This is a genomic window from Cellulosimicrobium sp. NPDC057127, from assembly GCF_042670945.1.
Taxonomy (GTDB): Bacteria; Actinomycetota; Actinomycetes; order Actinomycetales; family Cellulomonadaceae; genus Cellulosimicrobium.
Genome location: NZ_JBHUUP010000001.1, coordinates 60,159 through 175,049 on the forward strand (window position 1 = coordinate 60,159; position 114,891 = coordinate 175,049).

The following is a 114,891-nucleotide window of genomic DNA, read 5'->3' on the forward strand; positions in this document are numbered from 1 at the left end:
TCTCGCCCTGGTCGACGACGGTGACGTCGCACGCGTTCAGCCCGCCTTCCGGCAGCGCCGCGAGGCTCGGCACGTAGCGCGGGACCTGGCCGCTCGCGTCGGCGAGCACGATCGCCGCGCCGGGGCCGACGGCCGTCGTGCACACCCCCGTGGGCGCGAGCCGCGACGCGAGGGTGCCGGGCGGGTGGTGCGTGGCCGTCCCCGCCGTGGGCTCCTCGACCGGGGCGACCAGCGTGGCCCACCCGGGCACGACGGTGGGCGCCGGCTCGGTGGTGCCGGCCGGCGCGGGGACCGGCGGGCACCCGGGCCCGGGCTCCTCGGCGGTCGTGTTCCCCGGCGCCGCGGGCGTGCCGGGGGCCTCGGTCCCTGCCGGGTCCGCGGTCGAGATCATCTGCCCCGCGGACAGGGTGAGCCACGCGTCGGTCGTGCACGTCGTGCGGCCCACGCTCATCGAGGCCACGGAGCCGGTGCGGATCATCGACCACAGCGTCGGCGTGGCCGACGGCGACACGTCGCTCCAGTACAGGCCGGCGACCGCGACCACGACGACCGGCTCGGGGTCGGACGCGGTCGTCGTCGGCCCGGGCTCGTCCGTGCCGGTCGCGGTGCGCGGGGCGGCGGGGAGGGCGGCCGCCGCGGGCGCGACGACGCCCGTCCCGGCGAGCAGCACCGTCGCGAGGAGCGCGAGGACGGTGCGCACCGTCAGCGCGCGCCCGCGGCCCCGGCCTGCGGGGGAGCGGCGCGGGCGGGCGGGGGCGGCGTCCGGGAGCGTCACCGTTCCAGCCTACGGGGGCGCCGTGGCGCGCCCCGGACGGCCCGCGCCCGCGCGCGCTGGACGCACACCGGGCCTCCACGCGAGGCCCACCGGAGCCCCAGGAACGGTCAGCCGGTGCGCACGACCAGCGCGCCGGGGTCGACGCGCGCCTCGAGCTCGACCGCCTGGCCGAGCACGTCCCCGTCGACCTGCGCCTGCTCGCCGCCCTCGACGCGCACGCGTACCCGCCGCGCCTTCGCGTGGTCGATCCGCCCGATCTTGGCGGGCAGCTCGCTGCGCACGCCGAACCCCTGCATGACGACCTCGCCGAACAGCTGGGCCCAGCCCGCGAGCCCGCCGCGCGTGTCGACCGCCGCGACGTCGAGCACGCCGTCGTCGATGACGGCGTCGGGCAGCAGCGTGATCCCGCCGGGCAGCCGCCCGCAGTTGCCGATCATGACGGAGCGCAGCCGCGCGTCCACCGCCGGGTGGTCGTCGAGCTGGATGCGCGCGCGCATGCGCCGGCCGTGCAGGTGGCGGATGCCCGCGACGAAGTAGGCCACCCACCCGACCTTCGCCTTGAGGACGTCGTCGGCGTCGGCGACCATCGCGGCGTCGAACCCGAGGCCCGCGATGACAAGGAAGATGTGCTCCGCCGCCGGCCCGTCCGCGCCCGTGGACGCCGCGTCGCCCGCCGGGAGCACGCGCGGGGGGATGCGGTCCTCGTCGCTGCGGGCGTCGTCGTCGGCCCAGCGCAGCACGCGGACCCAGCCGACGTCCACGGGCCGGTCCGCGCCGGCGATGACGACGCGCAGCGCGGCGCGCGGATCGCCCAGGGGAAGGTCGAGGTTGCGCGCGAGCAGGTTGCCCGTGCCGAGCGGCACGAGCGCCATCGTCCGGCCGCTGCCCACCATGCTCTCCGCGACGGCGCGCACGGTGCCGTCGCCGCCGACGGCCACGACGACGTCCGCGCCCCGGGCGAGCGCCTCCCGGGTCTGGCCGATCCCGGGGTCCTCGACCGTGGTCTCGAGCCACAGCGGCTCGGGCAGCGCGGCCTCGGCGAACGCGGCGCGCACGACGGCCTCGAGGCCCTCGACGTCCGGCTTCGACGGGTTGGCCACGAACGCGACGAGCTCCCGCGGGTCGTCGTGGTCCCCGTCCGCCGGGGCAGCGACCGCCGTGCCGGACGCGCGGCGCGAGCGCACCTGCTGGGCGCGCAGGCCGAGCGCGACCGTCAGCGCGACGACGGCCACCGCGAGGGCGGCGACCGCGACCCAGAGCTCCCACGACATGGTCGACACCGTAGCCGCCCCGGCCGCCCGGGCCGCCCCGGCAGCACCGGCCGCCGCCGGCCGTCGCCGGCGGCGCGGGCCGGTTCGTTAGGCTGCACGCGTGATCGACCTCCGCCTCCTGCGCGACAACCCCGACACCGTCCGAGCCAGCCAGGTCGCGCGCGGCGACGACCCCGCGCTCGTCGACTCCGCGCTCGACGCGGACGCGCGCCACCGCGCCGCGCTCTCCGAGTTCGAGGGGCTGCGCGCCGAGCAGAAGTCCCTCGGCAAGCAGGTCGCCAAGGCCCAGGGCGAGGAGAAGGCGGCCCTGCTGGCCCGCACGAAGCAGCTCGCCGCCGACGTCAAGGCGCGCGAGAAGGACGCCGCGGACGCCGACGCGGAGCTCAAGGGCCTGCTCTACCGCATCTCCAACGTCGTCGCCGGGGCGCCCGCCGGGGGCGAGGACGACTACGTCGTCCTGCGCGAGGAGGGCACCATCCGCGACTTCGCGGCCGAGGGGTTCACGCCGCGCGACCACCTGGAGCTGGGGGAGGGGCTGCGCGCGATCGACACCGAGCGCGGCGCGAAGGTCTCCGGGGCGCGGTTCTACTACCTGACCGGCGTCGGCGCGCGGCTCGAGCTCGCGATCCTCAACGCGGCGGTCGACCGCGCCGTCGCGGCCGGTTTCACGCCTGTCATCACGCCGACGCTCGTGCGCCCGGAGGTCATGCAGGGCACCGGCTTCCTCGGCGCCCACGCGGACGAGGTCTACCGCCTCGAGAAGGACGACCTCTACCTCGTCGGGACGAGCGAGGTCGCGCTCGCCGGGTACCACGCGAACGAGATCATCGACCTGTCGGCCGGCCCGCGCCGCTACGCCGGCTGGAGCGCGTGCTACCGGCGCGAGGCCGGGTCGCACGGCAAGGACGTGCGCGGCATCATCCGCGTCCACCAGTTCCACAAGGTCGAGATGTTCTCCTACGTCGCGCCCGAGGACGCCGAGGCCGAGCACCAGCGCCTGCTCGGCTGGGAGGAGGACATGCTGCGCCTCGTCGACCTCCCGTACCGCGTCATCGACACCGCCGCGGGCGACCTCGGGTCGAGCGCCGCGCGCAAGTTCGACTGCGAGGCGTGGCTGCCCACGCAGCAGCGCTACCTCGAGCTCACCTCGACGTCGAACTGCACCACGTTCCAGGCCCGCCGGCTCAACGTCCGCGAGCGCGTCGAGACGGACGGCAAGGCCGAGACCCGGACGGTCGCCACGCTCAACGGGACGCTCGGCACCACGCGCTGGATCGTCGCGATCCTCGAGAACCACCAGCAGGCCGACGGGTCGGTCCGTGTCCCCGAGGGCCTGCGCCCGTACCTCGGCGGGCTCGAGGTGCTCGAGCCGGTGACGGCGTGACGGACGGCGTCCCCACCTCCCCCGCCGCCGCCCCGTCCGAGCCGCTGCTCGTCGCGCTCGACGTCGACGGGACGCTCATGTCGTACGACCAGGAGATGTCGGACGACGTGCGCGACGCCGTCGCGGCCCTGCGCGAGGCCGGGCACCACGTCGTGCTCGCGTCGGGGCGCTCGCTCGTCGCGATGACCCCGGTCGCGGAGATCCTCGGGATCGACCGCGGGTGGGTCGTCGCGTCGAACGGCGCCGTGACCGCGCGGCTCGACCCCGAGGCGCCCGAGGGGTACGAGCTCGAGGACGTCGTCACCTTCGACCCGGGCCCGGCGCTGCGTCTGCTGCGCGACCGCCTGCCCGGCGCGCGGTACGCGGTCGAGGACATCGGCGTCGGTTTCCGCATGAACGAGCTGTTCCCCGACGGCGAGCTCGACGGCGTGCACCGCGTCGTGGACTTCGACGAGCTGTGGTCGGGCGAGGTGACGCGCGTGGTCGTGCGGTCGCCCGGGTCCACGAGCGAGGACTTCCACGAGCTCGTGGAGCAGCTCGGGCTCGAGGACGTCACGTACGCCATCGGCTGGACGGCGTGGATGGACCTGGCGCCGCTCGGCGTCACCAAGGCGACGGCGCTCGAGCAGGTGCGGCGCTCGCTGCACGTCCAGCCGCACCGCACCGTCGCGGTCGGGGACGGGCACAACGACGTCGAGATGCTCGGCTGGGCGGCCCGCGGCGTCGCGATGGGTCACGCCGACGAGCGTGTGCGTGCCGCCGCCGACGAGGTCACCGGACCCATCGCCGACGACGGCGCGGTCACCGTCCTGCGCTCGCTCCTGCCCTGACCGGGTCGCCGACGGCCCTCTACCTCGGCGTCACTCGCGGGGCTCGCGCGCCGTGAGGACGACCGGGCCGGCCTCCGTGATCGCGATGGTGTGCTCGCTGTGCGCGCCCCGGGAGCCGTCCGCCGAGCGCAGCGTCCAGCCGTCGGGGTCGGTGAAGATCTCGTCGGTCGTCTCGAGGAACCACGGCTCGATGGCGACGACCAGACCCGGCTTGAGCGGGAACCCGCGCTTGCGCCGGCCGTCGTTCGGGATGTGCGGCTCGCCGTGCATCGTGCGCCCGACGCCGTGCCCGCCGAAGTCCGTGTTGACCGTGTAGCCCGCCGCGTGCGCGACGTCGGCGATCGCCGCCGAGATGTCGCCCACCTTCTTGCCGGGCTGGGCCGCGGCGATCCCGGCCTCGAGCGCGCGCTCGGTGGTCTCGATGAGCTTGCGGTCGGCCTCGCCGAGGGCGCCCTCGCGCGGCGTCCCGACGACGAACGACAGGGCCGAGTCCGCGACCCAGCCGTCGACGGACGCGGCGAAGTCGAGCGTGAGCAGGTCGCCGTCGCGCAGCGCGTAGTCGTGGGGGAGGCCGTGCAGCACGGCGTCGTTGACCGACGTGCAGATGACCTTGCCGAACGGGCTCGCGCCGAACGACGGGTGGTAGTCGATGTAGCAGGACTCGGCGCCGCGCTCACGGATCATCCGGTGCGCGACCTCGTCGAGCTCCAGCAGGTTGGTGCCGACCTTCGCGGCCGCGCGGACCGTCGTGAGGACGTCGGCGACGAACCGTCCGGCGGGCCGCATCTGCTCGATCTCCCGCGGCGTCCTCAGCTCGATCATCGTCGTCCTTCCGTGCGGCGTGCGGCCGCGGAGCCGCGACCGCGGTCCACGATATCCGCCGGTTCCCCCGCGCAGCGCGGCGGCAGCGGCGGAGGGCACGTGCGCCGGGTGCGGACGGAGGTCGCGGGCGGCGGGCGGGACGGGCAGAATCAGCGGTCGTGGCAGGCATCGACGACGTGGCCAGGGCCGCCGGGGTGTCGACGGCGACGGTCTCGCGCGCGCTGCGCGGCCTGCCCAACGTCTCCGAGGCCACGCGCCGTCGCGTGCGGACCGAGGCGTCGCGCCTGGGGTACGTGCCGACGCCGTCCGCGTCCTCGCTCGCGACGGGGCGCACCCGCACGATCGGCGTGCTCACCCCGTGGGTGAACCGCTGGTTCTTCGCCAACGTCATCGAGGGGGCCGAGCGCGCGCTGCGCGACGTCGGGTTCGACGTGCTGCTGCACACGTTCGTGGTGCGCCGCGACGAGCCGCGGCGGCGGGTCGACCCGAACGTGCTGCGCCACCGTGTCGACGGCACCCTCGTGGTCGGTCTGCCGCTCGACGAGGACGAGGTCCGCTCGCTCGTCGGCCTCGACCGGCCGTTGGCCTTCGTCGGGTCGGGGCCGGTGGACCAGGTCACGGTGCGGCTCGACGACGTCGCGACGGGTCACGCGGCGACGCGCCACCTGCTCGAGCTGGGGCACCGCGTCGTCGGGCACGTCACGGACGTGGAGCAGCCGGCCTCGCCGTGGTCCCCGCCGGCCGAGCGCGCGCTCGGGTACGCGCGCGCGCTGCGGGAGGCGGGGATCGCGGTCGACCCGGGCCTCGAGGTCCGTGGCGACGTCGACGTGGACGGCGGTCGGGCGGCGACCGCCGAGCTCCTGCGCCGGCGCCCGGACGTGACCGCCCTGTTCGCCACGTCCGACGAGATGGCGATGGGCGCGCTGCTGGCGGCGCGCGACCTCGGGCTCCGCGTGCCCGAGGACCTGTCGGTGGTCGGCGTCGACGGGCACGACCTCGGGGAGGTCGTCGGCCTGACCACCGTGGCGCAGGACGCCTACCAGCAGGGGTCCGACGCCGCCCTGCTGCTGCTGGAGATGATCGACGGCGCCCCCGTGCCCCGGCGCCTGACGTACCCGACCGAGCTGGTCCGGCGCGCGTCGACGGGTCCGCCGCCGGGCGGCCGGGGCGCGTGACGGACGGTCCGCCGTCCTCCGCGAGCAGAGGCGACGGGACTGTGGGAGCGTGTCCACAGAGGGCGACGGAGCGCTGCGTCCGGCGACGGCTCGTGACGGAATCGTTACCGGAAGGCAGCCGCTCTGTGCTTGCAGATCACCGATGTAAACGCTTGCATTGTGCGTAGGGCGAGAGCGCTGCCGCGCTCGTCGACGTCCGCGGCACACGTCGGCCCACGAGGCCGGGACGCCGTGACGTCCGCACTCACACGACGAGGTGGAGGGTTGACATGACCAGGAGCACATTGTCCGGCGCACGGCGTCGTCGTACGTTCGCCGTCGCCGCGAGCGGGGCGAGCCTCGCACTCGTCCTCGCGGCGTGCGGCGGCGGAGGGGACGGCGACGGCGGTGGTGGTGGTGGTGGCGACGACATGGCCACACCCGAGATCGACTGCTCGGCCTACGAGGAGTTCGGCGACCTGGAGGGGACCGAGGTCTCGGTCTACACCTCGATCGTCGAGCCCGAGCAGGAGACGCAGGAGGCGTCCTACGACCCGTTCGAGGAGTGCACCGGCGTCACCGTGAACTACGAGGGGTCGCGCGAGTTCGAGGCGCAGCTCCTCGTCCGCATCCAGGCCGGCAACGCGCCCGACATCGCGTACCTGCCGCAGCCCGGCCTGCTCAACACGATCGTCACCGACTTCCCCGACGCGATCGTCCCGGCGCCCGAGGCGACCGAGGCGAACGTCGACGAGTTCTTCAGCGAGTCCTGGAAGGAGTACGGGACGGTCGACGGCACGTTCTACGCCGCCCCGCTCGGCTCGAACGTCAAGTCGTACGTCTGGTACTCGCCGTCGATGTTCGAGGACGCGGGCTACGAGATCCCCACGACGTGGGACGAGATGATGGACCTCACCGCCGAGATCGCCGACTCCGGCGCGGTCCCGTGGTGCGCCGGCATCGAGTCCGGCGACGCGACCGGCTGGCCGGCCACCGACTGGATCGAGGACGTCGTGCTGCGCACGGCCGGACCCGAGGTCTACGACCAGTGGTACACGCACGAGATCCCGTTCAACGACCCGCAGATCGTCGAGGCGTTCGAGACGACGGGTGAGATCCTCAAGAACCCGGACTACGTCAACGGCGGGCTCGGCGGCATCGACTCCATCGCGACGACCGCGTGGACCGACGCCGGCTACCCGATCCTCGACGGCAGCTGCTGGCTGCACCGTGCGGCGAACTTCTACCAGACGCAGTGGCCCGAGGGCACCGAGGTGGCCGAGGACGGCGACGTCTACGCGTTCTACCTGCCGACCAACCAGACCGACATCAAGCCGGTGCTGGGCGGCGGCGAGTTCGTCGCGGCGTTCAACGACCGCCCCGAGGTCCAGGCCTTCCAGACGTACCTGTCCTCCGGCGACTGGGCGAACGCCAAGGCGCAGACGACGCCGCAGGGCGGCTGGGTCAGCGCGAACAACGAGCTCGACCCCGAGAACCTCGCCACGGAGTTCGACCAGCTGTCGGCCGAGATCCTCTCCGACCCCGACTCGGTGATCCGGTTCGACGCCTCCGACCTCATGCCGGGCGAGGTGGGCGCCGGGACGTTCTGGACGGGGATGGTCAACTGGTTCACCGGTTCCGACACCCAGGAGGTCGTGGACACGATCGAGGCGTCCTGGCCGGCGGAGTGAGGCCCGGACGCGTGACGTCCACCTGACCCGAGCGTGACGGGACGGGGGGTCCGCCGAGCCGGCGGGCCCCCCGTGCCCGACCCCACCCTGGACACGAGTCCCGACCCGCACCGAGGCGGGCGGGCAGACCGGAGGCCACGATGGACTGGTTGACCGACCCGAGCTCTCCCGCGGAGAAGTTCGGTCTGATGTTCCTCGCGATCGCGCTGTTCGTCGTCGTGATGGGCGCGATCCTCCTCGCGGTGGACCGGCCCAAGCGCATCCCGCGCTGGGTCGTCGTCCTGGGCTTCGTCGGCCCCGCCGTGATCGGGCTCGCGTGGGGTCTCGTGCGGCCCGCGCTCATCACCGTGTGGAACTCGCTGTTCGACCGGCGGGGCAACGAGTTCGTCGGCCTCGACAACTACGTCACGGCCTTCACGACGGACCAGTTCCAGCTCGTGCTGCGCAACACCGCGCTCTGGGTCGTGATCGTGCCCCTGCTGTCGACGTTCATCGGCATCGTCTACGCCGTGCTCGTCGACCGCACCCGCTTCGAGAAGTTCGCCAAGGCGCTCGTGTTCCTCCCCATGGCGATCTCGATGGTCGGCGCGTCGATCATCTGGGGCTTCGTCTACGAGTTCCGGCCGAACCAGCCCGGGGTGCAGCAGATCGGCCTGCTCAACCAGGTCATCGTCTGGCTCGGCGGTGAACCGCAGCAGTTCCTCATCGGCCAGCCGTGGAACACGTTCTTCCTGATCGTCGTCATGATCTGGATCCAGACCGGGTTCGCGATGACCGTGCTCTCCGCGGCCATCAAGGCGATCCCCGACGACATCGTCGAGGCCGCCCGGCTCGACGGGCTCAAGGGCTTCGGCATGTTCCGGTACATCACGATCCCCAGCGTCCGGCCGGCGCTCGTCGTCGTCCTCACGACGATCGCGATGGCGACGCTCAAGATCTTCGACATCGTCCGGACGATGACCGGCGGCCAGTTCGGCACGGACGTCGTCGCCAACGAGTTCTACACGCAGGCGTTCCGGCAGAACAACCAGGGGCTGAGCTCCGCGCTCGCGGTCATCCTCTTCATCCTGGTCGTGCCGATCATCGTCTACAACGTGCGCCAGATGCGGCTTGCCGAGGAGATCCGATGACCAGCACCCCGATCCCCCCGGTCGTCCCGGAGACCGACCTCACCAGGGAGGGCGAGACCGAGGGCCCGCGCGGCCCCCGCAAGATCAGCCGCCTCGAGAGGCGCGCGATCGCCGCGAAGGGGCGGCTCAGCTCCCCGTGGGCGTCCTTCATCGCGATCCTCATCGCGATCCTGTGGACGATCCCCTCCATCGGCCTCCTCGTCACGTCGTTCCGGCCCGAGCTCGACATCCGCCGCAGCGGGTGGTGGACGGTCATCCCCGGCCTCTTCACCGGCGAGGCGGAGTTCACGCTCGACAACTACGACCAGGCGCTGTACGGCAGCGGGGCCGACCTGGCGACCTACTTCGTCAACTCGTTCGTCATCACGCTGCCCGCCGTGGTCATCCCGATCACGCTCGCGCTGCTCGCCGCGTACGCGTTCGCGTGGATCGAGTTCCGCGGACGCAACATCCTCTTCGTCGCGATCTTCGCGCTCCAGGTGGTGCCGCTCCAGGTCGCGCTCGTCCCGCTGCTCAGCGACTACGTGACCGTCGGCCTCAACGGCACCTTCTGGACGGTGTGGCTGTCGCACTCGATCTTCGCGCTGCCGCTCGCGATCTTCCTGCTGCACAACTTCATGAAGGACATCCCGCGCTCGCTCGTCGAGGCCGCGCGCGTCGACGGCGCCGGGCACGTGAAGATCTTCTTCCAGGTGCTCCTGCCGCTCCTCGTCCCGGCCATCGCGTCGTTCGCGATCTTCCAGTTCCTGTGGGTCTGGAACGACCTGCTGGTCGGCCTGACGTTCGCCAGCACGGAGTCCTACCCGCTGACGGTGCGCGTCGCCGAGATGGCCGGCTCGCGCGGCGGCGACTGGCACATCCTCACCGCCGGGGCCTTCATCTCGATCATCGTCCCGCTCGTCGTCTTCGTCCTGCTCCAGCGCTACTTCGTCCGCGGTCTGCTCGCCGGGTCGGTCAAGGGCTGACGCGCGCGGCGCCGTCCGGCCCTCGTGCCGGGCGGCGCCGGCGTGCCCCGGTCGTAGAGTCGTGCGGTGCCCGTCCGCCCCGCCGCCGCCCTCGAGCGGGTCCCCGTCCCCGCGCTGTTCGTCGTCTCCGGGCTCACGCAGTACCTCGGCGCGGCGATCGCCGTCGGGCTGTTCGCGGCGGCGGGCGCGGTCGAGGTCGGGTGGCTGCGCATCGCGGCGTCCGCCGTGCTGCTGCTCGTGTGGCGACGCCCGTGGCGCCGCGCGTGGTCGCGCAGGGACCTCGCATGGGTCGCGGTCTTCGGCCTGGCCCTGGCGTCGATGAACCTCGCCTTCTACGTCGCGATCGACCACCTGCCGCTCGGCACCGCCGTGGCGATCGAGTTCTGCGGGCCGGTCGCCGTCGCCGCCGTCACCGGGCGTGGCTGGCGGGAGCGCGGGGCGATCGCCGTCGCGGCCGCCGGGGTGGTGCTGCTCGCGGGGGTCACGCTCGAGTCCGAGCTGCCGCGCGCGGACGCGGTCGTCGGTCTCGGCGCGATCGCGGTCGCCGCGGCCTGCTGGGCGGCGTACATCCTCCTCGGGCGCCGCGTCGCGGTGGCGGGGTCGGGCGTGACCTCCCTGTCCGTCGCCATGACGCTGGGCGCCCTCGCCTTCGCCCCGTTCCTCGCCCCGCACGCCCTGCCGGTCCTCGCGGACTGGCGGCACGCCGTCGCCGTCGCGGGCATCGCGCTGTTCTCGTCCGTGGTCCCGTACGCGCTCGAGCAGGTGATCCTGCCGCGCGTGAGCGCGGCGACGTTCTCGGTGCTGCTCGCCCTCCTGCCCGCGACGGCGGCCGTGGTCGGCGCCGTCGTGCTCCGCCAGGTGCCGACGCTGCCGGAGCTCGCCGGCCTCGTCCTCGTCTCCGGCGCCATCGCCATGACCGCGCGCCGGTCCTCCGCGCCCTCGACGGACAGAGGCCCCGAGGAGCCCGGGGCCTAGAGGTACTGACCGGGGGACGGGCGTCCGTCGTGCGGGTCGTGGCCGTCCTGCCGGGCCGGCATGCCGGGACCGCCCGGACCCATCGGCACCGCCCCCGGGGGAAGCGCCCGGCGCATCTGGGTCAGCTGCGCCTGGGCGGCCATCTGCTGCGCGACGAGCGCCGTCTGGATGCCGTGGAAGAGCCCTTCGAGCCAGCCCACGAGCTGCGCCTGCGCGACGCGCAGCTCCGCGTCCGACGGCACGGTGTCGTCCGTGAACGGCAGCGTGATCCGGTGCAGCTCGTCGACGAGGTCCGGGGAGAGCCCTTCCTCGAGCTCGCTGAGCGAGCGCTCGTGGATCTCGGCGAGGCGCGAGCGTGCGGCGTCGTCGAGGGGCGCGTCGCGCACCTCCTCCAGGAGCTTCTTGATCATGCCGCCGATGCGCATGACCTTCGCCGGCTCCTCGATCACGTTGGCCGGGTCGCCCCCGGAGCCCTCGGGCGCGTCGTCGTCCACGACGCTCACCCCCGTGCCGTCCGGCGTGACGACCGTGACGCGGTCCGGGCCGTCGCCGGGCGTGCCACCGGGCTCGGGGCGGTCCGCGGACCGGTCGTCGTCGGGGCGGGGGGCAGGTGCGTCGTCAGCCATGGGGCCAGTCTCGCGGGTGCCGCGGACGCCCGCACCGGCGGGCTCACGGGACGAGCAGCACCTTGCCGAAGACCTCGCCGGAGTCCAGGAGCTCGTGGGCGCGGGCGGCCTCGTCGAGACGCAGCCGCGCGTGCACGACCGGGCGCACCCGGCCGTCCTCGACCATCGGCCACACGTGCGTCAGCACCTCGCGCACGATGCGCGCCTTCTCCTCGGCGGGGCGCGCGCGCAGGGTCGTGCCCGCGACCGACGCGCGGCGCGCCAGGAGGCGGCCCAGGTCCAGCTCGGCGCGGGCGCCCTGCTGCATCCCGATGACCACCAGCCGGCCGTTCGTCGCGAGCGCGCGGACGTTGCGGTCCAGGTACGCCGCGCCGACCACGTCGAGGATCACGTCAGCCCCGCGGCCGTCGGACGCGGCACGGACGGCGTCGACGAAGTCCTCCTCGCGGTGGTCGACGGCGAGGCTCGCCCCGAGGGCGAGGCAGCGGTCGGCGCGCTCGCGACCGCCCGCGGTGACCGCGACGCGCGCGCCGAGCGCGGCCCCGACCTGGACCGCGATCGTGCCGACGCCGCCGGAGCCGCCGTGGACGAGCAGCCACTCGCCGGCGACGAGGCGCCCGACGTCGACGACGTTGCTCCACACCGTGCACGCCGCCTCGGGGAGGGCCGCCGCGTCGACGAGGTCGACGCCTGCCGGGACGGGGAGCACCTGCGACGCGCGCACGCGCACCTGCTCGGCGTACCCGCCGCCGTCGAGGAGCGCGACCGCGCGGTCGCCCACCGACCAGCCGTTCACGCCGTCGCCGACGCGGGCGACCGTGCCGGCGACCTCGAGGCCCGGCCAGTCCGGTGCGCCGGGCGGCGGGGGATAGGACCCGGCGCGTTGTAGCAGGTCAGCGCGGTTCACGCCAGCGGAGACGACGTCGAGCACCAGCTCGTCCGCCCGGGGGGTCTGGTCAGGCAGCTCGGAAACCGTTAGGTTCTCAGGGCCACCGGGGCCGGAGATCGTGACAGCTCGCACACCGTCGAGCCTACGCGCGCGCCACCGAGGGCGCCGGTTCGCCCGGCAGGGGGCGGGGCCGGTGACGCCTGTCAGTGGGGCCACCGGCGGATTAGGTGTCCGGACGATGTGCACCGATAGTTAGTACGCACGACCGGGGAGCCGGGCTGCGCGCGCACGCCGCGACGCCGTCGCCGAACCGGATGGATCTGGGTCATGGAGGCAGGTTCGTATGCTCCGCAGGTTGAGCGTTCGCGGGAAGATCCTTGCGGCCCTCGCCGTCCCCGTGCTCGTCCTCTTCGTCGCCGCCGCGTTCATCTCGGCCCAGTCGATCACGGAGGCGCGCAACGCGCACCAGACGAGCGCGCTCGTCGAGGCGCTCGCCGCGCAGGACGTCGCCGGCACGGAGATCGCGGCCGAGCGCTCGCTCAGCGTCGTCGACGCCCTCGGCGGCGAGGGCGCCGAGGAGCAGATGATGGCGCAGCGCGAGACCACCGACGCCGCGCTCGACGAGCGCGACCGTCTGCTGCGGTCCCTCGACCTCTCGGCGCTCGACCCGCGGGTCCGCGCGGCCGTGGACGCGACGCTCGCCGACCGCGAGGAGCTGGACGTCGTGCGGCGCTCCATCGACCGCACCGGTCTCGGGCGCAACCAGCGCATCGACCTGTACTCCGGTCTCATCGACTCCGCGCTCGAGGTGCCGCGGACCCTCGCGGACACCACGCCGGACCGTGGGCTCGCCCAGTACCTCGACGCGTACGTGCAGCTCGACGAGCTCCTCGCCCAGCAGGCGCTCGAGCTCCCCGTCGCGGGCGCGGTGCTCAACGCCGCGCAGGTGGGCCAGAGCAGCACCGCCGACAACCAGAGCGCGGCGGTGCTGCTCACCGCCGGTGACGCGATGGTCGAGGAGGCGCGGGACGCGGTGCGCGCGCTGCCCGGCATCGACGTCGACATGCCTGTGGAGGGCGTGACGTACAAGCAGCTGCGTGGCAACGTGGCCGCCTCGCGACCCGAGACGGCGATCGCCTCGAACGTCGAGGCGTGGCCCATCGAGTCGACGGAATTCCGCAACGAGACGATCCCGGTCCGTGACGCCGTGCGCGCGGAGACGGCGGAGCAGGCGGACGCGCTCTCCGGGGCGGCCACCACCCGTGCGGTGGTCACCATCGCCGCGACGCTGCTCGCGATCGTCGCCTCGCTCCTCGTCGCGGGCCTCATCGCCCGCGCGATCGTCAACCCGCTGCGCCGCCTGACCGGCGCCGCCGAGGACGTCCGTGAGCGCCTGCCGCAGCTCGTCTCGCAGGTGGCCGTCCCCGGGCAGGGGCCGTCCATCGACCTCACGCCGATCTCCGTCGAGTCGACGGACGAGGTCGGCCAGCTCGCCACGGCGTTCAACGACGTGAACACCACGACCGTCCGGGTCGCCCGCGAGCAGGCCGCGCTCCGTGGCTCCATCGCCGAGATGTTCGTCAACGTCGCGCGTCGTGACCAGGTGCTCCTCAACCGCCAGCTCGCGTTCCTCGACGACCTCGAGCGCTCCGAGGAGGACCCGGGGACCCTGTCGAACCTCTTCCGCCTCGACCACCTCGCGACCCGGATGCGTCGCAACGCGGAATCGCTCCTCGTGCTCGCGGGGATCGACTCGGGCCGTCGTGTGCGCCAGCCCATGCCGGCCTCCGATGTCATCCGTACCGCCTCGTCCGAGATCGAGCTCTACGACCGGGTCCGCCTGAACCTCGTCGTCGACCCGCTCATGCTCGGCCACAACGCGCTCAACGCGGCGCACCTGCTCGCCGAGCTCCTCGAGAACGCGACGATGTTCTCCGAGCCGCACACGCCGGTCGAGGTCACCACGGGTCGCGACGAGCACGCCGTGCACGTCACCGTCCGCGACCACGGCCTCGGGATGACGCCCGAGGAGATCGAGGACGCCAACCGCAAGGTCGCGACCCACGCCGCCTCCGACGTCGTCGGCGCGCAGCGTCTCGGCCTCTTCGTGGTCGGCCGGCTCGCCGACCGCCTCGGCGCGCGCGTGCGTTTCGCGGCGGGCTCGGACGGCACCGGCACGGAGGTCACGGTCTCCTTCCCGGCCGTGCTGTTCGTCGCCGACTCGAACGTCCCGCTGCCCGTGCCGACCGACCCGCTCGAGTCGGGCACCCAGGCCGCCGCGCAGCAGCTCACCAGCACCGGCGTGCTCCCGGCGGTCCCCGCCGAGCAGGCTCCCCAGCAGCCGCCGGTCGCGTCCCAGCCCGTCCCCGTCGCGCCGATGCCGGTCGCCTCGGCCACCGTGCCGGTCGCGCCCGAGCCGCCGGTCGCCGAGGCGGTCGACATCGCCGCGCTCACCGACGGCACCACCCAGACGGGGATGCCGCGACGTCGCTCGCGCACCGTCGACCCGACGGCGTCCGCCCCGAGCGCGTCGTTCGCCTCCGGTCCGCAGACGGGCGCGATCGTCCTCCCGCCGCTCGCCACGCCCGCCCTCCCCGAGGAGATGCCGGCCGCCGACGACGCGTGGACCCCGCCGGCGGAGGTCGCCCCGGCGGCCGGCAGCCTGCCGAGCCGGTCGCGGACCGCCGCCACCCCGGTCGAGCCGGAGTCCGCCGAGATCCCCGTCCTCGACGTCAGCACGCGCTCCGCGATGTTCTCCAGCTTCCGCCCCGTCGGCGAGCGCGGGGCCACGACGAACCCGGTCGACCTCGGCCCCTCGCCGGACGTCACGGCGACGGACATCCCGCTCGTCCCCGACCACCACGCGGGCGGCGAGACCGTCACGTCCGAGCCGTGGTCGCCCGAGCCCTCCAAGCCGTGGTCGCCCGAGCCTTCCGAGACGTGGGTACCGCCGGCCGACCCCGCGCCGCAGGCCGTCGAGGAGACGCACGAGGCCCCCGTCGCGCCGCACGCGGAGCCGGAGCCCGTGGCCTGGACGCCCGAGCCGGTGGACTGGGCACCGGCTCCCGTCGACGACACGACCGTCGCGCGCGTGCCGCTCGCGCAGCGCTCGCCCGAGCGGGTCCCGGACGCGGCACCGGAGCGTGCCGTCGAGTCCACCGTGGAGCAGCAGCCCGTCGCCGAGGCCCCCTCGGAGACGGCCGAGCAGGAGCGCGAGGACGTGCCCGCCGAGCTGACGTTCGAGGCGCTGCCGCGCTTCGAGGAGCTCATGGCGGACCTGCCGACGCGCCGGTCGCTCCGGGAGAACCAGACGCGCAAGCGCGGCATCTTCGGTCGCCGCCCCCGCACGTCCGCCACGCCGCAGGCGTCCACGTCCACGCAGTCCGCGCCCGCCGGACGCGCGCCCTCGAGCGACGCCGCGTCGGCACGACCGGTGGACGTCGCGCCGGTGGAGCCGGCGCTGGAGCAGCCGCCGCTGACGCTCACGCCCGCGGACGAGGCTCCGGTCGCGGCGGACCCGCGTCCCGGTCCCGTGCGTGCGTCGGCGTTCGCCGGTCCCGCCCCTGCCGCCACGCGTGCCCCGGAGAGCCCGGCGCCGGTGCAGGCGGAGCGCACCGACACGACGTACGCCCCGCCCCCCTCCGTGTCGACGACGTCGTCCTTCGCCCCGGCCGCACCCCCTGCTGCCCCCGCTGCTGCGCCGGCCGTACCTGCTGCTGCCGCGCCCGCCGCCCCCGCGGTCACGACGCCGGCCGCCGAGCCGGTCGCGCCGCTCGCCGCCCGGCGTGGTGGGGCCGACGGCGGGTACGGGGCCCCGGTCCCGCTGGTGCGCCGGCAGGTGCCGGACCTGGAGCCGCTCGAGGACGACTACATCAGCGACTCCGTCGAGGCGCGCTCGGACTGGATGGCCTCGGCCGTGCTCTACGAGGAGATGTCCACGCTGCTGCGCGGCGCCGGCGACTTCCAGGAGACGAGCCTGAGCGGGCCCGACAGCGGGACGTACCAGCCGCTCAAGGTGGAGCCCACCGCTTCCTCGGGTCTCGCGCGCCGCTCGCGCGGGCAGGACCGCGAGGGGTACGTGGACCGGTTCACGGCCCGGATCGACCGCGACCCGGAGCAGCTCCGGGCACGGCTCTCGGCGTTCCAGTCCGGCACGGCCCGCGGCCGTGTCGAGGGGGACGAGGAGGCCGGTTCGACGTGGAGACCCGAGACCATGGATCATGTCCCTGATTCAGCGCCGCAGGCGCGGTGACGACGTGCCGTCTGTGGCAACTGACGAGGAGGAACAGTGAACGCGCTCAGCACCGAGGCAACGAACTTCGGGTGGCTGCTCGACAACTTCGTGCGGACGGTACCGGGTAGCCGGCACACGCTCGTGGTGTCGGCCGACGGCCTGCTCATGGCGATGTCCGACCAGCTCGACCGCACCAGCGGCGACCAGCTGGCGGCGATCGTCTCGGGCATGTCGAGCCTGACGCGGGGGGCCGCCCGCCAGCTCAACGGCGGCAACGTCCGCCAGGCCATCATCGAGATGGACAACGGCTTCCTGTTCCTCATGAACGTGTCGAACGGGTCCGTGCTCGGCGTGGTCGCGGAGGCGAACTGCGACATCGGCCTCATCGGGTACGAGATGGCGCTCCTGGTCTCGCGCACGGAGGCTACGCTGACCCCGCAGCTGATCTCCGAGATGCGGGGGAGCCTCCCCGTTGACGGTGCAACCCGAGCCCCCGTGGGATGAGGTCTGATCGATGACGAACGTACCCTTCGGCAGCGTCGGGACGCACGGCGACGTCTACGAGGCGGCCACCGTGCGCCCGTACGCCGTGACCGGCGGACGCGTGCGGTCGGCCACGTCCGACCTCCCGCTCGAGGCCCTCGTCGAGGTCATGCCCGGCGCGGTGAACAGCTACGGCCTGCCCCCGGAGAAGCGGGCGATCCTCCAGCACGCGGCGCACACCTACGTGTCCATCGCCGAGCTCTCGGCGCTGCTCCGGCTGCCGCTCGGCGTGACGAAGGTGCTCGTCGCCGACCTGCAGGAGGACAACTACATCACCGTCCACACCTCGACCCCGCTCAACGTGCACACGGGCCACGGCAGCAACCACTCCGGCCTGTCGCTGAGCGTCCTGGAGAGTGTTCTCAATGGCATTTCCACCCTCTGAGGGTTCCGGCGCCGTACCGCAGGGCGGTGCGTCGTCGGGCTCGTCCGCGGGTACGGTCCCGGCCCCGTCGTGGTCGCCCCTGACCGGCACGGGCTCCTCGGAGCGCGCCGGCGCCGCGGCGTCGGCAGCCACCGGTGCCGGTCAGCAGGCACCCGTCCCGGCCCAGCAGGCTCCGGCCTCGCAGCAGAACCCGGCCCCGCAGCCGGCGCCTGCACCGCAGCAGGCACCCACGGCGCAGCCGGCGCCCGCACCGGCGCCGCAGGCGCCCGCCGCCCAGCAGACGGCCTACACGCCGCAGACGCCCGCGCCGACCGTCGCGCCCGTGCCCGCCGTGGCCCAGACGGCCGCCACCGGGGTGCAGCCCGGATCCGCTGCGCAGGCCCCGCAGCCCCGCACGGCGCCGCAGCCCACGGCCACGGGGCAGGCCCGGCCCGCCTCCGGTGACCAGCAGCGCACCGCGCCGACGGTCGTGAAGATCGTCGTCGCGGGCGGCTTCGCGGTGGGCAAGACGACGTTCATCGGGTCGATCTCCGACGTCGAGCCGCTCAACACCGAAGCCGCGATGACGGAGCACTCGGTGGGTGTCGACGACGCGGGTGGCGTGAGCGACCGCAAGACGACGACCACCGTCGCGATGGACTTCGGCCGGGTCTCCCTCCCGGGCAACCTGTGGCTCTACCTCTTCGGCACGCCGGGCCAGGACCGCTTCCTCTTCATGTGGGACGACCTGGTCCGCGGGGCGATCGGCGCGGTCGTGCTCGTCGACACGGACCGGCTGGAGCAGTGCTTCCCGGCGATCGACTACTTCGAGTCGCGCAACATCCCCTTCGTGGTCGGCGTCAACTGCTTCGACGGCGTCGCCAAGCACCGCCTCGAGGACGTGCGCGAGGCCCTGCAGATCCCGGCGCACGTGCCGATGCTGTACACGGACGCCCGGTCGCGCGCCGCGACGAAGCAGACGCTCATCGCGCTCGTCCAGCTCGCGATGCGTCAGCTGCGCGGGGCGGCCTGACCACTCCGCTCGACACGCGCCCCACGACGGCGGGCCGCTCCTTCCCGGGGCGGCCCGCCGTCGTCGTGCGGGCCGGGCCCCACCGCCGGAGGGGCGTCGTCGCGCCCGGTGCGACGTGCCAGAATGGCTCGCTGGGCCGTGAGGCCCGGGAGGGCTGACAGAGCGGCCTAATGTGACGGTCTTGAAAACCGTTGTGCAGCAATGCACCGGGGGTTCGAATCCCTCGCCCTCCGCTCCCGGCGGGCCGACGGCACGGGACCTTCGACGGGTGCCGTGCCGTCGGCCGTGCGCCAAGATGGCCGGGTGACTCCCGAGCCGCCCCGCCCCGCCCCGCCCGACGAGGCCGCTCTCGAACCGGTCGAGCTGATCCGGCGCTCGGGCGCCGTCCTGCGCACCGGCCGCCTCGCCCTCTCCGCGGGCACCGGCAGCTACCGCGTGAAGGAGCACATGTCGCGCGTGGGGCGGGCGCTCGGCCTGGAGCGGGTCGCCGCGCACGTCACGCTCACGGAGATCACCGCGACGTCGTACCGCGGGCCGATCTTCCGCACGGAGCTCACGGAGGTCCGGTCGGTGGGCATCAACGCCGACCGCCTCAGCGAGCTCGAGCGCTTCGCCGTGACCCTGCCGCGCGAGGCGGACCTGCCGGCGGTCGAGGCGGAGCTGGACCGGATCGCGCACAAGCCGCTGCTGTACGGGACGGCGCTCAACGCGCTGTGGGCCGGTGTGGCGTGCGCGGCGTTCGCGTTCCTCAACAACGGGGGACCGGTCGAGTGCGGCGCCGTGCTGATGGCGGCGGCGCTCGGCCAGTCGGTGCGGCGCACCATGCTGCACCGCGGGGTGAACCAGTTCGGCGTGACGATGCTGTCCGCCGCCGTCGCGAGCATGGCGTACCTCGCGCTCGTGCTCGCGCTCTCCGACCTGGCCGGCGTCTCGCGCAACCACGAGGCGGGGTACGTCTCGGCGGTGCTGTTCCTCGTCCCGGGGTTCGCGCTCGTCACGGGTGCGCTCGACCTGGCGCGGCTCGACTTCTCGGCGGGCGTCGCCCGCCTCACGTACGCCCTGGTGCTCCTGGCGTCGGCGGCGCTGGCGGTGTGGGGCTTCTCCGCGGTCGCAGGCCTGGCGCCCGACCCGGTGCCGCCGCCCGGCATCGACCCGGCGCTCCTGCTCGCGCTGCGCACCCTGGCGAGCTTCCTCGGCGTGCTGGGGTTCGCGCTCATGTTCAACAGCCCGTGGACCATGGCCGTCGGCGCCGCCGCGACCGGTGCGGTGGCGAACGTGGGGCGCCTCGTGCTCGTGGACGCCGACGTGTTCCCGCAGGCGGCCGCCGCGGCGGCCGCGCTGCTCGTGGGCCTGCTCGCGGCCGGCGTCGCGCCCGCTCTCCGGGTGCCGCGCATCACGGTCTCCGTCCCCGCCGTCGTCATCATGGTGCCCGGTGTCACGGCGTACCGGGCGGTCTACGAGTTCAACACCGGCACGACGGCGCAGGCCCTGGGCTACGCGGTCGAGGCGGGGCTGGTCATCGTCGCGCTGGCGATCGGGCTCGCGGTCGCGCGCATGCTCACGGACCGGGAGTGGACGTTCGAGCGGTGAGCGCCGTGCGGTTTGGACGCGCGGCGGCACGCCGGTACCCTGGGCGACGCGGGTGCACCACGACGGCCGTCGGCCAGGCCCGCGAGGAGACGTCGCATAGTCAGGTCTAGTGCGCCACCCTGCTAAGGTGGTAACGGGGCAACCCGTTCGAGGGTTCAAATCCCTCCGTCTCCGCCAGGAAGGCTCCGGCAGCCACGCGCCCGGAGCCTTTTCTGTGCCCGGGCGGTGGCGCGTGTCAGGCCGAGCCCGACGTCGCGAGCACGGACCGGACGACGAACCGTGACGCCCCCGCTCCCGCGAGCACGAGGCCCGACGCCGCCGCCACGCACAGCAGGAACTGCACGACGACGCCGGCGTTCGCGAACGTGTTGAGCCCGATGACGGGGACCATGAACAGGAGCGCCATGACCGTCGCGACGCCCACGCTCACGGCCAGCGGTACGAGCGTCTCGCGGAACCGTGCCCGGTCGAGCGTGCGCAGGTCCGTCCCGGCGAGGACGAGCGTGCGGTACTCGCCGCGCTGGTCGACGACGCGGCCCGCCTGCATGACGCCCGTCGACACGGCGGCGAGGACGCCCGCGATGGCGAGGGTGAGGAAGCCGCCCGTCTTCAGGTCGACGAGGAGCTGGGCCTCCGCCGGGTCGGACGCCGCGCCGGCGTCGAGCAGCGCGAAGATGCTCGCCATGCCGGCGATGAACGTCGCGAGCGCGACGCCGCCGACGGAGCGCCAGGCCGTCTTCGGGTCGTCGGCGATGCGGCGCCCCGCGAGCAGCGTCGGGACGCGGCGGGCGGTGCCGGCGGTGATCCTGCCGACGAGCCAGATGACGAACGGTCCGACGAGGTTGAGCGTCGCGAACCCGACGAGCAGGATGCCGACGACGAGCGTGATCGCGAGGGCGGCGGACCCGAACGACACGTTGGTCACGACGACCATCGCGACGAACGCGACACCCGTCGCGAGCAGGCGGACGGCCTTGAGTCCCGGGGGAGTGACGCGGGCCGCGACGCCGAGCGGGGTGATGGCGACACGCCGCAGGCTGACGAGGGAGGACACGAGCGCGACCGCCACGACCAGCGCGACGGCGGCGAGCAGGGCCGGCACGCCGACCCACAGCTCGCCGATCCCGAAGGTGCGGCCCTGGAACCGGAGTTGGGCGACGAGCGGGAGCAGCACGCCGTAGCCGACGATCCCGGCGAGCGCGCCGGTGACGGCCTGGGCCGCCGCGTCGAGCACGGTGAGCGTGGTGACCTGGCCGGTGGTGGCGCCTGCGAGGCGCAGCGCCGCGAGGCGCGCGTCGCGGCGGGCGACGGCGAGGCGCGCGGCGGCGCCGCCGAGCGTGACGAGGGGGACGAGGAGCAGGAGCGACGCGATGCCCGCGAAGATCGGGTACTGGCTCGCGTACTCCGTGACGGGGCCGTTCGCGCCCTCGGCCACGCCCTCGAAGCCGCCCGCGCGGTCGAGGAACGCGCCGAACCCGCCGATGACGACGAGCAGGATCGCGGTCGTCGCCGCGAACGCGACGACCGCGAGGACGTTCGTCAGGCCCTGCGGGTCGCGGTCGTCCGCGCTGCGTCGGCGCAGGAGCCACCACAGGTCGACGGTCCTCATCGCACGCCCTCCTCGGTGGTGCTGCCCGCGGTCGTCGCGGTGGCGCCGGGTGCGAAGAACTCGCCGGAGATGCGTCCGTCGCGCATCGTGACGGTGCGCGAGCAGTGTCGCGCGACACCGGCGTCGTGCGTGACGACGACCAGCGCCGCCCCGGACGCGCGGGTCGCGTGGGTCAGGACGTCGAGCACCTCCGCGCCGGTCGACTGGTCGAGCGCCCCGGTCGGCTCGTCGGCGAAGACGACGCCCGGCGAGCCGACGAGCGCGCGGGCGATCGCGACCCGCTGCGCCTGGCCTCCGGACAGCTCGCCGGGACGGCGCTGCTCCATCCCGGCGAGGCCGAGGTGCGCGAGCCAGCGGGCTGCGACGGCGGTGGCGTCGGTGCGCGACGTGCCGGCGAGCATGAGCGGCAGCGCCGCGTTCTCGACGGCGGGCAGCTCCGGCAGGAGCTGCCCGGACTGGAAGACGAAGCCGAAGTCCTCGCGGCGCAGGACGGTGCGGCGCGACTCGGACAGCGTCGTGAGGTCGTCGCCGCGCCACGCGACGGAGCCGGACGTGGGTGTCACGATCCCCGCGAGGCAGTGCAGGAGGGTCGTCTTCCCCGAGCCGGACGGGCCCATGATCGCGAGCGACTCGCCCGGGTGGACCGTGATGCTCACGCCCGCGAGGGCGTGCGTCGTGGCCAGGGCGGTGCCGTAGACCTTGGTGAGGCCGCTCGCGACGAGGGGCGAGCCGCTGGGGGCGGGTGCAGGGCCGGTGAACGTCATGGTCCGATCGTCCGGCGTGCGGTGGTGGCGTCGCGTCGGGCTGCGGGCGGGACGTCGGCCGGCCCGGGTCAGACCGTGGGAGGACAGGGGCTGCGGCGGGAGGAGGACGCGCGGAGGCACGCGTCGCACCGGGGGTACCGGGTCGTGGCCTCGGTCACGTCCGGGGCCAGGGGCAGGTTCCGGTTTGGGATCGCCAGCAGGACGGGGTAGTCTTCTCGACGGCCGATGAGCGATCAGCGGCAGCACGACCAGCGCCCGTAGCTCAACGGATAGAGCATCTGACTACGGATCAGAAGGTTGGGGGTTCGAATCCCTCCGGGCGCACCGACACGAACGGCCTCACCCTCTCGGGTGGGGCCGTTCGTCGTTGGGGCGTCGTCCGTCCTGTGCGCGCCGCCCCCCGGGGCCGTGAGCGACCGGGCATCGTGTCCGCAGCGCATCTCAGCATGGGAGACGACGGACGACTCTGTGATCAGATCGTGACGCACGGGCCCGTATCCGCAGTCTCGTGCGGATAACTCCGGACCGTCAGGGCCCGGATGGTCATGAGATCGCCATCGACAGGTGCGCGTCCGGCCGACATGTGTCTATGGTCGTCGGCGGTATGGACACGACGACGAACGCCGCGGCCTCCGTTCCTTCGACCCCGAGCACGACCGGCAGCGACTCCGCTGCCGTGCCGGCCGACCCGGTCGGTGCCCCCGTCGACACCTCCGTCGGTGCTGCACCGGTGACCGTGCGCCGCCCGACCGCGGCCGACGGCGCCGCAATGTGGCGCGTCGCCCGCGACTCCGGCGAGCTCGACCTCAACTCGTCGTACGCGTACCTGATCCTGGCCGAGCACTTCGCCGAGACCTGCCGGGTCGCCGTCGTGCCGGACGCCGACGAGGCCGACGGAGAGCGTGTCGTCGGGTTCGTCACCGGCTACCGACTGCCGGACGACGTCGCGCACCTGTTCGTGTGGCAGGTGGCCGTGGACGAGGCCGTGCGGGGGCGCGGTGTCGCCGGGCGCCTGCTCGACGCGCTGGTCGACGCCGCCCCGGACGTCACGACCCTGAAGACCACCGTCGCCGAGGAGAACGTCGCCTCGCGCGCGCTCTTCGTCCGCTGGGCGGCGCGCCGTGGCGCCACCATCGAGACGACGCCGCTCTTCACCGCCGACCAGTTCCCCGACTCCCACGTCGACGAGCCGATGCTCGTCGTCGACGGCGTGCACCCACGCTGACGCACCGCAGACCTTGGGCTGCGCCGGTCCGGCGCACGGGTGACGACGCAGCCCCCACGACGCAACGCACCCGTGCGCACCACCACAAGGAGAGCTCCTTCGTGACTACCCCGACACTCCCGACCGCCGGCACGAACGCCGCCGACGACCCGACCGGTTTCACGGCACTGGAGTCCGGAGTCCGCAGCTACTCGCGCGCCTGGCCGGTCGTGTTCGACCGCGCGCGCGGTGCGACGATCCACGCCGAGGACGGCACCGAGTACCTCGACTTCTTCGCCGGCGCCGGTTCGCTCAACTACGGGCACAACGAGCCGCGCCTCAAGAAGGTCCTCGTCGACTACCTCGTCGACGACCGCATGGTCCACAGCCTCGACATGCTCACGAGCGCGCGCCGCGAGTTCCTCGAGACGTTCGAGTCCACGGTCCTGCGTCCGCGCGGTCTGGACCACAAGGTCGTGTTCCCCGGCCCGGGCGGCGCGAACGCCGTCGAGGCCGCGCTGAAGCTCGCGCGCAAGGTGACGGGGCGCGAGTCGGTCATCAACTTCACCAACGCGTTCCACGGCATGACGCTCGGCGCGCTGTCCGTGACGGGCAACTCCATGAAGCGCGGCGGGGCGGGCATCCCGCTCGTCCACGCGACGCCCATGCCGTACGACGACTACTTCAACGGCGACGTCGACGACTTCGTCTACCTCGAGCGTCTGCTCGAGGACGGCGGGAGCGGGCTCAACGAGCCGGCCGCCGTCATCGTCGAGACGGTGCAGGGCGAGGGCGGCATCAACGCCGCGCGCGCCGAGTGGCTGCGCGGGCTCGCCGACCTGTGCAAGCGGCACGACATCCTGCTCATCGTCGACGACATCCAGATGGGCTGCGGCCGCACGGGCAAGTTCTTCAGCTTCGAGGAGGCCGGGATCGTCCCGGACATCATCTGCCTCTCGAAGTCGATCTCCGGGTACGGGCTGCCGATGGCGCTCACGCTGGTGCGCCCCGAGCTCGACATCTGGGAGCCGGGCGAGCACAACGGCACGTTCCGCGGCTTCGCACCGGCGTTCGCCACGGCCGCGGAGGCGATCCGCACGTTCTGGTCCGACGACGCCCTGGAGCGGTCGACGGTCGCGAAGGGCGCGCTCATCGAGTCGCACTTCAACACGTTCGTCGCGCGCTACCCGGACCACGGGCTGGTCTCGAAGGGTCGCGGCCTGGCCCGCGGGCTGCAGATGGCCGACGGCGACGTCGCCGGCCGGGTGTGCCAGGAGGCCTTCGCGCGGGGTCTGCTCATGGAGACCTCCGGACCGTACGGGGAGGTCGTCAAGCTGCTCCCGCCGCTGACGATCACGGAGGAGGAGCTGCGCCGCGGGCTCGCGATCATCGAGGCGTCGCTCGCCGCCGTCCTGTCCTGACCCGTCCGCAGCCGTCCAGACCGCGCGGGCCGGGGGCCGTCGTCGTGACCCCGGCCCGCGCCCCCTTGCCGTCACCATCCGGAGGTTCCCCATGATCGTGCGCACGCTCGACGAGATCACCGACACCGACGCCGACATCAAGACGGAGAACTGGCGCAGCAAGCGCATCGTGCTCGCCAAGGAGCGCGTCGGCTTCTCCGTCCACGAGACGACCCTGTACGCCGGGACCGAGAGCTTCTTCTGGTACGCGAACCACGTCGAGGCGGTGTTCATCACCTCCGGCGAGGGGGAGATCGAGGACCTCGCCACGGGCGAGGTGCACCCGCTCGCGCCGGGCACGCTCTACCTGCTGAACGACCACGACAAGCACAAGGTCCGTCCGCGGACCGACATCACGTGCGTGTGCGTGTTCAACCCGCCGGTCACCGGCCGGGAGGTCCACGACGAGAACGGGGTCTACCCGCTCGTCACCGAGGAGCCCGCGACCGTCTGACGGCTCCGGGTCGCCCACGCGAGGTCGGTCTCCTCGAGCACGTCGTCGATCCCCCGCCCGCCGACGGCCGCCACCCAGCACGGGTCGGCGCCGTCGGTACGGGGGTCGTGCAGCGCCCAACGGCGGACGCCGAGGCTCCGCAGGTGCTCGCCGAGCGCGAGGAGGTCGGCCCGCGTGTGGGAGACCGGGTCGACGGTCGTCCGCACCTCGTGGTCGACGCCCGAGCGCAGCAGCACCGCGAGGGACTCGAACGCCCGGCGCGCCGACGACGCGCTGCCCGTCGCCGCGCGGTACCGCGACGGCAGGTGCTTGATCTCGAGCCCCACCCAGTCGACGAGGGGCAGCACGCGCGCCAGCCGCGCGGGCCAGGCGCCGCTCGTGAGCAGCCCGACGCCGAGGCCGAGCGACCGCACCTCGGCGACCGCGTCGGGCAGGCCCACGTGGAGCGTCGGCTCCCCGCCGGCGAGGACGACGCCGTCCAGCAGCGCGCGCCGGTGCCGCAGCCACGCGACGACGCCGGGCCAGTCGAGCTCGTCGTCCGGCGGCGGCGCCCCGGGTGCCGGGAGGTCTCGGAACCCGGGGCTGTGGCACGACGCGCAGCGCCACGGGCAGCCCCGCGTGGAGACCGTCGCGGCGAGCACCCCGGGCCAGTCGACCGTGGAGATCCGCGGCCGGCGAGCGACGACGAGGCCGATCCCGGGCCGAGGCAGGGTCGAGGTGCTGCGCGGCGTGCTCGCGACGTCGACGTGGGACATGGGCGCTTCCTTCCGGTCCGAGGCGCCCACCTCCCGCCGGTGACGGTGACGCCGCCACCCTACGTCATGTGAAGCCCTTCACATGACGTGCTCGTGCCGTGCCGCGGCATGAGAGACCTCTCACCGCGCGTTCACGGGTGTCTCACCCCCCGTCGACAGGGTGGCCACCATGACGGCACCCGAGCTTCCCGCCCCCGGCGGTCGCCCCGCCCGCCGGCGGGTCGCGCTGTACTCGCACGACACGCAGGGCCTCGGCCACGTGCGCCGCACCTCGCTGCTCGCGCGCGCCGTCGTCGCCGCGGACCCGGACGCCGACGTCCTCCTCCTGTCGGGCGCGGCCGAGGCGACGAGCCTGCCGCTGCCGCCGCGGACCGAGGTCGTCACGCTGCCCGGCGTCGCGAAGGACCCCGCCGCCGGGTACGGGCCGCGCCGCTGGGGAGGCACGCTCGACGACGTCGTCACCGTGCGCGCCGGCGTCCTCGACGGGGCGCTCGCCGCCTTCGGCCCCGACGTGCTCGTCGTCGACAAGGTGCCGCTCGGCGTCGGCGGGGAGCTGCGCCCGGCGCTCGAGCGCCTGCGCTCGCGAGGTCGCACGGCGTGCGTCCTCGGCCTGCGGGACGTGCTCGACGTGCCCGAGGTCGCGGTGCGCGAGTGGGACGACCAGCGCAGCACGTCGGTGGTCGAGCGCCTCTATGACGAGGTGTGGGTGTACGGCGACGCGCGCGTCTACGACCCGCTCGTCGAGTACGCGCTGCCCGACGTCGTCGCGCGGCGGACCGTGTTCACGGGATACCTCGGCCGCGGCCGGTCCGCGACGGCGGCCGCCCGGGCGGCACGGCTCCCGGCGACCGCGAGCACGGCCGCCACCGTGCCCACGGCGCTGCCGGACGCGCCCTACGTCCTGTGCCTGGTCGGCGGCGGCCAGGACGGTGCCGGGCTCGCGACGGCGTTCGCCGAGGCGACCCTGCCCGACGGCGTGCGCGGCGTCCTCGTGACCGGCCCGTACCTGCCCGCGGCGGCGCGCGCCGCCCTGCACCGCGCCGCGCTCGCGCGTCCCGACCTCGAGGTCCGCGCGTTCGTGCGCGACGTCGTCCCGCTCGTCGAGGGGGCGCTCGCCGTCGTGACGATGGGCGGCTACAACTCCGTGTGCGAGGTGCTCGCGAGCGGCCGGCCCGCGCTCGTCGTGCCCCGGACGCACCCGCGCGCCGAGCAGCTCGTCCGTGCCCGTCGCCTCGCCGAGCTGGGCCTTCTCGACGTGCTCGACGACGAGCCCACCCCCGAGCGGGTCGCCGCGTGGCTGGGCTCGGCCACCCGGCCCCGGGCCGGCGGGCGTGCCGGCGCCCGGCCGGCCCTCGACGTCGACCTCGACGGCCTCGCGCGCGTCCCGTCGCTCGTCGCGCGCCTCGTCGAGCGCGCCCGCGCGGCACCCACCACGACCGTGCCCACCACGACCGTGCCCACCACGCCAGTGCCTGCAGCGCCCGCCCCGACCGAGGAGGACCACCGTGCGACCGCCTGAGACCACCGCCCTGCGTGTCGGGTACGTGACGAAGATGTACCCGCGCTTCTCGGAGACGTTCGTCGTGAACGAGGTGCGCGGGCTCGAGCGCCGCGGCGTCGAGATCGAGATCTTCTCGCTGCGCGCCCCCGTCGACACCCGGTTCCACGCGTCGCTCGCGGCCGTGCGGGCGCCGGTGCACTACGTGCCCCGGACCGCGCGCCCGTCCGACGTGTGGCGCGCGCTCGGCGCGGCGCACGTGCTGTTCGCGCCCGCGCTCCGCGACGGCGCGCTCGACGAGCTCGTCGCCGCCGACCCGGAGGACGCCGCCCAGGCGCTCGAGGTCGCCGTCGCGGCCCGCTCCGCCGGGATCACGCACCTGCACGCCCACTTCGGGTCGGTCGCCACGACGGTGGCCCGTCTTGCGGCGCGCGTGCTCGGCGTCGGCTACACGTTCACCGCGCACGCGAAGGACATCTTCCACGAGGACGTCGACCCGGCCGACCTGCGCCGCAAGCTCGCCGGCGCGCGCGCCGTCGTCACGGTGAGCGACCACAACCTCGCGCACCTGCGCACGGCGTTCGGGCGCGCGGCCGACGGCGTGCGCCGCGTCTACAACGGCCTCGACCTCGACGAGCACGCACGGTCGTGCGCGCCCCGGGTGCCCGGCCGGGTCGCCGCCGTCGGGCGCCTCGTGGAGAAGAAGGGCTTCGCCGACCTGCTCGACGCGCTCGCCCTCCTCGTGCGCGACGGGCGCGACGTCCACCTCGACCTCGTCGGCACCGGGCCCGAGGACGGGGCGCTGCGCGAGCGCGCCGACCGGCTCGGCGTCGCGGACCACGTGACCTTCCACGGCCCGCTCTCGCAGGACCGGGTGCGCGACGTCGTCGCCCGGGCATCGGTCCTCGCCGCGCCGTGCGTGCTCGGCGCGGACGGCAACCGCGACGGCCTGCCGACCGTGCTGCTCGAGGCCATGGCCGCGGGGACGGCGGTCGTGTCCACGCCCGTCACCGGCATCCCGGAGGCCGTGCGCGACGAGGAGACGGGCCTGCTCGTCCCGCCGGGTGACGCCGCGGCGCTCGCCGCGGCGCTCGGCCGCGTGCTCGCCGACCCGGGCCTGGCGTCCCGGCTGGCCGACGGCGCCCGCGCCCTCGTCGAGGCGGAGTTCGACGTCGAGCGGACGTCGGCCGCGCTGCTGGACGTGCTGCGCTCCGCGGCGGCGCCCGCAGCCGGCGCGCGCCCCGACGCCGACCGCGCGGACACGGTGACCGTCGCCGACGCGGGGAGGGCGGCATGAGGGTCGCGTACGTCAGCACCGACCCCGGCGTGCCCGTGTTCGGGCGCAAGGGCTCGTCGGTCCACGTCCAGGCCCTGCTGCGCGTGCTCGTCCGTGCCGGTGTGACGGTCCACCTCGTCACCGTGCGCCCCGGCGACGACGTCCCGGCGGACCTCCTCGCCGGGCCGGGCCGCGTCGTCGTGCACCCCGTGCCCGTCGTGCCCACCCGCACGACGGCGGAGCGCGAGATCGCGCTGCGCGCCGCCGACGCGCTCGTCGGCCCGGTGCTCGACGCCCTCGCCGCGGACGGCCGGCTCGACCTCGTGTACGAGCGGTACTCGCTGTGGGGGACGGCCGCGACCGCGTGGGCGCGGCGGAGCGGCACGCCGTCCGTGCTCGAGGTCAACGCGCCGCTGCCCGCCGAGCAGGCACGGCACCGCGAGCTCGTCGACGCCGAGTCCGCGGAGCGGTGCGCACGGGCGGCGATCGGCGCAGCCGGGACGGTCGTCGCGGTGAGCGGACCCGTCGCCCGATGGGCGGCCGAGCGTGCCACCGACCCGGCGCGCGTGCACGTGCTGCCCAACGGCGTCGACACCGCGCGGGTCACCCCCGCGCACCGCCCGGACGGACGGTTCACCGTCGCGTTCGTCGGGACGCTCAAGCCGTGGCACGGCCTCGACGTGCTGCTCGACGCCTTCGCGCTGGTCCTGCCGCGAGTGCCCCGCGCCCGGCTGCTCGTCGTCGGCGACGGGCCGCAGGCGGCCGCCGTCGACGACCGGGTCCGCGGGCTCGGCCTCGGGGACGTGGTCGAGCGGACGGGCGCCGTCGCGCCGTCGGACGTGCCCGCGCTGCTCCACCGTGCCGACGTCGGCGTCGCGCCCTACCCCGCGCTCGACGACTTCTACTTCTCCCCGCTCAAGGCGTACGAGTACCTCGCGGCGGGTCTGCCCGTCGTCGCGAGCGCGATCGGGGAGCTGCCCGCCGCGCTCACCGGCGCGGACGGCGCCCCGCTCGGCCTCCTCGTCCCGCCGGGCGACGCCGCGGCGCTCGCCGACGCGCTCGTCGCCCTCGCGGCCGACCCGGCGCGGCGCGCGACGCTCGGCACCCGGGCTCGGGAGGCCGCCGTCGCACGGCACGACTGGACGGTCGTCGTCGGGCGCGCGCTCGACCTCGCGGGCGTCGCGCTGCCGGTCGGGGAGGTGTCCCGTGGCTGAGCGGAGTCCCCGCACGTCGCTGCGCGGCACCGGCCGGTCGTTCCGGCGGTCGTGGCCGCACCTGCGCGAGCACGTCGGGCCCCAGCGCCGCCTGCTCGTGCTCGGCACGCTCGCGATGTTCGGCGAGGTCGCGATGCGGCTCCTCGAACCGTGGCCGCTGAAGTTCGTCGTCGACGGCATAGTCGCGGCGACCGGCTCCACCGCCGCCGGGCCGGCGCCCGCCGACCTGGGCACGGTGATCCTCCTCGCCGCGCTGTCGCTCCTCGTGATCGCCGCGCTGCGCGCGCTCGCCGCGTACGCGAGCACGGTGTGCTTCGCGCTCGCCGGCAACCGTGTCCTGACGGGCGTGCGCGCCGACCTCTACGACCACCTCCAGCGCCTGTCGCTCGCGTTCCACGACCGCACCCCGACCGGTGACCTCGTGACCCGCGTGACGAGCGACGTCGGGCGGCTCAAGGAGGTGTCCGTCACGGCGATGCTGCCCATGATCGGCAACGTCGTGACCCTCGTCGGGATGGTGGTCGTCGTCGCGGTGCTCGACCTGCAGCTCGCGCTCGTCATGCTCGTCGTCCTGCCGGTCTTCCTCCTCACGAGCACGCGACTGACGCGCCGCATCCGCCGCGTCTCGCGCGACCAGCGCAAGGCCGAGGGGCACCTCGCGGCGCTCGCGACCGAGACGCTGTCGGCGGTCAAGGTCGTCCAGGCCTACTCGCTCGAGGAGCGCATGCGCGCGGGGTTCGCGCGCTCGAACGACTCGTCGCTGCGCGAGGGCGTGCGCGCCAAGCGGCTCTCGGCCGGGCTCGAGCGCTCGACCGACGTCCTCGTCGGCGCGGCGACCGCGCTCGTGCTCTACGTCGGCGCGCGCCGCGTGCTCGACGGCGCCCTCACGCCCGGGGAGCTCACCGTGTTCCTCACCTACCTCAAGGCGGCGTTCAAGCCGATGCGCGACATCGCGAAGTACACCGGCCGCATCGCCCAGGCGGCGGCGTCGAGCGAGCGCGTCGTCGACGTGCTCGAGGAGCGGCCCGACGTCGTGGACGCGTCCTGGGCGCGCCCGCTCACCCAGGTGCGCGGCTCCGTGCGCTTCGAGGGCGTGTGGCTCTCGTACGCGCCCGGCCACCCGATCCTGCGGGGGCTCGACCTCACGGTCCGGCCCGGCGAGCGGATCGCCGTCGTCGGGGCGTCCGGCGCGGGCAAGTCGAGCCTCGTCTCCCTGCTGTCGCGGCTGCGCGACCCGGACGCGGGCGTCGTGCGCATCGACGGCTACGACCTGCGCGAGCTCACCGTGCGCAGCGTGCGGACGTCCGTCGCCGTCGTGCTGCAGGAGAGCGTGCTGTTCCGCGGCACGGTCCGCGAGAACATCGCGACCGGCCTCGACGACGCGACGGACGCCGACGTCGAGCGCGCGGCGCGGCTGGCGGGCGCGCACGACTTCGTCATGGCGCTGCCCGACGGGTACGACACCGTCGTGGGGGAGCGCGGCGCGACGCTCTCCGGCGGCCAGCGTCAGCGCATCGCCATCGCCCGCGCGGCGATCCTCGAGGCGCCGATCGTCGTGCTCGACGAGGCGATGACCGGGCTCGACGAGGACACCGAGCGCGAGGTCGTCGAGGCGATGGCCCGCCTCACGGCCGGTCGCACGACGATCGTCATCACGCACGACCTCGCCGCGGCCCGCGGCTGCGACCGCGTCGCGCGCGTCGAGGGCGGCCGCGTCGTCGCCCAGGGCCGGCCGGCGGACGTGCTGGGGCCCGCCGCCGTCGGCGGAGCGAGCAGCGACCGGGAGGCGGTGACCCGTGGCTGAGACCGTGACTGAGCCTGCCGTGCCCGCTGCGTCTCCTGCGCCTGCTGCACCCGCTGCAACTGCTGTACCCGCTGCAACTGCTGTACCCGCTGTACCCGACCTCGCGGCCCTCGCCGACCGCCTCGCCGACGCGACCGGCACGCCCGGGACGCTCACCCGGCCGTACCTGCGGCTCAAGCCCGGGACGAGCTGCGTCGTCGCCGCGACGTGGTCGGTGCGCGGCCACGAGCCCGAGGGCGTCGTCGTGCGCACCTACGCACCGCACGCGCTGCCGAAGCTCGACAAGACCGTCCGCAGGGCCGAGCCGTCCGACGTCCTGCTCGTCGACCGCGACGCGGGCCTCGTCGTCACGACGTGGCGCGCCGACCGCGGCGTCCCGGGGATCCGCGTCCTCACCGACGACGCAGGCCGCGCCGCCCTCGCCGCGACGCTCCCCGAGCACCTGCGTGGCGCGCTCGACCGAACCCCGCGGCTCGTGCGGCACAACCCCGAGCGCCGCGCCGTGCTCCGCGCCGACGGTCCCGGCGGACCGCTCCTCGTGCGCGCCGTCCGGCCCGGCGACGTCGCGCGCGTCGTGCGGGGGTACGCGGCGCTCGCGGGCGGGCCGGTCCCGTCGCCCGTCGTGCTCGCCGTCGACGAGACGCTCGGTCTCGTGGTCACGACGTGGCTCGACGGGACGCCGCTCGACGGCCTCCCGCGCGACGCCGCGCTCCTGCGGCGCGTGGGGGAGACGGTCGCGACCCTCCAGCGGCCGACGCCGACGGAGGAGGCCGTCGACGAGGCGGTGGAGGAGGCAGCGGACGAAGCCGACGAGGCGGTGGACGACGGGTCGTGCACGCCCGCCGCCGTCGCGGCCGAGGCGGTCGCAGCGCTCCTGCCGCACCTCGCCGACGGCGCGCGGCGCGTCGCCGACCGTGTCGGCTCCGCCGCGGACGGCGCGGGTGCCGGCCGGCGCGTGCCGGCCCACGGCGACCTCTCGCTCGACCAGGTGGTCCTCGCTCCCGACGGCACGCTGGCGCTCGTCGACGCGGACGCCGCCGGACCGGGCGGCCTCGCGGACGACCTCGGTTCGCTCGTCGCGTCGCTCGTGCGCGACGACGACCGCCGGGCCCCTGCCGCCGTGCGGGCCGTGCTCGACGGGTACCGCGCGGCGGGCGGCGCGGCCGACGCCGCGGCCGTGCGCGTCGCCACGGCCGACCACCTGCTGCGACGCGCGACCGAGCCGTTCCGCCGTCAGGAGCCGGCGTGGCAGGACGCGTGCGCCGCGCTCGTGGACGCCGCGCGCGCCGTGCTGGACCGCCGCGGCGCGGTCGCCCGGGCGGTCGAGGAGGCGCTGTCCGTGGACGGGGACGCCGCACCGGGATCGGTGGCGCAGCGCGAACCGCGGCCGGTCGACGGCCGGCGCGCTGCCGGGGCGCGTGGCGCGGGCACGGCGCGCGTCCGGTACGCGCCGCGCGCGGTCGAGATCGCCGTCCGGTTCGCCGACGACGGCCGGACGCTGCGCGCCGCGCTGCCCCGCTCGGCCGAGCACCTGCTCCTCGTCGGCGCCGAGCGCGCGGAGGGGGCGGGGGACCCGGTGCGGCTCGCCGCGGGCCAGTGGTTCGCCGACGCCGCCCGGGCAACGCGCGTGGCGGGGCGGCTCGGCCCGGACGGGACGGTCGTCACGACGGACCGCGGGTCCGTCGTCCTCCAGCACGACGGCGCGGACCTCCACCTCCGCGCGCTCGCCGCGGCAGCACGCCGGCCGGGCGCGCTGCTGGTGGCGCACCGGCCGGGACGGCGCGGCGTCGTGCGGGACCCGGCGGGCACGTTCACCAAGCTCGTCCGCCCCGGGCGGACCGTCCCGGCTCCCGCGGTGCCCGACGACGCGTTCGTGACCCCCGCGGTCCTGTCCCGGGGCGACGGGTCGGCGACGACGAGCGCGCTCCCGGGGCGCACGCTCCACGCGCTCCTCGCCGACCCGGTGGTCCCCGACACGGTGCTCCTGCGCGCCGGGCGCGCCGTCGGGCACGGGCTGCGGCGACTGCAGGACGGCGGCGGGCCCCGGAGCGAGCGGCCCGACGTCGCGGCCGGGCACGACGCAGCCGCGCACGACGCGGACGCCGAGCTGGCCGTCGTCGGACGGTGGTGGTCGTGGGCCGTGGCGCACGAGGCGGCGGCCGCGTCCGCCGCGCACGACGTGCTCACGCACGTGGAGGGGGCGCTCGCCGCGTCCCCGCCGGCCGCGCCCGTGCCCACGCACCGCGACCTGCACGACAAGCAGCTCCTCGTCGACGAGCGCGCCCCCGACCGGGCCGGCCTGCTCGACCTCGACCTCGCGACGACCGCGCACCCCGCGCTCGACCTCGCGAACCTCCTCGTGCACCTCGAGCTGCGCGCGCTCCAGGGCGTGTGCCCGACCGCGCGCGCCGCCGTCGTCGCTCGCGCGGTGCTCGACGGCTACGCGCCCGCCGACCACGTGCTCGCCGCGCTGCCCGCGTGGGCGACCGCGGCGCGGGCCCGGCTCGTCGCCGTCTACGCCTTCCGACCCGCCCCCGGCGACGTGCCGGGACGACTGCTCGACGCCGTCCTCGACGGCACCGGACCGACACTCCTGGAGGAAGCATGAGCACCACCGGCACCCCCGCCACCACCCCGGGCGACGCAGCCCGCCCGCGCGCGACCGTCGTCGGCACCGGCTATCTCGGCGCGACGCACGCCGCGTGCCTCGCCGAGCTCGGGTACGACGTGCTCGGCCTCGACACCGACCCCGCGAAGGTCGAGGCGCTCGGTCGCGGCGAGGTGCCGTTCTACGAGCCCGGGCTGGCCGAGCTCGTCGCGCGGCACACCGCGAGCGGGCGGCTGCGTTTCACGACGTCCGCCGCCGAGACCGCCGCGTTCGCCGACGTGCACTTCGTGTGCGTGGGCACGCCGCAGCGCCGCGACTCGATGGCCGCGGACACGAGCCACGTCGTCGGAGCCCTGCGCGCCCTGGTGCCCGAGCTCCGGCAGGACGCGCTGCTCGTCGGCAAGTCGACCGTGCCCGTCGGCACCGCGGCGATGCTGCAGGACCTCGCGACAGCGCTCGCGCCCGAGGGCGTCGAGGTGGGCGTCGCGTGGAACCCCGAGTTCCTGCGCGAGGGGCGCGCGGTCGAGGACACGCTGCGGCCGGACCGGCTCGTCGTAGGCGTCACGGACCAGCGGCACGAGAAGGCGCTGCGCGAGCTGTACCGGCCGCTCGTCGACGCGGGCGTCCCGTTCCTCGTCACGGACCTCGCGACGGCCGAGCTCGTCAAGGTCTCGGCCAACGCGTTCCTCGCGACGAAGATCTCGTTCGCCAACGCGGTCGCGGAGCTGTGCGAGGCGGCGGGCGGCGACGTCGTCGCGCTCACCGAGGCGATCGGGCACGACCCGCGCATCGGCCACCAGTTCCTCAGCGCCGGGCTCGGGTTCGGCGGCGGGTGCCTCCCCAAGGACATCCGGGCCCTCATGGCGCGCGCGGGGGAGCTCGGCGTCGACGAGGCGCTGACGTTCCTGCGCGAGGTCGACGCGATCAACATGCGGCGTCGGGCGCGGACCGTCGCCCTCGCCGTCGAGGAGTGCGGCGGCAGCGTGCTCGGCAAGCGCGTCGCGGTGCTCGGCGCGGCGTTCAAGCCCGGCACCGACGACGTGCGCGACTCGCCCGCGCTCAACGTCGCCGCCCAGCTCCAGCTCCAGGGCGCGCACGTGCGGGTCTACGACCCGCAGGCCGCCCGCACCGCGGCACGCACGTTCCCGACGCTCGGGTACGTCGCGTCGGTCGAGGAGGCGGTGACCGACGCGGACCTCGTCCTCCACCTCACGGAGTGGGACGAGTTCGCCGCGCTCGACCCGGCGGCGCTGCGCCCGGCGCGGCGCGTCGTGGTCGACGGGCGCAACGCCCTCGACCGCGAGCGGTGGACGGCCGCAGGCTGGCGGTACCGCGCGCTCGGCCGTGCGGTGCCGGCGACCGCGGTCGCGTGACCGCCCCGGTCGCTCAGCAGCCCGCCGAGTCGTAGCGGCACAGCAGGTCCCACGCCGCCTGCGTGTTCGCGACGACCGTCTCGCGCGCCGTCCCGACCGTGCTCTCGCCGCCGTCGAGCGCCACGAGCGTGACGGCGGTCCCGCGCCGCGTGGCGGCGAGGTAGGTGCCGAGCGCGTCGTCGAGCTCCCCGCTCTGCGACGCACCGTAGTGGTCGGTCGCGAGGCCTGCGCCCTGTGCACCGACGTCGAGCGGCTCGGCGACGAAGGTGGTGCCGCCGGAGGTCTCGTCCGGAGCCGTCGCGCCGCACGCGGCGATCGCGGCGTCGAGCCCGTCCGCGGCGGCGACCGCGGCGTCGGCGTCGGCGAACACGGCGACCTGCTGCACCCCGATGGGCGACTCCGCGGCGCCGTCGCCCTGGAGGACGGTGCGCATGGCGGCTGCGTCGGCAGGGGGTTCGGACGAGCAGGCGTCCGGCAGGCGCCATGCGGTGGCGCCCTCGGACTCCTCCCGCGGGTCACCGGCCGCCTCCCAGACCGAACCCGGCAGCATCACGTCCGCGGGGAGGTCGGTCGGCACCGCCGGCGCCGAGGGGTCGGGCGCCTCCGTGGTCGGGGCCGACGACCCGGTCGGCGAGGGGGCGGACGACGAGGGGATGGTCGGCGAGGGCGCCGCGGGGTCCGGGGACGAGGAGCAGGCCGCGAGGAGGAGGGCGGAGGCGGCGAGGACGGACGTCCGGGTCGCGAGGCGCATGGGCTCCACCCTCACACCGATGCCGTCGGTGCGCGCGGCGGCTCCTGCCCCCGCGCCTGAGCGCGCTCGAGGAAGGGGTCCAGCAGCCCGGGCGCGGCGTCGACGGCGAACGCGAGCGCCTCGTCGGCCTCGACGTCGGGCGCCTCGTAGACGCCGTAGCCTGCCGCGGTCATGAGCGAGACGGTGCGCAGCCCGAGGCGGCGCTGGAGCACCGACTCACGCAGCGCGACCGTGCTCACGGCGTCGCGGCGCAGGGCGGTCGTCGCGCGGCTGAGGAGCCCGGAGCGGACGACGAGGTACGCGCCGGAGATCGTGTGGCCGAGGGCCCGGTAGGCGACGACCGCCCCGACCAGGCCGACCGCCCACAGCCCGGCCCCGGCCCACAGGACGGCGGTCGGGAGCACCCCGTTGACGACGAGCCAGCCGAGCGCCGCGGTGACCACGACGGCGGTCGCGGTGGCCCACCACAGGCGGCGGCGCAGCGCGGGACGCGGGTGCGGGGTGAGCGCCGCGCGCAGCGGGTCGGGGTCGGCACCGAGCACGCGGCGCGCCACGGGCCACGCCACGGACGCCGGACCGCGGGGCAGGACGGTCGCCGGCTGCGACGTCGACAGGATCGACAGACCGGTGGTGAGCACCTGCGTGTCGGCCATGCCCATCCAGCGCCAGAGCACCGGCTCGGCGACCTGGACGCCGCGCAGGCGACGGTCGTCGCGGTTCACCTCGCGCGTGGTGAGCAGGCCCTGGCGTGTGCGCAGCTGCGTCCCGTGCTCGCCGGGCACGCGCGCGAGCTCGAAGCCCCACGACGTCGTGAGGAACGCGACCCCCATGCCGACCGCCCCGACGACCGCCGTGACCACCACGGCGGCCGCGATCGTCCCCACGGTGCCGAGGGCCGCACGGTCGACGAGGTCCTCGAGCCACCCCGCGGCGTCGACGCCGAACGTCGCCGCGATCCCGTACGCGCCCCACAGCAGACCGGCCGCCGTGACGAACGACCAGCCCCCGACCACGTGGTAGACGACCCACCACGGGCGGAAGCGCGCCATGACGTCCTCGGCCGGTGGTTCCGCGCCCTCGGCGACGGGAGACACAGCCAGCAGGGCGGCGCGCAGCGCGTCCGCGTCGCGCCGGGACACGGCGTCCAGCGCGAGCGCGGACTCCATGGCGGCGAGCTGCTGCCCGGCGCCGACGAGGACCACGCGCAGCCCGGCCACGCGGTGGCGCAGGCGCGCGGTCGTGTCGACGCTGCGGATGCGGTCGCGCCGGACGGACCGGTAGCGGCGCACGAAGACGCCGGTGCGGCGCTCGACGTACTCGTCCGTGACGCGGTACCGCGTGAACGCCCACCGCAGCGCGTTCCGCACGGCGCCGAGCACGCCGAAGGCCCCGACGAGGAGCAGCGGCCAGAGGCTCTCCCAGCTCGCGTCGACGCCGAAGACCCACACCGCGACCGCGGTCGGCGTGAGGGACAGGACGGTCTGCGCGAGGTCCACCGCGATCATGCGCGCGTCCAGGCGCAGCCACGGCACGTCGTCGCGTCCGGCGGGCTCGGCGGTCTCGATAACCGCGTCGTCGGCGGAGTCCGCGGCGACCTCGCCGATCTCGTCGGTGCCCGCCGGGAGCGGCTCGGCCGTCACGTCGCGTCCCCGGGGACCTGCTCGGTGACGAGCGTGAGCTGCTCGGCGAGCTCGGCCGCGACGTCCTTGTCGAGCCCGCGGATCCGCACCGCGCCGCTCGACGACGCCGTGGTGACCGCGAGCGTCGCGAGGCCGAGCGCCTGCTCGAGCGGACCGCGGACCGCGTCGACGGTCTGGACCCGGGAGAGGGGCGCGACGCGCCACTCGCGCACGACCCACCCGGACAGCGCGTACACGGCGTGGTCCGTGGTCTCCCACCGGTGGACCGCGTGGCGCCAGCGCGGCTCGACGAGGGTCCGGGCGAGCGTCCAGACGGCTGCGGCGGCGACGAGCGGCAGGAGCCAGACGCGCGCCGGCTCCCACAGCCACGCCACGACGCCGAGCACGACCGTCACGAGGCCGGCCGACAGCAGTCCGCGCAGCACCCACCAGCGCACCGCACGCGGGTCCACGCGGTGCCGGGGCGGGCGCAGGCGCAGCGGCTGGTGCGGTGGACGGAGGTCGTCGAGCTCGTCGAGGCTGCCCATGGCGCGCACCCTCCCACGCCGGCCCGGGCGCGCGGATCACCCGTGCGGCGTATCTGCGAGGCGGCGCCCCCGCGGCCGTCGCGGGGGCGCCGACGACCCGTGGTCAGTCGCAGGCGGGGGCGGCGTGCGCGGGGACGGTCACGGTCTCGCGGGTGTCGGCCGGGTCCGTGGGCCGCGCGGTGACGGTCGCGGCGTCGGCCACCGGCGCGGCGTCGCGGACGGCGAACGCCTGGTACGCGTTCCGCCCGGGGACGACGGCGTCGAACGCCTTCGTCCCGTACGGCGTCTCCACCACGACGTCGAGCGGGACGTCGTCGTCGTTGACGACGCGGACGGCGAGGTACGGCCGGCCGGCGAGGCACCGCGTCTCCGCGCTCGCCCGGACCGCCGCGGCGCCCGGTGCGTCAGGATCGACGGCCCCGGGCTCGAGGACGCGGAGCGTCGCGAGGCCCGGGTCGCCGTCCGCCCACGTGGTGCTCAGCGCGACGTAGCGTGCGGTCCGGTCCACGGCGAGCGAGCCGCGTGCGGCGCCTCCCCGGACCTGCCCGACGTCGGTGAACGTCAGGCCGTCGTCGCTCACCGAGACGACGGCGTCCGGCGCGCCGCCACGTTCCCACGTCGTGACGACCGTGCCGATCTCGCGCGGACGGCCGAGATCGGTGACCATCCGGCCGTTCGCCCCCGGCACCCAGGCCGTGGCGGCGTCGCCGTCGACGGCGAGGGCGGGCGACGTCATCCCCTCGGGCAGGACGGACGCCGGGAACGTCAGCGTGCTCAGGGCGTGGTCCGGGACGGGGAACGGCGTCGCGCTCGCGAAGCGCACCGTCGTGCCCGACGGCGTCGCCCCCGCCGTGCGCACGTCGTCCGTCTCGGCGTTGCGCACGGTCACCGGCGAGCTCGCGCCGGCCACGGTGACGGTCCGTGCGTCCACGACGGTGACGGTCGCGCCCACCGGTGCGCCGCCGTCGGGCCCGGACACCGTCGCGCGGGGCGTGAGCACCGCCGCGTCGCCCGCGGGGACGGTCAGCGCGAGCGTCGACGCCGTCGGGCCGATCTCCTGGGTGCCGTCGAGCACGGGGACCGGGCCGCCGTCGTGCGGGACGGTCACGTCCGTCGTCACGTCGGCACCCGTGAGGTTGAACGCGACGAGGTACCCGTCGACGGACGTGAGCAGGACGCCGTCGGCGTCGGCGGTCGGCACGCGACGGGCCGCCTGCTCGGCCGTCGCCTGCGCGTCGCCGGGCACCATCTCGACGAGCCGCGGTCCGGTCGCGCCGTCGGCCAGGCGCACGACGTGACGCGTGTCCGACGGACTCGAGACGCTGATCGCGCCGTCCGTGCCCGGCGTCCCCTCGGCATCGCGGACGACGAATCCCGCGACGCCCTCGACGTCGATCCACGTCGCGTCGTCGTCGCGCAGCTCCTCGTCGCCGGTGAACCGGTAGGACGCGGCGTCGTGCCACGTCTGACCGTCCAGCGACGTCTGCACGCGGTACTCCTGCCCCGCGGCGGCCTCCCAGCCGAACTGGACCTGCGCCACGTCGACCGCCTCGCCGAGGTCGACCTGGACCCAGGAGTCGGCACGCGGCCGGTCGTCGCGCGAGACGGCCCAGCGCGTCGTCGGGCTGCCGTCGGTCACCGCGCCCGCGGGGTGGCTGCCGTCCGCGCTCGACGCGGTCGCCGGGCGGCCGGCGGCGACGTCCGTGCCGTCGGGCGCGAAGGCGCGCAGGTGGTAGAGCGAGTACCCGTACTCGGGGTTGCCGCGCACGCCCTGCATCCGCACGTAGCGCGTCGTCACCGGGGCCGGGGCCTGCGCGCCCGGGGGCACGAGGTCGACGGTGTCGAGCCGCGCGACGTTCACGTCCGCGCCGGCCCTGCCGTACGACGTCGCCGTGGTCCACGTCTGCCCGTCGGTGGACGTCTGGACGAGGTAGCGCGCACCGGCGCTCGCCTCCCACGCCACGCGCACGGCGTCGACGGTCGTCTCCTCGCCGAGGTCGACCTGGATCCAGCTGTCCGGGCGCGTGCGCTCGCCGACGGCGACCGCCCACCGTGTGGACGGGTTGCCGTCCGTGACGCGCGCGGCGGTGCGGCCGTTCGCGGCGTCCTCGCTCGACGCTGTGGCCGGCCGTCCGGCGGCGAGGTCGGACTGGTCCCCCGGGCCGTAGGCGTGCAGCGCGAACATCGAGTACCCGTAGCGCGGGTGACCCTCCTGGCCGAGGACGCGCACGTAGCGCGCCGTGACGGGGGCGAACGCGAGGTCGTCGACGCGCGCGGCGTTCGCGTCCGCGGGGTCCGCCGGTCGCGTGACCGGCAGGGACACCGTCGTCTCGCCCGCCGCGGTGGTGTAGGTCCTCGAGCCGTCCAGACCCGAGTACCCGTCCATGTCGAGGTTGCGCACGGACAGGCTCGCGTCGTCCGCACCGGCACCGGTGGAGGCGTAGACCGCCGCGCCGGTCGGCAGGGTCACCTGCCCGGCGTAGCCGTCACCGACGCGGAACACCGACGAGGTGCCCTCGAAGCCGTCGCGCGGCGTGGTGTAGGTGCGTACCGTCCGCTCGTCGACCGTCGCACCGGGGTTCGGGTACAGGTACGGGGTGGACCCGGAGACGTGGAACAGCCACGAGTCGTGACCGGGCACCCAGGGGAACTTCACGAAGCCGCGGCGGCTCCCGGCAGCGGCCCACGCGTCCGCGGACTGCTGGACCGTGAGACCGGGACCGTCGCCGAAGTCGCGGACCCCGGCGAGGCGCTCGAAGAGCTCGTCGGCCGGCGTGGGCTCGACCGGGCCGTCCTCGCGCTCGGCGGCCTCGACGTGCAGCAGGTACGAGATCGCGATCTCGGCGCGCGCCTCGGGCTCGTACTTCGGCTCGCCCGAGAACTTGGTGAGGCGGTCCACCGGCGGGTAGGCCTGGTAGTCCTCGAGCGCGGCGGCGAGACCGGCCTCGGCCGCCGCGGCGTCCGGGTCGCGCAGCACCTGGCCGAGGAACGCCATGGGCAGCACGTCACGGCCGTAGAGGAACTCGCGGTCGGCGACCATCGGCATGAACGGCTCACCCTGCTCGGACATCACGAGCCTGATGGACTCCCACAGCTCCGCCGAGTTCGGCTGGCGCGTGAGGATCTCGGGCAGCGGCTCGTCGTGCAGCAGGAAGTGGATCGCGTTGCGCGCACCCGAGCGCCAGATGTCCGACTGGTAGTGCGGGCCGAACGACCCGTGGTTCTCCACGAGGTAGGTGTCGTAGATCGTCTGCATCGTGTTGGTCGACACGGGCGCGCCGGCCACGACGGCAGGGTTGTTGCGGTCCGCCGTGGGCTGCCCGGCGGCGTTGCGCCCCCAGTCGCCGAGCTGGTCGGCCCAGCGTGCGGCGTCGGGGTCGTCGGGTGCCCACGCGAGACCGGGGGCGAGCGCCTGCGTGTAGACCCCGACCTCCTCCTGCGCGGTGTCGCCCACGTGCTTGCCGTCGGGCCAGTCCGCGGTCCAGCCGCCGGACATCGGGTCGCGGCCGAAGTCGAGGTCGGCGGTGTAGCGGGACTGCCCGGTCGCGATGGTCGTGAGGTTCTCGCGCGTCGCGGCGTCGAGCTCGTTCCAGAGCAGGGTGCCCGCGGCGAGGAAGTACGACTGGAACGTGGAGTCCCAGAACAGCCGCTGGCCCCAGCTGCCGGCCGGGTCCACGAGGCGGTTCGTGGCGGCGTAGTGCTCGATCGTCGCGAGCGTCTGCGCGCGCAGCTCGTCCTCGGGGACCCCGGCGAGCTCGGCGTCGTACTCGCCGTGCGTGAGGAGCACGGCGTTGCCCAGCACGACCGCGAAGTTCATGTCCTTTGCCTGGTACACGCCGGCCGACTCGTCCCAGACCGTCTCGACCCACCGGGTGTGGCGCAGGAGAGCCCCGTAGTAGTCGGCCGCGATCGGGTCGGGTGCGCCGTGGGCGGGGACGTCGGTCGCGGCGACGTCGGTCGCGGGGCCCTCCGACGGCGCAGGCTCGGCGTGCGCGGGCAGGCCCGGCAGGAGCAGGGCGCCGGTGGTGAGCAGCGCGACCGTCCCGCGGCGCAGCCGCCGTCGGGCGCGCCTGGTCGGCCGGGCGGGAGGGGTCGGGTGCGTCATGGTGACCTCGTTCGGTGTCGTCGTCGACAGGACGTGGGGTCTGGCGTGCTCCGGTGCGCGCCGTCGTCGGACGTCCGCTCACGGTATCTGACGCTGACAGCGCTGTCTAGCCTCGATCGCCCCCGCTTCGCCCACGCCCCGGTACGCCGGACCCCGGGTCGTCCACCGATCTCGAGGTGATCGGAGGGCGACCCGGGGTCCGGTGTCGTGCGGTGCGGTCGAGCGGCGACCGGCTGGGGGTGCGAGGGCGGTCAGCCCTTGACGGAGCCGGACATCAGGCCGCCGACGAAGTACTTGCCGAGGATGATGTACACGACGAGCGTCGGCAGCGACGCGAAGAGCGCGCCGGCCATGGAGACCCCGTAGTTCTGCAGCAGCGCGCCGTTCGCGAGGTTGTTCAGCGCGAGCGTGACGGGGCCGTTCTGGCTCGAGGAGAAGAACACGGCGAAGAGGAAGTCGTTCCACGCCGAGGTGAACTGCCAGATGAGCACGACGACGAAGCTCGGGACCGAGATCGGCAGCACGATCGACCAGTACGTGCGCAGCATGCCCGCACCGTCGACGCGGGCCGCCTCGACGAGCTCGTGGGGCACCGTCATGTAGTAGTTGCGGAAGATCAGCGTCGTGATCGGGATGCCGAAGACGACGTGCAGCATGATCAGCGTCGGGATGCCGCTCGGGACCCCCAGGTCCAGCACGAGCTGGTTCAGCGGGATGATCACGGCCTGGTAGGGGATGAACATCCCGAAGAGGATGAGCGTGAACACGAGGTTCGCGCCCTTGAACGACCAGCGCGAGAGCACGAAGCCGTTGAGCGAGCCGAGGAACGCCGCGATGATCGAGGCGGGGATCACCATCTGGAGCGTGCGCCAGATCGCGGGCGCCAGCGAGTCCCACGCCGCCTGCCAGTTGTCGAGCGTCCACTCCTGGGGCAGCGCCCACGCGCGCGCGGGGGACGCGTCGCCCGCGCCCTTGAAGCTCGTCACCAGCAGCACGTAGACGGGGACGAGGACGATCAGGAGGAAGAGGACGAGAGCTGCGTAGCGCAGGGTGCGGGAGAGGCCGAACGGGTTCTTGCGCCGCGTGCGCCGGTCCTCGCGCGGCGTGCCGACGACGTCCCGGGCGGGGACCGCCGGGGTCGAGGTGGTGGTCATCGCTTCTCCTGGCGGTTGGTGCGGATCAGGTACGGCACGATGACGACGGCCACGATGACCAGCAGGATCGAGCCCACGGCTGCGGCGTTCGCGTAGTCGAAGCTCGACTTGAACACGTACATGTCGACGGCGGGCACCTTGGTCTGGTAGTTCGCCGGCTTGGAGATCGACATGATGAGGTCGAACGCCTTGAGCGACATGTGCCCGATGATGATGAGCGCGGAGAGGGCGATGGGGGACAGCTGCGGGAACAGCACGTGGCGGTACAGCTTCCACTCGCTCGCGCCGTCCATGCGGGCGGCCTCGCGCAGCTCCTCCGGGATGCCGCGGAACCCGGCGAGGAACAGCGCCATGACGTAGCCGGAGAGCTGCCAGATCGCGGGGATCGCGATCGCGACGATGCCGACGCTGACGTTGTTCCACCAGTTGTTCTGCAGGGCGTCGAGCCCGATGATCTGGAACAGCCGGTTCAGGCCGGACGCGGACTCGTCCTGGTTCGAGTTGAGCAGCCAGCGCCAGACCACGCCCGAGGCCACGAACGACACGGCCATCGGGAAGAGGTAGATCGACCGGAAGATGCCCTCGCCGCGCATCGGCTTGTCGAGGAGCCACGCCCAGACGAAGCCCATGACCATCGTCCCGGCGAGGAACACCACGGTGTACAGGACGAGGTTCTTCAGCGAGTGCTGGAACGCGTCGTCGCCGAGCAGGGCGATGTAGTTCTGGAACCACACGACGGCCGACGGCTGCTGCCCGGTCGCCTGGGCGGCGGTGTGGTTGTCCGTGATCGACGTCTGGAAGTTCGCCCCGATGAGGCCGTAGACGAAGACGCCGATGAGGATGAGCGAGGGTGCGAGGAGCAGCAGCGGTGGCCCCGCTCGCCGCAGTGACTTCAGCATGGTGGTCTTCCCGTCCTGGGCGCCGTGCGCCGGGTTCCTGGTGGCCGAGCGGTTGGTGGGTGCTCGGCGCGCGGCCGCGCGCCGCCGGGATGGCCCCGACGGCGCGCGTCCGCGCGAGTGCCGCCTGCTCAGCTCTGCGCGGCGGAGGCGAGCTCGGACTGGAACGTCGCGAGGTCGGAGCCGCCGGAGGTGAACTTGCTCGTCGCGTCGGAGATCGCGTTGAGCGTCGCGACCGGCGCCGCGGCACCGTGCGCGAGGGAGGAGACGATCGTGTCCTGGCCGAACGACTCGATCGCGGTCTGCTGGTACTCGGAGAACTCCGACGGGTCGGCGTCCGTGCGGGCCGGGATGGAGCCCTTGGCCTTGTTGAACGCGACCTGGCCCTCGAGGGAGCCGACCGTCTCGAGCCACGCCTTGGCGCCGTCGGGGTTCGGGGCGCCCACGGGGAGCGTGAAGGAGTCGGCGAGGAAGTCGAACACGCCGTCGGTGCCCGGCACGGGGAACGCGACGAAGTCGGTGCCGAGCGCCTTGCCCTGCTCCTCGAACGCCGCGACGGCCCAGTCGCCCATGACGTTGAACGCGGCCTGGCCGTCGATCACCATCTGGGTCGCCTCGGGCCAGTCGAGCCCGTCACGGTCGGAGTTGGTGTAGCTCATGAGCGTCTCGAAGTCCTCGAGGGCGGCCGTGACCTCGGCGCTCTCCCAGTCGGTCGAGCCGTCCCAGAGACCGTTGTACGCCTCGGCGCCGAGCGACGCGAGGAGCACCGTCTCGAGCAGGTGGACCTGGGTCCACGTCGTCGCGACGGACAGCGGCGTGACGCCCGCGTCCTGGAGCTTCTGCAGGTCCGCCATCCACGCGTCGAGGTCGGCGTACTGGGCGGCCGGGTCGATGCCGTTCTCCTCGAGCACGGTCGGGTTGGCCCACACGACGTTCGCGCGGTGCACGTTCGACGGGATCGAGTAGATCGCGCCGTCCTCGGCGGTGACCCGCTCGACCAGGTCGGCCGGGAAGACGTCGTTCAGCCCGAACTCGTCGTAGAGGTCCGAGACGTCCTCGATCTGCGCGGCGTCGATGTAGTCCTGGAGCTCCGCGCCGGCGTGCGCCTGGAACGTGTCCGGCGGGTCCTGGGCCTGGAGACGGGACTGGAGGAGGTCCTTGGCGGCCGAGCCGGCGCCGCCGGCGACCGCGCCGTTGATGAACTCGATGTCGGGGTGCTGCTCGTTGAACGCGCCCACGAGCGCGTCGAGGCCGGCCTTCTCGGAGCCCGCGGCCCACCAGGTGAAGACCTCCACCTCGCTGGCGCCGCCGCCGTCGCCGCCGTCCGTACCGCCGTCACCGGAACCGCCGCTGCCGCACGCGGCGAGTGCGAGACCCACGAGGGCGGCACCGGCCACCGTCGCGCTCGTCCTGCGATTGAGTCGCATCGTGTCTTTCCCTACGCCTTCTTCGGTCGTGGGGGACCGGCGTCACGGGGAGCCTGCTCGCCGGCCGGGCGCATCGGTGCACCCTCGAACCCGGTGCCCATCCAACGGTCGGCCGGTGTTTGATGTCAAGAAGTGAACGCAAGCGACGCCTAATCGTGACCAGCGGGTCAGAACCTGTATCCAGCCTGGGCGGAGACGGTACGTCCGACGCCTCCCGGTTCCCGCCACCGCGACGACGGCACCGCTGCTCCCGGGCGTCCGGGCGGTCCGGGGCTATCCTTCCGTCGTGCGCGCTGACCGGGTGACCCCGGGCTCGCAGACTTCACTGCGTGAGGCCAACCGAGCCCGGATCGTGAGCGCCGTCCAGCAGCGTGGCTCCCTCACGCAGATCGAGCTGGCCGGCGTCACCGGCCTGTCCCCGGCCACCGTCTCCAACATCGTCAAGGAGCTCACGGGCGCCGGGGTGCTGCACACGTCGCCGTCCACGCGCAGCGGCCGGCGCGCCCTCCAGGTCACGCTCGCCCGCACGCTCGGGCTCGTCGCGGGCGTCCACTTCGGCAGCCGGTCGCTGCGCGTGGCGATCGCCGACGCGTCGATGCGTGTCCTCGCCGACCAGCGCATGCCGCTCGCGCCCGACCACCGCGCCGACACCGGGCTCCAGCGCGCCGCGATGCTCGTCGAGGAGATGGTGGCGTCGCTGGACGCGGCCCCGGGGGAGCTCCTCGCCGTCGGGGTCGGGGTCCCCGCACCCGTCGACGTGCGCGACGGGCGCATCTCGACCGTCGGCATGATGCGCGGCTGGGACGGCGTCGCCGTGGCCGAGGTCCTCGAGTCGGAGCTCGACGCGCCCGTGAGCGTCGACAACGACGCCAACCTCGGCGCGCTCGCCGAGACGCGCTTCGGCGCCGCGGCCGGTCACGACCCCGTGGCGTACCTGCGCGTGTCCCACGGGGTGGGCGGCGGGCTCGTGCTCGGCGGCCGACTCGTCCACGGGCGCGGCGGCGTGGCCGGGGAGATCGGGCACGTGACGATCGACGAGAACGGGCCGATCTGCCGGTGCGGCAACCGCGGCTGCCTGGAGATGTTCGTCGGCGCGAACGTGCTGCTCGGGATGCTGTCCGACAGCCGCGGCCACCTCACGCTGCGCGACGTCATCACCCGCGCCCGGGAGGGCGACCCGGGGTGCCGGCGCGTCCTGTTCGACGCCGGCCAGCACCTCGGCGTCGCCGCCGCCAACCTGTGCAACCTCGTGGACCCGGAGATCGTCGTCGTGGGCGGCGAGCTCGCGGAGGCCGGGGAGATCCTCCTCGCCCCCCTGCGCACGGTGCTCGAGCAGCGCACGGTGCCGAGCGCGGCCGGGCCCGTGGCGGTCGTGCCGTCCGAGCTCGGCTCGGGCGCCGAGGTCCGCGGCGCGCTCGCGGTGGCGCTCGACGCCGCGCGCCTGCGCGGCGCGCTGGGGGTGAGCGCGTGAGCGTTCACACGACGCGGGGGAGGGGTGCGCGCCGGGGCGCGGCGGCCGTCGTGACCGCGCTGCTCACCACGCTCGCGCTCGTCACCGGCTGCGCCCCCGACGCCGGGGAGCCGGCCGCGGACGCCGAGGGCACGATCGGGCTGCTGCTGCCCGAGGCGAAGACGGCGCGCTACGAGACGACGGACCGGCCGACGTTCGTCGCGGTGGTCGAGCGGCGCTGCCCGACGTGCGAGGTGCTGTACGCCAACGCCGCCCAGGACGCGGCGAACCAGCAGCAGCAGGCGGAGTCGATGCTCGCGCGGGGGGCCGACGTGCTCGTGCTCGACGCGGTGGACACCATCGCCGCCGCGAGCGTCGTCGCCGAGGCCCGGCGCCTCGGCGTCCCCGTCATCGCCTACGATCGCTTCGTCGCCGACGCGGACTACTACGTGTCGTTCGACAACGAGCTCATCGGCTACCTCATGGGAGAGGCCCTCGTCGCCGCCGTCCTCGCGCGGGCGGAGGAGAACCCGCCCCCGGGCGGCCGGCGGCCGGGGGTGCTGCTCGTCCACGGGTCTCCGACGGACCCGAACTCCGCCGCGCTCGCCGCCGGCGCCCACCGCGCTCTCGACGGAGAGGACATCGACGTGCTCGCCGAGTACGACACGCCCGACTGGAGCCCCGACAAGGCGACGGAGTGGGTCGAGGGCCAGCTCACCCAGTACCCCGGACGCGTCGACGGCGTCCTCGCCGCGAGCGACGGCATCGCGGGCGGGGCGATCGCGGCGATGAAGGCGGCCGGCCTCGACCCGGTGCCGCCCACGACCGGCCAGGACGGCGAGCTCGCCGCGGTGCAGCGCGTCATCTCGGGCGACCAGTACATGACGGTCTACAAGGCGACGACCCAGCAGGCGCGCACCGCGGCCGAGCTCGCCGTGCGCCTCCTGCGCGGCCAGGACCCGGAGGCCACGGCGGTGATCGACGGCGTCCCCAGCCTGCTGCTCGCCCCCCGCGCGGTGGGGCCCGACGACGTGCGCCGCGTGATCGTCGAGGGCGGCGTGCACACCGCCGAGGAGATCTGCACGCGCTACTACGTCGACGCGTGCCTGCGCACCGGCGTGCTGGAGCGGGCCTCGTGACCGGCACGGAGGCGCCCGTGGTCTCGGTGCGCGGCGTGTCGAAGAGCTTCGGCGGCGTGCGCGCCCTCGTCGACGTGGACGTCGACGTGCACGAGCGCGAGGTCCTCGCCGTCGTGGGCGACAACGGTGCGGGCAAGTCGACGCTCGCCGGAGTCATCGCCGGGGCGTTCCGCCCCGACGCGGGCCGGCTCCTGCTCGACGGCGCGCCCGTCGTCCTCGACTCGCCGCAGCACGCGCGGTCCCTCGGGGTGGCGGCGGTCTTCCAGGACCTCGCGCTCGTCGACGACCTCGACGTCGTGGAGAACCTCTTCCTGGGGCAGGAGACGCGCCTCGGGCCGTTCCTCGACGAGGTCGCGATGGAGCGCGAGGCGTGGAACCTCCTCGACCAGCTCGCCGCCACCGTCCCGTCGGTGCGCCTGCCCGTGCACGCCCTCTCGGGGGGCCAGCGCCAGGTCGTCGCGGTGGCCCGCGCGCTGCTCGGGTCGCCGCGCGTGATCGTGCTCGACGAACCGACGGCGTCCCTCGGCGTGCGCCAGGCCGCCGAGGTGCTCAACCTCATCGAGCGGCTGCGCGAGCGCGGCCACGCCGTCGTGCTCGTCAGCCACCAGGCCGGCGAGCTCCAGGCCGTGGCGGACCGCATCCTCGTGCTGCGCCTCGGGCGCGTGCACGGGGAGTTCGGCGGCGACGCGTCCTACGAGGACCTGCTCGCGTCGATGACCGGCGCGGTCCGGCCCGCACGGACCGAGCGGGGTACGGCCCCCCGCGACGCGCGGCACGCCGGCGGCGCCGGGGCGGTGCGGCGATGAGCGTCCCCGGCCCGGCGGCGGGCACCCGCCTGGAGGGACCGGCACCGCGCGGCGCGGTCACCGGGTCCGTCCTCGGGCGCCTGCGCGGCGCGCACCTCGGCATGGTCCCGATCGTCGGCGCGCTGATCGTCATCTGGGCCGTGCTCGGCGCGGTCAACCCCGCGTTCCTGTCCGCCGAGAACCTCGTCAACCTCACGCTGCAGAGCGCCCCCGTCGGCGTCATCGCGCTCGGCGTCGTGCTCGTGCTGCTCGTCGGGCAGATCGACCTGTCCGTCGGCTCCGTGAGCGGGCTCGCGGCCGCGGTGCTCGCCGTGGGCGCAGTGAACCTCGGCTGGCCGACCGGGCTCGCCGCCGCCGCGGCGCTCGCCGTGGGCGTGGTCGTCGGCCTGGGGTACGGCGCGCTGTCGACGCGGCTCGGGCTGCCGTCCTTCCTCTTCACGCTCGCGGGGCTGCTCGTGCTCGCCGGCGTACAGCTCGTCGTCCTGGGCCCCAAGGGGTCGATCAACCTGCCGTTCGAGTCGTGGTTCGTGCGCACGGTGCAGCAGGGCTTCCTGCCGACCCCCGTCGCGTGGACGCTCGTCGTGGTGGTCGTCGCGGGGTACACGGCGCTGCTCGTCGTCGACCACCTGCGCCGCGTGCGTGCAGGCCTGCGCGGGCCCGGGACGGGCACGGCGGGGATCGCGCTCCGCAGCGTCGTGCTCGCCGCCGTGCTCGCCGCCGCCGTCGCCTACCTCGGCACGGCACGCGGCGTCGGGTACACCGTGGTGCTGTTCGTCGCGCTCGTCGCCGTCGTCGACGTGCTCCTGCGCCGCACCCGCTGGGGTCGTTCCGTGCGGGCCGTGGGCGGCGACCGGCGGTCGGCGCTCCTCGCGGGGGTCGCGGTGCGGCGCACGGTCCTCTCGTGCTTCGTCGCGTGCTCGACGTTCGCCGCGCTCGGCGGTGTGCTCGCCGCGGGCCGGCTCGCCGCCGCCAACCAGGGGACCGGGGCCGCCGACACCTACCTCACGGCGATCGCGGCCGCCGTGATCGGCGGCACGAGCCTGTTCGGCGGGCGGGGCAGCGCGTGGTCCGCGCTGCTCGGCGTGCTGGTCATCCAGTCGATCGCGAACGGGCTCACGCTGCTCAACCTCGACACGGCGACGCGCTACATCGCCACCGGAGCGGTGCTCCTCCTGGCTATCGTCGTCGACATGCTCATCCGGGGCCGACGGGAGATCTGACACATGGTGATGCAGGGCGGGACGGACGTCACGGCGTCCGAAGGGGTCGCGACCAGGCGCGCGCCGGGCGTGCGGAGCGGTCGCCGGCCGACGCTCGCGTCCGTCGCCGACCTCGCCGGGGTGAGCCTGAAGACGGCCTCCCGGGTGCTCAACCACGAGCCGAACGTCGCGGACGCGACGCGGGCCAAGGTGCAGGACGCCGCCCAGCGGCTCGGCTTCCGGCGCAACGCCGTCGCGGCGGACCTCGCGCGCGGCGGGTCGTCGCGCCTGGTCGGGTTCGTCACCGGCGACCTCGCCAACCCGTTCTACTCCGCGCTCGCGAGCGGCATCGAGCGCGAGCTGCGCCCCCACGGGCTCCAGCTCATCACGACGAGCTCCGACGAGGACCCGTCGCGCGAGCGAGCGCTCACGGAGGCGCTCGTCGAGCGCCGCGTCGGCGCGCTGGTCGTGACCCCGACGGCGACGGACCACTCGTCGCTGCAGCCCGAGATCGAGGGTGGGACGCCCGTCGTCTTCGTCGACCGCCCCGCCGAGGGGATCGAGGCGGACACGGTCGTCATCGACAACCGTGGCGGGGTGCGCGCCGCCGTCCGGCACCTGCTCGACCACGGGCACCGGCGGATCGCGCTGGTCGGGGACGAGTCGCGGCTGTGGACCTTCCAGGAGCGCTGCGACGAGTTCGTGGCGACGCTGCGCGAGGCCGGCGACGAGGACCCGGGCCGCTACGTGCGCGAGGGCGCGCACGACGCCGACCTCGCCCGCGACTTCGTCACCGAGCTGCTGTCCCTGCCCGAGCCGCCGACGGCGCTTCTCACCGCGAACAACAAGATCACCGTCGGCGCCCTCCACGCGCTGCGCGACCGCCAGGACGCGACGGCGCCCGGAGGGACGCACGTCGCGCTCGTCGGGTTCGACGACTTCGAGCTCGCCGACCTGCTGGACGTCACCGTCGTCGGCTACGACGTCGTCGAGATGGGCCGCCAGGCCGCGGCCCTCGCGGTCTCGCGGGCGGACGACCCGGACCTGCCTCCGCGGCTCGTCGTCGTGCCGACGCGGCTCGTCGAGCGGGGCACCGGGGAGGTCCCCGGGCCGGCGTCCTGAACGGTCCGTGAACGGTGGAGGTCGGGGTCGGACCGGCCGTTGACAAGGCACCGGGCGGGCCGTAGGTTCGACCTGACCTTTGACAGCGCTGTCCAGTCGATCGAAGGAGATCGCGCGTCATGACCGACCCCACCCCCCGAGGCGCCGCACCGCGGCGCCGATCCGCCGCGCGCGGCCGACCGCTCGGCATGGCGCTCGCGGCAGCCCTCGTCGTCCCGCTCACGGTCACGACGGCACTCCCCGCCGCCGCTGCCGAGCCGGGCGACTTCGCGTCGTCGTTCGAGCAGGGCGACACGGCACCGCTGACCACCACCGTGGCCGAGCGCGACGGCGCTCCCTGGCAGAGCAACGTCGGCGCCTTCACGAGCGGGCTGCCGGGCAGCGTGCTCGACTCCGTGTCCGCGATCACGGCGAGCGCGCAGAACCTCCCGAACGAGGGCGCCGCCAACCTCGCCGACGGCAGCTCCGGCACCAAGTGGCTCGCCTTCGCGCGCACCGGCTGGGTGACGTACGAGTTCACCGAGCCGGTCTCCTTCAGCGCCTACGCGCTGACGTCCGGGGACGACGCACCCGGGCGCGACCCGAAGACCTGGACCGTCGAGGGCTCCGCCGACGGGTCGACGTGGACCCCGCTCGACCAGCGGACCGACGAGGACTTCCCTGAGCGCCAGCAGCAGCGCGTCTTCGAGCTCGACGCGCCCACGGCCGCGTACCGGTACCTGCGGCTGAACGTCACGGCGAACTCCGGCGACTCGATCGTGCAGCTCGCCGGGTGGGACCTGTCGTCCGACCTCTCCGCCGCGCCGAGCGCCGCACCCATGACGACGTCGGTCGGCACGGGCCCGCGCGTGAACCTCACCAACAAGGCCGGCGTCGGCTTCTCCGGTCTCGCGTCGATGCGCTACGACGGCTCGCACCTCGCGGACGGCCCGGCGAACGCGACGAACGTGCTGTACGACGTCGACGTCCCCGTCGGCGAGGACACGCGCCTGAGCTACACGATCTTCCCCGAGCTCCTCGGGGACCTGCAGTACCCGTCGACGTACGCCGCGGTCGACCTGCTGTTCACCGACGGCACGTACCTGTCCGACCTCGGGGCGCGCGACGCGCACGGCACGGTCGCGACGCCTCGTGCCCAGGGCGAGGGCAAGATCCTCTACGCCGACCAGTGGAACTCGGTGCGCGTCGACGTCGGCGAGGTGGCCGAGGGCAAGACGGTCGACCAGGTCCTGCTCGGCTACGACAACCCGGGCGGGAACGCCGACACCCGGTTCGCGGGATGGCTCGACGACGTCGCGCTCACGGCGCAGCCGGAGACGATCGACGGCTCGAGCCTCGCGAACTACGTCGACACGCGCCGCGGGACGCTCTCCAGCGGCAGCTTCTCGCGCGGCAACAACATCCCCGCGGCGGCCGTGCCGAACGGCTTCAACTTCTGGGTGCCGATGACGAACGCGTCGTCCCAGAGCTGGCTGTACGAGTACCACAAGGCCAACAACGCGAACAACAAGCCCGTGCTGCAGGGTCTCGGCATCTCGCACGAGCCGAGCCCGTGGATGGGTGACCGCAACCAGCTCGCGTTCCTGCCGGCCGCGGGGCCGGCGTCCGGTGCGCCCACCGGCACGCTGAACCAGCGCGGGCTCGAGTTCGACCACGACGACGAGACGGCCCGCCCCGACTACTACGGGGTGACGTTCACCAACGGCACCGCGCTCGAGGTGGCCCCGGCCGACCACGCCGCGGTGCTGCGGTTCACGTACCCGGGCGACGTCGGCCACGTGCTCGTCGACAAGGTCGACGGCACGTCGGAGCTCGCGTTCGACCAGGCCACCGGCACGCTGTCCGGCTGGGTCGAGAACGGCTCCGGCCTGTCCGTGGGCCGCACCCGCATGTTCGTCGCAGGCACCTTCGACCGCGGTCCGACGGCGGTCGGGAACGCCGCGGGCGACCGGGCGGACGCGCGCTACGCCACGTTCGACACGTCGTCCGACGACACCGTCGAGCTGCGCGTCGCGACGTCGTTCATCAGCCTCGACCAGGCGCGCAAGAACCTCGCGCTCGAGGTCGAGGACCGGTCGTTCACCGAGGTCAAGGCCGCGGCGACCGACGCCTGGAACGAGCGCCTCGGCGTGATCGAGGTCGAGGGCGCGAGCGAGGACCAGCTCGTCACGCTGTACTCCAACCTCTACCGCCTCAACCTCTACCCGAACGCGCAGCACGAGAACACGGGCACCGCGCAGGAGCCGGTCTGGCGCTACGCGAGCCCCGTCTCCCCGACGTCGGGCAGCGCGACGGACACGCAGACGAACGCCGAGGTCGTCGACGGCAAGATCTACGTCAACAACGGGTTCTGGGACACGTACCGCACGGCCTGGCCGGCGTACTCCCTGCTCTACCCCGAGATCGCGAGCGAGCTGGTCGACGGGTTCGTCCAGCAGTACCGCGACGGCGGCTGGGTCGCGCGCTGGTCCTCGCCGGGCTACGCCGACCTCATGACGGGCACGAGCTCCGACGTCGCGTTCGCCGACGCCTACCTCAAGGGCTCGCTGCCCACCGACCGCGCGCTCGACGCGTACGACGCCGCGCTGAAGAACGCGACCGTCGCGCCGCCGAACAACGCGGTGGGCCGCAAGGGCCTCCAGACGTCGCCGTTCCTCGGTTTCACGCCGGAGAGCACGCACGAGTCGGTGTCGTGGGGGCTCGAGGGCCTCATCAACGACTTCGGCATCGGCAACATGGCCGCTGCCCTCGCCGAGGACCCGGCCACGCCCGAGGAGCGCCGGCAGACCCTGCGCGAGGAGTCCGCGTACTTCCTCGAGCGGGCGACGCACTACGTCGAGCTGTTCGACCCGGCGATCGACTTCTTCCAGCCGCGGCACGAGGACGGCACGTTCCTCAACGCGCCGGAGGACTACGACCCGCGCGACTGGGGCGGCGGCTACACGGAGACGAGCGGCTGGAACTTCGCGTTCCACGCGCCGCAGGACCCGCAGGGTCTCGCCAACCTCTACGGCGGCAGGCAAGGGCTCGAGGACAAGCTCGACGAGTTCTTCGCGACGCCCGAGGACGCGACGCACACCGGCGGCTACGGCGGCGTCATCCACGAGATGCGCGAGGCCCGCGACATCCGGCTCGGCCAGTGGGGCATGAGCAACCAGGTGTCGCACCACATCCCGTGGCTGTACGACGCCGCGGGCGCGCCGTCGAAGACGCAGGAGATCGTCCGCGAGGTCACGCGCCGCCTGTTCGTGGGCAGCGAGATCGGCCAGGGCTACCCGGGCGACGAGGACAACGGCGAGATGTCGTCGTGGTGGATCTTCGCCGCGCTCGGCTTCTACCCGCTCCAGGTGGGTTCCGCCGAGTACGCCGTCGGCTCGCCGCTGTTCGACACGGCGACCGTGCACCTGCCGGGCGGCGACCTCGTCGTCAACGCGGAGAACAACTCGGTCGAGAACGTCTACGTGCAGTCCCTCGCCGTCGACGGCGAGCCCCGCACCTCGACGTCCCTGTCGCAGGAGGACCTCTCCGGCGGCGCGACGCTCGACTTCGTCATGGGTCCGGAGCCGTCCGACTGGGGCACCGGTCCGGACGACGCCCCGCCGTCGCTGACGGAGGGTGACGAGGCGCCGGAGCCGGTGCAGGACGCGACGACGCCGGGTCTCGGCACGACGACGGTCGCGGACGGCGACGCGTCGACCTCCGCGGCCGCCCTCGTGGACAACACGTCGGCGTCGCGCACGACGTTCGCCACCGCCACGCCGACCGTCACCTGGTCGGGCAACGGGATCCGGCCCACCGCCGGCACCTACACGCTGACGTCGGGCGCGAGCGGGACGGGGTCGCCGTCCGCGTGGACGCTCGAGGGCTCCGACGACGGCGAGACCTGGACGACGCTCGACGAGCGCTCGGGCGAGGAGTTCCGCTGGGCGCTCCAGACCCGGCCGTTCACCGTCGCCGAGCCCGGTGCGTACGCGCACTACCGGCTCGTCGTCACCGCGTCGGCCGGGGAGGGCGACCTGTCGCTCGCCGAGGTCGAGCTGCTCGCCGACCCGGCCGACTCCGGCGCCGAGGGGCTCACGCTCACCGCCGTCGCGGACGGCGACGGCGTCACGGGCCGCGAGGTGACGCGCATGTTCGCCACGCTCACGGGCGTGCCGGGCGACGCCGCCGACGTCGACGTCAGCGTGACGTTCGGCGACGGCAGCGAGCCGGTGGCCGGCACGCTGGTGCCCGGCGCGTTCGGGTCGTACGCCGTCCGCGCCACGCACACGTGGACGACGCCGGGCGTCTACCCGGTCACGGTGACGGCCACGGCCGAGGGCGCGGAGCCGGTCACCGCGACCTCGTACGTCTCGGTCGAGCTGCTGCGCGAGGGATCGCTGCTCGCCGCGTACGACAACGTGTGCATCGGCGACCCCGGGACGACCGTCGGCTCGTGCGACGGCCAGGGCGTGTTCTTCGACCGCGGCCAGCTCGCGGACAAGGGCTTCGTCCAGGGCGAGAGCATGACGGTCCCCGGCACCGACCTCCGGTTCGACGTGCCGGCGGTCCCCGCCGGCGAGCCGGACAACGCGACCGGTGACGGCCAGACCATCGAGCTCGACGTCCCGGCGGACGCCCAGCAGCTCTCGGTGATCGGTACGGGCACGGAGAAGAACCAGCAGGCCTCGGGCACGCTGACGTTCGACGACGGCTCGACCCAGGCGATCGACCTGAGCTTCGGCGACTGGTCGGGCGCGGCCCGCAACCCCGTGTTCGGGAACATCCCGGTCGCGGTGACGGACCACCGCCTGCGCGGCGGCAGCCCGCAGACCGGCACCCCCGCGGCGGTCTTCGCCACGGCGCCGATCGACCTGCCGGACGGCAAGCAGGTCGTCAGCCTCACGCTCCCGGACCAGCCGGGCCAGCTCTCGAGCGACGGGCGCATCCACGTGTTCGCGGTCGCGCACGACGGCACCCCCGTCGTGCAGGCCCCGCTCGAGGTGACGCCGGCGGACGGGGTCACCCTCGCCGTCGGGCAGGAGGCCGACACGGTGCTCGCGTCCGTCGCGGGCGGTCGCGAGGGCGCGGACCTGCGGGCCGCGGTCACGTGGGGCGACGGGTCCGACGTCGTCGCCGGCACGGTCGCTCCGGCGGCCGAGGGTGCCACGGTCTCCGGGGCGCACGCCTACGCCGAGGCCGGGACGTACACCGCGTACGTCGTGGTCGACGACGGCTGGACGAGCGCCGTGGTCGAGGTACCGGTGACGGTGACCGAGGACGGGCCCGCCCTGGCGGTCGAGGTGACGACGAGCGTCCGGTGCCTCGCCGGCAAGGCGTACGTCGCGGTGCGGGCGGACAACGGCGAGGACTCGCCGCTCGCCCTCACCCTGACCACGCCGTTCGGCACGAAGGAGGTCGCCTCCGTCGAGCCGGGCCGCTCCGCGTACCACGCGTTCGCGGTCCGGGCGGCGTCCGTCGAGGCCGGCACGGCCACGGTCGTGGCGGTCCGCGGGACGGGCGAGGACGAGGTCCGGACGACGGTCGAGGCCGAGTACCCGGCTCTCGACTGCGGCTGACCTGGCGGGACGGCCCCTCGCCCCACCGGTCCGACCGGTGGGGCGAGGGGCCGTCGCACGTCCGCGCGCTCTAGGCTGGGCGTTGACACGACCGGACGGCTGCGCGTACGTTCAGCAGCCTGACAGCGCTGTCCAGCAGTCTCACGAGAAGGACATCATGAACACCGACCTGCCCCCGACGCCCGGCGGCGCCGCCCGCGAGGCGTGGCGCCACCACCAGCTCGCCGAGCTCCTGCGCTTCGGCGAGGCGTCGCTGCGGCCGGACGGTGCCGCGCGGTGGCTCGACGACGACGGTCGCCCCGACCTGTCCCGGCCCGTGCACACGTGGATCACGTCCCGCACGGCCCACGTCTACGCCGTCGCCTCGCTCCTCGGGGTCCCCGGCGCCGGTGAGCGCGCCGACCTCGCGCTCCAGGGGCTGCGCAGCGTGCTCGTCGACGCCCAGCACGGCGGCTGGGTGTCGTCGCGCGGCCCGGCACCGGTCCCCGGCGACGTGGTCGACGTCGAGACGCAGCCCGTCGACGGGACGAAGAGCGCGTACGCGCACGCGTTCGTCGTGCTGGCCGCGGCGTCGGGGACCCTCGCCGGGCGCGAGGGCGCGCGCGAGCTGCTCGACGCGGCGCTCGCCGTGCTCGACCAGCGGTTCTGGGAGCCGGGCCCCCGGATGCACGCGGACGAGTGGGACCGCGCGTGGACGCACCTCGACGACTACCGCGGCGTCAACGCCAACATGCACGCCGTGGAAGCGCTCCTGGCCGCCCACGACGCGACGGGCGACGCCGAGTGGTTGGCCCGCGCCGCGTCGATCGCGGACCGGGTGACCGGCTGCGCCGCCGAGAACGGGTGGCGCATCCCCGAGCACTTCGACAGCGCGTGGACGCCGCTGCCCGAGTACAACGCCGACCGGCCGCGCGACCCCTTCAAGCCCTACGGCTCCACCCCGGGGCACGGCCTCGAGTGGTCCCGTCTCCTCCTCCAGCTCGACGTCGCGGCCGGCACGCCGGGGACGCGCACCGACGTCGCCGTCGCGCTGTTCGACCGTGCCGTCGCCGACGGCTGGGACGGCGAGCACGGGGGCGGCTTCGTCTACACGGTGGACTGGACCGGCGCGCCCGTGGAGCCGCGCCGCTTCCACTGGGTCGCTGCGGAGGCCGTGGCCGCCGCCGACGTGCTCGGCCGCGTCACGGGCGACCCGCGCTTCGCCGAGGCCGCGACCGTGTGGTGGGAGTGGATCGACCGGTACCTCGTGGACCACGAGCGCGGGTCGTGGCACCACGAGCTGGGCGCCGACAACCGGCCGGGCGGCATCACCTGGGTGGGCAAGCCCGACGTCTACCACGCCGCACAGGCCGTGATCCTGCCCGACCTCCCGCTCACCGGGTCGATGGCGGCGTCGGCCAAGGCGGCCGGACGCATCCTGGGCTGAACCAGGTCGGTCCGCGTCGCCGACCCCGGGGTTGGCGGGTCGGGTCGGTCGCCGAGCCCCGGGTCGTGCGTGACGTCGGACGCCGAGCCCCGGGTTGTGCGTGACGTCGGTCGCCGAACCCTGGGTTGTGCGTGACGTCGGTCGCCGAGCCCCGGGTCGTGCGTGACGTCGGACGCCGAACCCTGGGTTGTGCGTGACGTCGGACGCCGAACCCTGGGCTGTGCGCCATGCGGGAGCGATCCTGACGCACAACCCGGGGTTCGGCGGTGCGGTGCGTCGGCCTACAGTGCTGACGTGACCGCACCGGAGACCGCTGCAACCGAGACCGCTGCAACCGAGACTGCTGCCACCGAGACTGCTGCCACCGAGACTGCTGCCACCGAGACTGCTGCCACCGCGACCGCTGCAACCGCGACCGCTGCCACCGAGACCGCGCACGACGTCCCGGCCCTGTCCCGGCCCGCGGCGGGACCGCGGTTCGCGCTCGTCGACCTGCTCGCCGACGACTCGCGCTGGGCTGTCGCGCTCCCGGTCCTCCAGGCGCTGCGCCCGCACCTCACCGCCGACCTCCTGCGGCAGGTGCTGGCCGACGACGCCCCCGGCCCGCGCTTCCTCGCGGCGTTCGACGGCGACGCGTGCCTCGGTGTCGCGGGCTGGCGCGTCATCGCGAACACGAGCGCCGTGCGCAAGCTCTACGTCGACGACCTCGTCACCGCGTCGCAGGCCCGCTCGCGCGGCGTCGGTGCGGCGCTCCTGGCCGAGCTCGAGCGGCGCGCCCGCGACGCCGGCTGCACGGTGCTCGACCTCGACTCCGGCGTACAGCGATTCGACGCCCACCGGTTCTACCTGCGCGAGCGCCTGAGCATCACGTCGCACCACTTCGCCAAACCGCTCTGAGCGGCCGGCGACCGCGCCGGCGTCGTGCACCGGGGTGCCGGGTCCCGGACGCGCCGCAGACGACGAGAGCCCCGCACCTCGTGGTGCGGGGCTCTCGAACGCTGAGCGGGTGACGGGAATCGAACCCGCGCTATCAGCTTGGGAAGCTGAAGTTCTACCATTGAACTACACCCGCGCGGCGCCGGTAGCGGTCGCCGTGATGTCTCTGGGAGGATCTCGGCGAACCAGCGCGCGCCCCGATCATAGCGGACGTCGCTGGGGATGTCCGAACCGCGATCGAGGAGACGCCGTGACCGAGAACCCGTACCCGCAGCAGCCCGGACCCGACGCGCCGTACGGCACGCCGACCGGCCCCGCCCAGCCGGCCGGGCAGGGTCAGCCAGCCGGGCAGGGTCAGCCGGCAGGGTACGGCGCGCCGTACGGCTACCCGCCCCAGGGCGGGCCCGCGGGGTACCCGGGCGGGTACGACCCGAACCTCGACCCGATGGCCAAGTCGCGGCTCGCGGCCGGGCTGCTCGGCATCCTCCTGGGCAGCCTCGGCATCCACCGGTTCTACCTGGGCTACACCGGCATCGGGCTGACGATGCTGCTGCTGTCGGTCCTGTCGGTCGGGTTCCTGGCGCCGCTCGTGGGCATCTGGGGCCTGGTCGAGGGCATCCTCTACCTCACCGCGAAGCAGGGGACGTACGCCGTGGACTCGACGGGTCGCCCGCTGCGCGCCTGACCGGACCCGGCGCGCGGCCCGCTCAGATCCGGTAGTCGTCGCGCGACGTCGGGTCGGGCGAGGCCGCGCCGTCGGAGTGCCGGCCGCCCTCGGAGGAGTCGGACGAATGGCCCTTCACGGCGCCGGCCACCTTGCCACCCTGCTCCTTGGCGACGCCGGCCACCTTGGCGCCCTGCTCCTTCGCCACGGTGGTCACCTTCTCCTGCGCGGAGTGCACGGCCGACTGGACGTCGTCCGACTCCCACAGCTCCTTGGCCTTGCCCCGGAGCTCCTCGAACCGCTCACGTCCGGCGCGCGTGCCGAGCACGTAGCCGACGCCGATCCCGACGACGAGGGCGAGCTTCGACTTCATGGTGGTCTCCTTCGTTCGGGGGTGCCGGGACGAGGGTCCCGCGTGCGGTTCCCAGCACGGTAGCGACGCCGCGACCCGTTCGCGCGGGCAGGGCACCCGGCCGGTGCGCCCAGGCCGCACGACGACGCCCGGTCCGGCGGGGCCGGATGCGCCGGTGCTGTCGGCTAGCGTGTCCCCGTGCTGCTCTCCGACCGCGACATCCGCGCCGAGCTCGACGCCGGCCGCGTCCAGCTCGAACCGTACGACCCGTCGATGCTGCAGCCGTCGAGCATCGACGTCCGGCTCGACCGGTTCTTCCGGCTGTTCGACAACCACAAGTACCCGTACATCGACCCGTCGCAGGACCAGCCGGACCTCACGCGCCTCGTCGAGGTGGACGCCGCCGAGCCGTTCGTGCTGCACCCCGGCGAGTTCGTCCTGGGCTCGACGTTCGAGACCGTGACGCTTCCCGACGACGTCGCGGCGCGCCTCGAGGGCAAGTCGAGCCTGGGCCGCCTCGGACTCCTCACGCACTCCACCGCCGGGTTCATCGACCCCGGGTTCTCCGGCCACGTGACGCTCGAGCTGAGCAACGTCGCGACCCTGCCCATCACGCTGTGGCCCGGCATGAAGATCGGTCAGCTCTGCTTCTTCCGCCTGTCGTCGCCGGCGGAGAACCCGTACGGGTCGAGCGTCTACGGGTCGCGCTACCAGGGCCAGCGGGGGCCGACGGCCTCGCGCTCCTGGCAGGGCTTCCACCGCACGGACGTGTGAGGCACCCGTGACCACGCTCCCCCCGCTGCCGCACCCCGACGGCCCCGGCGCCGCGCAGGCGCACCAGGCGCGCCACCTGCTCGGCGTCCCCGACGACGTGCTCGTCGACGAGCTCGAGACCCTCGCGCTGTCCCGGTTCGCCGGCGCGCGGTGGGACGTCGCGCCCGCAGGGGCCGAGCCGCTCGTGCCCCCCGCGCGCACGGCCGGTGCCGGCCAGCCGGGCGTCCTGCGCACGTCCCGCCACACGACGCTCACCGGGCCGTACGCACCCGGAGGCGCCGGGCTGCCGCCGGGCACCGCCCTGGTGCTCGACGTCGTGTGCCCGCGCGAGCGGGGCGACGCGCCGTACCCGGGCGGGGGCGACCGCGACGGGGTCGGCCGCGCGTTCCCGGCGGGTGTGCCCGTCCGGGAGGAGGAGCGTGTCGTCGCGTGGCTCCTCGCCACCGCCCGTCGCCTCGGCGGTTCCGTGCGCGCCGACGTCGGCCACCCCGCGTCGGCGGGCGTGGTGCTCACGCCGGACCCGGGCGCGGCGGTCGACATGTGCCTGTACTCCGACGTCTGGCTCGAGCCGAACGCCGCGCTGACGCTCGTCGCGCGCCAGCACCCGCGCACGACCCTCGCCACGGAGGGCGCCTCCTACGGCGGTCCGCCCCAGGGCATCGCGGAGCTCCCGCTGTACCCGGGGGAGAAGATGGACCCCGAGCTGCGCCGGGCGGTCCACGCCGCCGCCGACGACGTCGACATCAAGGCGCTGACCACCGGCTCCGTGCTCGACGGGTACGGCCTGCTCGTCGACCTGGGCCTGGACGGCCTGGTCGCCGTCGAGGTGGGCGGTGAGGACCAGCTCCCGCTCCTGGTGCGCGGGCTGCCGTGGGCGTCCGGCGGTGCGGTGTCCTACCGGGTCCGGTGGGAGCCGCGCGACCTCCTCGAGTCGCAGCAGGAGGTCCCGTCCATGGAGCACCGCGTCGCCCGCAGGCGGGCCGCCGAGGTCGTCGCCCACGTCGTCGGCACGCTGCACGACGCGGTCGGCGGGGAGATCGCGGACGAGTCCGAGTTCCTCGTGGACCGCGACGACCTCTGACTGGTCGGTGCTCGTCGTCAGGACCGCCCCGCACGGTGCGAGACGCGGCGGCGCGCGCCGGGGAGCGCGGCGTCGCGCGCGCACCGTAGAATGGTCGTGGTCGACGCGGCGTCCGTCGCGTCACGGCCCTGTGTCGTCGTGCGCGCGCGCCCCCCGGCCGCGGTGACGAGTGACAAGTCCAGGCAAGACCCGCCCACCCGCCCCCGACCCGGACGGAGCGGCCCGTGCTCTACGTGCTCGTCGCACATCTCGCGATGGCACTGGGCGCGCCCGCACTCGTGTCGCTGTGGGGCCGGCGGGCGTTCCTCGTCATGGCGCTCGCGCCCGCGTCGGCCGCTGTCTACGCGCTGACGTGGACGCGGCGCGTCATGGAGGGCGGCCACCCGACGACCGTGCACGAGTGGGTGCCCGGGATCGGGCTCGAGCTCGCGTTCCGCATGGACACGCTGTCGTGGCTCATGCTGCTGCTCGTCGGGGGCGTCGGCGCACTGGTGCTCGTGTACTGCTCCGCCTACTTCTCGCCGACCGCGCAGGGGCTGCGCAGGTTCGGCGGCGTGCTCACCGCGTTCGCCGGGGCCATGGCCGGGCTCGTCGTCGCGGACGACGTGCTGCTGCTGTTCGTGTTCTGGGAGCTGACCACCGTCTTCTCCTACCTGCTCATCGGGCACTACGCGGACCGCAAGGCGGGACGGCGCGCCGCGATGCAGGCGATCGTCCTCACCACGGCGGGCGGCCTCGCGATGCTCGTCGGGCTCGTCGTCCTGGGGGTCCAGGCCGGGACGTACCGGCTGTCGGAGATCGTCGCCGACCCGCCCTCGGGCGGCGCCGTGACGGCCGCCGTGGTCTGCCTCCTCGTGGGGGCGGCCACGAAGTCCGCGCTCGTCCCGCTGCACTTCTGGCTCCCCGCCGCGATGGCCGCCCCGACCCCGGTGAGCGCCTACCTGCACGCCGCGGCCATGGTCAAGGCGGGCGTCTACCTCGTCGCCCGCTTCGCCCCCGCGTACTCCGACACGACCGTGTGGCGCACGCTCGTCATCGCGCTCGGCGCCGGCACGATGCTCGTCGGTGGCTACCGGGCGCTGCGCCAGTACGACCTCAAGCTCGTCCTCGCGTTCGGCACGGTGAGCCAGCTCGGCTTCATCGTCCTCCTCGTGGGGCTGGGCACGCGCGGTGCGGCGCTCGCGGGCCTCGCGATGATCGGCGCCCACGCGATGTTCAAGGCGACCCTGTTCCTCGTCGTCGGTGCGGTCGACGCCGCGACGGGCACGCGCGACCTGCGCCGCCTCACCGGGGTGGGCCGTGCCCTGCCGTGGACGGCGACGGCCGGCGCCCTGGCGACGGCCTCGATGATCGGGCTGCCGCCGTTCGCGGGCTACGTCGCGAAGGAGGCCGCGCTCGAGGGGCTGCTGCACGGCCAGGGTCCCGCGTGGGTGGACGCCGTGGCCCTGTGGTCGGTCGTCGTGGGGTCCATGCTCACGACCGCGTACAGCCTGCGCTTCTGGTGGGGCGCGTTCTCCTCGCACAAGCGGTTCGCGGGTGCTCCCTCCCGGGCGAACGAGCACGTCGACCTGCGCGCGTCCCGCGGACCGGCCGTCGAGCCCGACGAGCCGGTCGTCGACCCGTCGCGGATCAAGCCGCTGCCGCTGCTGCTCGTGGCCCCGGCCGTCGTGCTCGCCGTGCTGGGCCTCGCGGCCGGTCTCGTCCCGCACCTCGGCGAGGAACTGCTCCAGCCGTACGCCGAGGCGTACCCGGCGGGTGAGCCGGGCCACCTCGTGCTCTGGGCCGGGTTCACCCCGGCGCTGGCGCTGACCGTCCTGATCCTCGTCGTCGGGGTGCTGCTGTTCTGGCAGCGGTCGCGCGTCGAGCGGTTCCAGGCCTTCCTGTGGTCCGTCCCCGAGGCGGACGTCGCGTACCGCCGCACCATGCGCCGCCTCGACGACCTCGCGGCCGACGTCACGGCGGTCACGCAGCGCGGCTCGCTCCCGTTCTACCTCGGCATCATGCTCCTCGTCGTCGCCGTGGGGCCGGGCCTGGTGCTGCTCGTGCAGACGAGCTGGCCCGAGCAGCTCAAGGCGTGGGACCGTCCTGCACAGCTCGCGGCCGTGCTCGCGATCTGCGTGGCCTCCGTGCTCGCGGCACGCTCGCGGCGCCGGCTCAAGGCCGTCGTCCTGATCGGCATCGCCGGCTACGGCAACGCCGTGGTCTTCCTGCTGCACGGCGCTCCGGACCTCGCGCTGACGCAGGTCCTCGTCGAGACCGTCACGCTCGTCGTCATGGTGCTGGTGCTGCGCCGGCTGCCCCCGTACTTCTCCGACCGGCCGCTCGCCGCGAGCCGCTGGGTCCGGCTCGGCATCGGCGTCGCGGTCGGCGTCGCGATGATGGGCCTCGCGCTCGTCGCCCCGCTCGCGCGCGTCGCCGTGCCCATCTCCGTGGACTTCCCGGAGGAGGCCTACGCCTGGGGCGGCGGGAGGAACATCGTCAACGTCACGCTGGTGGACATCCGCGCCTGGGACACCATGGGCGAGATCTCGGTGCTGCTCGCCGCGGCCACCGGCGTCGCGTCGCTCGTCTTCCTGCGCGTGCGCAGCGGCGACGTGCTGCGGATCGCCGACGCCCGCGTCGCGCGCGGCCCGCAGGGCCAGGGCATCTGGGGCGGCGAGCCGGACCCGGGCGCTGCGCTGCGCCGGCGGGGCGTCACGGACGAGGGCCAGCCCCGGATGTCCGTGTGGTTGTCGGCGGGTCGCACGCTCGCGCCGCAGCGGCGCTCGGTGATCTTCGAGGTCGTCACGCGCGTGCTGTTCCACTCGATGATCGTCTTCGCGCTCTTCCTGCTGTTCTCGGGGCACAACCAGCCGGGCGGCGGGTTCGCGGCAGGCCTCGTCGTCGGTATCGCGCTCGTCGTGCGCTACCTCGCCGGCGGCCGCTACGAGCTCGGCGAGGCCGCGCCGGTCCACCCGGGCATCCTCCTGGGCCTCGGCCTGTTCCTGTCCGCCGGGGTCGGCCTCGTGCCGCTCCTCCTCGGCGGGTCGGTGCTCCAGAGCGCCATCATCGACCTCACGCTCCCCGTGTTCGGCCACGTCAAGCTCGTCACCACGCTGTTCTTCGACATCGGGGTGTTCCTCGTGGTGCTGGGCCTCGTGCTCGACATCCTGCGCACGCTCGGCGCCGAGATCGACCGGCAGGGCGAGCGGACCGCGCGCGGCCAGGAGCCCGGCGAGGACAGCGACCCGATGTCCGCGCTCGAGCCCGACGCGATCGGAGGCGGCCGCCGATGAGCGACATCGACATGACCCCGAGCATCGTGCTCGTCCTCGCGATCGGCGTCCTGTTCGCCGCCGGCGTGTACCTCCTGCTCGAGCGCAGCCTCACGCGTGTCCTGCTCGGTTTCATCCTCATGGGCAACGGCGCGAACCTGCTGTTCCTCGTCGCGGGCGGGCGCGCCGGGGGAGCACCCCTCGTCGGCACGACGCCCGAGGACGAGATGAGCGACCCACTCGTGCAGGCGATGGTGCTCACCGCGATCGTCATCACGCTGGGGTTCACGGCGTTCGTCCTCGCGATGGCGTACCGCTCGTGGCAGCTGCACGGTCACGACGAGGTCCAGGACGACCTCGAGGACCGTCGCGTCGCGCGGCAGGCCGCTCGCAACACCCCGGCCTTCGAGGACCTGGACACGGAGGAGAGCGGTCAGACGCTCGACGACGAGGCCGCGCAGGTGCGTGACGAGACCGACGGGGACGGCGACGGCGTCACGGACCGGCGGCTCGACGACGAGGGGAGCCGCTGATGGACCTGGTCGAGGTCTCCAAGGCGCTCGTCCCCCTGCCGGTGACGCTGCCGCTCGTCGCGGCGGGACTGACGCTCGCCCTGTGGCGGCACGCCCGCGCCCAGCGCGTCATCGCGGCGACCACGCTGGTGGTCGTGCTCGCCGTCTCCGTCGTGCTGCTCGTCGCGGCCGACGGGGGCCCTGTCGTCGTGGACGTGGGGGAGTGGGCGGCGCCGGTCGGCATCGACCTGATCGCGGACCGGCTGTCGGCGCTCATGCTCACCGTGTCGAGCTTCGTCATGCTCTGCGTCCTGCTGTACTCGCTCGCGCAGGGCGTGGCGGACGGTGACGACGAGGCGCCGGTCGCGATCTACCACCCGACCTTCATGGTGCTCGCCGCGGGCGTGTTCAACGCGTTCCTCTCGGGCGACCTGTTCAACCTCTACGTCGGCTTCGAGATCTTCCTCGCCGCGAGCTACGTCCTGCTCACGCTCGGCGGGACGGGCGAGCGCATCCGGGCCGGGTCCATCTACGTGGTCGTGGCGCTGCTGTCGTCGATCATCTTCCTCGTCGCGATCGCCGTGACGTACGCCGCGACGGGCACGGTGAACCTCGCGCAGCTGTCCGAGCGGTTCGCCGAGATCGACCCCGGCGTCGCGACGACCATCCAGCTCCTGCTGCTCGTCGCGTTCGGCATCAAGGCGGCGCTGTTCCCCCTGTCCGCGTGGCTCCCCGACTCGTACCCGACGGCGCCCGCCCCCGTCACCGCCGTCTTCGCCGGGCTGCTGACCAAGGTCGGCGTGTACGCGATCATCCGGACGCAGACGCTGCTGTTCCCCGGGGGGCGTCTCGACGACCTCCTCCTGTGGCTCGCCCTCGCGACGATGATCATCGGGATCCTCGGCGCCGTCGCCCAGAACGACATCAAACGACTGCTGTCGTTCACGCTCGTGAGCCACATCGGCTACATGATCTTCGGCATCGCGCTCGCGTCCGAGCCGGGCATGGCGGCGGCGGTCTTCTACGTCGTGCACCACATCACCGTGCAGACGACGCTCTTCCTCGTGGTGGGCCTCGTCGAGCGCCGCGGGGGCTCCACGTCGCTCGACCGGCTGGGTGGTCTCGCCAAGCTCGCTCCCGGGCTGGCCGTCCTCTTCTTCGTCCCCGCGATGAACCTCGCGGGCATCCCGCCGCTGTCCGGGTTCCTCGGCAAGGTCGGTCTGCTCCAGGAGGGCGTCGCGCAGGGCACGCCGCTCACGTGGGCGCTCGTCGTGGGCTCCGTCGTCACGTCCCTCCTGACGCTCTACGCGATCGTCAAGGCGTGGAACAAGGCCTTCTGGCAGACGGCGCCCGTCGAGATCCCGGAGACCGTGCGCCTGCCGCGCGGCATGGTCGGGCCGGCGACGGCGCTCGTCGCGTTCGGGGTGGCGCTCACCGTGGTCGCCGGCCCGCTGTACGCGTACACCGAGCGCGCGGCGTCGACCCTGCTCGACGGGCACACGTACGTCGACGCGGTCTTCCCCGACGGGTCCGGCCGCGGGCAGGGCGTCTCCAGCGACGTCGCGGACGGGGGTGAGGAGGGGTGAACAGCCTCCACCGTCGACGCAGCACGCTGACGAGCGGACCGTTCCGGCGGCTCACGACGCAGTGGCGGACCGTCGTGTGGCTCACGGTCGTCTGGGTCGCGCTCTGGGGAGACCTGTCGTGGGGCAACGTCGTGGCCGGCCTGCTGGTCGGCTGCGCGGTGCTCGTCCTGCTGCCGCTGCCGTCGGTCGCGACGCGGGGCACGCTCCGCCCGTGGCCGGTGCTGGTGCTGCTGGCGCGCTTCGTCGCCGACCTGTTCACCGCGTCCTTCCAGGTCGCCGCCCTCGCGGTCGACCCGCGGCGCACGCCGCACGGCGCGGTGGTGGGCGTCCGGCTGCGCAACCCGTCCGACGTCTACATGACCCTGACGTCCGAGCTCACGTCGCTCGTCCCCGGCTCGCTCGTCATCGAGGCGCACCGCCTCACCGGCATGCTGTACCTGCACGTGCTCGACGTCGACCAGGCGGGCGGCGTCGAGAAGGTCCGGGCGGACACGCTCGCCCTCGAGGCCCGCGTCCTCCACGCGTTCGCGACGAACGAGGAGCTGCGGGTCGCGGGGCTGTACCAGCACGACGGCGGAGACGACCCGGCCGCGCCGCGGACCGGGGGCGGGCGACCCGGGCGTGCGACGGGCGCGGGGAAGGAGGCCGACAGGTGACCAGGCAGGTGGGCGACCGATGAGCGACACCGTGTTCCTCGTGGTGGTCGTGGCCGCGGCCGTGCTCCTCGGGGCCGCCGCGACGCTCGCCGTCGTGCGCGCCGAGCGGGGCCCGTCGATGCTCGACCGCACCGTCGCGCTCGACGTCTTCACGACGACCCTCGTGGGCGCGATCGCCCTCGAGGCCGCGTTCTCGCGCCGCACCGACACGATCCCGCTGCTCGTCGTGCTCTCGCTCGTCGGCTTCGTCGGCTCGGTGACGATCGCGCGGTTCGCGTCGGTGGAGCCCGAGGGCGAGGGGCGGATCCGCACGGCGGAGGAGGTGGCCCGCGAGGACGCCGCACGCCGTGCGGCCGAGGAGGCCGAGCGCGACCAGGTCGTGGACCGCGACCACCACGGGACGAGCGCCGAGGGCGAGGTGCGCTGATGGACGCCGGACTCTGGGACGCGGTGGCGGACGTCGTCGCGGCGGTGCTCCTGCTGCTCGGGGCGTTCCTCGCGTTCGCCGCCGGCGTCGGCGTGGTGCGGTTCCCCGACCTGCTCGGCCGGATGCACGCGGCGACCAAGCCGCAGGTGCTCGGGCTGATCCTCGTGCTCCTCGGGATGAGCCTGCGACTGCGCTCCTGGGGAGTCGTCGCGACGCTCGCGCTCGTCGTCGCGTTCCAGCTCCTCACGTCGCCCGTCGCCGCCCACATGGTCGGCCGTGCGGGCTACCGCACGGGCAAGGTCCGCACGCACGCGCTCGTCGTCGACGAGCTCACCCGTGATCAGGCCGCGGCCGACCGCGAGGCGCTGGGGGAGCACGACGAGCGCGCCGGGGAGCCGGTCGACCCGACCGTCCCGTCGCCGGACGGGCCGCCGCGACCCGAGGGCGAACCCGGCTCCTGAGCCGCTCGCGTCCGGCGTCGTCCGGGACGTCCCCGGGATCGCCGCCGAGCGGACCGCGCTGCGGGCTGGTAGACCGGCCCCATGCGGACGCGTGAACCCCCGGGCGGCACCAGGGGCGCCGACGACCCGTCGGGGAGCCCGCGCGTCGCGCGACCCCCGGAGCAGGGCGGCGCGAGCACGCTCACGGTCCTGGTGGCGTTCGTCGCGAACGCCCTCGTCGCCGTGGCGAAGACCGGCGCCGCACTCGTCACGGGGTCCGCGTCGATGCTCGCCGAGGCCGTCCACTCGTGGGCCGACACCGGCAACGAGGTCTTCCTCCTCGTCGCCGACCGCCGCTCCCGCCGCCCTGCCGACGCGACGCACCCGCTCGGCCACGGTCGCGAGGCCTACGTGTGGTCGATGTTCGCGGCCATCGGGCTCTTCGCCGTCGGCGCCGGGGTGTCGATCACGCACGGGATCCAGGAGCTCGTCCACCCGGAGCCGGCGGGCGACTACGGCGTCGCGTACGTCGTGCTCGCCGTGGCGTTCGTGCTCGAGGGCGTCTCCTTCCTCCAGGCGCGGCGGCAGGTCCGCGCGGAGGCGCGGCGAGCACAGCGCGACACCCTCCAGCACGTCCTCGTCACGTCGGACCCGACGCTGCGCGCGGTGTTCGCCGAGGACGCCGCGGCCCTCGTGGGGCTCGTCATCGGCGGCGCGGGCGTCCTCGCGCACCAGCTCACCGGGTCCCCGGTCCCGGACGCGATCGGCTCGATCCTCGTCGGCGTGGTGCTCGCTGTCGTCTCCCTCGTCCTCGTCGACCGCAACCGCCGCTTCCTCGTCGGCGAGGCGGCGCAGCCCCGCACGCGCGACGCGGCGCTCCGGGCGATCGCCGCGATGCCCCAGGTCGCGCGCGTCACGTACCTGCGGCTCGAGTACGTCGGCCCCCGGGCGCTCTACCTCGTCGCGAGCGTCGACCTCACGGGCGACGAGACCGAGGCCGCCGTCGCGCGTCGCCTCGACGAGCTCGAGCGGGAGGTGACGCGGTCGCCGCTGGTCGCGGGCGCCGTCTTCACGGTCTCGACGCCCGAGGAGCCGTCGCTCCTCTGACGAGGCCCGCGGGAGACCCTCCCCGTACCCGGTGTCCGACGTGCGCGGTTATACATCACGATCCGGTAACGCTATGGTCGGGCGATGCCCTCGCCCCAGACCCCGCGCCACCGCGCGAGCGGCTCGAGCGCCGCCGCGCGTCCCCGCCGCAGAGAGCCCGCGCGGCACCTGCGGACCGGTCCGGCGAGGGCGGGCGCGATCACCGCCGGCATCGCGGCCGTGGCGGTCCTCGCGCCGTCCGTCGGCCTCACGGCGGCGACGGTGACGGGCGAGGTGTCGCCCGAGGACGCCGGGCCGCTCGGCCCGGTCGTCGAGGCGCTGCCCTGGCAGGACGACGTGGCGGACCAGGCGCTCGCCGCGCGGCTCGGCGACGCGGCGTCGCGCTCGGGTGCCGGACGCGCCGACGTCGCGCGGCAGGAGGGCACGGCTCCCGCGGCGGGTGCGGGCACCGAGGCGGGCGACGCCGAGCCCGGTGACGACGCCCCGGAGGGCGCGCCGTCGTCCGGTCCCACCGAGGCGCCCGCCGACCAGGAGCAGCCGATAACGGCGCCCGTGGAGGAGCCGGAGGCGGCGCCCGCGCCGTCGGCGTCCCCGGACCGGTCGCCGGACGGCGGGACGACGACGCCCCCTGCCTCCGCGGCGCCGTCGGCGGCCCCGGCACCAGCTCCGGCCCCGGTCGCGACGACCGCCCCCGCGCCCGCGCCGTCGCCCACCGAGGCCCCGACGCCGAGCGGGCTCTCGGCGGAGGTCGCGGCCGTTATCGAGCTCACGAACGCCGAGCGCGCGGCCGCCGGGTGCGCGCCCCTCGTCGTCGACGCGCGGCTCACGGCGGCGGCGCAGCTGCACAGCGAGGACATGCTCGCGCAGGGCTACTTCGACCACACGAGCCTCGACGGCCGCTCCCCGTGGGACCGGGCGGAGGCCCAGGGGTACGCGAACCCGTCGGGCGAGAACATCGCCAAGGGCCAGCGCACGGCCGAGGAGGTCGTGCGGGCCTGGATGGACTCGCCGGGGCACCGCGCGAACATCCTCAGCTGCGACTCGACGGAGATCGGGGTCGGCTCCGCGGGCGGCGTGTGGACCCAGCTCTTCGGCCGCGGCTGAGCGGACGCCCTCAGCGCGCCGGCGGCGTGCCGGGCGGCACCTGGCGCGGCTCCAGCACGACGACGGGCGTGTCGGTGTCCCGGTGCGCCGCGTACCCGTCGACGTCGTCGCCGAGCTCGCGCCACCGCGCCCACAGCCGCTCGCGCTCCGCGCCCTCGGCCGCGCGGGCCCGCACCGCGCGCGTGGCGCCGTCGGGCAGGACGACGGTGGCGTCCGGGTTCGCCTGGAGGTTGAGCCACCAGGCCGGGTGCCCCTCGGCCCAGCCGTTCATCGCCATCGTGACGACGTCGGGGCCGTCCTCGTAGTACCCGAGGATCACGCTGCGGTCCTGGCCGGTGCGGCGACCGGTCGTGGTGAGGCGCATCATGCCCCACCGGTCCGGCCGTGGACGCCGCAGGAAACGGCCGCCCGACGCGCGGTGGAGCACGCGGTGCACGACCCAGGCCGTGCGGACGAACCAGCGGGGCGGGGGGCTCGGGTCCTTCGTCGTCGCTCCGCGGGCCATGGGTCTGCTCCGGATCGCTCGTGCGGGCGGTGGCCGTCGTACGGCGGCCGGCTGCTTGCAGGATAGGGCCCGCGTCGCGCCGCGAGAAGGGGGCCTTCGCCGCGGGGCGGAGGCGTCAGACGGCGGACGGCGGGGGGTCCCCGGCGGCCTCCCGCTCCCGGTCGAGCAGGCTCCGCTTCACGGCGAGGCCGTAGCGGTAGCCGCCGAGGCTGCCGTCGGTCCGCAGCACGCGGTGGCAGGGCACGAACAGCGCGGCGGCGTTCATCGCGCACGCGCCGGCCGCCGCGCGCACGGCGGCCGGCCGGCCCGACAGCTCGGCGTACCGGGTGTACGTCACCGGGTCCCCGGGCTCGACCGTGCGCAGGACGTCCCACGCGTGCGCCCGGTACGGGCCGGACGCCTGACGCACGGGTACGTCGTCGATCGCGTGCACGTCCCCCGCGTAGTACGCGCGCACCGCACCGACGGCGGGCGACACGGCGGGGTCGTCCTCCGTGACGGGCTCAGCGTCCGCGGGGCGCAGGCTCGGGTGGACGAGCGCGACCAGCTCGGCGACGTCGTCGGTCCAGCCGGACGCCAGCACCGCGCCGTCGGCCGCGACGACGAGCGTGAACGGGCCGTCGGGAGTCGCGACGGACGTCGTGACGGCGGGCGACGAGGTCGTGGTGGGACGGATGGTCGTGGGGCGGGTGGTCGTGGCGGTCACGTCTCCTCCAGAGGGAGCGTCGGGTCGGTCGGGATGGCCGGGGTGGCCGGGATGGCGGGGAGGGCCGGGATGATCGGGGCGGGGGCGGCCGCGCGCCACAGGTGCATCGCGGCGTACGAGCGCCAGGGCGCCCAGCGCTCGGCGTGCGCGACGAGTGCGCGACGGTCGTCGGGGAGCCCGAGCGCGCGGGCGCCGGCGCGCAGGGCGAGGTCGCCGTCGAGCAGCACGTCGGGGTCGTGCAGCACGCGCATCGTGACGTACCCGGAGGTCCACGGCCCGACGCCGGGCAGCGTCTCGAGCGCGGCGCGCAGCGCCGCGGGGTCGTCGGCGGGGGAGACGGCGAGGTCGCCGTCGGCGAGGGCACGGGCGGCGCCGAGGATCGCGGCGGTGCGCCGCGCGGGGCCGCGGAGGTGGGCCGCGCCGTCCGCGGCGATCCGCTCGGCGGTGGGGAACAGGCGTGCGGGTCCGAACCGTGACGCGAACGGCGCGCCGAGGGCCCCCGCGAGGCGCGAGAGGTGCGTGCGCGCGGCCGCGACGGAGATCTGCTGGCCGACGAGCGCGCGCACGAGGACCTCCGCGCCGTCGACCGCGCCCGGCACCCGGACGCCCGGCGTCGAGGCGACCGGGCCGGCGAGCGCCGGGTCGGTCGCGAGCGCGGCGTCGACGGCGTGCGGGTCGGCGTCGAGGTCGAACAGCCGCCGCACGCGCGCGATCGCCGCCGGAAGGTCCGCGACGGACGTGAGCTCGAGCTCGACGCGGAACCGCGGGGACCCTGCCACGCCCGGGCCGTGCCGTGCCGGCCCGCCGCCGTCGGGCAGCGGCCCGTACGTGGCGCGGAACGCGCCGGGGCCGTGCGGGAGCGCGATCGTCCGCGCGTAGGACAGGTGCGTCGGGTCGCTCGTGCCGACGACCTCCACGCCGGTCACCGCGCGCGCCGCGAGGAAGGCGAAGACGCCGCGCGCGTCGTACGGCTCGCGCAGGGGGAGCACGAGGTCGAGCCCCGCCGCGCGGGCGTCGTGACCCTCCGGGGGCGGTGCGTCGCCGACGGCGGGCGGTGCCGCGACCGTGCGCGGGACCGTGCGCGCGGCCGGTCGCGCCCGGCGGCGCAGCTCGCCGGGTGTCGTGTCGAAGACCTCGGCGACCGTGTCGTTGAACTGCCGCACGCTGCCGAACCCGGCCGCGAACGCGACGTCGGCGAGGCGCAGGTCCGTGCCCGTGAGCAGGGCGCGCGCGGTCTGGGCGCGCAGCGCACGGGCGAGCGCGACGGGGCCGGCACCGAGCTCGGCGACGAGCACGCGGTGCACGTGCCGCGGCGTGTACCCGAGGCGAGCCGCGAGCCCGTCGACGCCCTCGCGGTCCACGACGCCGTCGCCGACGAGCCGCATCGCGCGGGCCGCGAGGTCGTGCCCGAGGTCCCAGCTCGGCGTCCCGGGCACGGCCTCCGGGAGGCAGCGCTTGCACGCGCGGTAGCCGGCCTCGTGGGCCGCGGCGGACGTGCGGTAGAACGTCACGTTCTCGGGCCGGGGCGTGCGCGCGGGGCACGACGGGCGGCAGTAGATGCGCGTCGTGCGGACGGCCGTGACGAACTGGCCGTCGAAGCGCCGGTCGCGCGACGCGATGGCGCGGTAGCGCTCGGTGAAGACGGGGTCGTCCGTCGCCGTCGCCGTGCTCGCGGGGCCGGGGTGCGTCGTGGTCACGGGACGATCCTCGCGCTCGGCACCGCCCGTGGCTAGCGGGATTCGGACACGGCAGCGGTGGTGCCGCCTCCTGGGTGGGCGGGTCGTGCGGCCGACCCCCGGGTTGTACGCCAGCGGCCAACGATCCTGGCGCACAAGCCGGGGCTCGACGCGGAGCGGGCACGGTCAGGTACGGGCGTCGAGCCAGTCGAGCACCTCGCGCAGGTAGGTCGAGCGCGCGGGCTCGGGAGAGAGCGCGAGGTCGTGCGCGCCGCCCTCGACGGCGACCACGGTGACGTCGTCGCCGAGGCGCGCCGCGCGGGAGACGATGTGCTCCACGTCGAGCACGCTGTCGGTCGTGAGCAGCGCGTCGTGCCAGCCGGCGGCCGGGCCGCTGCGCGCCGACGCGAGCACGAGCACCGGGCAGTCGACCGCTAGGCCCTTCGCGACGCGGCGGTGGGCCCGGCGCACCGAGCGCAGGAACCCGGCGCGCACCGGGAAGCCCTCGAGCGGTTTCCACGCGAGGTCGAAGTCCCACTCGCCGCCCGTGCTCGCGTGCAGCGCCCGCGCCCAGTGCTCGTCGAGGTGCCCGACGACGAGCCGGGGCGCGACCCGGCCGACGACGTCGACCACCTGCGTCACCGGGCCCCGGTACAGCCACGACCGGTTGAGGTCGAACCACGGGCTGTTGAGCACGAGCGCGGAGACCCGGCCGGGGCGCGCGTCCGCCCACAGGCTCGCGACGAGCCCGCCCGTCGAGTGGCCCAGGACGACGAGGTGCTCGTGGCCCTCCGCGCGCAGCGCACGCGCCGCGGCGTCGAGGTCCTGGGCGTACACCGCGAGGTCGGTGACGAAGTTCGGGTCGTCGTCGGGTCGTGAGGGAGCGCCCGTCCCGCGCCCGATCGAGCGTCCGTAGCCGCGCAGGTCGAGCGCGTAGAACGGGTAGCCGCGCGCCGCGAACGCCTCGGCGACGTGGGTCTGGAAGAAGTAGTCGATGAACCCGTGGACGTAGAGCACGGCAGGACGCCCGGGGCCCGGGCCGACCGGCGCGGACCCGGCCGCGGCGTCGCGGACGAGCGTCGCGACCGCGCCGCCCGGCAGGTCGAGATCCCGCGCCTGCCACGTGCCGCCCAGGACGTCGGGGCGCCACCCGCCCTGCTCGTGCGTCCCGTCCCGCTCGTCCGTCGCTGAAGGCATGCCCGACGGTACCGTGACGGGGTGACGAGCCAGATCATCGCGCGGTCCGACGACGCCGTCGGGCACCTGACGCTGGACCGGCCGGGCGCGCTCAACGCGCTCGGCTACGACATGCTCGGCGAGATCGCGGGCGTCCTCGACGCCTGGCGCGACGACCCGACGGTCCGGGTGGTCCTGCTCGACGGCGCGGGCGACCGCGGGTTCTGCGCGGGCGGCGACGTCCGGGAGCTGCACGCCTCGATCGTGGCAGGACGGCAGGCCGACGCGCGCCGCTACTTCCGGCGCGAGTACGCCGTGGACGCCGCGATCGCGGAGAGCCCCGTCCCCGTCGTGTCGATCATGGACGGGATCACGATGGGCGGAGGCGTGGGTCTCGGCGCGCACGCGGCCGTGCGGGTCGTCACCGAGCGTTCGCGTGTCGCGATGCCCGAGACGCGCATCGGCTTCACGCCCGACGTCGGCGGGTCGTGGCTCCTGTCCCGCGCCCCGGGCCGGCTCGGCGAGCACCTCGCGCTCGGGGCCGTGACGATGGACGGCGCCGACGCGGTCCACGCCGGCCTCGCCGACCACCTCGTCCCGACGGAGCGACTGCCGCTGCTGCGCCAGGACCTCGTCGACCTCGCCGCCGCGGGGGTGGACCCGGTCGACCCCGAGTCCGTCCGCGAGGTCGCACGCCGGCACGCCGTCGAGCCGCCGACGTCGGCGCTGCTCGCGCGGCAGGCGCGCGTCGACCGCTGCTACGCGGCGGCGACGGTGCCGGAGATCGTCGCACGCCTGCGCGAGGCGGCCCGCGCCGGCGACGCCGCCGCCGGAGCCGAGGCGGACGAGCTCGAGGCGCTGTCCCCGACGGCCGTCACCGTGGCCCTCGCGGCGATCCGCAGCGCGCGGACCCTGCCCGACCTGCGCGCGGGGCTCGAGCAGGAGTACCGGCTCGTCTCGTGGTTCGTCGACACCCAGCCGGACCTCGTCGAGGGCATCCGGGCGCAGGTCGTCGACAAGGACCGCGAGCCTGCGTGGCACCCGGCGTCCCTCGCCGACGTCGCGCCCGACCTCGGGGCGCGCGCCCTCGCCTACGTGCCCACCGAGCCGCTCTGGGGCTGAGCGCCCCTGCCCCGGACGGCGACGGCCCGCCCCGGGAGGATCCGGGACGGGCCGAGCGCGGACGGCGAGCCGGTCAGTCCTGCGGCCGGCGCAGGTGCGTCGAGTCGTCGATCTCCTCGTCGCCGGGGCCCGCGGCGTCCGGTCCCGGCGGCGGCGTCGGCTCGGTGGGTGTGGGCGCGCCGGGTGCGGCGCCGGTGGGCGGGAGCGGCGCGGTGGGCGCGGACTGCGGGTGCGGCTGACCGTACGGCGCCGGCGGGGGCGCGTACTGGCCCTGCGGTGCGCCGGGGTAGGCCTGCCCGGGCTGCTGAGGCGCCCCCGGGTAGGGCTGGCCGGGCTGCTGGGGAGCGCCCGGGTACGGGCCCTGCTGCCCCGGATACCCCGGGCCCGGCGCCTGCCCGGGAGCGCCGTACGGGCCGGGCGCGCTGTAGGGACCGGGCGCGCCGTACGGGCCGGGTGCGCCCGCGTAGGTCGCCTGCGCCGTGCCCTGGTCGGTGGGCTTCTTGCGGAGCACGAGCCACAGGACGAGGCCGACGATCCCGAGCAGCACGAGCCCGGCGACGATGCCGAGGAGCCACCAGGGGAAGGCGTCGTCGAGGTCGGTGCCGGCGTCGTCGGCCGTCCCGGTCGTGCTCTCGTCGGTCGGGTCGTCCGTGCCGTCCGTGCTCTCGTCCGGTGCAGCGGCCGAGCCTCCGGCGACGGCCGAGCCGCGGGCGCTGATCTCGGTGACCTCGCCGACGGCGGGCGTCCACGTGACGGTGTTCCCGTCGACCTCGCCGTTGGTCTCGGCGATCTCGCCGGGGAACGTCACGGAGATGCGGACGTCGAAGCCCTCGAGCATCTGGCGCGACATCTCGTCCGACTGCGGGTCGGAGCCGTCGAGCCCCATCTCCTCGTCGGAGAGGTCCATCTGCCCCTCGACGACGTACTGGTCGCCCTCGCGCGTGATCGACAGCGGGTCCGTGCCGCCGGTGGACGACATCTCGGAGATCGGCTGGTCCGTGTACGTCAGGCGCGTCCCGGTGTAGCCGTCCTCGGCGTACGGCTCCTGCGTCGCGCCGGGCGGGAGGCCGGACTCCATCTGGCCGCCGAGCTGGTCCCAGAGCGCCTGCGGGTCCTGGCCCGCCGCCTCCGCGACCTCGTCGGAGATCGCCATGACGACCGACCCGTCGACGGTGTCGTCCTCGGAGAGCGTGAGGGCCATGTCGATCCTCATGCAGCCGGCGACGAGCAGTGCGAGGGTGACGAGGAGGGCGCCGAGCCCGAGCCGGCGACGCCGGGATGAGGTGTTCACCCGACCAGCATGTCGCGGATCGACGCCCGAGGCGAGGGGCGACGGCGATCTGGGACCGAAATCCACCCCGACCACGGGGCGGCGGCGCGAGTGGCGCACAGGGTTGAGCGGAATACACTCAACTCCAGGACCGTTGCCTGGTCAGACACCCTTCCTGATCACCCCCGGAGCACCGATGGAAACGAAGTTCACCACGATGTCGCAGCAGGCGGTGGGCGAGGCGATCCAGAGCGCCACGGCCGCCGGCAACCCTCAGCTCGAGCCGACGCACGTCCTGGCCGCGCTGCTCGCGCAGGAAGGCGGCGTGGCCGTCGGGCTGCTCGACGCGGTCGGCGCGGACAAGCAGGCGATCGGCCAGAAGGTGCGCGCCGCGCTCGTCGCGCTCCCCACGGCCAGCGGGTCCGCCGTCGTGCAGCCGACCCCGTCGCGCGCCATGACGGCCGCCCTCGAGAACGCCGGCAAGGAGGCGCAGGGCCTCGGCGACGAGTACGTCTCGACCGAGCACCTGCTCGTCGGCATCGCGGCCGGCTCGTCCCAGGCCGCGACGATCCTCCAGCAGGCCGGCGCGACGGCGGACGCGCTGCGCTCCGCCCTGCCCGCCGTGCGCGGGAGCGCGCGCGTGACGAGCCCCAACCCCGAGGGCACGTACAAGGCGCTCGAGCAGTACGGCACCGACCTCACCGCGGCCGCGGCCGAGGGCCGGCTCGACCCCGTCATCGGGCGCGACGCCGAGATCCGCCGCGTCGTGCAGGTGCTCTCGCGCCGCACCAAGAACAACCCCGTGCTCATCGGCGAGCCCGGCGTCGGCAAGACCGCCGTCGTCGAGGGGCTCGCGCAGCGCATCGTCGCGGGCGACGTCCCGACGTCGCTCCAGGGCAAGCGGCTGGTGTCCCTCGACCTCGCGTCGATGGTCGCGGGCGCGAAGTACCGCGGCGAGTTCGAGGAGCGGCTCAAGGCCGTGCTCGCCGACATCCAGTCGTCCGACGGCGAGGTCGTCACCTTCATCGACGAGCTCCACACCGTGGTCGGCGCGGGTGCCGGTGCGGAAGGAGCCATGGACGCGGGCAACATGCTCAAGCCCATGCTCGCTCGCGGCGAGCTGCGGCTCGTGGGCGCGACGACGCTCGACGAGTACCGCGAGCGCATCGAGAAGGACCCCGCGCTCGAGCGCCGCTTCCAGCAGGTCTTCGTCGGCGAGCCGTCGGTCGAGGACACCGTCGCGATCCTGCGCGGCCTCAAGGAGCGGTACGAGGCGCACCACAAGGTGACGATCGCCGACTCCGCGCTCGTCGCCGCCGCGACGCTCTCCGACCGGTACATCACCGGGCGCCAGCTGCCCGACAAGGCGATCGACCTCGTGGACGAGGCGGCGTCGCGCCTGCGCATGGAGCTCGACTCGTCCCCCGTCGAGATCGACGAGCTCCAGCGTGCCGTCACGCGCCTGGAGATGGAGGAGGTCGTGCTCTCGGAGTCCACGGACCCCGCGAGCCTCGAGCGGCTCGAGCGGCTGCGCGCCGACCTGGCCGACCGCCGCGAGGAGCTCGCCGCGCTGACCGCGCGCTGGGAGGCCGAGAAGGCCGGGCACAACCGCGTCGGCGACCTGCGCGCCCGGCTCGACGAGCTGCGCGTCCAGGTCGAGCGGGCGATCCGCGAGGGCGACCTCGAGACCGCCGGCCGGCTCCAGTACGGCGAGATCCCGCAGCTCCAGCGCCAGCTCGACGAGGCCGAGCGCGCGGAGGCCGCCGTGGACGCGGCCGACGCGCTCGCCGACCCGGAGCAGGCCCCCATGATCGCGGACAAGGTGGGCGCGGACGAGATCGCCGAGGTCGTGTCCGCCTGGACGGGGATCCCCGCGGGGCGGATGCTGCAGGGCGAGTCGGAGAAGCTGCTCCACATGGAGGACGTCGTCGGCGAGCGCCTCATCGGCCAGCAGGCCGCGGTGCGGTCGGTGTCCGACGCGGTCCGGCGCTCCCGCGCCGGCGTGGCCGACCCGGACCGCCCGACGGGCTCGTTCCTCTTCCTCGGCCCGACCGGCGTCGGCAAGACCGAGCTCGCGAAGTCGCTCGCCGACTTCCTCTTCGACGACGAGCGCGCGATGGTCCGCATCGACATGAGCGAGTACTCCGAGAAGCACTCGGTCGCGCGCCTCGTCGGCGCGCCTCCCGGGTACGTCGGCTACGAGGAGGGCGGGCAGCTCACGGAGGCCGTGCGGCGTCGCCCCTACTCGGTCGTGCTGCTCGACGAGGTGGAGAAGGCGCACCCCGAGGTGTTCGACATCCTGCTCCAGGTGCTCGACGACGGCCGCCTCACCGACGGCCAGGGCCGCACGGTCGACTTCCGCAACGTCATCCTCGTGCTCACGTCGAACCTCGGGTCGCAGTTCCTCGTCGACCCGCTGCTCGACGACGCGGCCAAGCGCGAGAGCGTGATGACCGCCGTGCGGACGGCCTTCAAGCCGGAGTTCCTCAACCGCCTCGACGACGTCGTCGTCTTCGACCCGCTGTCGATCGAGGAGCTGGGCCGGATCGTCGACCTGCAGGTCGCGGCGCTCGGCCGGCGCCTGGCGGACCGGCGCATCACGCTCGACGTCACGCCGGCGTCGCGCGAGTGGCTCGCGCTCGAGGGCTTCGACCCGGCGTACGGGGCGCGCCCGCTGCGCCGCCTCGTGCAGCGCGAGATCGGGGACCGGCTCGCGCGGCTGCTGCTCTCGGGCGACGTCGCGGACGGCGACGTGGTGCGGGTCGGCCGTGACCCCGAGGGCAGCGGTCTGACGCTGGCGCCGGAGGTCCTCAACGCGTGACCGGACCTGGGGCGGGGACCGTCGGTCCCCGCCCCAGGTCCGTGCGCGCGGGTCCCCGCCGCGCCGCTCCGGCGCCGGGGAGACATACTCAGGTGTGCCCCGAGAGAGAACCACCCCGGAACCGGCTCAGGAGCAGCGCAGGCGGTTCGACAGCCTCCGCTCCGCGGTCATCGTCAACCCGAACCGGGTCGAAGGGCTCGACGAGCTCCGGCGCGAGATCGCCGACCAGCTCGCGGAGGCCGGCTGGCCCGAGCCCGAGTGGCTCGAGACGACGGCGGAGGATCCCGGCACCGGCCAGGCGCGGCAGGCCGTCGAGAACGGTGCCGAGGTCGTGTTCGTCGCCGGCGGCGACGGCACGGTGCGCGCGTGCGTCGAGGGCCTCGCCGGTACCGACGCCGCGCTCGCCATCCTGCCCGGCGGGACGGGCAACCTGCTCGCGGCGAACCTCGGCGTCCCCACGCAGTCCGTGGAGGGCATCCGGCTCGCGGTCGAGCGCGGTCGCCGGCACATCGACCTCGGGGACGCGGACGGGCAGCTGTTCGCGGTGATGGCCGGCATGGGGCTCGACGCGGCGATGATGCAGGACGCCCCGACGGCACTCAAGGCGCGGGCCGGATGGTTCGCCTACGTCGTCGCGGCGCTCAAGCACCTCGGCGACGACGAGATGAAGGTCGAGGTGCACGTCGACGGCGAGCCGGTGCGCCGCCGCCGCGCGCGCACGGTCGTGGTGGGGAACGTCGGGCGTCTCCAGGGCGGGACGAACCTCCTCCCCGACGCCGACCCGTCCGACGGCCTGCTCGAGGTCGCGATCATCGCGCCGCGGAACCTGCGGCACTGGGTGGAGCTCGTCGTCGGCCTGTTCCGTGCGCGGCGGCGGATCCCCAGCCGTGAGATCGTGCGCGGCTCGCGCGTCTCGATCGTCTCCGACCGCCGGCAGGCGCGGCAGCTCGACGGGGACGTCGTCGAGCCCTCGCACCGTCTCGACGTGCACGTGCGCCCGGAGGCGCTGTGGGTCTGCGTCGAACAGCCGGACGAGGCCGTCGACCTCGCCGCCGGGGCGCCCGAGCGCTCCTGACGGCGCGCCCCGCACCGCGCTCCCGCCCGGACGGCGTGCGGGGACGCGTCGCCGGGCGCACGGTGGGGCGATGAGCCCGTCCCGTGCAGCCGCCCGCCCCGGCGCGCAGGAGTGGGTGCCCGACGGCGCGGACGCCCGTCGCGTCGACGCGCTCGCCGCGGCCGCGCACGACTGCCGCGGCTGCGAGCTGTGGGCGGACGCGACGCAGGTCGTCTTCTCGCACGGGCCGGACGACGCGGCGCTCGTGCTCGTCGGGGAGCAGCCCGGCGACCGGGAGGACCGCGAGGGCGAGCCTTTCGTCGGACCCGCCGGCCGCGTGCTCGCGGATGCGCTCGAGGCCGCGGGCGTCGACCCCGACCGCGTCTACGTCACCAACGCGGTCAAGCACTTCCGGCACGAGCAGCGCGGGAGGCGGCGCCTGCACCGCACGCCCGACGTCTCGCACGTGCGCGCGTGCCTGCCGTGGCTCGAGGCCGAGGTGGCGACGGTCCGGCCGCGCGTCGTCGTCGCGCTCGGTGCCACGGCCGCCCGGGCCGTGCTCGGGCGCCCGGCGCGCGTCACCGCGGAGCGCGGCCGCGTGCTGGACGCGGAGGAGGCGGCGTCGTCGCCGTTCGCCGGACCACCCTCGGGCGGCACGGGCGGCACGGGCGGCACGAGCGGCACGGCGGACGTCCCGTCGCCGCTGGTCGTCGTCACGACGCACCCCTCCGCGCTGCTGCGCCTGCGCGACCGCTCGGGCTGGGACGAGGCGTTCGACGCGCTCGTGGCCGACCTGCGCGTGGCCGCGGACGCCGCGGGCCTGCCGGCGCGACGCGGCACGTGACGGTCCTGCCCGGTGGGCTCCGCCGGCCCGGGTCAGGACCCGGGCGCGACGACCCCGTGCTCGTACGCCCACACCACGAGCTGCACGCGGTCGCGTGCGCCGGTCTTCGTCATGATGCGGCTCAGGTGCGACTTCACGGTGCTGGGCTCGAGGAACAGCGACGCCGCGATCTCGGCGTTGGACGAGCCCCGGCACAGCAGCGCGACGATGTCGTGCTCGCGCGCCGTGAGCAGCGCCGCGGCCGTGTCGTCGCGCTCGCGCGGGGACCGGCGGCGCGCGAACTCGTCGATCACGCGCCGGGTGAGGGACTGGTCGACCAGTCCGTCACCGGACGCGACGCGCCGCACGGCGTCCACGAGGACGTCAGGCTCCGCGTCCTTGAGCAGGAAGCCGCTCGCCCCCGCCTCGAGCGCGCCGAACACGTAGTCGTCGAGGTCGAACGTGCTCACGACCAGCACGGGCACCGGGTCGACGACGTCCGGCCCGGCGAGCGCGCGCGTGGCGGTGATCCCGTCGCCGCCGGGCATGCGCACGTCCATGCACACGACGTCGGGGCGCTCGCGGCGCGCGACGCGCACGGCGTCGGCGCCGTTGGACGCCTCGCCGACGACCTCGAGGCCCTCGCTCTCCAGGATGACGGTGAAGCCGGCGCGGACGACCGCCTGGTCGTCGACGAGCAGCACGCGGGTCACGAGGCCTCCTCGGGGGCGGTGGGAGCGGGGGCGTCCGTGGCGTCACCGGTGCGGCCGCGGTGGTCGACGCGCGCGTGCCGGGGGACGGTGAGGCGGACGCGCCACGCGCCGTCGGGCAGGAGCCCCGCCGCGAGGGTGCCACCGACCATCGCCGCGCGCTCGGACATGCCGATGACGCCGTGGCCGGGGCCGGGGCCCTCGGGAGCGGTCGCGCCGGGCGGGACGGCGTTGCGCACGGTGAGCACGAGCCCGGTGGGCCCGTACTCGCGCCGGACCTCGACCGCTCGTCCGGTGCCGTGCCTGCGGGCGTTGGACAGCGCCTCCTGGAGCACCCGGTAGACGGTGAGCTGCTCGGCCGGTGACAGGTCCCACGGCTCGCCGCGGGTCGAGTCGTGCACGACGGCACCCGCGGCGCGCGCGTCGTCGAGCAGCGCGGGCACGTCGTCGAGCGTGGGCTGCGGGTTGCCCTCCGCGGCGCCCGAGCCGCGCAGCAGCCCGACGACGAGGCGCAGGTTGTCGAGGGTCTCGCGGCCCTGCGCGCGGATGCGTCGCATCGACTCCTTGGCTCGCTGCGGGTCGGCGTCGACGAGCCGCTCGGCCGCGGAGGCCTGCACGACGATCCCGGACAGGTGGTGGGCGGCGACGTCGTGCAGCTCCCGGGCCATGCGTCCGCGCTCCTCCAGCACGGCCCGGGCGGCGAGCGCCTCCCGCTCGCGCTCCGCCTGCTGCACGCGGACGCGCAGCTCGGCGAGCAGGGACCTGCGCGTCGCGACGTACTCGCCCACGAGGGCCGCGCCGAGGTAGGTCGCGAGCGCGTTGAGCAGCAGTCCGAGCAGCTGGGCGGCGTACGCCGGACCGCCCGTGCCGAGCGTGGACGCACCGCCGAGGGCGAACACGAGCAGCGTCTGCACGGCGGCCACCGCCGCGGCGGCGAGGAGCCCGCGGCGGCGGGGCGCGTACGCGCCCGCGGAGTACGCGGCGACGAGCGTCGCGGGCGCCTGGAACGACACGTACGACGGCAGGAGCGCGAGCAGGGCGACCTGCCCGACGACGACGAGGGCCAGGCACGCGAGCGAGGACCGGCGACGCAGGACGAGGCACGCGGACTGCGCGACGACGACCGTGAGCACGGCGACCCGCTCCGCCGTCGACAGGACCTCGACGCCGGGCCCGGCGCCGAACGCGGCGCCGGGCTCCGAGGCGACGAGGTGCTCGACGCCGAGGAACAGCGCGACGCTCGCGACCGCCACGAGCCCCGCGAGCACGGCGTCGCGCCCCGTCGCGGTGCGCACGCCCAGCGCGGCGAGGGACCTGCGCACCGCGTGCATCACGGGACCACCCTAGGCCGTGCCGACCGGGCCTCAGACGAGGTCACGACGCCGGAACGTCAGGGCGCCGGCGCCCAGCAGGAGCGCGACCCACGCGCACAGCCCGGCGAGCGCCGCGGCGACGCCGACGGGTGCTGCGGCGCCGAGGAGCGCCCCGGCGCCCTGGCCGGACGTCGCGAGGGCGCCGAGCCCGAGCGGGAGCCACGCCGCTGCGGCGGACTGGCCGCCCGAGAGTAGCGCGACCGCGGCCTGCACGAGCGGCTCGAGCAGCACGAGCGCACCGACGGTGACGATCGCCGCGACCTGACCGCGCACGAGCGTCCCCACGCCGAGCCCGAACCAGGTGAGCAGCACGAGGACGACGATCCCGCGTCCCCAGATGCCGAGGACCTCGCCGGCGGACAGGGCGAGACGCGCGTCGGGCGTCGTCGCGATCGCGACGAGCAGCCCTGCGGCGCTCACGACGGCCAGCGCGATCCCGATCACGACGGCGACCGTCGCCGTCGCGCCGGCCTTCCCCGCGAGGACGCGCAGGCGGGACGGCTGCACGAGCGCCGTCGGCACGATCCCGCCCGTGCGGAAGTCCGTCGTCACGGCGAGCACGCCGAGCAGCAGCAGGCACACGGCCGTCACGCCCGTCGAGCCGGCGCCCCCGCCGCCGCTGCCGAGCAGGTCGAGCACGGTCCGCTGGAACGCGGGCAGGGACGGGTCGCCGAGCGCGCCGAACGCGGGCCCGAGCTCGTCGGGCAGCCCGGCGGCCGGGCCCGTCGCTCCCTCGAGGCGGTCGAGCACGCGGGGGAGGGCGACCAGGAATCCCTGCGCGACGAGCATCCCGGCGACGGCGACGGCCGCGATGATCCAGGTGGCGCGGGTGGTGCGGAGCTTGAGCATCTCGGCGCGGTACATCAGCGCACTCCTTCGGTGGTCGAGGTGAGGTCGAGGTAGTAGTCCTCGAGCGAGCGGTCCCGCACGAGGTCGTCGAGAGGGCCCGCGGCGACGACACGTCCCTGGCCGATGACCACGAGGTCGTCCGCGACCTGCCGGACCTCGGACAGGACGTGGCTCGCGAGCAGCACCGCACCGCCGTCGTCGGCGAACCCGCGCAGCAGGTCGCGCAGCCACCGCATGCCGGCGGGGTCGAGCCCGTTCGCGGGCTCGTCGAGCACGAGCACCTCCGGCTCCCCGAGGAGCGCGGCGGCGAGCCCGAGCCGCTGCCGCATGCCGAGCGAGTACGTGCGCACGCGGCGGTCCGCGGCGGGGACGAGACCGACGAGCGCGAGGACCTCGTCGACGCGCCGCGACGGCAGCCGGGCGGCGGCGGCGAGGACGCGCAGGTGGTCGCGGCCGGTGCGGCCGGGGTGGAGGCCGCCCGCGTCGAGCAGGGCCCCGACGGTGCGCGCCGGGTCCTCGAGGTCCTGGTAGGCGCGTCCGCCGATGGTGGCGGTGCCCGCGGTGGCGGACGCGAGCCCGAGCAGCACGTGCAGCGTCGTGGTCTTGCCGGCGCCGTTCGGCCCGAGCAGCCCGACGACACGGCCCGGCTCGACCGTGAACGACACGTCGTGGACCGCGTCGAACGCGCCGTAGGACTTGCGCAGCCCTGAGGTCTGGACGACAGGCACGATGACTCCTTCCCGTGGGTGGACCGCACGGGCTCCGTGCGGTCCTCCCAGGTTCGTGGCGGGAGGGGCCCCAGGTCTTGGGCCGTGCGGGGGAACTGCGGTACCGACCTGCGGTGGAGGCGGGAGCCGTCACCCCCGTCCCCGCAGGTCACGGGGACGGGGGTGACAGGGCACCGCGGCATGGGGCACTGTGGTGTGCCCGACCGAACGTCCGGTGGGCGGCGCACCGCGCTCCCGCCGCGCACGACCGCGCAGGAAGGAGGCGATGTGCCCCGTCGTCCCGCACCGTCCGACCGCCAGTCCGACCGACAGCCCGACCTCGTCGCCGCCGGTGGCCACGACCGCCGTCCTGCCGTGCGCGCGTCCGGTGCACGGCCCCAGCGCACGTCCCTGCCGTGGGGCGCCGTCGTCGCGGGTGCGGGCGCGGTGACGCTCGTCATCGCGGCCGCGGGCATGGTCGGCGCCGCGACCGGCGGCCCGCCCGTCGTGGTGGTGCCCGGCGCGACCTCCGGCGGCGTCGACGACCGCGAGCCAGGGTCCCCCTCCGTCGTCCCGCGCGCGCAGGAGCCGCGCCCGACCGTCACGCGCATCCCTCCGGACCCGGACCCCGCCGGGACGCCGGACCGGGTCGAGGCGCAGGACGGCGGTGGTCGCGGTCCGGTGCCCAGCGCACCGTCCGTCGAGCCGGCGCCGGACGTGACCGTGGCCGAGCCAGCTCCCCAGCCCTCCGTGGACGCCGAGCCCCGCCCGACGCCGACGACCACCCCGACGCGCGAGCCGGCGCCGACGGACGAGGCCGAGGCGCGCGACGTGCGCTGGGTGCAGGAGCGGCTGCGTGCGCACGGAGCGGCGATCGACCTCACCGGCGAGCTCGACGACGCGACCGTCGCCGCCCTGCGGGCGTTCCAGGCGTCCGCGGGCCTGACCGTCGACGGGACGGCGAACGCCGCGACGCGCGAGGCGCTCGCGGCCACGCCTGCGCAGGACCCGACCGGTGACGACGACGCCGCCGGCTCGCCCGGCGACGCCCCGGGCGGCGCGGCGCCCTCGCCGTCACCGTCGGCCACGCCGCCGGCGGCCCGGCCCTCTGCGCCCGCGGCCGGCCCGGCCGGGACGACGCCGGGCGCGGGCCCGGCCGGGACCGCCCCCGCCCCCGCAACCCAGGGGTCCGCGAGCGGCTGACGCCCGCCCGGCGGCGAGGGCGAGCGCGGTCAGCCGACGAGGTCGGCCGGCAGCGGGTCCTCGCTCGCGGCGAGGCAGAGCCCGGTGCGGTCGCCGTCGCGCCACGACGCCTCGCTCGGTGCCCACACCACGCGCACGAGGTCTTCGGGGACGTCGGGACCGAGCGTCTCCGGGCCGCACACGCGCGCCACGCGGGCGGCCGCGGCGTCCGCCCCCGGCCACGTCTCCTCGGGCCCGAAGTCGGTGCGCGCCACGACCTGTGCCCGGTGCTCGTCCGCGCACGGCACGACGCGCACGCGGGCCACCTGGCCGTCCGGCGGCAGCGCGTCGAGGCAGCTGCCGAGCACGAGCTGGCGTGCGTGGACGGTCGCGGGCGCGGCGACGTCGCCCGCGAGTGGGGTGCGTGCCTCGTCGAGCTGCCACCAGCCGACCGCTCCGAGGACCCAGCCGAGCGTCGCTCCCGCCCCGACGGCCATCCCGGTGACCGCCAGGCCGCGCCCGCGGGTCCGGTGCGCGCGCACACGGCTCAGGGCCGCCGCGCCGAGGCCGATGCCGACGGGGCCGAGGAGCGCACCGACGGGCACGCTCGCCACCGCGAGGGGTTCGGTGCGCGGACGTGGTGGCTGCCAGCCCGGCGCCTGGTAGGTGCCGTCGGCGAAACCCCCGACCGCGGCCCGGTGCGCGGCGGGCGGAGGCGGGGGCGGCGGGGGCGTGGCGCCCTGCGGTGCGGTGCGCGGCGTCGGCTCCCGGCCGCCGGGCGGGGCGAAGAGGTCGTCGTCCACGTCACACCCCGTCCACGGCCAGCCCGATGAGGAAGAGACCGAGGAGCACGGTGCCGACCGCGCCGACGGCGATGCCCGCGATCGCGAAGCCCTTGCCGCGCGTCCCGTCGCGCAGCACCTGGTTCAGGGCGACGATCCCGAGGATCAGGCCGACGATCCCCGGCATGCCGACGCACAGCACCAGCGACGCGATCGAGACGATCATCGACGCGACCGCGAGACCGTTCGTCGCGGGCACCGGGGCGTAGCCGGCGCCGTACGGCGCGCCGTACGCGACGCCCGGCGCGCCCCCGTACGGAGGCGCCGGAGGGCTGCCGTAGGGCGCCCCGTAGGGGGTGCCGTACGCGGTCCCCGGCGGGGTGCCGTAGGCGGCGCCCTCGGGGGTGCCGTACGCCGCGGGCGGCCCGTACGGGCCGCCGGGAGGGGGCGGCGGGGTCGAGCCGGACGGGGCCGCGAACGGGTCGGAGCCCGTCGGGGGCGTCGCCACGCCCGCGTCCGGCGCGTCGTCGGCCGGGAGGGCGTACGGGGACAGCGCGGGCTGGTGCGGGCGCCGGGGGGCGTCAGGGTCCTGCGGCGCGTCGGGCGACCCGTACGGCGGGGTCGGAGGGGTCGTCATGCACACACCGTAACGAGCCCGCAGGCCCGCGCGGTGCTCTCCGCAACGGCCTCCGGGGTGCGTCGCGCCGACCGCGGCCTCAGCCGTCCGCGAGGTCGACGACGACCGGCACGTGGTCCGAGGCGCCGGTGCCCTTGCGCTCGTCCCGGTCGATCGCGACCCCCTGGACGCGGGCGCGCGCCGCGGGGGACAGGTACGCGAAGTCGATCCGCATGCCCTGGTTCCGCGGGAAGCGCAGGCGCTGGTAGTCCCAGTAGGTGTACGCGTGCTCGGCCGGGATCGCCTCGCGCGTCACCTCGGTGAACCCGGCGGCGCCGAACGCCGCGAACGCGTCGCGCTCGGCCGGGGTCACGTGCGTCCTGCCCGCGAAGTACGCGACGTCCCAGACGTCGGTGTCGAGCGGCGCGACGTTCCAGTCCCCGACGAGCGCCACCTGCGCCGTGGGGTCGTGCACGAGCCAGCCCTCGGCCTGCTCCCGCAGCGCGTCGAGCCACCGCAGCTTGTACGCGTAGTGCGGGTCCCCGACCTCGCGACCGTGCGGCACGTACAGGCTCCACACGCGCACACCGGCGCACGTCGCGGCGAGCGCCCGCGCCTCCACGCGCGCCGGGTCCCCGAAGGCGGGCTGGCCGGCGAACGACGTCGCGACGTCGTCCAGGCCCACGCGCGAGAGCACGGCGACCCCGTTCCACTGGTTCACGCCCGCGCACGCCACCTCGTAGCCGGCCGCCTCGAACGCCGCGACCGGGAACTGCGCCACGGTGCACTTCGTCTCCTGGAGGGCCAGGACGTCCGTCCCGGACCGCTCCAGGAACGCGAGGACCCGGTCGACCCGGGCGCGGACGGAGTTGATGTTCCAGGTCGCGAGGCGCACGGGCCCCAGGCTAACGACCACGGGCGACGTCCCCGCACGCCGTCGCGTGCGCCGACGCGTACGGGCCCGCTGCGCGCACGCGTCCCCGTAGGCTGGGGCCATGGCGACAGCACTCATCACCGGCGCGAGCGCCGGACTGGGCCTGGAGTTCGCGTGGCAGCTCGCCACCGCGCGGCACGACCTCGTCCTCGTGGCGCGCGACGAGGCGCGTCTCGAGCAGCTCGCCGGGCAGATCCGCGCCGCGGCGGGCGTGCACGTGCAGGTTCTCGCCGCGGACCTCTCGGTGCCCGACGACGTCGACCGCGTCGCCCGGCGGCTCGCCTCCGCGGGCGACGGGCAGGAGCGACCGGTCGGCCTGCTGGTCAACAACGCCGGGTTCGCGACCCACCAGCGGTTCGTCGGCGGCGACCTGGACGTCGAGGTCCGGGCGCTGGACGTCATGGTCCGGGCCGTCCTCGTCCTGTCGCACGCCGCCGCCGGGCAGATGACCGCGCGCGGGCGCGGCGCGATCCTCAACGTCGCGTCGGTCGCGGCGCTCACCGCCGGGGGTACGTACGCCGCCGCCAAGGCGTGGGTCCGCTCGTTCACCGAGGGCCTCGCCGTCGAGCTCGCCGGCACGGGCGTCAGCGCCACCGTGCTGTGCCCCGGCTTCACGCACACCGAGTTCCACGAGCGCGCGGACCTCGACATGTCCGGGCTGCCCGACGTCGCGTGGCTCGACGCCGACCGGGTCGTCGCGACGGCGCTCGCGGACGTGCGCCGCGGCGTGGTGATCTCCACGCCGTCCGCGCGCTACCGCGCGGCGTCCGCGCTCCTGCGGACGCTCCCGCGCTCCGCCGTGCGTGCGATCGGCAAGTACCGGTAGGCCCGTAGGCATGGGGCGGCCGCGGGGCGACTACCCTGACGGTCGTGGCTACCGACCTCTCCTCGACCCCGCGCGAGCAGCTGCTCGACCTCATCCGCGAGCTCGCCGTCGTGCACGGCCGCGTCACGCTCTCCTCGGGCAAGGAGGCGGACTACTACGTGGACCTGCGCCGCGTCACCCTGCACCACCGCGCGGCGCCCCTCATCGGTCACCAGATGCTCGACCTCCTCGAGGAGCAGGGGCTCGGCACGGCGGAGGTGGACGCGGTGGGCGGCCTGACGCTGGGCGCGGACCCGATCGCCGCCGCGCTCCTGCACGCCGCGGCGTCGCGGGGCCAGGACCTCGACGCGTTCGTCGTGCGCAAGGCGGTCAAGGAGCACGGGATGCAGCGCCGCATCGAGGGTCCCGACGTCGCAGGGCGCCGCGTGGTTGTCGTCGAGGACACGACGACGACCGGGGGCTCACCGATCGCGGCGGTCGAGGCGGTGCGCGAGGCCGGCGGCGAGGTGCTCGGCGTCGCGACGATCGTCGACCGCGCGACGGGTGCCGACGAGAAGATCCGTGCGCTCGGCGTGCCGTACCACTACCTGTTCGACCTGGCGGACCTCGGTCTCGCCTGACCCGGAGCTCCCCGCACGGCTCTCGGAGCACCGCCTCGAAGCACCGCCCGAACGCCCCGCGTCCGTCCTGGACGCGGGGCGTCGTCGTGCCGTGACCTGGGGCGACGTCGAGGGGAGGGCAGAGTCGAAGGTCGTGCACATCAGGCAAGGCTACCCTTGCTTTGGTGAGGCATGCCTTATATCGTCCGTCCCGGCAGGGCCTCGCCCCGGCCCGCCGCGGCGCTCGGCCGCGGCGCCTCCGCAGCACGACCAGCACGGGAGAGCTTGTGCGCACATCACTGCCAGGACGCCTCCGGCGCGGCCTCGCGACGTTCCTCACCGGCGCGCTCGCCGCCGGGCTCGCGGTCGGAGGCGTCGTCGCGCCCGCCCGGGCAGCGTCCGCCGACGTCCAGGACGGCACCGCGTCGTGGAACTTCGTCGACTCCTGGGCGGGGTACGTGACCGGCCCGATCGCGCAGGGCACGATCACGCCCGCGCCCGTGGACGGCGCCTCCGTCTATGGTCCCGCGACGGGGACCTACGACGACGAGACCGGCACCGGGACGATCCGGTTCGGCGGCGCCACCCGCTACGAGGGTCACCACGGCGAGCTCGACCTGACGATCTCCGACCTCACGCTCGAGCTCACCGGCCCGACGTCCGGCACGCTGCGCGCCGACTTCTCGGGCACCGTGAACGCCGGTGCCGGGGACGACGCCACGGTCGCCGCCGTCACGGTCGACGTCACCCGCTCGGGCGACGAGGTCACCGTCGTCGCCGACGGGGCCATCGACTCGTTGGCGCACGTCTCGTCGTACCTGTCGCTCTACGACGGCCGCGCCATCTCGACGCTCACCGCGCACCTGACCGTGCCCGAGCCCACCGCGCCGGCGACCGCGACCACGACGGCGCTCACCGCCGACCCGACCGGCACGTCGGTCGAGGGTGCCACGGTGGCGCTCGCCGCGACGGTCGCGCCCGCCGCCGAGGGCACCGTCGAGTTCCGCGACGGGCAGACCGCGCTCGGCAGCGCGGCCGTGACGGACGGGGTGGCGCGCCTCGACGCGTCGGAACTCGCCGTCGGCGACCACGGCCTGTCGGCGACGTTCACGCCTGCCGATCCCGCGGCCTTCCTCGGCTCGACCTCGCCCACCGTCGCGCACGCCGTCACGGCCGCCCCGGCGGAGCCCGAGCCGGACCCCGAGCCCGAGCCGGACCCCGGCACCGATCCGGTGGCGGACCCGCAGGTGACGGTCACGCCGTCGGCTCCGGTCGACCCGGCGGTGGAGAACTCCTTCACGGTCTCGGGGACCGGCTTCGTCGGGCCGGCCGCGCAGTACGGCGCCTACGTCGTCCTGGGCGACGCGTCGATCTGGGACGGCTCCGGCCCGCTCGTCGCGGACGGGTGGCTGCAGCTGGCGTGGGTGCGTCCCGACCAGGTGGTGGACGGGGCGTTCACCACGACGCTGACGGTGCCGGCCGGGTCCTTCGACCCTGCTGTGGAGTACGTGATCGCGACATCGGCGGCCCACGGCCTGTCGGCGACGGACCGCCGTCTCGACACGTTGACGCCGCTCGCCGTGCAGGCATCCGGCCCTGAGGAACCTGTGTGGGAGCCGGTGATCGAGGTGCTCGCCGCGGACGGTACGACGCCGCTCGGCGACACCGAGGTGTCGGTGGGCGACACGGTCGTCGTCAAGGGCTCGGGCTTCGACCCGGCGGGGAACGTCGGCGGGCGAGGCATGCCGATCCCGGCGCACCTCCCGCAGGGCACCTACGTCGTGTTCGGCAGCTTCGCCGAGCAGTGGCGCCCGTCCGAGGGCATCAAGGCGTCGGCGCGCAAGGTCGGCTCGCAGTCGTGGGCGCTCGCGGAGTCCGTGCTCGAGCAGGTGCCGCCGCAGTTCCAGGGCGCCATCCGTGCGGCCTGGACGGAGATCACCGAGGACGGCACGTTCGAGGCCGAGCTCGTGGTGAAGAACCCGGCCGCGCTCGAGGGGGGCCGCTACGGCGTCTACACCTACCCCGCGGGCGGGGTGACGAACGCCGACCAGGAGCTCTACGTCCCGGTCGCGTTCGACGCGCCGGCGCCGCTCACGCTCACCGCGGCGTCGTCGACCGTCGCGCCCGGCGAGTCGGCGACGCTCACCGTCGGAGGCCTCACGACGCAGGACTCCGTGCAGGGCGTGACGCTCGACGGTGAGCCGGCGACCTACACGCGGGACGGCGGCACGCTCGTCGTCTCGGTCCCGCAGGACGCCACGGACGGTGACCACGTGGTCGCGGTGACGTCGGCGCTCGGCGCCTCCGGGAGCACGACCCTGGCCGTGAAGGCACCGCCCGTCGTCGAGCCCGAGCCGGACCCCGAGCCGCAACCCGTCGTGCCGACGACGGTCGGGACGCTGACCTGGGGCGTCAAGGAGTCGTTCCGCACCTACATCGCCGGGCCGATCGCGAAGGGCGGCGCCACGGCGACCGACGGCGCGAGCGTCGAGGGCGGCGTGTTCGCGTTCCAGCAGCGAAGCGCCTGGAAGGCGCCTGCGGCGGGCGTGTCCACCGACTACCGTGGCACCGTGCGCTTCACCGGGCACGACGGCCTGCTCGACCTCACGCTGTCCGACCCGGTCGTCGAGGTCACCGGCCCGACGTCGGCTCGCCTCCTCGTCGACGCGACCTCGAAGGGCCTCGACGGGTCGACGTTCGACCGTGCCGACGTCGTGCTCGCGACCCTCGCGCTCGGCACGCCGACCACGGGCGCGGACGGCTCCGTGACGTACGCCCGGGCCGCGGCGACGCTGACCGCCGACGGCGCGACCGCGTTCTCCGGCTTCTACGCCGCGGGCACCGCGCTCGACCCGGTGACGTTCACCGTCGGCGCGTCCACGCAGCAGCCGGGCGGCGGCGGCACGATCGGCGACCCGGGCGACGGGTCCACGGGCGGCGACGTCGACCCGGCGAAGGCGACGCTGTCCGTCGCGCAGGTCGTCCCCGGCGGCGAGGTGACGATCAGCGGTGTCGGGTTCGACGCGAACGAGGCCGGGCTCCGCACGGAGATCCACTCGACGCCGCGCGTGCTCGCGACCGGCGTCGCCGCGAACGCGGGCGGCGCCGCGAGCTCGACGGTGACGATCCCGACCGACCTCGAGCCGGGGGAGCACACGCTCCTGCTGATCGGCGCGCACCACACCGCGTCGGCGGCCATCACGGTCGTCGGGGCGGAGGAGACCGCCGCGGGCTCGGGCACGAGGACGGCCGCCGCGGAGCAGTGCTTCGCGCAGGGCGTGAACGGCGCGACGCTGGCCTGGAACGTCAGCGACCGGTTCCGGGCGTACGTGACCGGCCCGATCGCCCAGGGCGCCGTCTCCACGACGGGCGTCCGGGACGGCGGGACGACGTTCACCTGGAGCGGCGGCAAGGGCTCGTTCAACACCGACCTCGGCAAGGGGCGTGCGAGCTACGGCGGCACGGTCGCCTTCTCGGGCCACGACGGCATCCTCGACCTGAAGATCTCCGATCCGCGCGTCGTCGTCGACGGCTCGACGGGCACGCTCGTGGTCGACGTGCAGAGCAGCGACATGGAGGGCAACCGCTCCAGCTCGAACGGGGTCGCGTTCGCGAGCCTGGACCTGTCGGGGGCGAAGGCCGCGTCCGGCTCGACGGTCACGTGGAGCGGCGCACCTGCGACGCTCACCGCGGCCGGGGCGGCGGCGTTCGCCGGCTTCTACGAGGCCGGCACGGCGCTCGCGCCCGTCACGGTCTCGTTCCCCGTCGGCGGCGACGTGGAGTGCGACGTCTACTCCGGTCTCGCCGGCACCGGGTCCGACGACGCGGACCTCGCGCTCCTCGCGACGACCCTCGTGCTCGCCGGGTCCGTCCTCGTCGGGGCGGCCGCGCGCCGCCGGGCACGCGTGCTCGTCACCGCCTGACGCACCGACGACGGCGCCCGGTCACCTCGGTGACCGGGCGCCGTCGTCGTGGGGCGGGGGCGCTCAGACCAGGTCGACGAGGTCCGCTACGGAGTCGACGACCTTGCTCGGCCGGAACGGGTACCGCTCGACCTCGGACATCCGGGTCGAGCCGGTCATGACGAGGTACGTGTACAGGCCTGCCTCGATGCCCGCGACGACGTCGGTGTCCATGCGGTCGCCGATCATCGCCGTCGTCTCGGAGTGGGCGTCGATCCTGTTGAGCGCCGAGCGGAACATCATGGGGTTCGGCTTGCCGACGAAGTAGGGCTTGCGGCCCGTGGCGGACGTGATCATGGCCGCGACCGCGCCGGTCGCCGGCAGCGGCCCCTCCTGCGAGGGCCCGGTGGTGTCGGGGTTCGTGCAGATGAACCGCGCGCCGTCCAGGATCAGCCGGACCGCCTTGGTGATCGCCTCGAACGAGTACGTGCGCGTCTCGCCGAGCACCACGTAGTCGGGGCTGGACTCGGTGAGCGTGTACCCCGCCTCGTAGAGCGCCGTCGTGAGCCCTGCCTCGCCGATGGCGTACGCGCTGCCGTTGGGCACCTGGTCGGTGAGGAACTGCGCCGTCGCGAGCGCCGACGTCCAGATCGCCGACTCCGGCACGTCGATGCCGGACGTGGCGAGCCGCGCCCGCAGGTCGCGCGCCGTGAAGATCGAGTTGTTCGTGAGGATGAGGAACGGGCGCTCGCTGTCGCGCAGCGCCTTGACGAAGTCGGCGGCGCCGGGGATCGCGTGCCCCTCGTGCACGAGCACGCCGTCCATGTCGGTGAGCCACGACTCGATGGTCCGCTCGGTCACGTTGCGCTCCTTCTGCCGGGATGGGGCCGCGGCCAGCCTACTGGCCCGCCCGCTACCCTTCGCGGGTGACGAGAACCGCCCACGACGACGACCCCACGCCCGGCAGCGCGCACGTGCAGCCCGCCGAGCACGACGAGCACCCGGCCCACCTCGCGCGCCCGCGCACCTCGTGGCGGTCGGCCCCGGCGTCCGCCGTGCGGGGCGGGCTCGTCGGCGCCGCCGAGTCCGTGCCCGGCATCTCCGGCGGGACGGTCGCGCTGGTCGTCGGCCTCTACGACGACCTGATCGACGCGGCGAGCCAGCTCCTGCACGCGCTGCGCGAGCTGGTCACCGGCCTCGTGCGACGCCGCGGGGTCGCGCCGGCCGTGCGCGCGCTGCGTGCCGTCGACTGGGCGCTCCTGGTCCCCGTGCTCGCCGGCATGGCGGTGGTCCTGCTGCTGTCGCTGCGCCTGATCGCGCCGCTGCTCGAGTCGAACCCCGTCCCGGTCCGCTCGGTCTTCTTCGGCATGATCGTCGTCTCCGTCGCCGTGCCCCTGCGGCTCATGCCGGCGCGCTTCCGCCCGCTCGACGGCGTCCTGCTCGTCGTCGCGGCGGTCGCCGGGTTCCTGCTCACGAGCCTGCCCCCCGGCCAGGTCGACGACCCCTCGCCGTGGTACGTCTTCCTCGGCGCCGCGATCGCCATCAACGCGCTCGTGCTCCCAGGTGTCTCGGGCTCGTTCGTCCTGCTCGCGATGGGCCTGTACGTGCCGGTGCAGGAGGCGCTGTCCGAGCGGGACCTCGCGTTCGTCGGCGCGTTCGTCCTCGGCGCGGCCGTCGGGCTGGGGTCCTTCGTCAAGCTGCTCCAGTGGCTCCTGCACCACCGCCGCCAGGTGACGATGGCCGTGCTCGCCGGCCTCATGGTCGGCTCCCTGCGCGCGCTGTGGCCCTGGCAGGAGGACGACGGGTCGCTGCTCGCGCCGACGGGGTCGGTCCTCGGGCCGGTGCTGCTGGCGATCGGGGGAGCGCTGGTCGTCGTCGCCGCGATGCTGTGGGAGGCGCGGGTCGCGCGGCGCGCGCAGACCAGGGCGTGACGCCCGAGGTCGGCGTCGGTCCCTGGCCCGGAGGGCCGGACGCCTGGCCGCGCGTCGACGCGGCCGGCAGGCCGTCGGCGGACCACGGCGACCCGCTCGACCCGCGGTACGACACCGAGCTCCTCGAGCACGGGGACCGGCGCAACGTGGTCGACGCCTACCGGTACTGGACCGTCGAGGCGATCGTCGCGGACATGGGCCGGCGCCGGCCCGCGGACCGGTTCCTCCACGTCGCCATCGAGAACTGGGCGCACGACCTCAACATCGGCTCGGTGGTGCGCACCGCGAACGCGTTCAACGCGGCCGGCGTGCACGTCGTCGGGCGCCGACGCTGGAACCGGCGCGGCGCGATGGTCACGGACCGCTACCTGCACGTGCACCACCACCCGTCCGTGGCGGAGCTCGCGGCGTGGGCGACGGGGGAGGGCCTGCCCCTCCTCGGTGTCGACAACGTCCCCGGCTCCGTGCCGATCGAGGGGTACGCCCTCCCGCCGGCGTGCGTGCTCCTGCTCGGCCAGGAGTCCACCGGCCTGACGCCGGAGGCGGTGGCGGCGTGCCGCGTCGTCCTGCACATCACGCAGCTCGGCTCGACGCGCTCGCTCAACGCCGGGGCGGCGGGCGCCATCGCGATGCACGCGTGGGCCGAGCAGCACGCCGTCCCCGGCGCGGCCGCCGCGGGCGGCGCCGGAGCGGGACGCGAGGGACCACAGGCCGAACGGCCCTGACCGCCGACCGGCATCCGTGCCAGACTTTGGGGGACACCACCCAGCACGACTCCACAGGAGCTCCGCATGCCCATCGCAACCCCCGAGGTCTACGCCGACATGATCGACCGGGCGAAGGCAGGCAAGTTCGCCTACCCGGCCGTCAACATCACGTCGTCGCAGACCATCACCGCCGCGCTCCAGGGATTCGCCGAGGCCGAGTCCGACGGCATCATCCAGGTCTCGGTGGGTGGCGCCGAGTACGGCTCGGGCTCGACGGTCAAGGACCGCATCGCCGGCTCGCTCGCGCTCGCCGCGTACGCCGCCGAGGTCGCGAAGAACTACCCCGTGCAGATCGCGATCCACACGGACCACTGCGTCAAGAAGAACCTGGACTCCTGGGTCCGTCCGCTGCTCGCCATCGAGGCCGAGCAGGTGAAGAACGGCGGCCTCCCGACGTTCCAGTCGCACATGTTCGACGGCTCGGACATCCCGCTCGAGGAGAACCTCGTCATCGCTGCGGAGCTCCTCGAGCTCTCGCAGGCGGCCCGCACCATCCTCGAGATCGAGGTCGGCGTCGTCGGCGGCGAGGAGGACGGTCACGAGGCGGCCATCAACGACAAGCTCTACACGACGGCCGAGGACGGCCTCGCGACGGTCCGCGCGCTCGGTGCGGGCGAGAAGGGCCGCTACCTCACGGCGCTCACGTTCGGCAACGTGCACGGCGTGTACAAGCCCGGCGCCGTCAAGCTCCGCCCGTCGATCCTGGCCGAGATCCAGAAGGCCGTCGGTGACGAGATCGGCAAGGAGAACCCGTTCGACCTCGTGTTCCACGGCGGCTCCGGCTCGACGGCCGAGGAGATCGGCGAGGCCGTCGACCACGGCGTCATCAAGATGAACATCGACACGGACACGCAGTACGCGTTCACGCGCCCGGTGGTCGACCACATGTTCTCGAACTACGACGGCGTCCTGAAGATCGACGGCGAGGTCGGCAACAAGAAGGCCTACGACCCGCGCGCCTGGGGCAAGCTGGCCGAGGCCGGCATGGCCGCCCGTATCGTCGAGGCGTCGCAGCAGCTGCGCTCGGCGGGGCAGAAGATCCGCTGACGACGGCGTCCTCCGACGCTGCACGACGAGAGCCCCTGGTCCGCGGACCGGGGGCTCTCGTCGTGCGCCGGCCTGTGCCGCCTGTGCGCAGGCGTCGTGGCGTGGCTCGGCGGTCAGGCCGGTGCGGGCGTCCCGCCGTCGGCGTCCGTGCTGTCGGCGTGGTCCTTCCCCAGGTCGAACCCCGGGTCGGTGTCGACGATGTCGAGGAGCTCGCCGATGCGCGTGACCTCCAGGAGGAACCGCACGGTGGGCGGGGCGCGCAGCACCCGCACCCGGTGCGGGCCGCGGGAGGCGAGCCGGGCGAGGAACGCGACGCCGGACGAGTCCATGAACGTCACGTGGTGGGCGTCGATCTCGACGGGCAGACCGGAGTCCTCGGCGGCGGCCGTCGCCTCCTGCAGGTCGGCGCCGAGCTCGGCGTCGATCTCACCGGACAGCACGATGCGAGCCCGGGTGGCACCCACGATGACGTGGACGCTCGCGGGCTCGCCCCCCTGTGCGGGGTCGCCCGTGACGCCGACCGGTCGGTCGGCGGCAGAGGAGGTACCTTCGCGCACCGGCGCTCCTTTCAGCGGTTCCTGACCCCCACGGGTCTCGGGAAGCACCAATCTACGGTTGAATGTCCAGTCGGGACAGTAACGCGACCGGAGCGTGTGCAGCCAGAGGCACGCGCCGCGCAGCGCACGTCGACCGTGCGCGCACGGGTCGGGACCAGGTGTCGGAGGTGATGATGGGCGGATCGCCGAGCCTCGGCACCGACCTGCCCGCGCACGTCCGGGACCTGTGCGCGCGGGCCATGGAGAGCGCGGGCGCCGCGATGTTCGTGACAGGCCCGGAGTCCGACGGCATGCCGATCCTGTGGGTGAACTCCGCCTTCGAGCGGCAGACCGGCTTCGCCGCGCAGGACGTCGTCGGACGTGGCCCCGGCGTGCTCCGGCCGCTCCTCGCCGAGCCCGTCGACAGGGACTCCGTGCGCGCGGCGATCGCCGCGGGCCGTGAGATCACCCACACGCTGCGGGCACGACGCCGGGACGGGTCGCTGGCGTGGGCCCAGCTCACCCTGTCCCCGCTGCACGACGCCGACGGCGCGGCCGCGCACTGGGTCGGTGTCCAGGTCGACGTCTCGGAGCACGTCGAGCGCTACGCCGCGCAGGTCGCGTCGCTCGCGCTGGAGCGCCGGGAGCGTGCCGTCCTGGACGTGGTGGCGCGCAGCTCGGACCTGCTCGCGGACCTCGACCAGCCGTTCGCGCTGCGCGACATCACGGCGCTCCTCGCCGGGTACGCCGTCGACTGGGCGGGCTTCTACCTCAACGACGACGGCCTGCGCTTCGCCGAGGGCGTCGACACCGCCGCGCCGCCGAACGGTCGGGGGCAGCGCCACGGCCGGTACTCGCCGGGGGCGTTCCAGCCGGTGCCGGGCGCGAACGCGACGGACGCGCTCGGTGACGCGGCGGTCGCCGACGCCTCGACCGCCCGCGCGCGGCTCGTCGACGTCCCGGACCGGGTCCAGGACGTCCTCGACGGGCGCATCGAGGGACCGGTCGCGCTCGACCTCACCGCGACGTACCCGCAGTGGTCGGCGTCGGGCTGGCTCCAGCGCGACCTCCAGCACCGGCTCGCGCGCCTCGAGCACCGCCCGACCTCCGTGACGGTCTCCGGCGTCCCCGGCCGTCGTCGCATCCTCGGCCTGCTCGTCACGAGCGGCGACGCCCGGACGAGCGGGGGCGCGACCGGCGGGGCGGACCATGCGGCGCAGGACGGCGTGCGCACGCTCATCCAGGTCATCGCCCGCCGGGCCGGCACGGCGATCGACAACGTGCGCCTGTACGCCCGCGAGCACCGCCTCGCGGAGACGCTCCAGCGCGCCATGCTCCCCGAGCAGGCCGACGTGACGGGGCTCGACGTGTGGACGTACTACGCGCCGAACTCCGAGCACGCCCAGGTGGGCGGCGACTGGTACGACGTCCTGCAGATCTCGCCCGAGGTCGTGGGGCTCGTCATCGGCGACGTCGTCGGGCACGACGTCGAGGCGGCGGCGGCGATGGGCCAGCTGCGGTCGGTCGTGCGCTCGTACGCGTACGAGCTCACGACGCCCGGTCCCGTGCTCGAACGCGTGGACCAGCTCGTCCAGGGCATGCGCATCCCGCGCTCGGCGAGCCTCGTCTACGCGGCGCTCACGCGGCCCGACGCGACCGACCCCGACGACGCGTGGCGGATCGAGTACTCCCGCGCAGGCCACCTGCCGCCGCTGCTCCTGCGGGACGCCACCGTCACGCAGCTCGACGACGCGGGCGGCGCGCTCGTCGGCTTCGGCGGTCGTCGCACCCGCGCGACGGGCGTGGTGTCCCTGCGCCCCGGCGACACGTTGCTGTTCTACACCGACGGTCTCATCGAGCGGCGCGACCGCGCGCTACGCGTGGGCCTGGAGGCCCTCGTGGCGGCCTCGCGCGCGATCACCGCGGTCGACGCCGCGGGCGTCGGCGAGGAGCTGCTGTCGCGGCTGGCCGACGCCCCGGAGGACGACGTCGCGCTCGTCGTCGTGCGGATCCCCGACCCGGAGCGCGACCCGCACGTCGCCGTCCTCAGCCCGCGCAGCCGCCGGTGGCTGCTGCCCAGCGAGGCGGCGTCGATCGGCCGGGCGCGGCACGCCGTCGTGCGCACGTGCCAGGCGTGGGGCGTGACCGACAGCGCGAACGCGGAGCTCGTGGTCTCGGAGCTCGTCGCGAACGGTGTGCTCCACGGCTGGGGGCACCTGGCGCTGCGCCTGTTCGACACGGGGGACGGGATCCGGGTCGAGGTCGAGGACGCCAACCCGGCACCGCCCGTGCCGACGGACGGGCACGCGAACCGCATGGGCGGGTTCGGCATGCAGATCGTCGAGCGGCTCGCGGACTGGGGCTGGCGCCCGACGGCGTCCGGCAAGCTCGTGTGGGCGACGCTGCGGCCGCAGGCCGCGCAGCGCTGAGGGCCGGTCAGGACCTCGGCTCGACCTCCGCGAAGCCCGACGGCGGCGTCGCGGGCTCGCAGCGGTGGTCGGCGTCGATGCGGAAGAGCTCGAGGGCGCCGCACACCTCGAGCACGAACAGGTCGCGGTCGTCGCAGCCCCGCAGCACGGTCGCACCGCCGCGCTTGCGGCCGGAGTCCGCGAGCGAGATGAGGAACGCCGCGCCCGTGGAGTCCATGAACGTCACCCGGCACATGTCGATGACGAGCAGCTGACGGCGCAGCCCCACCACGCGGGCGGCGATCTCCGGGAACTGGTCGCGCTCGGCCAGATCGAGGTCCCCGGCGATGACGAGGGTCGTCGTCGCGGGCGAGGTCGCGATCTCGATCATGCTGTCGACTCTAGACGCGGCCCGCGGCCCCTGCGCGCTCAGCGCAGCGCCCGCACCTCGTCGGCCGACGTGCCGGAGCTGCGCAGGAACGTCTCGCAGCGTTCGGCCTCGTCTACCTCGCCGATGTACGCCGCGCACTCCGCGAGGGCGAGGAGCGCACGCAGGAAGCCCTGGTTCGGCACGTGGTCGGCGGGGATCGGGCCCTGGCCGCGCCAGCCCGCACGGCGCAGCGCGTCGAGCCCGCGGTGGTAGCCGGTGCGCGCGAAGGCGTAGGCGGTCACGGCGCCGCGCGAGCCGTTCTCGTGCAGGTAGTCCTCCGCGAGGTACGCCCACGCGAGGGACGACGACGGCTCGCGCGCCGCGACCTCGTACGGGTCGGCGCCCGCCTCGATCGCCTCTCGCACGGCGGCGTGCTCGTCCGGGAGGTGGACCGGCGCCGGTCCGTCCAGCAGGTTCTGGTGCGCGTCGCTCATCCCCTCATTGTGCCCGTCCTCGCGCCGGTCGCACCGTCGTCCGCACGCCCGTGCGCCCCGAAGGTCAACGACCGGTAAACTCGTCGCGGTCCCCGGGTGACTGCCGCCCGGGCGACGCCTCGGACCCGCGGGGGCTGCGCCGTCGGGCACGGACCCCGCCGCGCGAGTCCCGCGCACCTTCGGACCGGCCGAGGAACAGGCAGTGCGAAAGTGGGGAATCCATGCCAGGCGTGGTGCTCGTCGGAGCGCAGTGGGGCGACGAGGGCAAGGGCAAGGCGACCGACCTCCTCGGCTCCCGCGTCGACTACGTGGTGAAGTTCAACGGCGGCAACAACGCCGGCCACACCGTGGTCGTCGGGGACGAGAAGTACGCGCTGCACCTGCTCCCGTCGGGCATCCTGTCGCCGGGCGTCACGCCGGTGATCGGCAACGGCGTGGTCGTCGACATCGAGGTGCTGTTCCAGGAGCTCGACGACCTGGTCGCGCGCGGCGTGGACGTCTCGAAGCTGCTCGTGTCGGGCTCGGCCCACGTCATCGCGGGCTACCACCGCACGATCGACAGGGTCAGCGAGCGGTTCCTCGGCAAGCGCCGCATCGGTACCACCGGCCGCGGCATCGGCCCGGCGTACGCGGACAAGATCAACCGCGTCGGCATCCGCATGTGGGACCTGTTCGACGAGAAGATCCTCGCCGAGAAGATCGAGGGCGCCCTCGACCAGAAGAACCACCTGCTCGTGAAGGTGTACAACCGCCGCGCGATCACGGTCGACGAGACGGTCGCCGAGCTGCTCGAGTACGCCGACCGGGTCAAGCCCTTGGTCGCGGACACGTCCCTCGTGCTCAACGAGGCGCTCGACGACGGCCGCACCGTCCTGTTCGAGGGCGGCCAGGCGACGATGCTCGACGTCGACCACGGCACCTACCCCTTCGTCACGTCGTCGAGCGCGACCGCCGGTGGCGCGCTGACCGGCTCGGGCATCGGACCGACGCGGATCAGCTCCGTCATCGGCGTCATCAAGGCGTACACGACGCGCGTGGGCGAGGGCCCGTTCCCCACGGAGCTGTTCGACGCGAACGGCGAGTACCTGCTCAAGACCGGCGGGGAGTACGGCGTCACGACGGGGCGCTCGCGCCGCTGCGGCTGGTACGACTCCGTCATCGCCCGGTACGCGACGCGCGTCAACGGCATCACCGACATGGTGCTCACCAAGCTCGACATCCTCACCGGCTTCGAGAAGATCCCGGTGTGCGTCGCGTACGACGTCGACGGCGTGCGGTACGACGAGATGCCGCTCGACCAGACGGCGTTCCACCACGCGACGCCGATCTACGAGGAGCTGGACGGCTGGTCGGAGGACATCTCCGGCGCGCGCACGTTCGAGGACCTGCCGCTCAACGCGCAGCGGTACGTGCTCGCGCTCGAGGAGATGTCGGGCACGCGGACGTCGGCGATCGGCGTCGGTCCGAGCCGCGACGCGATCATCCCGCGCCACGACCTGATCCACTGACCTCGGCGACCGGCCGGCGTCCCGTTCGAGAGGCGGGACACCGGCCGGGCCGCGCGAGGGCCGTCGGTAGACTCGGCGCCCGTGAAGATCCTCGTCGTCGGTTCCGGTGCCCGCGAGCACGCCATCGTCCACGCCCTCGCGCACGAGGCCGACCGGCTCGGGTCCACGCCCCACGAGCTGCACGCCGCCCCGGGCAACCCCGGGATCGCCGGCCTCGCGGAGCTGCACGTGGTCGACCAGGTCGACGGGGCGGCGGTGACCGCCCTCGCGACGCGGCTCGGCGCGGACCTCGTCGTGGTCGGTCCCGAGGCGCCGCTCGTCGCCGGGGTCGCCGACGCCGTGCGTGCCGCCGGGATCCCGGTGTTCGGCCCGGGCGCCGAGGCCGCCCGGCTCGAGGGCTCCAAGGCGTTCGCCAAGGAGGTCATGGCCGCCGCGTCCGTCCCGACGGCGATGGCGCACGTGTGCACCGACGTCGACGAGGTCGCCGCCGCGATCGACGGCTTCGGCGCGCCCTACGTCATCAAGGACGACGGGCTCGCGGCGGGCAAGGGCGTCGTCGTCACGGACGACCGGGACGTCGCGCTCGAGCACGCGCGGGCATGCCTCGACGGCGACGGGCGTCGCGTGGTCGTCGAGGAGTACCTCGACGGGCCGGAGGTCTCGCTGTTCTGCGTGAGCGACGGGTCGACCGTCGTCCCGCTGGCGCCGGCCCAGGACTTCAAGCGTGCGCTCGACGGCGACGCGGGCCCGAACACCGGCGGCATGGGCGCCTACAGCCCGCTGCCGTGGGTGCCCGACGGCCTCGTCGAGGAGGTCGTCACGCGCGTCGCGCAGCCGACGATCGACGAGATGGCGCGTCGCGGCACGCCGTTCGTCGGGGTGCTGTACGTCGGTCTCGCGCTGACGAGCCGGGGGACGCGCGTCGTCGAGTTCAACGCGCGCTTCGGCGACCCGGAGACGCAGTCGGTGCTGTCGCGCATGGTCACGCCGCTGTCCGCCGTGATGCTCGCGGCGGCGCAGGGCCGGCTGGCCTCGCTGCCGCCGCTCGCCTGGTCCGACGACGCCTCGGTCACCGTCGTCGTCGCGGCCCAGGGGTACCCGGGTGCGGTCCGCAGCGGTGACCCGATCTCGGGCGTCGACGCCGCCGAGCAGGTCGACGGCGTGCACGTGCTGCACGCGGGCACCGCGCGGTCCGCCGACGGCGTGCTCGTCGCCTCGGGCGGTCGCGTGCTGTCGGTCGTGGCGCGCGGCACCGACCTCGTCGAGGCCCGTCGCCGGGCGTACGAGGCACTCGGGCGGATCGAGCTCGCCGGGTCGCAGCACCGTACGGACATCGCGGCCCGGGCCGCGGCGGGAGAGATCACGCTCGCGCGGTGACCGGGGCGTCCGACCGGACCCCCCGTCGTATCACTCCGGGGCGGACCCGAGCAGGGAGCGCGTGACGCGCTCGGCGTCGCCGGTCATCTCGTCGACCGCCGACCGCAGGTCGTCGTCGCCGACGACGTGCCCCGCCTCGGCCGCTCGCAGCACCGCGCGGCGCACGGCCTCCTTGACGAACGACGCCGTCACGCCGCCGGTCCGCGCGGTGACGTCGTCGAGGGCGCCCGCCGAGAAGGACAGGTCGGCGCGGTAGAGCTCGAAGAGTCGTCGCCGTGCGGAGTCGTCCGGGAGCGGGATCTCGACCGCGAGGTCGACGCGGCCGGGCCGCTGGGCGAGGGCGCGTTCGAGCAGGTCGGCGCGGTTGGTCGTCAGCACGAAGGCGACGTCGGCGTCCCGGTCGAGGCCGTCCATCGCGTCGAGCACCTCGAACAGCAGGGGCTGCGGTCCGTCGTGGAAGGAGCGGTCCTCGGCGATCAGGTCGCAGTCCTCGAGCACGACGAGGGCGGGCTGCATCGCCCGCGCGGTCTCCGCCGCGAGCCGGACGAGGCCCAGCGACCTGCCGGCGAGCAGGATGACGGTGGTGCCGGGGCTCTCGCCGACGAGGTGCCGCACGGTGTGCGTCTTGCCGGTCCCCGGCGGGCCGTACAGGAGGACGCCCCGCTTCAGGTGCTGGCCGGTCGACCGCAGAGCGGCCCGGTGCCGGGCGACGCCGACGACCTGGCGCTCGATGCGGTCGAGCGTGCCGTGCGGCAGCACGACGTCCGCCGCGGGCACGCGGTCCCGGGGCAGGAACGTCATCCCGGCGGACGCCGGCCCGTACTCGGACGTCGTGAAGGTGACGACCTGGCCGCGCAGCACGCTGTGCTCGACCATCGCCGTGCGCAGGTCCGCCAAGAGGCGCAGGGCGACGTCCTCGTCCGCGCACAGCACCTCCAGAGCCCCGCCCTGCCCGTACCGGGGGCTCTCGGCGCGCTGCAGCATCGCGACCGGCGTCCCGGCGTAGGTGAACAGGTGCAGGCCGAACGCCACGGTCCGCCGCTCGGACGTCGGCCCGGTCGCGGCGCGGGCGTAGTCGACCGCGCCGACGGGGAAGTGCCCCCACGTCCCGGAGTGCTCCACGATCTCGGACAGGGACGAGTGCATGCGCTGCTCGCCCCCGCCGACACCCAGGAGGCGTCCGCCGCCGTGCCGCGCCACGACGACCTCGACCGCGACGTCCGCGTCGACCGCGCGCAGCGCGGACACGGTCTCCGTGACGACGGCGAGGGCCCGCGGGTCGGTGCCCAGGTGCTCGCGGAGCGCGTCGGCGACCGACGGGCCGGATCCCGCCCGCTGCCGTCGGGCGCTCTGCTGGGTCACGGCCTCCAGGAGGCTCGAGAACGTGTCGAGGAACGCGGCGACGCGCGGGTCGTCCAGCGTGCCGGCGTCGTCCCCCGGCGTGGCGTCGGGGGTCCGTGTCCCGTCCGGGGGGACGGGGCCGGACGTCGCGGCGGGCGTGAAGCGCATGGTGCGAGACTAGGCGCCGTGACGGAGACGCCCCAGCCCTTTATGCCAGCCCTTTCGCTCGGCGAGGACGACGCGTTCGACACGTCGGGTCTCGAGCTCCCGGGCTGGCGGCACGTGTACTCGGGCAAGGTGCGCGACCTGTACGAGCCGGACCTGCCCGCGGTGGGCGGTGTCCACCCGCTGGGCGACGTCGTGCTCGTCGTGGCCAGCGACCGCGTCAGCGCGTTCGACCACGTGCTCTCGCCCGGCATCCCGGACAAGGGCGTCGTGCTCACGCAGCTGAGCCTGTGGTGGTTCGACCAGCTCCAGGACCTCGTGCCGAACCACGTCGTCACGACGGCGGTCTCCGCGGAGCCGGGCGACGGCCTCGTGCCCGACGTCGTGGCGGGGCGCGCGATGATCTGCCGTCGCCTCGACATGTTCCCGGTGGAGTGCGTCGCACGCGGCTACCTCACCGGCTCGGGCCTGGCCGAGTACCGGGCCGGTGGCGCCGTGTGCGGCGTCCCGCTGCCCGACGGGCTGGTCGACGGGTCGCGCCTGCCCGAGCCGGTCTTCACGCCCGCCACGAAGGCCGCCGTGGGCGAGCACGACGAGAACGTCTCGTTCGACGTCGTCGCCGAGCAGATCGGCGTCGAGGACGCGACGCGGCTGCGCGACCTCACGCTCGCGGTCTACGCGCGGGCGGAGGAGGTCGCGCGGGGACGGGGCGTGATCCTCGCGGACACGAAGCTCGAGTTCGGGATCGACCCCACGACCGGCGGGACGGTCCTCGGCGACGAGGTGCTCACGCCGGACTCGTCGCGGTTCTGGCCCGCGGACCGGTGGGAGCCGGGGCGCTCGCAGCCGAGCTTCGACAAGCAGTTCGTCCGCGACTGGCTGGCCTCGTCCGCGTCCGGCTGGGACCGGACGTCCGACGCCGCGCCGCCGTCGCTGCCCGCGGACGTCGTCGCGCGGACGCGCGCCCGCTACCTCGAGGCGTACGAGCGTCTGACGGGCTCGCCGCTCGCCTGACGGACCGGGGGCGTTCACGCCGTGCGCCACGCGCGCGGCCGGACGTACGTGTGGCCGCTGGGTGCCGTCCACCGGACCGTGCCGTCGGCGAGCAGCGCGGGACGCCAGCCGTCCCGCGCCCGCACCACACGGTGGTGACGGCACAGCGACAGCAGGTTCTCGGCGTCGTGCCCGGCGTCCCCGCCCGGGCGCGGCGCCACGACGTGGTCGAGGTCGCACCGGAAGGCCGGCACGCGGCACCCGGGGAACGTGCACGTGCCGTCGCGCGCGAGCACCGCGGCGACCGTCGGCACCGACGGCCGCTGCGTCGACGGAGGCCCGGGGCGCGCGGGTGCGGTGGTCCCTCTCGGGGCGGGTGGTGCAGTCATCGGGCGGTCTCCTCTCCGTTCTGCCCCGGTCCGTGCCGCGGGGCCGTCGACCCGGTTCCGTGCGAGGGCGGGGAAGGGGCAGGACCCCGCCCTCGCACGCGCTCGAGCGTGCGTATCGAACGTGTGTTCGACAGTAGGGGTCGCCACTGACACGTCGGCGGGTGGCGGTCTGCGCTGGCTCTATAGGTCGGCCTGCGATATATATCGGGCATGACAACTGCGGGCGACGCCTTCCGCATGACCGAGCAGGCCTACCTCGTGCTGCTCGCGCTCACGGGCGAGCCCCGGCACGGGTACGCCGTCATCCAGGCCGTCCGCGAGCTGTCGGACGGTCGTGCGCGACTCGGGGCCGGGACGCTCTACGGGAACCTCGACCGGCTCGTCGGGGCGGGCCTCGTGGAGCCGGCCGGCGAGGAGGTCGTCGACGGGCGGCTGCGGCGCTACTACCGCGCGAGCGGCGAGGGCAGGCGAGCGGCCCAGGCCGAGACCATGCGTCTCGCGCGGCTCGCCGACCGGGCGCGCCGGTCGCTCGACCGACCCGGTGACGCGCCGGACGTGGCGGGGGAGCCGGCATGAGCGGGCGGTACGAGCGGTCGGCGCGGTTCTGGCTGCACGCCTACCCGCAGCGCTGGCGTGACGCGCACGGCGAGGAGGCGCTCGCGGTCCTGCTGGACCTCGCCCCGCCCGTGCCCGACGGCGGCCGCGCGCCCCGGTGGATCGGCGCGCGCGAGGCGTGGGGCCTGGTCCGGGCGGGCTGGGGCCTGCGGTGGCGCGAGCACCCCCCGCTCGGCCGGTGGCTCGTGTACCGGGTGCTCGACGTACGGTTGCCCGCACGGTACTGGTGGTGGGTCGCCGACGACATCCACGGAGCGCTGTACGCCTGGCGGAACGGCGCGTTCAACGGCGCGCTCCTCCTCCAGATCACGTACGGGCTCCCGCTGTTCGGCATGCTCCTCGGAGACGGGTACGTGGTGCACCTCCCGACGTGGTTCTTGCCGACCTGGCTCTTCGTCGCCGTCGTCCTGGGTGCCGTCTTCCGCCGTCAGCAGGTCGCCAGGGCGTGGCGCAAGCACGTCCTCGAGGGGAACATCCCGGTCGAGGCGCCGCGCGCGCCGTCGGCGGACGGCGGTGGGTGCACCCCTGGGGTGGACGGCGACCGAGCGTGACGACGGCGCGGGTAGACTGACGCGCGGAATCCCGCCGTCGGCTCCCGCTCGCTCACGCCGTGCCGTACGTGGCACGTGCCCGTGACCGGGATCCCGGAGCCCCGGCTCTCCCGAACACACCTCCCCTAGGAGCACCCGTGGGACGCGTCGTCGTCGAGGTCATGCCGAAGCCCGAGATCCTGGACCCGCAGGGCAAGGCCGTCGTCGGGGCGCTGCCGCGTCTCGGCTTCACGCAGTTCACGTCGGTCCGCCAGGGCAAGCGCTTCGAGCTCGAGGTCGAGGGCGACGTGACGCCCGAGGTCCTCGCCGCCGCCCAGGAGGCCGCGACCAAGGTGCTGTCCAACCCGGTGATCGAGGACGTCGTCCGCGTCGCCGACGCCGTGACGGACGCCGCGGGCACGGTCCTCTCCGAGGGCCTCGCCTGATGACCGCCACGACCACCGCCCCCGAGGCGACCCTGGGTGGCGCGCGGGTCGGCGTCGTGACGTTCCCGGGCACGCTCGACGACCGCGACGCGGCACGTGCCGTGCGCCTCGCCGGCGGCCAGGCCGTGTCCCTGTGGCACGCGGACGCGGACCTGCACGGCGTCGACGCCGTCGTCCTCCCCGGCGGGTTCTCCTACGGCGACTACCTGCGCGCCGGGGCGATCAGCCGGTTCGCGCCCGTGATGGAGACGCTCGTCGACGCGGCCCGCGGCGGCCTGCCGGTGCTCGGCATCTGCAACGGCTTCCAGGTCCTCACCGAGGCGCACCTGCTGCCCGGCTCGATGATCAAGAACGACCACCTGCACTTCCTCTGCCGCGAGCAGGTGCTCGTCGTCGAGAACGCGGACACGGCCTGGACGCGCGACTTCACGCAGGGCCAGCGCATCACCATCCCGCTGAAGAACCAGGACGGCCAGTTCGTCGCCGACGACCGCACGCTCGACGAGCTCGAGGGCGAGGGCCGCGTGGTGTTCCGCTACGACGGGTGGAACCCGAACGGGTCGCGTCGTGACATCGCCGGCATCACGAACGCGGCCGGCAACGTCGTCGGGCTCATGCCGCACCCCGAGCACGCGGTCGAGGCGGGCTTCGGCCCCGCGTCCGCGGACGGCCCGCGCGCCGGCACCGACGGGCTCGGCTTCTTCACCTCGGTGCTGAGCACGCTCGTCCGGGCGTGAGCATCGCGGCGCGCACGACCGACGACGCCCGGACGGTCACCCGTCCGGGCGTCGCCGTCTCCGTGGTCGACGGGGACGACGCGGACGCCCTCGCGCTCTTCGCCCGGCAGCAGGTCGAGCTCGCCGAGCGCTACGGCGAGCCCGACAGCGGCGACTTCGACGCGTCCGGGCTGCTCGCGGCGTTCGTGGTGCACGACGACGACGCCCCGGTGGCGTGCGCGGCGCTCCGTGACGTCTCGGGCACGCCCGACGGCCGCGGCGGCCATCACGCCCCCGCCACCGGCGAGGTCAAGCGGCTCTTCGTCGCCCCCGAGCACCGCGGACGCGGGCACGCCCGCGCCGTCATGCACGCCGTGCACGCGCACGCGGTGGCCTGCGGGCTGGGCCGGCTCGTCCTGGAGACCGGCACGCGACAGCCCGAGTCGATCGACCTCTACCTCGATCTCGGGTACCTGCCGATCGAGGGCTACGGCCACTACGCCGGCGACCCGCTCTCGCGCTGCTTCGCTCTCGTCGTCGGGAGCGGCACCGAGCGGCGCGCCGTGGGCGCACGGGCGAGGCGCGAGGTGGTCGCGGGCCCGGTGAGGCGCGACGTCGAGATCCACGCGGCGCCGTGGGGCGACCCGGCCGCCGTGCAGCTGCGCCGGGAGATGCACGACACGTCGTCGGCCGTCCTGTATCCCGAGCTGTTCACCGGACTGGAGGCGGCGGGCGGCTTCCAGGGCGTCGACGCGCGCCTGGGTGCGGACGTCGTCGCGACGTTCCTCGCGCGGTCCGGGGACGAGCCGCTCGGCTGCGTCTCGCTGCAGCGCGTGCCCGAGCACGTACGCGACGTCCACGGCGACGCGCTCGAGGTGAAGAAGCTCTTCGTCCGCGAGGCGGCGCGGGGTGCGGGCGTCGCGCGGGAGCTCATGGCGGCCGTCGACGGCGAGGCGCGGAGCCGTGGCGCGACGACGCTGCTCCTGGAGACCGGCATCCGTCAGCCGGACGCGATCACGCTCTACCGGTCGCTCGGCTTCCGCGTCGTGCTCCCGTACGCGCCCTACGACCGCGACCCGCACGGCGTCGCGCTGTGCTTCGCCCAGCCGCTGCGCTGACCCGGCGGCCGTCCGCGTCGCCGTGACCCGTCGCCGTGACCTGTCGCACGGTTTTGTCCTGGTTCGCGCGCTCGTGAGCCGGTAGGGTGACGACGTGATCTCCGCCCTGACCAGCGCATACTCCGTGCCGGCCCTCCTGGGCGAGCTCCTCGGGTGGGTTCTCGGGGCCGTCGCCCACCTCCCGGGACGAGGCAGCGAGCTCGCCTCGCAGGCGCGCGGACTTGCGACCGGATGGGGCATCCCCGTCGCCGAGGTGACCGACCTGTACGCAGCCTTCCCCGTACGCCTCGCGCTCGCCGTCGCGGCCGTGGCGCTCGTCACCGCCGCCGCTGCGCTCGTCCACGGGCTGCGCGAGCGGCGCCGGGTCTGCGGCCTGGGGCGCTGACCCGGACCAGCGCCGACCCGGACCAGCGCCGACCCGGAGAACAGGTCAGCCGGCGAGCAGCGGCCGCACGTCGTTCCCGAGGAACCGGACGAACGCGTCGAGGTCGGGCTCGTCCGCCGTCGGCTGGATCGCCACCGCCGTCGCTCCGGAGTCCGCCAGGGCGAGCACCGCGTCGGCGATCGTGCGGGCGTCCCCGGCCGCCCCGACGCCCTCGTTCGGCTGACGACCCCACAGCGGCAGCTCGCGGTCCACGCGCTCCTGGGCCCCGTCCCCGGTGGCGGCGATGAGGGTGGCCTGGACGTCCAGCGGCTCGCTGCGTCCGGCGGACCGGGCTGCGGCCTGCGCGACGTCGACGACCTCGCGCACCTCGGCGGGCGCGTACGCGTTCGCGAGGATGAGGCCGTCGCCCAGCTCACCCGCGAGGGCGAGCGACCGGGGACCCACCCCGCCGAGCCACAGCGGCACCGGCTCGGTGGGCGGCCAGTCGAGCCGCACGCGGTCGAGCGTGACGTAGCGCCCGGACGTGGTGACCTCCTCGCCCGCGAGCAGGCGGCGCAGCGCCTCGGTGTGCTCGCGCAGGAGCGTCAGCGGCGACGCGGCACGCACACCGGCCTGGCCCATCCACTCCTGCACGCCGTGCCCGACCCCCGCGACGAACCGGCCGGGGAACATGCGTCCGAGGTTCGCGACCTCCATGGCGGTGATGGCCGTGCTGCGCAGCGGTGCGGGCATCAGCCCGAGCCCGACGCGCACGCGCTCGGTCCAGGCGAGCGCGGCGGCGGCCGACGCGAGGCCGCTCTGCTTGAAGCAGTCCTCCCACACCCACACGTCGTCGAGACCGGCGGCCTCCGCCGCTGTGGCGAGGGCGCGCAGGCTCTCCGGGGCGTGCGCGGGGACGAACGCGATGCCGAGGCGTGGAGTCGTCATGCCGCCCATCGTGCCGTGTGCCTCGGACACTCGGGCACTCGGTCGTCCGACTTCCGCTCGCGACCGGCCCCGTCGTGCGGAAGTCCTGCGCGCCGCTACCTCTCTCGCAGGAACGCGAGCTGCGCCGCGACGCTCTGTCGCGCCGCGGCGAGCACGGACGGGTCGACGTCCGCGTAGACCAGCGCAGTCACGCGCTCCACCGCGGAGTCGTCATCCGGCGCGAGGCCGAGCGCACCGAGCGTTCCCCGCACCTGGGCGAGCCGGTCGAGGCGGTGCTCCCGGTACGCGCGCAGGCGCTCGTCGAGATCCTCGACCACCGGACCGTGCCCGGGGAGCCCGGTCGTCCGCCGGCCCGCGACGAGGGCGTCGAGCCGGTCGAGGCTCGCGAGGTAGCGGCCGAGCGACCCGTCCGGCGCGGCGATGACGGTCGTGCCCTGACCGAGGACCGTGTCGCCCGTGAGCACCGTTCCGGCCGACGACCCGTGCCCGGTGCCGTGGTGGTCGGCCTCGTGGTGGTCGGCCTCGTGGTGGATGGCGTCGTGGTGGTCGGCGTCGTGGTCGGTGGCGACCGGGCCGTCGTCGGGCAGCACGAAGCACACCGAGTCCGCGGTGTGGCCGGGCGTGGCGAGGACGTCGATCCGCAGACCGGCGGCCTCGATCGTCTCCCCGTCGGCGAGCGGCACGCCGCCGTGGCAGTGCGCGGGATCGACGCCGCGGACCGGCGCGCCCGTGAGCGCGCGGAGCCGCGCGGACCCGGCGGTGTGGTCGGCGTGCCGGTGCGTGACGAGCACGAGCTCCACGGGGCCC

The 114,891-nt window shown here is 74.9% G+C and carries 97 protein-coding genes and 4 tRNA genes (2 of these 101 running past the window's edge); 64 read left to right on the top strand and 37 right to left on the bottom strand.

Annotation, left to right across the window (positions count from 1 at the left end; translation table 11 throughout):
- Window positions 1–775: the start of a hypothetical protein gene (locus ACFTZA_RS00250; RefSeq protein ID WP_378189494.1), read on the bottom strand. 3,845 nt of this gene lie to the left of the window's left edge; the window shows 775 of its 4,620 coding nt (coding positions 1–775); the start codon lies at window positions 773–775; the stop codon falls past the left edge of the window.
- 107 nt (window positions 776–882) lie between these two features.
- Entirely contained in the window at window positions 883–2,046 is a 1,164-nt protein-coding gene (locus ACFTZA_RS00255) for a diacylglycerol/lipid kinase family protein (protein WP_378189496.1), read from the bottom strand.
- A gap of 100 nt (window positions 2,047–2,146) precedes the next feature.
- Between ACFTZA_RS00255 and serS the strand changes: the two genes are divergently transcribed.
- The gene (serS, locus tag ACFTZA_RS00260; protein WP_378189498.1) at window positions 2,147–3,430 is read left to right on the top strand and encodes a serine--tRNA ligase; all 1,284 of its coding nucleotides are present in this window, start codon (window positions 2,147–2,149) and stop codon (window positions 3,428–3,430) included.
- Window positions 3,427–4,260 carry an HAD family hydrolase gene (locus ACFTZA_RS00265; protein ID WP_378189500.1) on the top strand — a complete coding sequence of 278 codons (834 nt, stop codon included), beginning with the start codon at window positions 3,427–3,429 and terminating at the stop codon, window positions 4,258–4,260. The genes serS and ACFTZA_RS00265 overlap by 4 nt, the downstream gene beginning before the upstream one ends.
- Before the next feature lie 30 nt (window positions 4,261–4,290).
- Here the strand turns inward: ACFTZA_RS00265 and map are convergent, their stop codons facing one another.
- A complete protein-coding gene (gene map, locus ACFTZA_RS00270; RefSeq protein ID WP_378189502.1) occupies window positions 4,291–5,082 on the bottom strand; it encodes a type I methionyl aminopeptidase in 792 nt (263 codons plus the stop codon).
- A 158-nt stretch (window positions 5,083–5,240) separates the two neighbouring features.
- On the opposite strand from map, the gene ACFTZA_RS00275 reads away from it, so the two are divergent.
- The 5 genes from ACFTZA_RS00275 to ACFTZA_RS00295 all read left to right on the top strand — a co-directional run bounded on the left by ACFTZA_RS00275 (window position 5,241) and on the right by ACFTZA_RS00295 (window position 10,997).
- On the top strand, window positions 5,241–6,257 hold the full coding sequence (locus tag ACFTZA_RS00275; protein ID WP_378189504.1) for a LacI family DNA-binding transcriptional regulator: 1,017 nt from the start codon (window positions 5,241–5,243) through the stop codon (window positions 6,255–6,257).
- 269 nt (window positions 6,258–6,526) lie between these two features.
- The gene (locus ACFTZA_RS00280) at window positions 6,527–7,927 is read left to right on the top strand and encodes an ABC transporter substrate-binding protein (RefSeq protein WP_378189506.1); all 1,401 of its coding nucleotides are present in this window, start codon (window positions 6,527–6,529) and stop codon (window positions 7,925–7,927) included.
- 140 nt (window positions 7,928–8,067) lie between these two features.
- Window positions 8,068–9,057, top strand: coding sequence for a carbohydrate ABC transporter permease (locus ACFTZA_RS00285; protein ID WP_378189508.1), 990 nt, complete (start codon window positions 8,068–8,070; stop codon window positions 9,055–9,057).
- Complete coding sequence (locus tag ACFTZA_RS00290) at window positions 9,054–10,022, top strand: carbohydrate ABC transporter permease (protein WP_378189510.1); 969 nt, start codon at window positions 9,054–9,056, stop codon at window positions 10,020–10,022. The genes ACFTZA_RS00285 and ACFTZA_RS00290 overlap by 4 nt, the downstream gene beginning before the upstream one ends.
- 66 nt (window positions 10,023–10,088) lie before the next feature.
- Window positions 10,089–10,997 carry a DMT family transporter gene (locus ACFTZA_RS00295; protein WP_378189512.1) on the top strand — a complete coding sequence of 303 codons (909 nt, stop codon included), beginning with the start codon at window positions 10,089–10,091 and terminating at the stop codon, window positions 10,995–10,997.
- Here the strand turns inward: ACFTZA_RS00295 and ACFTZA_RS00300 are convergent.
- On the bottom strand, window positions 10,994–11,623 hold the full coding sequence (locus ACFTZA_RS00300) for a bacterial proteasome activator family protein (protein ID WP_378189514.1): 630 nt from the start codon (window positions 11,621–11,623) through the stop codon (window positions 10,994–10,996). The genes ACFTZA_RS00295 and ACFTZA_RS00300 overlap by 4 nt on opposite strands.
- Window positions 11,624–11,666: 43 nt before the next feature.
- Entirely contained in the window at window positions 11,667–12,644 is a 978-nt protein-coding gene (locus ACFTZA_RS00305) for an NAD(P)H-quinone oxidoreductase (protein ID WP_378189516.1), read from the bottom strand.
- 223 nt (window positions 12,645–12,867) lie between these two features.
- Here ACFTZA_RS00305 and ACFTZA_RS00310 point away from each other — a divergent pair, with 223 nt between their 5' ends.
- From ACFTZA_RS00310 to ACFTZA_RS00340, 7 genes are all read left to right on the top strand, one after another.
- Window positions 12,868–16,764 carry a nitrate- and nitrite sensing domain-containing protein gene (locus tag ACFTZA_RS00310; RefSeq protein WP_378189518.1) on the top strand — a complete coding sequence of 1,299 codons (3,897 nt, stop codon included), beginning with the start codon at window positions 12,868–12,870 and terminating at the stop codon, window positions 16,762–16,764.
- A 36-nt stretch (window positions 16,765–16,800) separates the two neighbouring features.
- Window positions 16,801–17,250 carry a roadblock/LC7 domain-containing protein gene (locus ACFTZA_RS00315; protein ID WP_024839165.1) on the top strand — a complete coding sequence of 150 codons (450 nt, stop codon included), beginning with the start codon at window positions 16,801–16,803 and terminating at the stop codon, window positions 17,248–17,250.
- Between the two features lie 10 nt (window positions 17,251–17,260).
- Window positions 17,261–17,674 (top strand): DUF742 domain-containing protein, encoded by a 414-nt coding sequence (locus ACFTZA_RS00320; protein WP_378189521.1) that lies wholly within the window; start codon window positions 17,261–17,263, stop codon window positions 17,672–17,674.
- 469 nt (window positions 17,675–18,143) lie between these two features.
- Complete coding sequence (locus ACFTZA_RS00325) at window positions 18,144–18,686, top strand: ATP/GTP-binding protein (protein ID WP_069387058.1); 543 nt, start codon at window positions 18,144–18,146, stop codon at window positions 18,684–18,686.
- A gap of 148 nt (window positions 18,687–18,834) precedes the next feature.
- Window positions 18,835–18,919: transfer RNA gene (locus tag ACFTZA_RS00330), tRNA-Ser, on the top strand.
- A 70-nt stretch (window positions 18,920–18,989) separates the two neighbouring features.
- Complete coding sequence (locus ACFTZA_RS00335) at window positions 18,990–20,276, top strand: threonine/serine exporter ThrE family protein (protein ID WP_378189522.1); 1,287 nt, start codon at window positions 18,990–18,992, stop codon at window positions 20,274–20,276.
- 85 nt (window positions 20,277–20,361) lie between these two features.
- A tRNA-Ser gene (locus ACFTZA_RS00340) sits at window positions 20,362–20,453 on the top strand.
- 58 nt (window positions 20,454–20,511) lie between these two features.
- Here the strand turns inward: ACFTZA_RS00340 and ACFTZA_RS00345 are convergent.
- Both ACFTZA_RS00345 and ACFTZA_RS00350 read right to left on the bottom strand, forming a co-directional pair.
- Window positions 20,512–21,885 carry a hypothetical protein gene (locus ACFTZA_RS00345; protein WP_378189524.1) on the bottom strand — a complete coding sequence of 458 codons (1,374 nt, stop codon included), beginning with the start codon at window positions 21,883–21,885 and terminating at the stop codon, window positions 20,512–20,514.
- Window positions 21,882–22,649 (bottom strand): ABC transporter ATP-binding protein, encoded by a 768-nt coding sequence (locus ACFTZA_RS00350; protein WP_378189527.1) that lies wholly within the window; start codon window positions 22,647–22,649, stop codon window positions 21,882–21,884. The genes ACFTZA_RS00345 and ACFTZA_RS00350 overlap by 4 nt, the downstream gene beginning before the upstream one ends.
- 251 nt (window positions 22,650–22,900) lie before the next feature.
- On the opposite strand from ACFTZA_RS00350, the gene ACFTZA_RS00355 reads away from it, so the two are divergent.
- The 4 genes from ACFTZA_RS00355 (at window position 22,901) to ACFTZA_RS00370 (ending at window position 25,767) form a co-directional block, all read left to right on the top strand.
- A tRNA-Arg gene (locus ACFTZA_RS00355) sits at window positions 22,901–22,973 on the top strand.
- A 280-nt stretch (window positions 22,974–23,253) separates the two neighbouring features.
- Window positions 23,254–23,874, top strand: coding sequence for a diaminobutyrate acetyltransferase (ectA, locus tag ACFTZA_RS00360; protein ID WP_378189529.1), 621 nt, complete (start codon window positions 23,254–23,256; stop codon window positions 23,872–23,874).
- Between the two features lie 101 nt (window positions 23,875–23,975).
- Window positions 23,976–25,274, top strand: coding sequence for a diaminobutyrate--2-oxoglutarate transaminase (gene ectB / locus ACFTZA_RS00365; RefSeq protein WP_378189531.1), 1,299 nt, complete (start codon window positions 23,976–23,978; stop codon window positions 25,272–25,274).
- Window positions 25,275–25,365: 91 nt separating this feature from the next.
- Entirely contained in the window at window positions 25,366–25,767 is a 402-nt protein-coding gene (locus ACFTZA_RS00370) for an ectoine synthase (RefSeq protein ID WP_378189533.1), read from the top strand.
- On the opposite strand, the gene ACFTZA_RS00375 is transcribed toward ACFTZA_RS00370, so the two are convergent.
- Entirely contained in the window at window positions 25,731–26,522 is a 792-nt protein-coding gene (locus ACFTZA_RS00375; protein WP_378189535.1) for an anaerobic ribonucleoside-triphosphate reductase activating protein, read from the bottom strand. The genes ACFTZA_RS00370 and ACFTZA_RS00375 overlap by 37 nt on opposite strands.
- Window positions 26,523–26,691: 169 nt before the next feature.
- Between ACFTZA_RS00375 and ACFTZA_RS00380 the strand changes: the two genes are divergently transcribed.
- Genes ACFTZA_RS00380 through ACFTZA_RS00405 form a run of 6 tightly spaced genes read left to right on the top strand, consistent with a single transcriptional unit; the run spans window position 26,692 to window position 36,295 of the window.
- Window positions 26,692–28,041, top strand: coding sequence for a glycosyltransferase family protein (locus ACFTZA_RS00380; RefSeq protein WP_378189538.1), 1,350 nt, complete (start codon window positions 26,692–26,694; stop codon window positions 28,039–28,041).
- Window positions 28,028–29,317, top strand: a complete 1,290-nt coding sequence (locus ACFTZA_RS00385) for a glycosyltransferase family 4 protein (protein ID WP_378189542.1) — start codon at window positions 28,028–28,030, stop codon at window positions 29,315–29,317. The genes ACFTZA_RS00380 and ACFTZA_RS00385 overlap by 14 nt, the downstream gene beginning before the upstream one ends.
- Entirely contained in the window at window positions 29,314–30,510 is a 1,197-nt protein-coding gene (locus ACFTZA_RS00390) for a glycosyltransferase family 4 protein (RefSeq protein WP_378189544.1), read from the top strand. Before ACFTZA_RS00385 ends, ACFTZA_RS00390 begins: the two co-directional genes overlap by 4 nt.
- On the top strand, window positions 30,503–32,314 hold the full coding sequence (locus ACFTZA_RS00395; protein WP_378189546.1) for an ABC transporter ATP-binding protein: 1,812 nt from the start codon (window positions 30,503–30,505) through the stop codon (window positions 32,312–32,314). Before ACFTZA_RS00390 ends, ACFTZA_RS00395 begins: the two co-directional genes overlap by 8 nt.
- 4 nt (window positions 32,315–32,318) lie before the next feature.
- On the top strand, window positions 32,319–34,922 hold the full coding sequence (locus ACFTZA_RS00400) for a hypothetical protein (RefSeq protein ID WP_378189548.1): 2,604 nt from the start codon (window positions 32,319–32,321) through the stop codon (window positions 34,920–34,922).
- Complete coding sequence (locus ACFTZA_RS00405) at window positions 34,919–36,295, top strand: UDP-glucose dehydrogenase family protein (RefSeq protein ID WP_378189551.1); 1,377 nt, start codon at window positions 34,919–34,921, stop codon at window positions 36,293–36,295. The genes ACFTZA_RS00400 and ACFTZA_RS00405 overlap by 4 nt, the downstream gene beginning before the upstream one ends.
- Window positions 36,296–36,308: 13 nt before the next feature.
- Here the strand turns inward: ACFTZA_RS00405 and ACFTZA_RS00410 are convergent, their stop codons facing one another.
- From ACFTZA_RS00410 to ACFTZA_RS00440, 7 genes are all read right to left on the bottom strand, one after another.
- Window positions 36,309–37,046 (bottom strand): hypothetical protein, encoded by a 738-nt coding sequence (locus ACFTZA_RS00410; RefSeq protein ID WP_378189553.1) that lies wholly within the window; start codon window positions 37,044–37,046, stop codon window positions 36,309–36,311.
- Between the two features lie 11 nt (window positions 37,047–37,057).
- Entirely contained in the window at window positions 37,058–38,686 is a 1,629-nt protein-coding gene (locus tag ACFTZA_RS00415; RefSeq protein ID WP_378189554.1) for a PH domain-containing protein, read from the bottom strand.
- Window positions 38,683–39,213, bottom strand: coding sequence for a PH domain-containing protein (locus ACFTZA_RS00420; protein WP_378189556.1), 531 nt, complete (start codon window positions 39,211–39,213; stop codon window positions 38,683–38,685). Before ACFTZA_RS00420 ends, ACFTZA_RS00415 begins: the two co-directional genes overlap by 4 nt.
- Window positions 39,214–39,316: 103 nt before the next feature.
- Window positions 39,317–43,318 carry a discoidin domain-containing protein gene (locus ACFTZA_RS00425; RefSeq protein WP_378189558.1) on the bottom strand — a complete coding sequence of 1,334 codons (4,002 nt, stop codon included), beginning with the start codon at window positions 43,316–43,318 and terminating at the stop codon, window positions 39,317–39,319.
- A gap of 251 nt (window positions 43,319–43,569) precedes the next feature.
- On the bottom strand, window positions 43,570–44,472 hold the full coding sequence (locus ACFTZA_RS00430) for a carbohydrate ABC transporter permease (protein WP_378189560.1): 903 nt from the start codon (window positions 44,470–44,472) through the stop codon (window positions 43,570–43,572).
- On the bottom strand, window positions 44,469–45,371 hold the full coding sequence (locus tag ACFTZA_RS00435; protein WP_378189562.1) for a carbohydrate ABC transporter permease: 903 nt from the start codon (window positions 45,369–45,371) through the stop codon (window positions 44,469–44,471). The genes ACFTZA_RS00430 and ACFTZA_RS00435 overlap by 4 nt, the downstream gene beginning before the upstream one ends.
- A 128-nt stretch (window positions 45,372–45,499) precedes the next feature.
- Window positions 45,500–46,795, bottom strand: a complete 1,296-nt coding sequence (locus ACFTZA_RS00440) for an ABC transporter substrate-binding protein (RefSeq protein WP_378189564.1) — start codon at window positions 46,793–46,795, stop codon at window positions 45,500–45,502.
- 352 nt (window positions 46,796–47,147) lie between these two features.
- Here ACFTZA_RS00440 and ACFTZA_RS00445 point away from each other — a divergent pair, with 352 nt between their 5' ends.
- The 8 genes from ACFTZA_RS00445 (at window position 47,148) to ACFTZA_RS00480 (ending at window position 60,392) form a co-directional block, all read left to right on the top strand.
- Window positions 47,148–48,266, top strand: coding sequence for an ROK family protein (locus ACFTZA_RS00445; RefSeq protein ID WP_378189566.1), 1,119 nt, complete (start codon window positions 47,148–47,150; stop codon window positions 48,264–48,266).
- On the top strand, window positions 48,263–49,384 hold the full coding sequence (locus tag ACFTZA_RS00450; RefSeq protein WP_378189568.1) for a substrate-binding domain-containing protein: 1,122 nt from the start codon (window positions 48,263–48,265) through the stop codon (window positions 49,382–49,384). Before ACFTZA_RS00445 ends, ACFTZA_RS00450 begins: the two co-directional genes overlap by 4 nt.
- A complete protein-coding gene (locus ACFTZA_RS00455; RefSeq protein ID WP_378189570.1) occupies window positions 49,381–50,190 on the top strand; it encodes an ATP-binding cassette domain-containing protein in 810 nt (269 codons plus the stop codon). The genes ACFTZA_RS00450 and ACFTZA_RS00455 overlap by 4 nt, the downstream gene beginning before the upstream one ends.
- On the top strand, window positions 50,187–51,410 hold the full coding sequence (locus ACFTZA_RS00460; RefSeq protein ID WP_378189572.1) for a sugar ABC transporter permease: 1,224 nt from the start codon (window positions 50,187–50,189) through the stop codon (window positions 51,408–51,410). Before ACFTZA_RS00455 ends, ACFTZA_RS00460 begins: the two co-directional genes overlap by 4 nt.
- 3 nt (window positions 51,411–51,413) lie before the next feature.
- Window positions 51,414–52,511, top strand: coding sequence for a LacI family DNA-binding transcriptional regulator (locus ACFTZA_RS00465; RefSeq protein WP_378189574.1), 1,098 nt, complete (start codon window positions 51,414–51,416; stop codon window positions 52,509–52,511).
- A gap of 119 nt (window positions 52,512–52,630) precedes the next feature.
- A complete protein-coding gene (locus ACFTZA_RS00470) occupies window positions 52,631–58,069 on the top strand; it encodes a GH92 family glycosyl hydrolase (RefSeq protein WP_378189576.1) in 5,439 nt (1,812 codons plus the stop codon).
- Window positions 58,070–58,226: 157 nt separating this feature from the next.
- The gene (locus ACFTZA_RS00475; protein ID WP_378189579.1) at window positions 58,227–59,495 is read left to right on the top strand and encodes an AGE family epimerase/isomerase; all 1,269 of its coding nucleotides are present in this window, start codon (window positions 58,227–58,229) and stop codon (window positions 59,493–59,495) included.
- 294 nt (window positions 59,496–59,789) lie between these two features.
- On the top strand, window positions 59,790–60,392 hold the full coding sequence (locus tag ACFTZA_RS00480) for a GNAT family N-acetyltransferase (RefSeq protein ID WP_378189581.1): 603 nt from the start codon (window positions 59,790–59,792) through the stop codon (window positions 60,390–60,392).
- Between the two features lie 104 nt (window positions 60,393–60,496).
- Here ACFTZA_RS00480 and ACFTZA_RS00485 read toward each other — a convergent pair.
- Window positions 60,497–60,567 (bottom strand) — tRNA-Gly (locus ACFTZA_RS00485).
- A 114-nt stretch (window positions 60,568–60,681) separates the two neighbouring features.
- On the opposite strand from ACFTZA_RS00485, the gene ACFTZA_RS00490 reads away from it, so the two are divergent.
- Entirely contained in the window at window positions 60,682–61,116 is a 435-nt protein-coding gene (locus ACFTZA_RS00490; protein ID WP_378189583.1) for a TM2 domain-containing protein, read from the top strand.
- 22 nt (window positions 61,117–61,138) lie between these two features.
- Here the strand turns inward: ACFTZA_RS00490 and ACFTZA_RS00495 are convergent, their stop codons facing one another.
- The gene (locus tag ACFTZA_RS00495) at window positions 61,139–61,468 is read right to left on the bottom strand and encodes a YtxH domain-containing protein (RefSeq protein ID WP_378189585.1); all 330 of its coding nucleotides are present in this window, start codon (window positions 61,466–61,468) and stop codon (window positions 61,139–61,141) included.
- Window positions 61,469–61,645: 177 nt separating this feature from the next.
- On the opposite strand from ACFTZA_RS00495, the gene dcd reads away from it, so the two are divergent.
- The 10 genes from dcd to ACFTZA_RS00545 all read left to right on the top strand — a co-directional run bounded on the left by dcd (window position 61,646) and on the right by ACFTZA_RS00545 (window position 72,388).
- The gene (gene dcd / locus ACFTZA_RS00500; RefSeq protein ID WP_378189587.1) at window positions 61,646–62,221 is read left to right on the top strand and encodes a dCTP deaminase; all 576 of its coding nucleotides are present in this window, start codon (window positions 61,646–61,648) and stop codon (window positions 62,219–62,221) included.
- A gap of 7 nt (window positions 62,222–62,228) precedes the next feature.
- On the top strand, window positions 62,229–63,302 hold the full coding sequence (locus ACFTZA_RS00505; RefSeq protein WP_378189589.1) for a hypothetical protein: 1,074 nt from the start codon (window positions 62,229–62,231) through the stop codon (window positions 63,300–63,302).
- 224 nt (window positions 63,303–63,526) lie between these two features.
- Window positions 63,527–66,577 (top strand): Na+/H+ antiporter subunit A, encoded by a 3,051-nt coding sequence (locus tag ACFTZA_RS00510; RefSeq protein ID WP_378189591.1) that lies wholly within the window; start codon window positions 63,527–63,529, stop codon window positions 66,575–66,577.
- Window positions 66,574–67,089 carry a Na(+)/H(+) antiporter subunit C gene (locus ACFTZA_RS00515; RefSeq protein ID WP_378189593.1) on the top strand — a complete coding sequence of 172 codons (516 nt, stop codon included), beginning with the start codon at window positions 66,574–66,576 and terminating at the stop codon, window positions 67,087–67,089. The genes ACFTZA_RS00510 and ACFTZA_RS00515 overlap by 4 nt, the downstream gene beginning before the upstream one ends.
- Complete coding sequence (locus ACFTZA_RS00520) at window positions 67,089–68,654, top strand: Na+/H+ antiporter subunit D (RefSeq protein ID WP_378189595.1); 1,566 nt, start codon at window positions 67,089–67,091, stop codon at window positions 68,652–68,654. The genes ACFTZA_RS00515 and ACFTZA_RS00520 overlap by 1 nt, the downstream gene beginning before the upstream one ends.
- A complete protein-coding gene (locus ACFTZA_RS00525) occupies window positions 68,651–69,310 on the top strand; it encodes a Na+/H+ antiporter subunit E (RefSeq protein ID WP_378189596.1) in 660 nt (219 codons plus the stop codon). The genes ACFTZA_RS00520 and ACFTZA_RS00525 overlap by 4 nt, the downstream gene beginning before the upstream one ends.
- 19 nt (window positions 69,311–69,329) lie before the next feature.
- Window positions 69,330–69,737, top strand: coding sequence for a monovalent cation/H+ antiporter complex subunit F (locus tag ACFTZA_RS00530; RefSeq protein WP_378189598.1), 408 nt, complete (start codon window positions 69,330–69,332; stop codon window positions 69,735–69,737).
- Window positions 69,737–70,198: a monovalent cation/H(+) antiporter subunit G gene (gene mnhG, locus ACFTZA_RS00535; RefSeq protein ID WP_378189600.1), complete on the top strand. Its 462-nt coding sequence runs from the start codon at window positions 69,737–69,739 to the stop codon at window positions 70,196–70,198. The genes ACFTZA_RS00530 and mnhG overlap by 1 nt, the downstream gene beginning before the upstream one ends.
- Before the next feature lie 81 nt (window positions 70,199–70,279).
- Window positions 70,280–71,284: a cation diffusion facilitator family transporter gene (locus ACFTZA_RS00540; protein ID WP_378189602.1), complete on the top strand. Its 1,005-nt coding sequence runs from the start codon at window positions 70,280–70,282 to the stop codon at window positions 71,282–71,284.
- An 84-nt stretch (window positions 71,285–71,368) separates the two neighbouring features.
- The gene (locus ACFTZA_RS00545; protein WP_378189604.1) at window positions 71,369–72,388 is read left to right on the top strand and encodes a CAP domain-containing protein; all 1,020 of its coding nucleotides are present in this window, start codon (window positions 71,369–71,371) and stop codon (window positions 72,386–72,388) included.
- Between the two features lie 10 nt (window positions 72,389–72,398).
- Here the strand turns inward: ACFTZA_RS00545 and ACFTZA_RS00550 are convergent, their stop codons facing one another.
- The 4 genes from ACFTZA_RS00550 to ACFTZA_RS00565 form a co-directional block, all read right to left on the bottom strand.
- Window positions 72,399–72,893, bottom strand: a complete 495-nt coding sequence (locus tag ACFTZA_RS00550; RefSeq protein ID WP_378189606.1) for a nitroreductase/quinone reductase family protein — start codon at window positions 72,891–72,893, stop codon at window positions 72,399–72,401.
- A 115-nt stretch (window positions 72,894–73,008) separates the two neighbouring features.
- Window positions 73,009–73,599 (bottom strand): methylated-DNA--[protein]-cysteine S-methyltransferase, encoded by a 591-nt coding sequence (locus ACFTZA_RS00555; protein ID WP_378189608.1) that lies wholly within the window; start codon window positions 73,597–73,599, stop codon window positions 73,009–73,011.
- The gene (locus ACFTZA_RS00560; protein ID WP_378189610.1) at window positions 73,596–75,296 is read right to left on the bottom strand and encodes an AlkA N-terminal domain-containing protein; all 1,701 of its coding nucleotides are present in this window, start codon (window positions 75,294–75,296) and stop codon (window positions 73,596–73,598) included. The genes ACFTZA_RS00555 and ACFTZA_RS00560 overlap by 4 nt, the downstream gene beginning before the upstream one ends.
- A gap of 165 nt (window positions 75,297–75,461) precedes the next feature.
- Entirely contained in the window at window positions 75,462–76,472 is a 1,011-nt protein-coding gene (locus ACFTZA_RS00565; protein WP_378189612.1) for an alpha/beta hydrolase, read from the bottom strand.
- A 21-nt stretch (window positions 76,473–76,493) separates the two neighbouring features.
- On the opposite strand from ACFTZA_RS00565, the gene ACFTZA_RS00570 reads away from it, so the two are divergent.
- Window positions 76,494–77,573, top strand: a complete 1,080-nt coding sequence (locus ACFTZA_RS00570; protein WP_378189614.1) for an enoyl-CoA hydratase/isomerase family protein — start codon at window positions 76,494–76,496, stop codon at window positions 77,571–77,573.
- A gap of 73 nt (window positions 77,574–77,646) precedes the next feature.
- On the opposite strand, the gene ACFTZA_RS00575 is transcribed toward ACFTZA_RS00570, so the two are convergent.
- Window positions 77,647–78,864 carry an LppM family (lipo)protein gene (locus ACFTZA_RS00575; protein ID WP_378189615.1) on the bottom strand — a complete coding sequence of 406 codons (1,218 nt, stop codon included), beginning with the start codon at window positions 78,862–78,864 and terminating at the stop codon, window positions 77,647–77,649.
- Between the two features lie 175 nt (window positions 78,865–79,039).
- Between ACFTZA_RS00575 and clpB the strand changes: the two genes are divergently transcribed.
- The 3 genes from clpB (at window position 79,040) to ACFTZA_RS00590 (ending at window position 83,562) form a co-directional block, all read left to right on the top strand.
- Entirely contained in the window at window positions 79,040–81,664 is a 2,625-nt protein-coding gene (clpB, locus tag ACFTZA_RS00580) for an ATP-dependent chaperone ClpB (RefSeq protein WP_378189616.1), read from the top strand.
- A 94-nt stretch (window positions 81,665–81,758) separates the two neighbouring features.
- Window positions 81,759–82,739, top strand: coding sequence for a diacylglycerol/lipid kinase family protein (locus tag ACFTZA_RS00585; protein WP_378189618.1), 981 nt, complete (start codon window positions 81,759–81,761; stop codon window positions 82,737–82,739).
- Window positions 82,740–82,809: 70 nt separating this feature from the next.
- Window positions 82,810–83,562, top strand: a complete 753-nt coding sequence (locus ACFTZA_RS00590) for a UdgX family uracil-DNA binding protein (RefSeq protein WP_378189621.1) — start codon at window positions 82,810–82,812, stop codon at window positions 83,560–83,562.
- A 32-nt stretch (window positions 83,563–83,594) separates the two neighbouring features.
- Here the strand turns inward: ACFTZA_RS00590 and ACFTZA_RS00595 are convergent, their stop codons facing one another.
- The 4 genes from ACFTZA_RS00595 to ACFTZA_RS00610 are packed head-to-tail and all read right to left on the bottom strand — an operon-like array spanning window position 83,595 to window position 87,201.
- Window positions 83,595–84,254 (bottom strand): response regulator, encoded by a 660-nt coding sequence (locus tag ACFTZA_RS00595; protein ID WP_378189623.1) that lies wholly within the window; start codon window positions 84,252–84,254, stop codon window positions 83,595–83,597.
- Entirely contained in the window at window positions 84,251–85,582 is a 1,332-nt protein-coding gene (locus tag ACFTZA_RS00600; RefSeq protein ID WP_378190067.1) for a sensor histidine kinase, read from the bottom strand. Before ACFTZA_RS00600 ends, ACFTZA_RS00595 begins: the two co-directional genes overlap by 4 nt.
- Window positions 85,583–85,615: 33 nt before the next feature.
- On the bottom strand, window positions 85,616–86,488 hold the full coding sequence (locus ACFTZA_RS00605) for a hypothetical protein (protein WP_378189625.1): 873 nt from the start codon (window positions 86,486–86,488) through the stop codon (window positions 85,616–85,618).
- Complete coding sequence (locus tag ACFTZA_RS00610) at window positions 86,488–87,201, bottom strand: ABC transporter ATP-binding protein (protein WP_378189627.1); 714 nt, start codon at window positions 87,199–87,201, stop codon at window positions 86,488–86,490. Before ACFTZA_RS00610 ends, ACFTZA_RS00605 begins: the two co-directional genes overlap by 1 nt.
- A gap of 267 nt (window positions 87,202–87,468) precedes the next feature.
- Between ACFTZA_RS00610 and ACFTZA_RS00615 the strand changes: the two genes are divergently transcribed.
- Window positions 87,469–88,383, top strand: a complete 915-nt coding sequence (locus ACFTZA_RS00615; protein WP_378189629.1) for a peptidoglycan-binding domain-containing protein — start codon at window positions 87,469–87,471, stop codon at window positions 88,381–88,383.
- A 29-nt stretch (window positions 88,384–88,412) separates the two neighbouring features.
- Here ACFTZA_RS00615 and ACFTZA_RS00620 read toward each other — a convergent pair whose 3' ends face one another.
- The 3 genes from ACFTZA_RS00620 to ACFTZA_RS00630 all read right to left on the bottom strand — a co-directional run bounded on the left by ACFTZA_RS00620 (window position 88,413) and on the right by ACFTZA_RS00630 (window position 90,655).
- A complete protein-coding gene (locus ACFTZA_RS00620; RefSeq protein ID WP_378189631.1) occupies window positions 88,413–89,165 on the bottom strand; it encodes a septum formation family protein in 753 nt (250 codons plus the stop codon).
- A 1-nt stretch (window position 89,166) separates the two neighbouring features.
- Window positions 89,167–89,781, bottom strand: a complete 615-nt coding sequence (locus tag ACFTZA_RS00625; RefSeq protein ID WP_378189633.1) for a DUF4190 domain-containing protein — start codon at window positions 89,779–89,781, stop codon at window positions 89,167–89,169.
- 79 nt (window positions 89,782–89,860) lie between these two features.
- A complete protein-coding gene (locus ACFTZA_RS00630) occupies window positions 89,861–90,655 on the bottom strand; it encodes an exodeoxyribonuclease III (protein WP_378189635.1) in 795 nt (264 codons plus the stop codon).
- A 100-nt stretch (window positions 90,656–90,755) separates the two neighbouring features.
- Here ACFTZA_RS00630 and ACFTZA_RS00635 point away from each other — a divergent pair, with 100 nt between their 5' ends.
- The 3 genes from ACFTZA_RS00635 (at window position 90,756) to ACFTZA_RS00645 (ending at window position 96,042) form a co-directional block, all read left to right on the top strand.
- On the top strand, window positions 90,756–91,520 hold the full coding sequence (locus tag ACFTZA_RS00635; protein WP_378189638.1) for an SDR family NAD(P)-dependent oxidoreductase: 765 nt from the start codon (window positions 90,756–90,758) through the stop codon (window positions 91,518–91,520).
- Window positions 91,521–91,564: 44 nt separating this feature from the next.
- Window positions 91,565–92,140 carry an orotate phosphoribosyltransferase gene (gene pyrE / locus ACFTZA_RS00640; protein WP_378189640.1) on the top strand — a complete coding sequence of 192 codons (576 nt, stop codon included), beginning with the start codon at window positions 91,565–91,567 and terminating at the stop codon, window positions 92,138–92,140.
- A 266-nt stretch (window positions 92,141–92,406) separates the two neighbouring features.
- Entirely contained in the window at window positions 92,407–96,042 is a 3,636-nt protein-coding gene (locus ACFTZA_RS00645; protein WP_378189642.1) for an HtaA domain-containing protein, read from the top strand.
- Between the two features lie 63 nt (window positions 96,043–96,105).
- Here ACFTZA_RS00645 and ACFTZA_RS00650 read toward each other — a convergent pair whose 3' ends face one another.
- Entirely contained in the window at window positions 96,106–96,846 is a 741-nt protein-coding gene (locus ACFTZA_RS00650) for an HAD-IIA family hydrolase (protein ID WP_378190070.1), read from the bottom strand.
- 101 nt (window positions 96,847–96,947) lie between these two features.
- Between ACFTZA_RS00650 and ACFTZA_RS00655 the strand changes: the two genes are divergently transcribed.
- The 3 genes from ACFTZA_RS00655 to fbaA all read left to right on the top strand — a co-directional run bounded on the left by ACFTZA_RS00655 (window position 96,948) and on the right by fbaA (window position 99,766).
- Window positions 96,948–97,952, top strand: coding sequence for a DUF368 domain-containing protein (locus ACFTZA_RS00655; protein ID WP_378189645.1), 1,005 nt, complete (start codon window positions 96,948–96,950; stop codon window positions 97,950–97,952).
- Window positions 97,949–98,677 carry a TrmH family RNA methyltransferase gene (locus tag ACFTZA_RS00660; RefSeq protein ID WP_378189647.1) on the top strand — a complete coding sequence of 243 codons (729 nt, stop codon included), beginning with the start codon at window positions 97,949–97,951 and terminating at the stop codon, window positions 98,675–98,677. The genes ACFTZA_RS00655 and ACFTZA_RS00660 overlap by 4 nt, the downstream gene beginning before the upstream one ends.
- Before the next feature lie 66 nt (window positions 98,678–98,743).
- Complete coding sequence (gene fbaA, locus ACFTZA_RS00665) at window positions 98,744–99,766, top strand: class II fructose-bisphosphate aldolase (RefSeq protein ID WP_378189649.1); 1,023 nt, start codon at window positions 98,744–98,746, stop codon at window positions 99,764–99,766.
- 113 nt (window positions 99,767–99,879) lie between these two features.
- Here the strand turns inward: fbaA and ACFTZA_RS00670 are convergent, their stop codons facing one another.
- Window positions 99,880–100,323, bottom strand: coding sequence for an STAS domain-containing protein (locus ACFTZA_RS00670; protein WP_378189651.1), 444 nt, complete (start codon window positions 100,321–100,323; stop codon window positions 99,880–99,882).
- Between the two features lie 170 nt (window positions 100,324–100,493).
- On the opposite strand from ACFTZA_RS00670, the gene ACFTZA_RS00675 reads away from it, so the two are divergent.
- Window positions 100,494–102,731, top strand: a complete 2,238-nt coding sequence (locus ACFTZA_RS00675) for a SpoIIE family protein phosphatase (RefSeq protein ID WP_378189653.1) — start codon at window positions 100,494–100,496, stop codon at window positions 102,729–102,731.
- 7 nt (window positions 102,732–102,738) lie between these two features.
- Here ACFTZA_RS00675 and ACFTZA_RS00680 read toward each other — a convergent pair whose 3' ends face one another.
- A complete protein-coding gene (locus ACFTZA_RS00680) occupies window positions 102,739–103,101 on the bottom strand; it encodes an STAS domain-containing protein (protein WP_378189655.1) in 363 nt (120 codons plus the stop codon).
- A 38-nt stretch (window positions 103,102–103,139) separates the two neighbouring features.
- On the bottom strand, window positions 103,140–103,574 hold the full coding sequence (locus ACFTZA_RS00685) for a DUF3151 domain-containing protein (RefSeq protein WP_378189657.1): 435 nt from the start codon (window positions 103,572–103,574) through the stop codon (window positions 103,140–103,142).
- Window positions 103,575–103,795: 221 nt separating this feature from the next.
- On the opposite strand from ACFTZA_RS00685, the gene ACFTZA_RS00690 reads away from it, so the two are divergent.
- Together ACFTZA_RS00690 and purD are read left to right on the top strand one after the other, a co-directional pair.
- Complete coding sequence (locus ACFTZA_RS00690; RefSeq protein WP_378189659.1) at window positions 103,796–105,082, top strand: adenylosuccinate synthase; 1,287 nt, start codon at window positions 103,796–103,798, stop codon at window positions 105,080–105,082.
- A gap of 81 nt (window positions 105,083–105,163) precedes the next feature.
- The gene (gene purD, locus ACFTZA_RS00695; RefSeq protein WP_378189662.1) at window positions 105,164–106,459 is read left to right on the top strand and encodes a phosphoribosylamine--glycine ligase; all 1,296 of its coding nucleotides are present in this window, start codon (window positions 105,164–105,166) and stop codon (window positions 106,457–106,459) included.
- Between the two features lie 30 nt (window positions 106,460–106,489).
- On the opposite strand, the gene ACFTZA_RS00700 is transcribed toward purD, so the two are convergent.
- Complete coding sequence (locus tag ACFTZA_RS00700; RefSeq protein ID WP_378189664.1) at window positions 106,490–107,968, bottom strand: AAA family ATPase; 1,479 nt, start codon at window positions 107,966–107,968, stop codon at window positions 106,490–106,492.
- Window positions 107,969–108,010: 42 nt separating this feature from the next.
- Between ACFTZA_RS00700 and ACFTZA_RS00705 the strand changes: the two genes are divergently transcribed.
- Window positions 108,011–108,979 carry a phosphoribosylaminoimidazolesuccinocarboxamide synthase gene (locus ACFTZA_RS00705; protein ID WP_378190071.1) on the top strand — a complete coding sequence of 323 codons (969 nt, stop codon included), beginning with the start codon at window positions 108,011–108,013 and terminating at the stop codon, window positions 108,977–108,979.
- Window positions 108,980–108,993: 14 nt separating this feature from the next.
- Here ACFTZA_RS00705 and ACFTZA_RS00710 read toward each other — a convergent pair whose 3' ends face one another.
- On the bottom strand, window positions 108,994–109,347 hold the full coding sequence (locus tag ACFTZA_RS00710) for an HNH endonuclease signature motif containing protein (RefSeq protein WP_378189666.1): 354 nt from the start codon (window positions 109,345–109,347) through the stop codon (window positions 108,994–108,996).
- A gap of 210 nt (window positions 109,348–109,557) precedes the next feature.
- Between ACFTZA_RS00710 and ACFTZA_RS00715 the strand changes: the two genes are divergently transcribed.
- The 6 genes from ACFTZA_RS00715 to ACFTZA_RS00740 all read left to right on the top strand — a co-directional run bounded on the left by ACFTZA_RS00715 (window position 109,558) and on the right by ACFTZA_RS00740 (window position 113,157).
- On the top strand, window positions 109,558–109,923 hold the full coding sequence (locus ACFTZA_RS00715) for a PadR family transcriptional regulator (RefSeq protein WP_378189668.1): 366 nt from the start codon (window positions 109,558–109,560) through the stop codon (window positions 109,921–109,923).
- Entirely contained in the window at window positions 109,920–110,513 is a 594-nt protein-coding gene (locus tag ACFTZA_RS00720) for a hypothetical protein (RefSeq protein WP_378189670.1), read from the top strand. Before ACFTZA_RS00715 ends, ACFTZA_RS00720 begins: the two co-directional genes overlap by 4 nt.
- A 137-nt stretch (window positions 110,514–110,650) precedes the next feature.
- On the top strand, window positions 110,651–110,938 hold the full coding sequence (gene purS, locus ACFTZA_RS00725) for a phosphoribosylformylglycinamidine synthase subunit PurS (protein ID WP_378189672.1): 288 nt from the start codon (window positions 110,651–110,653) through the stop codon (window positions 110,936–110,938).
- Window positions 110,938–111,675 (top strand): phosphoribosylformylglycinamidine synthase subunit PurQ, encoded by a 738-nt coding sequence (gene purQ / locus ACFTZA_RS00730; protein WP_378189674.1) that lies wholly within the window; start codon window positions 110,938–110,940, stop codon window positions 111,673–111,675. Before purS ends, purQ begins: the two co-directional genes overlap by 1 nt.
- Complete coding sequence (locus tag ACFTZA_RS00735; protein ID WP_378189677.1) at window positions 111,672–112,772, top strand: GNAT family N-acetyltransferase; 1,101 nt, start codon at window positions 111,672–111,674, stop codon at window positions 112,770–112,772. Before purQ ends, ACFTZA_RS00735 begins: the two co-directional genes overlap by 4 nt.
- Before the next feature lie 94 nt (window positions 112,773–112,866).
- A complete protein-coding gene (locus ACFTZA_RS00740) occupies window positions 112,867–113,157 on the top strand; it encodes a hypothetical protein (RefSeq protein ID WP_378189679.1) in 291 nt (96 codons plus the stop codon).
- A gap of 45 nt (window positions 113,158–113,202) precedes the next feature.
- Here ACFTZA_RS00740 and ACFTZA_RS00745 read toward each other — a convergent pair whose 3' ends face one another.
- Both ACFTZA_RS00745 and ACFTZA_RS00750 read right to left on the bottom strand, forming a co-directional pair.
- Window positions 113,203–114,084: an LLM class flavin-dependent oxidoreductase gene (locus ACFTZA_RS00745; RefSeq protein ID WP_378189681.1), complete on the bottom strand. Its 882-nt coding sequence runs from the start codon at window positions 114,082–114,084 to the stop codon at window positions 113,203–113,205.
- A 95-nt stretch (window positions 114,085–114,179) separates the two neighbouring features.
- Window positions 114,180–114,891, bottom strand: partial view of an MBL fold metallo-hydrolase gene (locus ACFTZA_RS00750; protein ID WP_378189683.1) — the 3' portion only. The gene runs 176 nt beyond the window's last position; only the last 712 of its 888 coding nucleotides appear in the window; its start codon lies beyond the right edge, outside the window; the stop codon is at window positions 114,180–114,182.

Coding starts and splice junctions, on each gene's coding strand:
- ACFTZA_RS00255 (WP_378189496.1), bottom strand. CDS start 2,046: ATGTCGTGGGAGCTCTGGGTCGCGGTCGCCGCCCTCGCGGTGGCCGTC.
- map (WP_378189502.1), bottom strand. CDS start 5,082: ATGATCGAGCTGAGGACGCCGCGGGAGATCGAGCAGATGCGGCCCGCC.
- ACFTZA_RS00280 (WP_378189506.1), top strand. CDS start 6,527: ATGACCAGGAGCACATTGTCCGGCGCACGGCGTCGTCGTACGTTCGCC.
- ACFTZA_RS00285 (WP_378189508.1), top strand. CDS start 8,068: ATGGACTGGTTGACCGACCCGAGCTCTCCCGCGGAGAAGTTCGGTCTG.
- ACFTZA_RS00290 (WP_378189510.1), top strand. CDS start 9,054: ATGACCAGCACCCCGATCCCCCCGGTCGTCCCGGAGACCGACCTCACC.
- ACFTZA_RS00300 (WP_378189514.1), bottom strand. CDS start 11,623: ATGGCTGACGACGCACCTGCCCCCCGCCCCGACGACGACCGGTCCGCG.
- ACFTZA_RS00320 (WP_378189521.1), top strand. CDS start 17,261: ATGACGAACGTACCCTTCGGCAGCGTCGGGACGCACGGCGACGTCTAC.
- ACFTZA_RS00345 (WP_378189524.1), bottom strand. CDS start 21,885: ATGAGGACCGTCGACCTGTGGTGGCTCCTGCGCCGACGCAGCGCGGAC.
- ACFTZA_RS00350 (WP_378189527.1), bottom strand. CDS start 22,649: ATGACGTTCACCGGCCCTGCACCCGCCCCCAGCGGCTCGCCCCTCGTC.
- ectA (WP_378189529.1), top strand. CDS start 23,254: ATGGACACGACGACGAACGCCGCGGCCTCCGTTCCTTCGACCCCGAGC.
- ACFTZA_RS00370 (WP_378189533.1), top strand. CDS start 25,366: ATGATCGTGCGCACGCTCGACGAGATCACCGACACCGACGCCGACATC.
- ACFTZA_RS00375 (WP_378189535.1), bottom strand. CDS start 26,522: ATGTCCCACGTCGACGTCGCGAGCACGCCGCGCAGCACCTCGACCCTG.
- ACFTZA_RS00380 (WP_378189538.1), top strand. CDS start 26,692: ATGACGGCACCCGAGCTTCCCGCCCCCGGCGGTCGCCCCGCCCGCCGG.
- ACFTZA_RS00390 (WP_378189544.1), top strand. CDS start 29,314: ATGAGGGTCGCGTACGTCAGCACCGACCCCGGCGTGCCCGTGTTCGGG.
- ACFTZA_RS00405 (WP_378189551.1), top strand. CDS start 34,919: ATGAGCACCACCGGCACCCCCGCCACCACCCCGGGCGACGCAGCCCGC.
- ACFTZA_RS00410 (WP_378189553.1), bottom strand. CDS start 37,046: ATGCGCCTCGCGACCCGGACGTCCGTCCTCGCCGCCTCCGCCCTCCTC.
- ACFTZA_RS00420 (WP_378189556.1), bottom strand. CDS start 39,213: ATGGGCAGCCTCGACGAGCTCGACGACCTCCGTCCACCGCACCAGCCG.
- ACFTZA_RS00425 (WP_378189558.1), bottom strand. CDS start 43,318: ATGACGCACCCGACCCCTCCCGCCCGGCCGACCAGGCGCGCCCGACGG.
- ACFTZA_RS00430 (WP_378189560.1), bottom strand. CDS start 44,472: ATGACCACCACCTCGACCCCGGCGGTCCCCGCCCGGGACGTCGTCGGC.
- ACFTZA_RS00435 (WP_378189562.1), bottom strand. CDS start 45,371: ATGCTGAAGTCACTGCGGCGAGCGGGGCCACCGCTGCTGCTCCTCGCA.
- ACFTZA_RS00440 (WP_378189564.1), bottom strand. CDS start 46,795: ATGCGACTCAATCGCAGGACGAGCGCGACGGTGGCCGGTGCCGCCCTC.
- ACFTZA_RS00460 (WP_378189572.1), top strand. CDS start 50,187: ATGAGCGTCCCCGGCCCGGCGGCGGGCACCCGCCTGGAGGGACCGGCA.
- ACFTZA_RS00465 (WP_378189574.1), top strand. CDS start 51,414: ATGGTGATGCAGGGCGGGACGGACGTCACGGCGTCCGAAGGGGTCGCG.
- ACFTZA_RS00470 (WP_378189576.1), top strand. CDS start 52,631: ATGACCGACCCCACCCCCCGAGGCGCCGCACCGCGGCGCCGATCCGCC.
- ACFTZA_RS00475 (WP_378189579.1), top strand. CDS start 58,227: ATGAACACCGACCTGCCCCCGACGCCCGGCGGCGCCGCCCGCGAGGCG.
- ACFTZA_RS00495 (WP_378189585.1), bottom strand. CDS start 61,468: ATGAAGTCGAAGCTCGCCCTCGTCGTCGGGATCGGCGTCGGCTACGTG.
- ACFTZA_RS00515 (WP_378189593.1), top strand. CDS start 66,574: ATGAGCGACATCGACATGACCCCGAGCATCGTGCTCGTCCTCGCGATC.
- ACFTZA_RS00520 (WP_378189595.1), top strand. CDS start 67,089: ATGGACCTGGTCGAGGTCTCCAAGGCGCTCGTCCCCCTGCCGGTGACG.
- ACFTZA_RS00530 (WP_378189598.1), top strand. CDS start 69,330: ATGAGCGACACCGTGTTCCTCGTGGTGGTCGTGGCCGCGGCCGTGCTC.
- mnhG (WP_378189600.1), top strand. CDS start 69,737: ATGGACGCCGGACTCTGGGACGCGGTGGCGGACGTCGTCGCGGCGGTG.
- ACFTZA_RS00540 (WP_378189602.1), top strand. CDS start 70,280: ATGCGGACGCGTGAACCCCCGGGCGGCACCAGGGGCGCCGACGACCCG.
- ACFTZA_RS00545 (WP_378189604.1), top strand. CDS start 71,369: ATGCCCTCGCCCCAGACCCCGCGCCACCGCGCGAGCGGCTCGAGCGCC.
- ACFTZA_RS00550 (WP_378189606.1), bottom strand. CDS start 72,893: ATGGCCCGCGGAGCGACGACGAAGGACCCGAGCCCCCCGCCCCGCTGG.
- ACFTZA_RS00565 (WP_378189612.1), bottom strand. CDS start 76,472: ATGCCTTCAGCGACGGACGAGCGGGACGGGACGCACGAGCAGGGCGGG.
- clpB (WP_378189616.1), top strand. CDS start 79,040: ATGGAAACGAAGTTCACCACGATGTCGCAGCAGGCGGTGGGCGAGGCG.
- ACFTZA_RS00590 (WP_378189621.1), top strand. CDS start 82,810: ATGAGCCCGTCCCGTGCAGCCGCCCGCCCCGGCGCGCAGGAGTGGGTG.
- ACFTZA_RS00600 (WP_378190067.1), bottom strand. CDS start 85,582: ATGCACGCGGTGCGCAGGTCCCTCGCCGCGCTGGGCGTGCGCACCGCG.
- ACFTZA_RS00605 (WP_378189625.1), bottom strand. CDS start 86,488: ATGTACCGCGCCGAGATGCTCAAGCTCCGCACCACCCGCGCCACCTGG.
- ACFTZA_RS00625 (WP_378189633.1), bottom strand. CDS start 89,781: ATGACGACCCCTCCGACCCCGCCGTACGGGTCGCCCGACGCGCCGCAG.
- ACFTZA_RS00635 (WP_378189638.1), top strand. CDS start 90,756: ATGGCGACAGCACTCATCACCGGCGCGAGCGCCGGACTGGGCCTGGAG.
- ACFTZA_RS00650 (WP_378190070.1), bottom strand. CDS start 96,846: ATGGACGGCGTGCTCGTGCACGAGGGGCACGCGATCCCCGGCGCCGCC.
- fbaA (WP_378189649.1), top strand. CDS start 98,744: ATGCCCATCGCAACCCCCGAGGTCTACGCCGACATGATCGACCGGGCG.
- ACFTZA_RS00675 (WP_378189653.1), top strand. CDS start 100,494: ATGATGGGCGGATCGCCGAGCCTCGGCACCGACCTGCCCGCGCACGTC.
- ACFTZA_RS00680 (WP_378189655.1), bottom strand. CDS start 103,101: ATGATCGAGATCGCGACCTCGCCCGCGACGACGACCCTCGTCATCGCC.
- ACFTZA_RS00685 (WP_378189657.1), bottom strand. CDS start 103,574: ATGAGCGACGCGCACCAGAACCTGCTGGACGGACCGGCGCCGGTCCAC.
- ACFTZA_RS00690 (WP_378189659.1), top strand. CDS start 103,796: ATGCCAGGCGTGGTGCTCGTCGGAGCGCAGTGGGGCGACGAGGGCAAG.
- ACFTZA_RS00700 (WP_378189664.1), bottom strand. CDS start 107,968: ATGCGCTTCACGCCCGCCGCGACGTCCGGCCCCGTCCCCCCGGACGGG.
- ACFTZA_RS00705 (WP_378190071.1), top strand. CDS start 108,011: ATGCCAGCCCTTTCGCTCGGCGAGGACGACGCGTTCGACACGTCGGGT.
- ACFTZA_RS00710 (WP_378189666.1), bottom strand. CDS start 109,347: ATGACTGCACCACCCGCCCCGAGAGGGACCACCGCACCCGCGCGCCCC.
- ACFTZA_RS00715 (WP_378189668.1), top strand. CDS start 109,558: ATGACAACTGCGGGCGACGCCTTCCGCATGACCGAGCAGGCCTACCTC.
- ACFTZA_RS00720 (WP_378189670.1), top strand. CDS start 109,920: ATGAGCGGGCGGTACGAGCGGTCGGCGCGGTTCTGGCTGCACGCCTAC.
- purQ (WP_378189674.1), top strand. CDS start 110,938: ATGACCGCCACGACCACCGCCCCCGAGGCGACCCTGGGTGGCGCGCGG.
- ACFTZA_RS00745 (WP_378189681.1), bottom strand. CDS start 114,084: ATGACGACTCCACGCCTCGGCATCGCGTTCGTCCCCGCGCACGCCCCG.